Below are 99,643 nucleotides of genomic sequence, written 5' to 3' on the forward strand. Positions count from 1 at the left end.
TTGAGCGTATTCGCCAAATATCGCCGGCGGCAACTCCGCTAATAAAGACGACACCGGCCACGGCAATTGGGTTGCCGTTTCGTGTAATTCGCCTGTGGCATAATGATAACGGCACGAGGGCAAACTCGGCCGCGCTGCCCATTCGCCCGCGGCCACCCATTGTTCAATGTCAAATAATTGTATTTCTTTATTCGGCAAACGACAATACGCCACAACGGTTTGCGTTGTGCCTAAATCAATACCCACTAAAAAATTTGACATAGTCCATTATCCATTGTCTTAAAAATCATTAAGCTGTCTATTATCAACTTAATAACCGCGTTCAATAATATATTTTGCAATCCAACGTAAAGGATCAGCCCGTTGATCGAATTCGCTTAAACTGGCTAACGCATTTTTAACCAATTGTTCTGCCATTAAGCGTGATTCTTCTAATCCCACAATAGACGGATAAGTGGGTTTATGATTGGCTTGATCTGCGCCTTGCATTTTGCCTAAAATTTCCGTACTCACCGACACATCTAAAATGTCATCTTGAATTTGAAACGCCAAGCCAATACATTTCGCATAATAATCTAAAGCGGCTAATGCACTTTCGCTCATTTCAGGCACCGTTAATGCGCCCAATTGCACACTGGCACGAATTAACGCGCCTGTTTTATGAATGTGCATATTTTCCAATTCAGCCAGATTTAACACCTGTCCCGTCGCGGCCATATCAATCGCCTGCCCCCCCACCATGCCCCGCGAACCACTGGCTTGTGCCAAAATCGCAATCATACGCAAACGCGCCGAGAGATCAATGCTTGACAAGTCACTTGTCGGCGCGCTTAAAACGTAGAACGCTAAAGTCTGCAACGCATCGCCCGCTAAAATCGCGGTGGCTTCATCAAATGCCTTATGACACGTGGGTTTACCGCGCCGCAAATCGTCGTCATCCATCGCAGGCAAATCATCATGAATCAAGGAATAAGCATGAATCAATTCCACCGCTACTGCGGGAATATCTAAAATTTCTGGTTTAATATCAAAGGCTTGTCCCGTTAAATAGACCAATAAGGGACGAATACGTTTGCCCCCATTTAATACCGAATAACGCATGGCTTGATGTAAACGGTCAGGTTGTGTCTGTTCGCTGGGCAAGTGGCGGTCTAAGGCACAATGCGCCCGTTGTTGGTAAAATCGCATCAATTCTTTTAATGACATGGTAGTAAAGCCGTTGAGAAACAATAAAATGGCAAAAGAAACGCGGATTTTATAATTTCGCGCTGTGAAATGGGTGTAATTTTGCTAAAATAACGACACAAGAGTTGGACTGAGGCACAAAAAAGCCGACTGTCCAAAAAACGCCTTCATTCAAGCCGAATTTTATAACACGTTATGAGTTTATTTCAACGTTTATTATTGTTATTTATTGTGGTGCCAATTGTTGAGATTTACCTATTGATTAGTGTGGGTAAAGTGATTGGTGGATTGCCGACGATTGGGCTGGTTATTTTAACTGCGGTGTTAGGGGCTTATTTATTGCGCATTCAAGGTTTAGCCACCGTGCGCAAATTGCAGCGACAATTAGAAGCAGGACAAAATCCAGAGGACTCTTTATTAGAGGGTATTTTATTGTTAGTGGGTGGGGTTTTATTATTAACGCCGGGGTTTTTTACCGATGCGTTGGGACTTTTTTGTTTATTGCCTAGCACGCGGATTTTTTTAGTGCGCCAATTAAAACGTCAAATTGGAGCAAATTCTGAATTCAATACCGCCAAAGTTTATCCTCACTCCACCCAAAATAAATCCCATGAAGTGATTGAAGGGGATTATCGTCGAGAAAAAGATTAATTTTTCTCTGAATCTGAATCAGAATACTATTTTTAGGTCATCGCTTGTTTTGCCCGGTCTATTTCTGTGTTTGCTCGGTCTTTTCTGCGGGAAAAATTTTTTAGTAAAAATGTAGATAATTCAAATGGTTATTTGAAATATTTAATATTTTGCTTAAATTCCATTTTTTTGCCATAGTTTGCCCTGACATTCGCAGAAACTCAGCTTAGAATTGCCCGCCTCATGGGATTTAATGCCCGCGCTTTATGGAAAAATCAAAGAAACAGAAACTGATGATGATGGCAAATTTATTGCCGTCTTTTTTGTGCCTTAATACCGCTATTTCGATTTTTTAAACAACATTTTATTCTTAAACAAGATAGCTATATTACATTAAGGAGCGCAGGACTTTGGGTTGGTCGGCTAAAAATCGCCAACGCGCTATCCCATCAAGCCAATAGAGAATTAATTTCTAATAACTTGATTTTTCTGCAAAAAAATATGAAAAGTATAACCACAGAAACGCTTAAACCCTCACCCATGATATTAAGTCTCTTAAATTTCATGGGCTTAGGCTTATTAACGGGAGTCACTTCCGCGTTATTACTCGCGCTTATTGTATTGCTTTTGACCGCAGCGGGTCAAGGTTAAAACAGTCGCTGTCGGGTGGGCATTGCCCGCCCGATTTACTTTAAACGCCAATAAATAATTTCACCGTTTTCTAAACGATAACCGATATGCACGGTTTTAAAATGACTTATTTTCGGTAAATCAAATTCGATAGTCAGCGGTAATTGTTCAAATGACATCGCCGCCGTTAATTCAGCCGTATCAACAGCGATCAGGTACCAATCATGACCATCAAAAGTATAAGCCTTGTCTGTTCTATCAACGGCAGAAAAAACAATGTCTCCACGTTGACCCCGATGCGCTTCAGAAACGGTTAATTGTACCCAATTAGAAAGGCGTTTTAAACAACTGTCTGAACGTGATGAGGTGAATAAAGAATAAGCATATTCTTTTCCTTCTCCACAGCTTAAATCCCGCGCAAAACGCACCCCCACCCCAATCACCACGCTGGGATCAAGTACCACGTTATCTCCCAGAATAACATGAGATAATTGGGTTTTTGGCAACACGGTGAGACCTTGTAATAAGGCAGGCGCAACCGGATCGCCTTGAATCACACCGCTTAAATAACCCCCCATTAATAGGCTATTGGGTTCAAAATGAACATCCGTAATTAATGCGGCCACGCGGCTGTTATTTTGAATGAATCCACCTAAATATCCTCCTTGTATCCGTTTGCCCACAAATTCTGCATCTCGGATGATGCCAGAATTCACAATTGTCCCTGATAATTTTCCGCCAATTAATAAGGCTGTTTCTGTTAATTGGGCGTTAATTAACCAACCGTTATTTTCTACTGGCGTACTGAATATCACATCGGCTACGGTTGTTGTTTTGGTGATTAAATCCGTGTGAATATTTTGCCAATACGCGTTACAAGAAATTTTTTGAACGGGCTGTGATTTACACACAGGGAGAGTTTGCACGATGTGTTTTGGCGTAGAAACTTCTGGAATGACCGTTTCTGGGATTTCTGGCGTAGAAACTTCTGGAATGACCATTTCTGGGATTTCTGGCGTAGAAACCTCTGGAATGACCATTTCTGGGATTTCTGGCGTAGAAATCTCTGGAATGACCATTTCTGGGATTTCTGGCGTAGAAATCTCTGGAATCACAGGATTTTCTTCAGAAACAGTGGGCAATGACTCTTCTTCTGTGACAACAGGCTCCGTCACCACTGGCGGAATAAATGGAGGCGGTTCTGTTTCAACAGGCAAGGCCGGAACAGTCGAAATTCCCGATTCTTCCGCCAAGGAAGGTTGTCTTTTATCCGTATCAAGCCCAACAGGTATACTGGGTTGAACCGTTGGTGGTAATTCGACGGGTGGCGGATTGGGCGTTGGACTTGGATGAATCACTTGACAAGCGGCGGTATGGGCTTGTGCTGTGATTTCGGTCGAATCACCGTCATCATTTGTGGCTTTAACGACATAATGATAAGTAGTATCACAAATTAAATCAGTGTGACGGTAATGGGTTAGATTGGCTGGTGTGGTATCGATCCAAGTTCCCCATTGATTTTCAAGAATAAATCCAGTTTCATTCTCACTTTGATCCGTCCAACTTAAATCAATTTGAGTCGCAGAAATCGCCGTAGCCACCAAATTCGTAGGCGCAACAGGTCTCAAATCCACCGGAATGGGCGGTGGAGGCGGCGGTAAAACAGGACAAGGCCAAGTGGTCGCACTGGCCGTGATTTCCTCTGAATCGCCATGGGCATTGCTGGCTTTAATCACGTAGTCATAGGTAGTGCCACAGCTTAAATCAGTATGACTATAAGTTTCTTCATCAGCATCAACCTGATAAATCAGCGAACCTGTCGCATTTTCTACCTTAAAACCCTCTTCATTATCACTGGTATCCGTCCAACTTAGATCGATTTGCTCAGGTGATATTGCATTAGCGGTCAATTCTTCCGGTGCAGACGGTGAACAAGGCAATGTTGTCGCACTGACTGCTACGGCGATGGAATTCCCTCCAATATTAGTGGCTTTAATCACGTAATCATAAGTTGTATCGCATTTTAAATCAGAATGTTCATAACGGGTGTCCATTCTCGCTGTAGTATGAATCAGGGTTGCGTCGGGACTTTCAATTTTAAATCCCGTTTGAACCCGATTGGCTTTGTTTATTTTCCAAGTGAGAGCGATTTGTGTACTTGAAATTGCTATGGCTTGCACAGTTTCGGGTGCAGGGGGAGGTGGCATATACAGTTTGGCGTTGGAAAAACCCACGCCCTCACTCCAATCACATCGGTAATATCCACCGCCGCCCGTGTGTTTAAAGTAATGCGTTCCGTATGTTAAATCCTGAGTCGGCGACTCAGCACAGGTCATATCAAATGAGTCAGCGCATTTTTTGGCAATAGTGGACGAGATAAATGTATTATTTTCTGTGTGATGTGTTTGTTCAGACACTACCTCATCGCCGGAAAAACAAGCACAAGTTGAGGTTTGATTGTCCACATCGGTGTAAACACGAGCGGATTGACAAAGACTGAGCGCGGCAAAACTCGTGTGTGACAAAATTAAGCCAGTTAAGGCGACACTGGATAAAGAAAGTATTTTTTTGGTGTTGGTTTGTTGTGGTAATAACTTGGTTCTATTTTTCATGATGCGTTATTTCTCAAGTGAGCTAGATCGTGTGCCTAGTGCATCGCAAAAAAAGACCCAGTGATGATCCTGACTTGAATTCCTATTATGGCAACCCAGAAAAATCATACTGTTTACATCAGTTATTACAAAAAACGCGATTTATTTGAATCGTAAGTTTTTACAAAAAATGTCATTAATGTGACATCAATGTGACATTCAAATCTTAAATAAGCATTAAATTTGTGTTAAAAAAACTTATTATTTCTATTTTTTATGATTGAAATATAAAAATAAACTTACTAAACAATAGTCTATGAGTGATACTTTTATGAAAAATGAGAAATGATAACAAGTCATTTTATAAATTAATTAGACTAACATTAAGGTAAAAAAATCAATTTATTTATAGGAAAAATTAAACATGTCAAAGAATACTTATTACAAATGATATGAATGATACGACCATTTTTTACAATCGCTTGGGATTGGCAACGGGGAGATTTCATTCGCTTTTCCTCTTTATCTCTATGAAAAAGGGGGGTTATATCATTTATCACGATCCAGAGGGGAATACCAAAATAGGGCTTGACAGCTTATTTTCGCGGGGGTAGATTTGCCTTCTGATTGGGACGTATTTTAAGTGCCTATCCCCTAAGTAATAAGGAAAAACATCTCGTTCCCACATGCCATGTGGGAACGCAGTCACGACGTGCCACGTCGAGAGTATAAACAAGGACAAAAACAGTGGGACGCAGCCGCTACAAAATTTATGACCAACAAGTCCCCCACTTTCTCACCTGCACCGTCAACGAATGGATACCCCTATTCACACGTCCCGTTACCACTCAAATTATCTTAGATTCATTGCGTTACCACCAGCGACATCAAAACCTACGACTATATGCTTATGTCATTTTAGAAAACCATTTGCACTGTATTATGCAAGCAGAGAATCTCGGCAAAATCATAAACAGCTTTAAAGCCCATACAGCAAGAGCTTTAATTGATTGTTTAAAACAACAACAAGCCAATAAAATCTTACAAAAATTAGCCTTTCACAAACGATTACACAAAAAAGACAGAGATTATCAAGTTTGGGAAGAAGGAAGTCATCCTCAACTCATTGAAAACGAAGCAATCTTGCGGCAAAAAATAGACTATATTCATTATAATCCAGTGAAACGTGGTTATGTAGATAATCCCACTGACTGGCGATATTCTAGTGCAAGAAATTATGCAAATAGGGAAGGCTTGATTCCTGTTTATACAGAATGGTGTTGATTCATGACGCGGCGCGTCTGGACTGCATTCCCACATGGCATGTGGGAACGAGGGGAAAGGGCTTTTTTACTTTTGTAACCCTTTAATAATATTGTATAAAGCTAATCTGTATTTGGGATCAAGATTTTGGAGTAATTTTAGTAGCTCCTCATCTGTAATTGGTTCATTTTTCTCGATTTCCACTCCGAATAGCAAAAACGCAGGTTCAACCCCTAATGTTTGTGCTACTTTCAGAGTATTTTCCATTGTAATAGCTCCCCCCTTTTCCCATTTGTAAACCGCTTGGACTTTCAAGCCTACGGCTTCGGCTAATTTGGCTGCGCTGATGCCTTTTTGTTGCATTAGCCCTTTTAATCGTTCTGCAAATGAACTCATGTTTTTTATTTTATCCTTATGGTTGACAAATAATAACTGTTAGTGTACCTTTTTATCCTTTCAGTTTCAATTACAATCTTGTTAAGAGGATATTCCTATGAAATTTGAAAATCTGTATTTTAATAGCGACACAAGCCGAAAAGATCGCAACTCGCTTATTTAAAACCTCCACCCCCCAAAAAATCCTCATCCACCCCCAAATCGTGTAAAATGAGCAGGTCAACTTGAATTTACCTCCACTCGCTCAAGGTTTCTGCTCAACAATGACCACCTCAACCGATACCTTCCATCATACCAATACAGACGACACCCTAGAACCCATCGCCATTATTGGCATGAGTTTACAAGTTCCCGGTGCCGATAATTTAGAACGCTTTTGGCAGAATTTACGCGATGGCGTGGAATCCATTACTTTTTTTGATGATGCCACCTTGCGTGCGGCTGGAATCGATGAAGCCACTTTACAACACCCAAATTACGTCAAAGCCTTTGGCTGGATCGACGGCATAGAACAATTTGATGCCGAATTTTTTAACCTCTCCGCCCGCGAAGCCCAAATATTAGACCCCCAACATCGCCTTTTCTTACAACACGCTTGGCACGTATTAGAACACGCCGGCTATGATCCCCATCACTACGATGGACGCATTGGCATCTACGCCGGCGCAGGCATGAATCACTACTTGCTGCACAACATTTTGCCGAATCCCGATGTGATTAATACGATTGGCGGTTGGTCAGTCGTCATGAGCAATGACAAAGATTTTATTCCGACGCGAGCCGCGTATCAACTTGACTTAATTGGGCCAAGTGCTTGTATTAGCACGGGATGTTCAGCTTCATTGGTGTGCGTGGCGATGGCCGCGCAAACGCTACTCAACAACCAAGCCGATATGATGATCGCTGGCGGCATCACCGTACAACTCACAGAACCCAGTGGCTATTGGTATCAAACAGGCAACATCATGTCGCCTGATGGTCACTGCCGCCCTTTCGACGCGCAATCACAAGGCACGCTGGATGCCAACGGAATTGGATTAGTCTTACTAAAACGCCTCAGCGATGCCATTGCTGATGGTGATACGATTCACGCCTTAATTCGGGGTTTTGCGGTCAACAACGACGGCGCGGACAAAATCGGCTACACCGCGCCCAGTATTGCAGGACAAACCGCTGTCGTCGCCGACGCATTAGAAATGGCCGGCCTCAGCGCAGACCACATCAGTTACATCGAAGCCCACGGCACCGCGACCCCACTGGGCGATCCCATAGAAGTCACCGCTTTAACGCAAGCCTTTCGCCAAAGTACCCAACGCCAGCGTTATTGTGCCTTGGGATCGGTGAAATCGAATGTTGGCCATTTAGACACGGCAGCAGGTGTGGCGGGTTTAATTAAAACCGTTCTCGCATTACAAAATGAAGCCATTCCGACTACATTGCATTATCAACAAGCGAATCCAAAAATTGATTTTGCCCACAGTCCGTTTTACGTCAATGCCAAATTACAACCGTGGCCGCGTCAAGCAGAAAATCCGCGCCGTGCGGGTGTGAGTTCGTTGGGAATTGGGGGAACAAATGCGCATATTATTCTCGAAGAAGCCCCCGCAATTACGCCTGATACAGATGGCGACAACGACACGCCTCGCGTATGGCAACTACTTTGTCTTTCGGCTAAGACCGAAACCGCATTACAACAAGCGACTGAACGCCTCATAGAACACCTGATCGCCCATCCAGAACAGCCACTGGCCGACATGGCTTACACTTTATCTGTATGACGACATCCGTTTGCTTATCGTCGCGTGATACTTTGTCGAGATCACAATGAAGCGGTTCATGCGCTACAAACGCAAAACCCACAACGTGTATTTACGCAGCACGTGACACAAAACACTTCCGTGGCGTTTTTATTTCCCGGCATGGGCGCGGAATACTTGGGCATGGCTAATACCTTATATCAACAAGAGCCGTTATTCCGCGAGGCTGTAGAAGATTGTTTAGTACATTTGCGCCCGTTGGGCATTAATTTGACCGACTTAATCAGCAGTCACAACCCCAGTGATGGATTACAAGGTATTCCTTATCGTCATGCGCCTGTAGCCTTATTTGTTGTGGGTTACGCGCTGGCTAAATTTTGGCAGCGGTGCGGCGTAGAACCTGCGGCCATGTTAGGATACAGCGGTGGCGAATACACGGCAGCGTGTTTAAATTACGTATGTAGTCTTGAAGCCATGTTGACCATCATGGTGATCAGCGGCCAGACCATGGAAACCTTATCCGAAGGGGCATTATTGGCCGTGGCTGCGCCAGAACAGCAAGTCAAAGAACAACTTAACGGAGATTCATTAAGCATCGCGGCGATCAATGGCCCCTTACAATGCGTGGTCGCAGGCACAGTAGAGGCGATTGAAGCATTAAGCACCCGTTTACAACAAGCCAATATCCCCTGCCATCGCGTACCGGGACAGCGGGCGTTCCATTCTTCCTTAGCCGAGCCATTGGCTGCCAGATTACACAGCGCATTTCAAAACGTATCCTTACACGCGCCCCAAACCGCGTGGCTGTCGGGTGTGACAGGGCAATGGATTACGCCGCAAGAAGCCACTGATCCGCGTTATTATGCGGAAAAAATCACCTTAAAACCCGTGCGTTTTGCCGACAGTGTAACTCCGTTATTGAGCGAGCCTGATTTATTATTATTAGAAGTGGGGCCGGGGCAAGTGTTGACTCCTTTGGTGTTGCAACATCCAAAATGGTCACGAGAACAACGGGTTATCGCGTCGCAACTGGATCCGCGCTATGGTCAATCGGAACATGCGGCTTTATTGACGGCTTTGGCGAAATTGTGGTTATCGGGGGTTGACATCGATTGGCAGGGCTTTTTTGCGTTGGAGTCGCGTCGTCGTTTGCCGCTCCCCACGTATCCCTTCCAAACGCAACGCCACTGGATCGATCCCAAGCCATTAACCCCCACTTCTGTCACACAACAGCAGACCAAAAAGAAGACAAACATCAGTGATTGGTTTTACGTACCGACTTGGCAACGGATCGCCTTATCTCCTGCGCCTCTTCCGCCTGCGGACAATGAACGTTGGTTAATTATTGGCAAGGCAAATGTGGCTATTTCTTTGTATAAACAGCTAAAAAGCCGCGGTTGTGCAGTAATTTGGGGGCAATTTGGCACAGAATTTAGCAAAATGAGCGCGGAATGTTATCAAATTGGGCTTGATGATCCCCAATCGTACTTTAAACTGTGTCAAAACATGGCTGAACAGGGCTTTATTCCCACCCATATTGTGCATACAGGCTTAGTGAACAGCCCAAAAGGCGCGGGATTGGCGTATGGTTTTTACAGTGTGTTATACCTCATGCAAGCCCTGACACAACAATGGATAGGCGAAGCCGCACGCCTACATGTGTTGAGTAACACCATGCAATCTGTGCTGGGAACGGAATCGTTAGTGATTGAAAAATCAGCCGTTTTAGGCTTACTCAAAGTGATTCCCCAAGAGTTTAGCCATTTGATTTGTAGTAGTCTTGATCTGGATGGCGAAGGCGCAGATGTGGATTGTATTGCACAAATTCTTGATGAATGCCGCAGCTCTCATTCTCGTCGTACTGTTGCCTTACGTGCGGGACATCGCTGGGAGCAGCACGTGACTGCGGTATCACTTCCTGTTGCACAAAACAGCGAGGGGCTGAAACAAGACGGTGTTTACCTTATCACGGGCGGTTTAGGGCGCATTGGCTTGTTATTAGCAGAATTTTTAGCAGAGCGGGTTCACGCCAAATGTGTGCTATTAAGCCGTAGAACTTTACCTGACTCTTCGCAATGGACTGATTATTTAAGTAAAAATAAACCCGATGATCCCAATTATCAAGTGATCACTCGTTTGCAAAATATTCGATCTTTGGGCGGGGATTACGAATTGATGACAGGAGATGTGGCCGATACGCAAGCCTTACAACAAGCCATTTCTCAAGCTAAACAACGTTTTAAGCGACTTGATGGTGTGTTTCATGCGGCGGGACTGGTGGGAGATGAGTCCATTCGCTTAATTGCCCAAACGGATCGGGATTATTGTGAAAAACATTTTCAAGGTAAATTATACGGTATTTTGGCTTTATCTCAAGTTTTACGTGATGAACCCATTGATTTTGTGATGCTTTTTTCTTCTCTGTCTTCAATATTAGGTGGCTTGGGTTTTGGCGCGTATGCGGCGGGGAACTGCGTTTTAGATGCGGTTGCCCAGCAGTGTGACACAAAAAATCATTGGTTAAGCGTCAATTGGGATGGTTGGGCGTTTGAAACACAAGAACACGACAGCGGCAAAGTCGGTGCCAGTTTAGAAGCCTTAGCCATGCAGTGCCATGAAGGCTTAAAAGCCTTGCAAACGGCTCTTTTATACAAAAATCATCGACAACTGATTGTTTCAACAGGTGATTTAAACTCACGTATTTCACAATGGGTAGAAACGGATACGAGTGACGCGGGCGCGATTTCTTTTGACACGACGGCAAAAAATAATCGCCCGCATTTAATGACCGATTATCACGCGCCACGCGATGACATTGAAGCCAATATGGCGCGATTATGGCAGGGATTATTAGGCATTGATCCAATTGGCATTTATGATAATTTCTTTGAATTGGGTGGCAATTCATTATTAATGACGCAATTGATCACCCATATTCGCAAATCATTCCATATTGAATTGTCATTAACCGATTTATTTAACGCGCCTTTTGTTGCTGATATGGCTGAACAAATTAAAACATTACGCGGAGAAAAGCCTGATCGTTCTCTCGACAATAACGATTGGGAAGAGGGAGAATTATAGAAAAATTCTTCATTATTTCAGGGGGCGCATTGCGTCCCCATTCATAGCGAAATTTAGAATTAACGATCCCCTTCATAAGATTGCGTTGTCGTAAATTCAGGATAGGCTTCAATACCACATTCGGCTATATCAATCCCTTCGCGTTCATCGTGTTCAGACACGCGCAGCCCCACCGCTTTTTTAATTAACCACCAAACCAATAAACTAACGCTAAATACCCATAACATAATGGTTAATAAGCCTAAAAATTGCGTGGTAAAATGAGCCGTCGCGCAAGAAAATGGCACTGCCATAATTCCCCAAATACCTGATACTCCATGCACGGAAATTGCGCCTACGGGATCATCAATTTTTAATTTATCTAAAAGCAATATAGATGAAACAGCACATAAACTGCCCATGCCACCAATAAAAGTCGCCATTAACGGCGAAGGCGTATCAGGACTGGCCGTAATCGCAACCAATCCCGCTAATGCACCATTTAAAATTAACGTTAAATCGGCTTTACCAAATAAAATCCGCGCAAAAAATGTTGCCGTAATAACGCCACCCACTGCGGCCATATTAGTATTAACAATAACGGCCGCAACGGTATTGGCATCCATAATCGATGCAATGGCTAATTGTGAGCCACCATTAAAACCAAACCAACCAAACCATAAAATAATCGTCCCCAATGTCGCTAAAGGTAAATTCGCACCGGGCATGGGGCGGACACGCCCATTCGGCAAATATTTACCCAAACGCGGACCTAAAAGTAACACTCCTGCCAATGCCGCCGTCGCGCCCACCACATGTACCACCGCTGATCCCGCAAAATCAATAAAACCCATTTGTTGTAAAAAACCACCCCCCCAATGCCAAAAACCTTGAATCGGGTAAATAAATCCCGTCATCACCACCGCAAAAAATAAAAATGCCCATAAACTCATGCGTTCAGCCACCGCACCCGATACCACCGACATCGCCGTGGCCACAAAAACCACCTGAAAAAAGAATTCCGCCCGCAAAGAATAAAGCGGCGCATTCTCCCCCCACTAAACACTTGACCCACATCATGTTCATTTCCCAATAAAAAACGTAAAGTCGGCCAAATTTCGCCCTGATAGGCTTCACCGGGAAACATCACGTTATAACCCACTATCATGTAAACAAAACAAGCCAACGCATATAAGGTTACATTTTTAGTCAAAATTTCTACGGTATTTTTAGCCCGCACTAAACCCGCTTCTAACATGGCAAATCCCAACGCCATAAACATCACTAAAATGCCTGCACCCAGCACATATAAAGTGTTCATTGCATATTTTAATTCCACCATTATTAACTCTCCGTATTAATAATAAAATTGTGACTACTATAGCAAAATTAATCGATCATACGACACCTGCTTGTGCTAACATTTGTCTGACTCTGAATTTGACCCAATCCCACCCTTTAGCCTTCAAGCCTACTCACTCAATATGGACAAAGCAGAATCTAACCCCGTCGAAACTGTCGAAAAAACTTCTCCCTGTGATGATCTATGCGCCCATTATCGCTGTGATGCGGGCTTTGATGAAATGTGTCAAAACGGGGATGAAATCCGTCCCTATTGGGAGTATTTAATTCGTTCGTTGAAAATTCTTGGACGCGATGAATTAGAACGTCGCTCACAAGAAGCCCGGCGATTAATGCGTGACAACGGAGTCACTTATAATATTCTCGGTGATCCGCAAGGTTTAGACCGGCCTTGGCAGTTAGACCCTATCCCTTTGCTGATCAACAGTGAAGAATGGGGAGGCATTGAACGAGGTCTGGCACAGCGGGCTGAATTGATGAATCTGCTCTTAGCTGATTTGTACGGAACGCGGCAAGTTTTGCGTAAGGGCTTAATTCCCGTAGAATTAATTGCGACACATCCGGGTTTTTTGCGTCCTTGTGTGGGCATTCAATACCGTAAACGGGATCGTTTACCGCTTTATGCAGCGGATTTGATTCGCACCAGTGATGGTCAATTTTGGGTGTTGGCTGACCGCACGCAAGCCCCAACCGGCGCAGGTTATGCCTTAGAAAATCGTTTGGTGATGTCGCGGATATTACCCAGTTTATTTCGGGATTCGCATGTTCACCGTTTGGCCTTATTTTTTCGCACCTTACGCAATACATTAGCCGCAATGTCAGCGCGGGATGATCATCGTATTGTTGTATTGAGTGCGGGGCCAACCGATGAAAGTTATTTTGAACATGCTTATTTGGCCAAATACTTAGGTTATACCTTAGTGCAAGGCGCGGATTTAACGGTGCGTGATGGCCGGGTGCGTTTAAAAACGTTGGATGGTTTGCAACCGGTGGATGTGATTTTGCGGCGGGTTGATGATTTTATGTGCGATCCGCTGGAGTTGCGTCCAGATTCGTTTCAAGGCGTTGCGGGTTTGGTGCAGGCGATGCGCATGGGGAATGTGTCATTAGCCAATCCGTTGGGCAGTAGTTTGTTGGAAAATCCCGGTTTATTGGCGTATCTCCCGCAATTGGCGCGGCATTTTTTAGGCGAAGATTTACATTTGCCCTCGCCGCAAACGTGGTGGTGTGGAGATCGTCTGTCTTTGCAACATGTGCTGGCGAATATGGATAAATTGGTGATTAAACGCATCGCCCATTTACCCAATAAGCCCGCTGTGCGCGGACGTTTACTCAGCAGCAAGCAACGGGAATTGTTGAGTGAACAAATTAAAGCCCAGCCCACTTGGTTTGTTGGTACGGAAGAAATGACTCGCGCCACTGCTCCCGTATTTGTTAATGGCCGTTTAGAGCCGCGCCAAATGATTTTGCGTAGTTTTTTGGTGTCCAATGAACAAGGTTATGTGGCGATGCCCGGTGGCTTGACGCGGGTGATGTCCTCTGACGAAAGTGCCATGATCACCAGTCAAAGCAGCGGTATTAGTAAAGATACGTGGGTTTTGGCTTCTGAACCAGAACGAGAAGTGACCCTGCTCAATCCCGCCAGTGAAGCCCGTGTGGTGTTTGAATCACAAGGAGAATTGCCCAGCCGCGTGGCGGAGAATTTATTTTGGTTGGGACGCTATGCCGAGCGGGCAGAGGGAACAATTCGCTTATTGCGTGCCGTGTTGTTATCGTTATCAGAACCTTATGATTTTCCTGCAGCGCAAAATCACGCTTGTTTGCATACTTTATTGCGTGCCGTGACGTATTTGACGGAAACTTACCCCGGCTTTATCGGTGATGAAACTCAGCTAAAAAATCCAGAAACTGAATTACTCTCCGTTTTCCTAGATAAAAATCGTTTAGGCAGTTTGTCTTCGACGTTACAGGCGTTGTTAAATGCGGCTTATTCGGTGCGGGAGCGGGTGTCTCCTGATATGTGGCGCGTGATTAATAATATTCATGAGGAATTGTCCGCGTTGCAACGGGAAACGTCGTTGCAATTGAGTGATGTTTTACAGGAATTAGATAATTTAATTATTTCGCTGGCTGCATTTTCGGGCATGAGCGTGGAAAGCATGACGCATGAGCAAGGATGGCGATTTTTAATGTTAGGGCGTGCGTTGGAGCGCAGCCATTACACCACCAATTTATTACGCGCCACCTTATCCACGGTGAATAGTGATGAATCGACGTTATTAGAGCATTTATTAAATATCACGGATAGTTTATTAACTTATCGGCGGCGTTATCGTTCGCATTTACAAGTGAATGCCACTTTAGAATTATTATTGCAAAGCGAATTTAATCCGCGTTCTATTGGTTTTAATTTAAAACGGTTGCGCGAATATATTAAAACGCTGCATCGAGAAGAGGAAAATCCTTATCACTATGCGGAAGGTCGCTTGATTTTGGAGGCCTTGACACAAGTTCGTTTAAGTGTTGTCGATGTGTTGGCCAAACCTTCGGAAGATCAATTTCGACGCGATTTGGATCAATTATTGGTGCGTTTGGGGCGTTTATTACCGGGTTTATCCGATGCCATTACGAACAGTTACTTTAGCCATGCGGAGCAACCGCGTCAATTAGTCGGCTTGGCCGCAGAGGTCAGTACGGAAGAAGCAGAAGAAATTTAAAACCTCAGTTCCATTAAGGAGAATGTCATGTTAAACAAATTAAGAAAAACCAGTAGTTATTTAAGTGCGGTTATTTTCTTAGGCAGTTGGACTTTTCCCGTGTATGCTGCGGATGTTAACTTGATTGTGACGGGAATCACGCAAATGACAGGACAAGTACGAGCCGCGTTATTCGACAAAGCAGAGTCATTTCCCAATCGCCTCACCGACAGCGTACAACGACAAGCCGTAGCAGTGACGACGGGCGAGGCGGCTTTAACATTTAGTGGTGTTGTTGCGGGGACTTATGCGATTGCTGTTTTTCATGATGCCAATAATAACGGTGTATTAGATCGGAATTTTGCGGGCATTCCTACTGAGTTGTATGGTTTTAGCAACAATGCCCGCTCTACGTTGGGTTCACCACGGTTTGCGCAAGCGGCGTTTACCGTGGAAGAAGAGAATGTGGAAGTAGAGATTGACGTAAAATAAAAGACGTTGGCGTGATTATTTGCCTTTAACGTGTTTCATTAAACGCTTACGCCGTCTCATTTGACGAGGAGTGAGCATATTTTTACGCCCTGCGAAGGGGTTTTCGCCTTGTTTCACTTCTAAACGCAATGGCGTACCTTCGAGTTTAAACGTGTCTCGAATGACATTAAGCAAATAACGTTGATAAGCGTCTGGCATGGCATTGACTTGGTTGCCATGAACGACAAAAGTCGGGGGAAAAGTACCGCTTTGGTGCATAAATCGCGGTTTAATACGTCGCCCCCGCACCAATGGCGGCGGATGCGCTATCACCGCTTGTTCTAACAATTGATTTAAGCGTGAAGTGGCAATTTGTTCACTGGCCGATTGCCACGCCCGATTCACCGACTCGAATAATAAGCCCACACCACTGCCATGCAGCGCGGAAATAAAATGAATTTTCGCAAAATCAATAAAATGCAGTTTACGACTAAGTCCATGACGCACTTGTTCGCGTTGGTAAGGAGTCAAACCGTCCCACTTGTTCACCGCAATCACTAAACCACAACCCGCTTCAACCACTTCGCTTAATAAATTGGCATCCTGATCCGTAATGCCTTCTTGTGCGTCGATCAGTAAAACCACCACATCGGCATCTTCAATCGCCTGTAAGGTTTTGACAATACTGAATTTTTCAATGGTCTCATGTACTCTGGCACGTCGCCGCACTCCCGCAGTGTCGATCAAGGTGTAATTTTGTCCATCACGGGTTAATGGGACATAGATGCTGTCACGAGTGGTACCGGGTTGATCGTAAGTGATCACCCGCTCATAACCAAGTAGGCGATTGACCAGCGTGGATTTACCCACATTCGGCCGTCCCACAATGGCTAAATGAATACTGTCTGTATCCTCATCAAACACCGCCGCAGCCGGTAATGGGCGATCTTCTAAACCATCATCGGGTAAATCTTTTAAAATCGTTTCGATCAAATCTTGTACGCCATGACGGTGCGTAGCTGAAATGGCAAAGACCGAAGCAAAACCCAATTCATAAAATTCCGCACTGGCCGTGGCATTGTTCAAATATTCGGTTTTATTGATGGCAAGGTAAACAGGCTTATTCGCTGAACGTAAACGCTGGGCAATCAATTCATCAGCAGCCGTTAATCCTTGACGGGCATCGACAATAAATAAAATGGCATCAGATTCGCTGATTGCCACATCTACTTGTTGGCTGATGTGTGTGACAATCACTTCTTCTGTCTCGGCCAAGCCTCCCGTGTCAATGACAAAATAGCTTTGTTCGTCAAAACGCCCACGCCCAAATTTGCGATCTCGCGTCAAACCGGGCTGATCGGCAACCAACGCATCTCGACTGCGCGTCAGGACATTAAACAAGGTAGATTTGCCAACATTCGGTCGGCCAACAAGAGCAATAACAGGCAACATGGTGGGAGAGGTACTCGATTAATTCAATAAGGTTTCAATGGTAGATATATTAATATTCTACACATTTTTTTGTATTTTTAGCTAAGTCGTGAGATAAATGAAATTATCATGATATAGTAAAGTGAGATCGTTCATAACATTTTTTATCTCGTTGCCTCATTCCCGCATGGCATGTGGAGACGAGGAAAACCTTCTTAATCATTCCCCCATCTCCCGCAAAACCCCTACCGTCTCCACACTCACCACGCAAATTTTCCCTAATAAATCAATCACTTGTTCTTTATCAGGTAGAAAAGAAAAATCAAGCCGCTGTGTTTACAACATGAGCAGCTATAATGTCGTGTAGCAGTACCCTTCACGCTTCCTTTTCGATGAAGACTACATCAGTTTGACGGATATGGTCAGTGGCTTTGATGGAGGGTCAACACTTATCGAGGCATGGCTTCGTAATAAAAATACCGTTGAATTTTTAGGCATTTGGGAAAAGTTAAACAATCCTAATTTTAACTCCCTCGAATTCGATGGAATTAAATCGCAAGCAGGACTGAACAGATTCACTTTATCAGTAAAAATGTGGGGGCAGCGCACTAATGGCATTCGCATGTTGATATTATTGGTGCATGACGGCTTACGCCTTATGCACCCTACTTCACTAAAGATGGGATAATCAGGAAATCATTGCCCCAATTCTTCCAATGTTTTAAGCCAATCATTAAATAACGGGCAGGCATCACGCATCTCTTGTATGCCGATAGCCTCAGCAATGGCAATACCTGTAGTCGTTTTTTTAAAACGGGTAGATAGCTTTGCTAGTCTTTTGGAAGGCGCGGTCTCAACATCGTCATTGATTTTTTCTGGCTCACCACATTGCTCAAGAATCTTATCTATTTCCGCTTGCTGTACAGCCAATTTTTCCGCCAAACAAGCGGCATCACTGAAGTAGAGTGCTTCGAGTTCGTGCATAGAAACGTAGGGAATGAAACGTGTTTCTGGACGATAATCTGAAAAGAGGTTTTGCACTTTTTTTGCTGTCGCCTGCATCATGATGTTGGCTTTTGCGCGGTGATCTGCTGCTTTTTTCGACTCATTATAACCCGGCCAATCCGAATCAATGCCATAGTAATCAATCAACAGCGTTATCCAAGTACCCCGTTGTTGTTTCAAGTGATTCCCGATGTCGTTTTTAGCACGTGCGAATTTAACATCTCCCCCTTTTTCTCCGGATTTGCTCAAAATAATGGGGGTCAGATACACAGCATATCCCGCTAAATAAGGTGCCAGCAGTTTCTTTACAAATAGCTGCTCTGTTGGCCCCTCGACTAACACAATTACTTCCGTATAATTACTCGTCATTGCTGCCTCCCTGAATCACATTTTTAGTCCAGAGTTCACCAATCGAGTATTCTTCCAGCCATACGCTGAAATCTTCGGCTTGCAATCGCTCAAAGGTAGATTGCCCCTCTTTGCGGTTCACCACAAGGATGTCTTCAATTGCAAACTGATCTATCAGTAACGGCGACTGGGTAGCAACAACAATTTGGGTACGCTTGGCAGCATCGGTGATGAGTTCGCCCAGAATGCGGATGGCTTCAGGATGCAAGCCCAATTCAGGTTCGTCAATCACGATAGTTGATGGCGGGGAAGGCTGCAAAAGTGCCGTTGCCAGACAAATAAAACGGATAGAACCGTCTGACAGATGATATGGCTGCATGGGAAAATCAGAGCCTTTTTGATGCCAGCTTAACTTAACCTTTTCCGCTTCGCCAAATTGCATAATATCTAGTTTGAAATCATCGAAAAATGGAATAATTAAGCGAGTTGCATCAACGATTTCCTGATAACATTTCTGATCTTGTTCGTTGGTTTTCAGCTTTAACAAAAACGGTGCGATATTGCTGCCGTTGTGACGAAGATACTTGTTATCTTCGACAATCTCCGAACGGCGCATGGGTGCGGTTACGCTGGTGTCGTGGAAGTGATACACCATCCAATTTGAAATGGATTTGTAAACAAAATAGCCCACACCATTCCCATGATCTGTAGCGGCATTTTCATCGCACTTATCATATAAGCGGCTTTCTTGAGAGGGAGTACCGTAAGAATGCGTGTTATATTTGAAATTCTGTCTTTCTTCACTAATTAGAAAGGTCTCATTAACGGTAGGAGTCAATTCACAACGATAGAAGTTTGAACCTTCGGCATGATCGCTGTGCGACTGGAACTCAAATTTTAGCTTGATTGCCGATGTGTGCTTAAGTCCGTTGTGCAAAAAATTATCTGCGCCGCCGTTTTCCAGAATGAATTTCTGAAAATTCTTCTGCGTCATCGCCATCAGCAACTTAAAAATTTGCACGAGATTACTCTTACCCGCACCATTTGCACCGATAATGATATTCAAATCACGAAATTCCAACTTCTCTAATTCTCGAATGGATTTAAAGCCGCTAATGCTGATTTTTTTGATTGCGCCTTTCATGTGTTTTTAGGTTCTTCCTTATAGGTTAGTTTTCAATTTCTTCAATCAATCCCACCGTCCCCACACTCACCGCGCAAACTTTCCCCAACAAATCAATGACTTGTTCTTTATAATCGGCAAAGCGATAAGTATTGAATTTTTCTTTTATTGTTGGGTCTTTTGGGGTTTTTTCTTTGTATTGGTCTAAAACCCATTCTAATGCCGAGCGATTCCCCAATTGATATTGCCATGCCATGGCTGGAATATCTTTTAATTGGGTTTCGCTGTCGATTTCGATTAAATGATTTGTTTTATCGGCTTTTAAGCGGACTTTATTGGTTTTGCTTGGCGTGTCGATTCGGGTGAATGGATAGGGCGTTATTTTCTCAAAATTCACGTGTAAATTCATGAGTTTTTCTCCCCACGTTGCCCATTTGTAAAAGTCGGCATAAAACGGAATGCGCGGGAATTCTTGTTTTAAATTGAGCGCAAATTTTTCTCGATAAGCAGGATAATGCAGCACCGCATAAACATAGTGAAATATATTTATTTTTTCAATGCCCGTGTTTTGGTAATGTTGACGGAATTGGTTTAATGCCCAATCGGTTATGTTTTCTTGACGTGAGCCGTCTTTGGCGTAAATGTAAAGGGGTAAACATTGGGTTTTTTCAAGTAAATCAAGACAAGGTACAATTGAAATTGCTAAGGCTTGAAAAAGTTTTGAAAATGAGCCGCCAGAAATAGTTATAGTTAAATTTTCAAAACAAGCATTAACACCAACAATATTTTCCCATTGATATGTTCTTCCATTAAAATGCTTATCAAAATAAAACCACTTTTTAATAAAAGGTCTATAAACAGATTCTATTAACTTTTCTGCTTCAAAAGTTTTATCTATTTGTCTATTTGCATAGCTAGTTAATTCCGCATCCCATTTAATATTAAATTTATCCTTAAAATCAGAATTTTTTAGCGTTTTTTGGTAAATATCGACAAAATAATGTATTTTGGCTTCTAAATCCTGTTTTGAAAAATCATAAACCCATTCATCACGATGCGTTTTAACACCACTGGAAAACAACTTAAAAACAGCCTTTTCACTTTCCCCTGTTTTTACATCTTTATTGGCAATCGGTAAATAATCCGTCCAATCCTCTGTCGGTTGATTTAACCATAAATTCTGTGCATTCGGGCGAATGAAAGCAAATTGTCCCGTTTTGGCTAATTTTTCTAAATAATTATTTCTTAACCAATTGCGTTTTTCAACAGCGGGCAAAAAATCATCTAAAGTTAAATAATGAATTTTACAGCCATTTAAAGCAGGATTTTTAACAAAAAAATAAATGGCCACGCCTACGCGAATTTTATCATCAAAAACATTTCCGCCTTCGGCTTTTCTACGTTCTCCGCTGGTGCGTGCATTTCCTTTTAAATTAATAATCCAAATTTCTTGGAATTCTTTAGTGACAATTTTACGAAATCCATCAAATACTTTAGCATCAATAAAAGAGGAATTGCTAATAAAAGCAACAATTCCTTTTTCTCCCAATCTATCTGAAGCCCAGCGAAAAAAACGCACATACATATCATAAATCACAATTTTATTTTGCGCTGTGCCTTCATAAATATAAGTGTCTTTAATTCGCTGATCAATTTGCTGATAAAATTCATTTGCATTTTGAAAATTATAATTTTCTTGTTTTGCGTTATAAGGCGGATTTCCAATAATCACAGGAATCTTGCGTTTATTTTGGGCTTGAATGCGCAAATGATTCTCATCCGTTAAACTGCCGAATAAATCATTAATGCCCCCTTTATGAGTTTGTTCAAAGCCGACATTATCCAATGTATTAACGAAACATAAGCCCTTAAATTCCTGCCATTGATTCGTTATATCATAAAAAGTTTGTTCAATATTTAAACACGCAATATAATAAGATAAAATAGACACTTCATTGGCATGAACTTCCTGCGCAAATTTACGCATTAAATCCTGATGTTGACCGCGCCAAAAATCCAATAAATCAACAATAAAAGTTCCCGTTCCCGTGCAAGGGTCTAAAATATCTAAATCCTTATCAATCAAAAACTTATCAAAATGCTCCCGCGCCAACCAATCACAACCCGAAATAATAAAACGCACCGCTTCTTGTGGCGTATAAACAATGCCTAATTTATCGGCATCTTTAGGATTATAAGCCGTGTAAAAATCTTCATAAACTTGTTTTAAAAACGTCTGTTTTTCTTGCGAAGTCACCGTACTGGCGGCCGCTTGACGAATCGCCGCAAAATAAGGCTCTAAATGTTTTAATAAATTCATTCTGGTTTCACCGCGAAAAAAATATTTTTCTAATTCGCCAATAGAAACCGCTAAATGATTTTCTCGATGAAAATTAGAATCAGGAAACACCGCACGAAAAATCTGATCCGTTAAAATATGTTGAATCAACATTTCATCGACATGATTCTGCGTGACATTCTGCCCAATGGAGCGTTGACATAAGGCTAAAAATTGCTGTGCTTGTTGATGAAATTGAGGATTATTTAAATGCGCTTGTTCTAATAACTGAATTAAGGCTTGAGAAACTGCGGGCAATTCGCTCAAAAACTTATCCCGTGCCACGCGAAAATTTTGCACCTGTGGCAATTCATAATCAAAGAAATGCGTTAATAATTTCTCAAAAGATTTTGCATTTTCAATGGGCGTGCGAAACACTTCCTGATTATTTTGCAATAAAACTGCGGTGCGCGTATCTTCAAAAATAATATTATCGGCAGGATAACCTTTAGCCAATTTAAGCGCAATTTCCGCGTCTAAATCATCTTTTTCATCCTTCGCCTCCCACCACCCATGCACCAAACGCAAACGGTCAATGACTGCGCCATCAATGCGCAAATTCCCCGTTATTTTTTTCAATGGATATTCCGCTAAAACAATTAACTGATGTTCTTCAGCAATATTTTTTAATAAATTTTCAAAAGCGCGGCGCAAATTTCCTTCATTTTCCCCACCCGCAATGCGGCGTAAATCATCTAATTCGCGGTAATAAGCGTGAATGGTGTGTTGCATAAATTGAATTCCTTGATAATTTTTTTGTTAGAATTAGAATTTATCTCGTTCCCACAAGTTTGTGCGGTCGTGACGCGGCGCGTCTGGACTGCGTTCCTACATGGCATGTAGGAACGAGATAAAAGGGAAAATTCTGTTTAATGAATGACTTATGCGAGAAACTAAAACCGTGTTAAACGCAATCCAACATAACATGAGCCGCGAAAAATATCTTATTTTAGATCAACAATCTGATCTCAAGCATGAATTTTATCAAGGCGAAGTTTTTGCCATGTCGGGTGGGACATTCAATCATGCCACTATTGCCAGAAATATATTGGCACAACTATTTGCTCAATTACGCGGTTCCCCTTGTCAGCCCATGAACAGCGACATGCGCATTCATACGCCTGCGGGTTTGGATACTTATCCTGATATTTCAGTCTATTGCGGAGAACCTGAATTAACAGACAATCAATGTTCTTTGTTGAATCCAGTGATAATTATTGAAGTTTTATCGCCTTCGACCCGTAGTTATGATCGGGGTGATAAGTTTATGTTATACCGCTCTATTTCTGTGTTGCTGGATTATGTTTTAGTCGATTCAGAGCAAGTATTAGTAGAACATTATCGACGCACTGAAAACAACGAATGGATACTACATGAATATCGAGATGTGCAAGAAAGTGTTTATTTACAGAGTATTAAAGACCATTTATTACTGATAGATATGTATGAATCTGTTAAATTTCCTTAATTTTTGAGGGGCGGTAGAAATGCAGAAATTCTGAACAATTTTAATGACTTCCCCCATTTTCACTTATCAACCTGCAATTTTCTATCTAATGTTTTGCGAGAAATGCCCAAACGTCGGGCTGCTTCTGATTTATTGCCTTGACAGCGGGATAGCATCCACGTTAAATAACTTTTTTCTAATTCTGATAAAGGCATTTCATGCGCTTGATATTCATCATTAAAAACCGTTTTCGCTGCGGTAACTATCGACGGCGATGGGGTAATGCTTTGCGATTCTAAAAAACAATCATCAGGCAATTTTCCGAGTAATAAAGAGCGTTCAATAATATTTTTTAATTCCCGCACATTCCCTGGCCAATGATATTGTTGTAATTTAGCCATATCCTGATAACTCAATGGCAATTGCGCCACGCCTAATTGACTGGCTAAAGTCTCCGAAAAATAACGCGCTAATAATGCCAAATCTTCCAACCGCTCCCGCAACGGTGGCACGGTCAACGTTAAAATATTTAAACGATAAAATAAATCTTCGCGGAATTGTCCTGTTTTTACCGCTTCAATTAAGCGTCGATTCGTTGCGGCAATAATTCTGGTATTCACAGGAATTTCTTGATCCGCACCGACAGGGCGAATGGTTTTATGTTCTAAAGTGCGCAATAATTTAGTTTGCATGGCCAATGGCATTTCGCCAATTTCGTCTAAAAATAATGTGCCTTGTTGGGCGTAATGAAATAATCCTTCTCGATGTTGATGCGCATTAGTAAATGCACCGCGTAAATGGCCAAATAATTCGCTTTCTAATAACTCATTAGAAATTGCCCCACAATTCACCGCAACAAATGCCCCTGTTCTCTGACTTAATTGATGAATTGCACGCGCCACCAATTCTTTTCCTGTTCCTGTTTCTCCTTCAATTAAAATAGTCGAAGGAGTTGGCGCAATGCGACGAATCACTTGACATAATTGTTTAATTTTTTCACTCTGTCCCAAAATGCCTTCTAAGCGATAAAAATCCTCCGCTTGACGACGCAATAAATAATTTTCTCGTTGCATTGATTGATGTTGCAAATTGCGCTGCACCGCGGCCACAATTTGCGCCATACCAAACGGCTGAATAAAAAAATCCACCGCCCCCAAACGCAAAGCCCGCAAAGCCAATTCTACACTGGTATTTGCGGTAGTAAAAATAACAGCGGTATTGATGCCTTGTTCACGCAAATGATGCAGCCAATTAATGCCTGTATCGGGTGATTTTTCTTCTAACTCAATTACTATTAAATCAAAATGGTAACGTTTTCTTAATGCCTCAGCCACTTGAATATTAATAGCGGTTTCTAAAAACGCACATAAAGGATTTAAATGATGTTGTAATAAATGCCGCGTTTCTGCTTCTTGCTGCACTAAAAGAATGGCGAAAGGATAAGCCTTTTGTTCTGCGGTTTCTAAGGGAGAAAAAGAAGGGGGAGACATGGCGATTTCTCGTTAATATCCCCACGCCAGCGCATGGGGATAAGGATAAAAAAATGAGACTCAAGAAATATTGCGCAATAATTCATTTAAACCGACTTTACCGCGGGTTTTTTCATCAACCTGTTTCACAATCACCGCGCAATATAAACTATATTCGCCATTTTCCGACGGTAAATTGCCAGAAACGACCACCGATCCAGGGGGAATATAACCATAAGTAATTTCTTTAGTTTCACGGTTATAAATACGGGTACTTTGTCCCAAATAAACACCCATAGAAATCACCGAACCTTCACCGACAATAACCCCTTCAACCACTTCCGAACGCGCACCAATAAAACAATTATCTTCAATAATCGTCGGCGTGGCTTGCAACGGTTCTAACACGCCGCCAATCCCCACGCCCCCCGACAAATGCACATTTTTACCAATCTGCGCACATGATCCCACCGTCGCCCACGTGTCAACCATCGTGCCGCTGTCCACATAAGCCCCAATGTTCACATAAGACGGCATTAACACCACATTAGGCGCGATATACGCCCCATGCCGCGCCGTCGCAGGCGGCACCACGCGCACGCCACGCTCTTGAAATTCGCGTGAATTCATGTCGGCAAATTTGGAATGCACCTTGTCGTAATAATTGGTAAAACCCCCCTTAATAAAATAATTATCCTCAATACGAAATGACAACAATACCGCTTTCTTTAGCCACTCATTAACGATCCATTGTCCTTGCTGTTTCTCTGCCACACGCAATGCACCGCTATCGAGTAAATCCAAGGTTTCATCTACCGCTTCTTTCACCTCCCGACTCACATAACGCGGACTCAATTCATTACGCTGTTCAAACGCTTGTTCAATAATCGTTTTTAACTCGTTCATTGTTTTCCCTTTAAAAAAAATTGGAATAGAAAATAAAAATCTACGAGAGCAGATTTTAAAAATTAACGGCTGCCTTCTTTTAAAGACTGGGCATCTACCGCGGCTAAAATACTTAAATTCACCACGCCTCGCGTGGTGACAACGCGACTTAAAATGTGATAAGACTGTTTCATTCCCAATAAAATAGGGCCAACCGATACGCCATTGGCTAATGCTTTTAAGGCATTAAAAGTAATGCTGGCCGCATCTTGATTGGGCATCACCAATAAATTGGCCGAGCCGCGTAATGGCGATTTAGGATATAAACGATTGCGAATAGATTCGATTAATGCCGAATCGGTCTGCATTTCCCCATCACATTCTAAATCAGGCATCATTTGATGAATTAAATGCAAGGCTTGACGCATTTTTAATGCCGACGGCGTATCACTGCTGCCAAAGTTAGAATGGGATACTAAAGCCACTTTAGGCGTAATTCCCAAACGCATGACTTCATTGGCGGCCATGATGGTCATTTCGGCCAATTGTTGCGCGGTCGGCTCGTAAGTGACTGAGGTATCAAGCACAAAATAAGTTCCCTCATCTAAAATCAACATTTGCATGGCCGCCGCGCTGGAAACATCATCACGTAAGCCAATCAAATTTAAGCCATTTTTCAAATGCTCCGCAAAAGAACCCACTGGCCCCGCCAACAAGGCATCCGCTTCACCCAAATGCAGCAACAAAGAGGCAAGAATGGTTGTGTTACTGCGCACCAACACATCTGCTTCCGCCGGCCAAACACCTCGCCGTCCCATTAAATCATGATATAATTCAGCCAGTTGTGCATGACGATCATAATTTTGCGGATCGATTAAACGAAAATCAACATCAGGGCGAATATGTAAACGCAGTTGTTTAATACGCTGACTGATGATTTTATGTCGTCCGACAAGAATCGGTTTAGCGCAACCTTCATCAATCAACACTTGTACAGCACGAATGACACGCGGGTCTTCCCCTTCGGAGAAAATTAACCGTTGAGGATTTTCGCGGGCGCGGATAAAAATACCCTTCGTCACGTTGGCCGAACGGAACATAAATTGCGCTAACCATTGGTTATAACTCTCAAAATCCTTAATGGGTCGCGTGGCCACGCCGCTGTCCATCGCCGCTTTCGCCACAACAGGCGGCACCACCGCAATCAAACGCGGATCGAACGGTTTGGGAATAATGTAATCCGCACCAAATTCCAACTCCTGCCCCGCATACGCATTGGCTAACACTTCAGAAGCATCCGCAGAAGCCATATTGGTTTTATCGGTGGTCACCAAATCGGCCAAAGCCCGCACACACGCCAAACGCATTTCCTGATTAATTTGCGTCGCGCCCACATCTAATGCGCCACGAAAAATAAACGGAAAACATAACACATTATTCACTTGATTTGGATAATCAGATCGCCCCGTGGCAATGATGGCTTTAGGTCTCACTTTACGCGCTTCTTCCGGCATAATTTCAGGGACAGGATTCGCTAAAGCTAAAATTAACGGTTCTTCAACCATATTATCCAGCATTTCTGGTTTTAATACGCCCGCGACCGATAAACCTAAGAAAATATCCGCGCCCGTCAAGGCTTCGCCTAAAGTGCGATGCGGCGTATCAACGGCATATTGGGCTTTGAACGGATCCATGTGTTCGCTACGGCCTTGATAAACCACGCCTAAACTGTCAGTAATAATAATATTCTCTTTGGCAATGCCCAAATTCACCAATAAATCCAAACACGCTAAAGCCGCTGCACCCGCACCTGAAGTGACTAATTTCACTTGATCAATTTGCTTATTTTGCAAACGCAAAGCATTTAAAACCGCCGCCCCCACACAAATCGCCGTTCCATGTTGATCATCGTGAAAAACAGGAATGTTCATTCGCTCTTTTAATCGCTGTTCAATAATGAAACATTCTGGCGACTTAATATCTTCTAAATTAATCGCGCCAAAAGTCGGTTCTAAACTGGCGATAATATCGATTAATTTTTCGGGGTTTTTCTCACTCACTTCTAAATCGAAAACATCGATTCCCGCGAATTTTTTAAATAAAACCGCTTTGCCTTCCATGACGGGTTTTGCCGCTAAGGGGCCAATATCGCCCAAACCCAACACCGCAGTGCCATTACTGATCACCGCGACTAAATTGGCGCGTGCGGTGACGGTCGCGGCTTCACGCGGATCGCGTACAATTTCCCGACACGCCGCAGCCACCCCCGGCGAATAAGCCAATGCCAAATCGCGTTGATTGGCTAAGGGTTTGGTGGCTTGAATTTCTAATTTACCGGGCTTGGGATTGCGGTGATAATACAGTGCATCCGCACTTAAATCGTCGGACATGATCACTCCTTTAGGGTGTCCTTTTTTTTGGGGGGTTATGCTTCTCGACTTGATTCAGGGTTCAGGTCGTTGTGCTTATTCTACTATGGCAACAGTAAAATCGTCACTTGTCGTTGTCCCATTTGACCACGCGGTGCGACAGCAGAAAGCGGCCGCGCACCTAATCCAGTGGCCAGTAATCGCCGTGATTCTACGCCGCGTTCAACCAATTCATACAATACCGCATCCGCCAAACGCTGCGACACACCGCGTAAATAATCGGCACTGCCCACATCATTCACAATGGCTTCAATTTTGCCTTGGCGGTGCGGATATTGACGGAATAACTCCGCAATTTTCTGCATAAAAGCGGCTTGATTCGTGGCCACGCGCATTCGATCTCCAGAAAAATAACGCTCGTCTAAGGTAATTAACAAGCCTTCTGGTGTTTGTTGAGGAGTCAAAACGACAGAAGAAGTGGACGCAGCGGAAACGGGTTTTTTTCCTGTGGTTTTTGGCGTATTTTTTTGTGTTGGAGCGGGTTTTGTGGCGGGGTATTGTAGTGGTTTTGGCGGTGCGACTGCTGGGTTGTCTGCGGGCGAGGATGTCGCCGTAGAAGAATACGATTGCATGGATGTCTGGGTGGACACTTCAGGCGTAGGCAACGGCTCGCTTATCGCACGCGAGTCAATCTCAGGAGATGTGGCGCATCCTGTGATATTTAATACAAAAATTAAACCCAATAAGCCAAATAGACTAAAATAATTGGATAAAAACCATCGAGATCGTCCCATGATCGGATTCCTTCTATTTAAAATAAATCTAAAGTCATGTGAATGGTCAGCCAAGCAGCGTATCATTAGCGCATTCTTCATTATTGTGATTGCACAGATGAATTTCTGGCTTTAAACCCTTTTTATTCATGCCGTAAATGAGCGGACAACGAGAATTATTTTTATGAAACAACAATGGCATTTCAGCATTTATTTTTTATTGCTATGGCAATGCAATCCATTAAGTCCATTTCAATCTGTCGCTCACGCGCAAATCAGTACCGATGGTAGTTTAGGCCAAGCGAGTCTGTTGACGGGGCCTGATTATCAGATCGGTGCAGAATTAGGACAACAGTATGGTACACATTTATTTCACAGCTTCCAAGTTTTTAATATCAATGCGGGAGAATCGGTTACATTTTCAGGGGCAAATGAATTAACCGATGTTATCGCTCGCATTACGGGAGGAGAAACTTCAGTGATTAATGGTCAATTACGCAGTACCATTCCTGAAGCTGATTTATATTTGCTTAATCCGTCGGGTTTTTTATTTGGGCCGCAAGCGCGTTTGGATGTGTTGGGTGGATTTCATGTCAGTACGGCGGATTATTTGCGTTTTGCGGATAATAGCCGTTTTTACGCCCATTTGGGAGAAAAAAGTCAATTCACCACGGCATCATTGGAGTCTTTTGGTTTCTTAGGAAAATCGGCTTATATTGACTTTGTCGGCAGTCAATTAGAAGTCGCACCAGAACACACTTTATCCGTGATTGGTGGCGAAATTACTGCCCAATCGGGTGGTTTATTGCGTTCTGCTTCGGGACGGTTAAATATTGCGGCGACGCAAGGAAAAGGTGAAGTCACGCCAATGGCTGATGATTTACAATTAACGACAGGTAATAGTTTGTTATTATTAAATAATAGCCGTTTGGAAACAGATGATTTTGTGCCAGATTCCAGCCGAGAATGGGGAACGGCGGTGGCTTATATTCGTGCTGGAGATATTGTTATGGAAAATCAAGCCGTTATTGGTGGTGGGACTTTGATTCCTGAGAAGATAGGGCAGAAAATTGATATTCGGGCAGATTCTTTAACTTTATCAGGTTTCAGTCGCATTTTAAATATTTCAGAACAGCAAGGCGGCCGTGCGGGCGATATGGTGCTGGATGTGGCTGAAAAGATTGCATTAAGCGATGGACGCAATGTGAATAATGCTTATCAAGGCACGCGCTTATCGGCTTCCACATTTAGCGGTGCGGATGGTGGAAATATTGTCATTAAAACCAAAAACTTAACCGTCGATAACGGCGCACGCATTGAATCACAAACAGATCGCGGTGTCGGTGTGGGCGGTCAAATTCTCATCCACGCCGAACACGTCACGGTACAAGGTGTCAGTGCCGACGGAGTACGTAGTCGAATCAGCACCGACAGTTTCTCTAAGCAAGGCGGTGCGGCAGGCGCAGTACAATTAGAAGTCGAGAATTTAGAATTACTAGAAGGGGGCGTGGTGAGTTCTTTTTCTCGCTCTGCGGGCGATGGTGGCATGATTTATTTGAAAGCTAAAGAAAAAATTCAAGTTCGCGGCGCAACCGCCGGCGAAAACCCACAGCCCAGTGCGATTTTAGCCACTTCTGAAGTGCAGGGTCACAGTGGTGATATTGTGATTCAGGCTGAGGATTTATACGTCTTAGATGGCGGCCAAATTTCTACGGCAACGGGTGGATTGGGGCAAGGCGGCACCATTAGTATTTCACTTACAGGTGATTTATGGTTACAAGGGGAAAATGCAAAAGGGGAAACAAGTAATATTAATGCCAGCGGTCAGTATTCTCCTTCATTTTTGAGTCGTTTTATTCCCACCGAAGAACAAGCGGGACAATCGGGTGATATTATCGTCACGGCGAAACGGCTGGTGATGCGTGGGGGCGCGCAAATAAGTAACACAATTGAAACCAACGGCCAAGCGGGTGATATTGTGATTCGGGTGGATGATAATGTGTCGATTGTGGGAAAAAATAGCCTAACTAATTCATTTAGCAGCATTAGTAGCGATTCGGGAACAGACACCAGCGCGGGCGAAGGCATGGCAGGAAATATTGTGTTAGTGGCTTATCGTCTTTCTTTGCGCGATCAAGCGGCTATCACCACCAAAGCCAACACCGCCGACGGTGGTAGTATTTCGATAACAACCAACAGTTTAACCACGTTACGCGACAGCCGAATTTCTACCAGTGTGGGCGACAGTGTGGGCAGTGGGGGAAATATTGTGTTAAATCCGTTATTTCTGGTGTTAGACAACAGTCCTGTGATTGCGCGAGCGGTGGGCGGCCCCGGCGGTAATATTCAAATTGCCACATTGGGCGTATATCGTTTTCCGCTTGAGACCACCTCACCGATTGATGCCAGTTCACAACGCAATGTGGATGGTGTCGTTTCCATTCGCACGCCTGAAATTAATTTAAGTGATGGATTAGTCGTGTTATCCAGCCAATTTTTCAGCGCGGAAGAGAGTTTACAACCTGCTTGTTATGCGCGATTGGCGGAACATTTAAGCAGTTTGGTGGTGAAAGACCGCGAGGGCTTTTCTACCTTAGGCAGTCGGGATTTAATTCCTAGCGGAATACTTCCTGTGGGCGTGGTGACTTCTGCTATTTCTGCCGCTCACGCCGATTCTGTACCGGAAACAGGTATGACAGGAATGTTGTTGGCGTATGCAGATTTAGCGCAATTGGGTTGTGAACGGGAAAAAATGTAATCTCATTCATCTCGCTCCAAAGTAGCACGCTTAGGAACGAGATGAATAAAAACAATCAGATTATTTTTGTTGAATTACTTATTATTGTGGTAATATCGTAAAGAGGTTTTAACATGGCATGAGACCAATGATGGGCATAAAATATTTATTAATTTACAGTATTGGTTTGTTTTTTTTGACAATGATGAGTGCCGCTTGTACTCCATTTAAACAACCCGCTTCGGCAGAAATTAAAACGATTAAAGTGGAGTTATTGCACAAGCCAAGAACCGCAATAAAAACACCCGTATTGTTCCCGCCAGCCAATACGGAAAAAACGCCCATCGCTTTACAAGAAGGTGTCGGCCAAACGACCCCGATTCGGCAAGATAATCCGCCACAACCTGATGAATTAACAGGGATTTATCATACAGGGGAATTCGTGCCGCCTCCCCTTCATCCCTCACAATCCCCAGAAATTCGTTTTCACACCATTCCAGAACCCTCAGAATCCACAGAATTAGAACAGGATGCAACGCCTGAACAAAAATCAGAAACAACGGCTTTTTAAACATTTTAATAATATTAAATGTTACTTCTCAACGCGCAGAAAAAAAAAGAACGCGACCAGATAAGCTGTCGCGCTCAAACCGAGGGAGGGAACCATAACAAACTGAGAGAAATCAAGAAGAGGCACACGGCCATTGCGCCTGATCATAATAACAATTATCCTCATATCAGCAATAATGATACCAATGCAATTTAAAAGAGTAACCTTTTGTTTTTAAAAATTAAAAACAAAATGTCAGTACACGAGTGTCTCAAAAATGCACCATTTTGACCCAAAATACGCACTATGGCTGCGCATCTTCCGGCCAAAATTCCTCACTCAAATCATGCAAATCATACAAAGACATTGCATTTTCTAACTCATAAATTTCCCACGGCAAGGCATGATGTCGCACAGTGCTACGCCAAACCGCGAATGATTTGCGGGGAGAAATGGGCATTTCTTCTACAGATTGTAATTGTTTTTCTGGATTTCCTGCCCAATCCACCGTTTTTACAAATTCTTGCCGAAACCACAGAATATAACGCAATTCCATCTGATTCACATATAAACTAATTAATCCCGCCGCGACATCACTAAAATCAGCCGCTTCTGGATAATGTTGTTGCAAACAATCGGTAAAAAATAAATAACCCGCTTGATTCGTTTCTAACCAATCAATAAGCCGATCAATTTGCGCTTGCGTAGGCGTTAAACCAATACGCAATTGTTTCTCTTTAAATTTCACCGCCACGCCATCAGCCGATACCATGCGTCTTAGCCGATTCCACGCATCGGGCGCACGAGTTTGCTCAAGACCAGCGGCTAATTTTAAAATATCGTCTAAACGCAATTTATCCGTCTCTAAACGCAAAATCTTTTCATACAGCGTTAAATTTTCACATAAATCCATTTGAATCGACACAATTTGCCCAATCACTTCACACACCGTTCGCGTGGGATAATCCACATATTTAGGCGTAGAATGATGGCAGGCAATTAACCCCCACAACTGCTCATCTTTTAACACAGAAATGCTCAAAGAAGATTGCACTTGCATATTGCGCAAATATTTCACATGAATGGGAGAAACACTACGCAACACCGAATGACTTAAATCTAATCGTTCTTTAGTCAAAGGATTAAGTTCAGGAATGAGTTGTGCGGGAGCTTTATCAATATTGGCAATTCCGCGCAACCAATGACGACGATATAATGCCCGCGCTTGGGCAGGAATATCGCTGGCAGGAAAATGCAAACCAAGAAAAGATCGGGCTTCTGGCGTTTTAGATTCAGCCACCACATGACCGTGCCAATCCGTGTCGAATTTATACAACATAACCCGTTCAAATCCCGTTAAACGGCGCACTTCTTTAACCACGATATTTTGCAATTGCTGCACATCTCGAATTTTTTGCAATTTACTGGTTAATACTTTAATTTGCTGATAATGCCAATAAGGAGAACGGATTAATTCTCGCGCATAATTAAACAACAAATCGGCTTCTAATTCTAAAATTAAAACCGCGCCACTGCGATGTAAACAACCATGAAATAATTGTCGTTCTCCACGCACATTAAGATGAAAAGATAACACGTCTAATTGTCGTAACGCATCCGGCTCCATTACCAAACGTTGTTTAATCGGATCAACTTGCGGCAATCCCAATAAATGACTAATGGGTTGATTCAGCAAATGTTCCGCTTCAATTCCTGTAATCGTTTCGATATTATCACTGACTTGTAAAATAATTAATTCAGGTTCTGATAAAGCGAATAATAAGCCGTGAGATTGAATGCCATTTAATAAATGAATTGGCTCTTGATCGCAGCCAATAACCGTAGAAACAACCTTGTCTTTTTCCATAAAGCCACCCATCCAATCGGTGTAAAGTGTTACGGATATTTTTTTATCCATACTGCATTCGAATAGGATGTGATTGGGATGTGATCTGGAAAAATCTATAGGACAACATTTATTTTTATGATCAAAGTCGGAATTTACAGCGTTTCAAAATTATTTCGCCACCCGATCCACCCATATTATTAATCCCACATAAATAAATACCCAAAATAATAATAAAAATAATTGCCCCATCGCAGATAAAAACGGCGCAAATAACGCAGAAAAACTACACGCAGCCATTAACGCATAAAAACGCAATAACACAGGACGATGCGAACCATATAACTGCACTAAACGTTGATAATAATGAGTTTTATGCGCCTGCCAAATCTTTTCTTTACGCCACATTCTTTTTAATAAAGTCACTGTGGCATCAATAATAAAAGGAGAAAAAATCAATAAAGCCACCCATAAAGGAAAAATACCTAATTCCGTCCCCCATAAACTAAATGCCGCCGCTAAAAAACCTAAACTAGACGATCCCGTGTCTCCCATAAAAATTTTAGCAGGCGGAAAATTAAACACTAAAAATCCCGTCGCCGCACAGGCAACCAACACACTCATGAGCATAAAAGCCATCTCTCCCGCCAATCCCGCTAAAATGGCCATCGTGCTAAAACCAAATAAAGCCATACTTCCCGCAATACCATCCATACCATCCATAAAATTATATAAATTGGTCATCCACACCACAAATAATAAAGAAATAATAATGGCAATGGTTTCAGGTAAAATAAAAGAAAAATAAGGTAAAGAAAACGCGATTAACCACCATTCTGTTTGACTTAATAATAACACCGCGGCCGCAGCGTGAATCATTAAACGAAATAAAGCTGATAAATTAAAAAAATCATCTAATAAAGAGATGGTAAAAATTAATAAAGTGCTTAAACAAATCCACAATGAAGCCTGCATCGTTCCATCCGAAACACACGCCAATATCGCCGCACAACCAAACGCCGTCAACATGGCAATGCCACCGCTCATGGGCGTAGGGCGAGAATGCAAGGAGCGGGCATTGGGATGATCTAATAGAAAGTTTCCACCTTCTGGGCGGCTAAAACGGTAAGTTAATAAAGCCGATAAGGCAAATGTCATCAACATTAAAGTAGGAATCATGAGGATTACTCCTGAGTTAAAAAACACCCTAAATCACTCGATTGAAAAAGGCGCGGTTGATACCCAAAGTCTAAGTGAGCCACATCGTGATTAAAACATAAATCATGATTCATTCTCTGCACCATCGTTGGGGTTAAATAAGCATATTTTGGCCAATAGCGCACTATCCGAATTGCCAGTGAAAATAAATGGGGAGAAATAGAAATAATGCGGGGCGAACGTTTTAAATCAAAAAAGATTTTTTCCACCATGGCGCGATAAGTTAAAGTTTCTCCCCCACTGAGATTATAACTTTGCCCAAAAGTGCGCGTATGGGCGTAAATCGTCACGCAAGCCTGTGCCAAATCGTCGGCATGAACGGGCTGGCGCAATCCCTCTCCCGATCCCACCATGGGAAAAAAACCAAAACGACGGATAAAATGCGCCATCACCGTCACCGTTTTGTCGCGTCCACAACCGTAGATCAACGTCGGTCTCAATATCGTACAAGGCAAATGGTGCTGTTTAGTGTATTGCGTTAATGCCATTTCTGCATCGGCTAATTGTTGCGCAATCTGTTGTTCTTTAAAATAGGGCGAATCTATTTTGCTAAAACGACTGGTAGAACTAAACGCAATCACCCGCACGATATTTTTATTTTCTAATCGTTGCAATAACGGCACTAATAACGGCAAAGGCGCGGCAAAAATAAGGCCAAATGCTTCGCTTAATTGCGGCGTATCGCGTGCCAAATCGCACACTTGCCATTGCCAATGGGAATATTTTTTTGCCTCTGGAAAAGGATCGCTAGGCATCGCATGACGCGACAAAGCAATGACCCGCTGTCCCGCAGCCAATAAACGCGGCAATAAAAAATAACCAATTTGATTACTGGCTCCAGCGACCAGTGTTATTTTTGGCATGAGCATGAGAAAAAAAGAGAAGATTGAAAAAAAATGGGTGAATTGGGTTATGATACGGCATTTAAGCGGTGATGAACACTGCATTTATCGCATTTGGTTTATTTCTGTTATCACTTTTTTTTAATATCATGTTCAAAGGCATTCATTATTTTTTAGCGGGATTGGGTTTAATTTTTAAGCCAAAAATCCGTCCATTCGTATTTATTCCCTTGTTGATTAATGTATTAATTTTCAGTATATTAATTTATTACGGCTGGCAACAATATCAACAAGGAATAGCATGGCTCACCGCTCAATTACCCACGTGGTTAGCGTGGTTAGAAGTGGTTTTAATTCCGTTGTTTATTATTGCGGCTTTAGTGGTGGTTTTTTTCACATTTACGCTGGTGGCCAATTTTGTGAGTTCTCCCTTTAATGGCTTGTTAGCCGAAGCGGTAGAAAAACGTTTAACGGGGGAAGAATTACCCGCAACTTCATGGTCACAGATTATTAAAACCATTCCCAGTGTGTTAATGACAGAAATTAATAAACTGCTTTATTATTTACGTTGGGTGATTTTGATTTTGCTATTGAGTTTTATTCCTGTGATTAATCTGCTGACTCCGTTTTTATGGTTAATATTAGGGGCGTGGATGTTGGTGTTGCAATATATGGATTATCCGATGGGCAATCATGGGATAAAATTAAAACAACAACGGCAATTATTATCGCATCATTTATTGATGAGTTTAAGTTTTGGTGGGGTGGTATTAGCGGCCATGCTTATTCCTTTTTTAAATTTGCTCATTATGCCTGCGGCCATTGCAGGGGCAACGCAATTTTGGGTGATGGAATTTCGCCCGTCGCATCGCACAGACACAAATTCCCATTAATCAATACTTGTTTAAGGAGAAAATCAATGCGTGCTATTATTTTATTATCTGTGCTTATTTTATGCGCTTTTATTCTGCCTATCAACACGAATGCGCAGAATTTATCTCATGAAGAATCTCGTTTAGAAGATGCCTTAGCGATTTTTGAAGAAAGCATGTTAGAGGAACGCGTGCCAGCGTCGTTATTAAAACAGGCTGAAGCCATTATTATCATGCCGACTATTGTCCGTTTGGCTTTGGGTATTGGTGGTAATGTAGGGCGTGGCGTTTTACTGGTGCGAGATGCGCAAAATGGCTGGAGTGCGCCTGTTTTTCTCACTTTGGGCGGTGGCAGTGCGGGATTGCAAGCGGGAATTAATGTCAGTAATGTGATTTTATTGTTTATGTCAAAAGAAAGCGTAAGTAACGTGTTAAATGGGCATGTTACTTTAGGTGCAGATTTGGGTTTAACGGCGGGGCCAGTGGGCGCGGGCAGTGAAATTGGCACTGATTTTCACTCAGAAATTTATGCTTATTCGCGCAGTAAAGGATTATATGCGGGATTGGCATTGGCGGGATCAGTGATAAAAATTGATCACGATGCCAATGCCAATTTATATGGGCGTTATTTGCGTCCTGCGGATATTTTTATTGCAGGCAGTAATTTAACCGTTTCTCCCAGCGTTTTTCGCCTAAAACAAATGTTAAATCACTATTCATTTTGAGGCGTAGAATCGGGCTGTTTTTTAGGCAAAGTGATAATAAAAGTCGCCCCTTGACCTAATTCGCTTTCAGCCCAAATTTTACCGTGATGATGCTCAATAATCCCCTGACAAATCGGTAGGCCTAAACCTGTGCCTTTAGGTTTACCCATTTGTTGATCTTCAACTTGATAAAACTTATCAAATACGCTGGTCAAATTCTCAGGCGATAAACCAGACCCATTGTCTTTTATTTCAATGCGCACATGCTCATCCATTAACAGTAAACGCACTGTGACTTTTCCTTCTTGTGGCTCACTGAATTTACAGGCATTAGACAGTAAATTAATAATCACTTGAATAAAACGATCTTGATCCACGAAAGCCACCACAGGACGCACCGTTAATTCCTGCACCAATTCAATATCACGCTCACGGAATAATTGGCTCACCGCATTGCACGCATCAATAATTAACGTGCCTAAATCATGTTCATCTAAATGCCATTCCATACGTCCTGATTCGATTTTAGCCAAGTCTAATACTTCATTAATTAAACGGGTCAATCGCTCGGCTTCTTTCACCACAATTTCTAAAAATTCCTGTTGTTGTTGCCGTTCCATATCGGGATTATTTAACAGAATTTCAGAAAAAGCACGAATAGATGTTAATGGCGTGCGCAATTCATGACTCACTGTGGCCACGAATTCATCTTTTAGCCGATCCAATTCTTTTAAGCGTTCATTGGCCGCGCGTAATTCGGCAGTGGCGGCTTCTAATTCTCTTGATTTTTCCTCTAATTGGTAGCTATATTCTAGCACTTGAGAAGTTTCATCTAAAATGCGCATCACGCCTTCAACGCTCAACGTTTGTCCTTTGATAATGGAAGCCACCATGACATGGGCTGATGCCGAGCCAATTGCGCCCGCTAATAAGCGTTCTGCAAAGGTAATGAGTTGGGGATCAGTGGTCATTTCGCTGCTATCGACATTTCTAATAGAAGCGTAATGTTCAAAGGCTTGTTGCGCTCTGGTTTCGCCTAAGAAACGGACTAATAAAGCGCGCAATTCCTCAATGGTAATGCTACCGCCCCAATAATAAGATTGTCCTTCGCGTTTAGAGGTGCGAAAAACATCGACAAATAACACCGCTTGCAATCGCTCTAATGTGCTTTGTCGAGACAGTAAAGAAACACCCACTAATCCGCCAACATTAAATAACATACTCCAAAAAACAGCGTGGCTGATTTCATCTAAACCTTCCAAACCAAATAACGCATAAGGTTTTAATAAACCAATGCCAAATAAACCGTCATGAATAAAGGCTTCATCAAGCCAACCTGATTTCGCTAATGCAGGTAATAATAAAGTATAAGCCCAAATTAAAAAGCCACCAATTAAACCGACCATTGCGCCTTTATGACTGGCATCTTTCCAATAAATACCTAATAAAATGGCAGGGGCAAATTGCGCCGCGGCAGCAAATGACACTAAACCAATCGTCACTAGCGCATAAGATTCGCCAATAATGCTAAAATAAATATAACCCATCAGCAAAATCATGACGATAGTAATGCGGCGAATAATTAATAATAAACCACTTAAATCTTCACGTTCAGTCAGCTTTAATGATTTAATGCGCAATAACACTGGCATTACCAAATCATTACAAACCATTGTGGATAAGGCAATAGTTTCCACAATCACCATACTGGTGGCCGCCGATAAGCCACCAATAAACACCAATAACGCCAAACTTTCTGCTTGCTGCATCATTGGCACAGTCAGCACAAAAGTATCTGGATCCACGCGGCTATCGGCAAATAATAAATGTCCACCCATTGCAATGGGCAACACGAAAAAATTAATGGCTAATAAATACATGGGAAATAACCAACTGGCGGTTTTCACATGTTCTTCATTCACATTTTCTACCACATTAACTTGAAATTGCCGCGGTAAAAACATAATCGCCATCATGGCTAAAAAGATTAAAGAAAACCAATGCGTCAAGCCTCCATTTAAGCTATCTAAACCCATTAAACGCTCTAATTCTTCTTTTTCTGCGGCTTGCCTAAATAAATCCGCAGGCCCATCAAATAACATAAAAGTAACAAAGAATCCCACCGCTAAAAAAGCGATTAATTTAACTAAGGATTCAAAAGCAATCGCGGCCACCATGCCTTCATGTCGTTCAGTGGCATCAATATGGCGCGTGCCAAATAAAATGGTAAATGCAGCCAATAATAACGCCACATAAAAAGCGGTATCTGTCCAGAAAGGTGGGCTATATCCTGAAACGTCAATGACAGAAGAAAGTTGAGGATAATGATAAATCACTTCAAAACTGTTAGAAACGGCTTTTAATTGCAAGGCCACATAAGGCAAAATACCAATCACCGCAATCACCGTAACTAACCCGCCTAAAAGCGTACTTTTGCCATAACGAGAACCAATAAAATCAGCAATTGACGTGATGCGATGAATTTTGGCAATGCGGATAATTTTCCGCAACACAATCCAAAATAAAGCGGCCATTAATGTTGGCCCTAAATAAATCGGTAAAAAATCCACTCCAGAACTGTCAGCACGCCCCACACTGCCGTAAAATGTCCAAGCAGTGCAGTAAATCGCTAATGATAGGGTATAAACGTAGGGATTGCTGATTAAAGAACGTCCTTGATCAGCCCGCTTATCTGCATAATAAGCAATCCAAAATAATAAACCTAAATAACCTAAGGAAACAAGGAGAATCACCCAATGTTGCAACATGATTAATCTTCTTCCTCCAAGTCGTCTAAAGCAATGCGATTTTCTTCAGGAGGAAGGTGGCTTTCTAAAGTGAAACCCACCAATAAAATAAACCCAAACCAAACGCCAAATAAGTACCAATATAAAACAGGAATGCCTAAAAATAATTGCGGTGTTCCAAATAAGGATAAAAGCGGATAATTCAACAAGACTAATCCTGCCAACATTAAAGCGATTAATTGGCTGCGTTTACGGCGACGATGTCCAATGCCTAAGGTTAAATTTTTTTCCGATTCTATCGGATTTAAATCAGAAGGGAGACTCATTGATTTAAGCCTTAATTTAGGGTATAAATAAATTTAAAATACAGCGATCATTACCAACAAATCAAGTGATAAAAGCGCAAAGCATATTCTAACTTTACATCCAGATCAATGTAACAATTTTATTTTTGCCCACACAATGGCTTTGCTATAATTCTCAAGTACGTTAGCCTATTAAATTCTTTTTCATCAATAATTTAGGAAAATGCCAATGCCTGCCTCTGAACAACGTATCGGTAAGTTTATGATTGCGATGGCATTTATTGCCATATTGGGTCTATTGAGTCTTTTCTTTGATCAGGTTTTGGAACAGCGACGTAATCCAAATACCCAGCCTACCACCGCTTATCATACCGATGGTTACAAAGAAGTGGTGTTAATCCGTAATCGTAGTCATCACTATTTGACCACCGGACAGATTAATGGTGAGGATGTATTATTTTTGCTTGATACGGGCGCAACCGTGGTGTCGATTCCTGAAAATGTGGCTAACCGATTGAATTTAAAGCGAGGTTCTCCCATGCTCGCCCAAACCGCCAACGGCACTATCACCACTTATCAAACTCAAATTGATCAGGTGTCGATTGGTGATATTCGTTTACACGGCGTACGGGCTTCGATTAATCCTTACATGGAAGGCGAAGAGGTGTTACTTGGTATGAGTTTTTTAAAGCAATTAACCCTAATTCAGGAAGGTAATCGCTTGGTATTAAGGCAGCATCAGTAGTGAAATAGTTAACGTTTTCAGCAAAAAAATATGAGAATTATACGTCTAATTTAATGGCGCAGTTGAAATGAAATTTCTAATTTAACGTGGCGCGGAAATTTAACCAAAAGCTACGTTTTTCGGCGGGGATTAAAGAATTACGAAAACCTAAACTGCGTTGAGAAAAATCATCTCCCGAATCGGCTTGTTCACCCCCCGGAAAATAATATTCTTTATCAAAAATATTTTTGACAGTGAAATTTAAATCAAATATTTCCTGACGATAACCTAAAGAGAGATTTGAAACGGTGAAAGATTTGGCAGTTTTTCCTTGTTCTCTCAAGGGATTATGAGAATATAAAACCCGCTCACTGACATAATTAGTTCGCCAATTAATATACCAATCTTGATCAAAAGGAATATCAATTCCAAGATTAATTTTATGGGGAGCAATATCGCCTAATTCAGAAGTTTGATTAAGCCAAGAACGGGCTGTTTGATCGTAAGTAATGCTACTTGAAGATTCAGTGTAAGTATAATATAAATTACCGGTAAGATTGGGTGCGTTTTTGAACAAAGGATTGGGGTAATTAAAACGCCCGCGATATTCTAATCCTCGAATATTTCTCGTTCCCGCGTTTTCAGCTTCTTCTTTGACAACATCTTTGTAATATGCGGTAAATAAAGACAAATCATGTAACCAATGTTCCTGTTGGTGCATAATAATTAATTCTAAATTCTCAGCTTGTTCAGGTTTCAAATCAGGGTTGCCCGTGCGTCCACTCCAACCGCCCCACAATTGAATGGGGGAAGGTTCTTGAAATGCTTTTCCATACGATAATTTGAAAGTTGTTTCGGGTGAAAAATGGTAAATACTTGAAACGCGAGGATTTATTGAACTTCCATACATACTATTTCGATCATAACGCACGCCCGCTAACCAATTCCATTTGTTTTGCGTCCATAATGCTTGCAAATACATCCCCACATCACGGGTACGAACAAGGTTTTCTTCTGGCATAGAATCTAATGTTGATGGCGCAATAACCACAGTAGAATCAGTGCTGTGGAAAACCCCTGATCCTTGTCCATATCTGCCCGTATCTCCAGATTCAGAAGAACAAAAAGTTCCATTCCAATAAGAACATAAATCATAAGCTTTGGTGAGTGTTTTTGCTTCGTATTTTAAACCACCCGTGAAACGAAGTTCTTTAGAAAATTGATAATCATAATCTTGTTTGAATAAGCCGCTATAATTCAATGAATTCCAATCCGAAATGCTCACATAAGAATAGGCCGATTTGTTTTCATTCCAATCGGGAACGGCTTCCACCCAATTTCCCCAAATTCGATTGGCATGATAGGAAACTTGGCTTTTAACGGTTAATTTGTCATTGGCTTGAGAATCGTGTTTGAGGTAAATTTGTTGGGCATCGTGTTTCCAGTACACATTGGGCTGCACTCGGTCGCCCGCGTAATAAGGCCCATAACCCTCACGAGTATCCCACGCAATCACGCCGAGCGCAAAATCACGAAAATGCACTTCACCTAAAACGCCCCAATCTTTGGTCGGATCAGAATATTCGCCATATTTCACGCCTTCATTTCCCAAATCCAATATTGCGCCCCAAGTATTTTTATTGTTAAGTTGCTCTGTTGTGAGAAATCCCCAAGGCGCAAGCTCATCTAATCCTGCTTCGTTGCTGTGAAAGGTTTTTGCGGATAGGTTAAATCGCCAATCGCCGTGCTTTCCTTGAATATGGGCTTCCGCGCCGCGTGATTGATAACTGCCTAATTGGGTTGAAATATTTACGCGTGTTTCGCCATTTTTTAACGATCCGCCGTCTTCGGTAATCAAATTGATAATTCCCAAAAACGCATTTGGGCCATACACCGCGCTGGTCGGGCCGTATAAAACCTCAATTTGTTTTAATCCGCCGATGGGATATTGACGTGAAATTTGCGCCCCGTGACTCCACAGGTGATTATCGACAATTCCGTTGATCATCAGTAACATGCGCTGCATAAACGGCGTGCGATAACCACGTTGATAGGCCGTGACGTGTTGCGATGAACCCGTTTGCATCGTATCAAAACCGGGTAAATCCGCAAAAATCTCTGTTAAATTCGTATAACTTCGCCGACGAATATCCTCATCCGTAATCACCACCATTGCCGCCGGCGCGTTACGCAAAGTTTGCTCGATTCCAGACGCGGTTTCAATGGTTACTTCTAAAAGTTGCTCTAAATCCATCGCCAACAATTTACGAATTTCTTCATTTTTATCATCACCATGCTCCACCTCAGTGGCATAACAAGTCAAACTGAGCAAACTCATTAGAAATAAACTAAAATACCTCTTCATAAAATCCTCTAAAATAGTGATGAGGAAAATACTGAATAAAATTATCCTAAATCTCAGGATTCCTCGTCTAATGATTATTGCTGTTAAATAAATCTAATTCTTGATGGTTTAATTCTTTATTAATTCTATCAGAAGCTATTTTAAAATAGTCAGGATTTAATTCATAACCGATATAATGACGCTTCATTTTTAAAGCCGCGATTAAAGTGGTGCCACTTCCACAAAAAGGGTCTAAAACAATTTGCCCTTGCGTGGTGGTCATTTCTATTAATAACTGCATTAATTTTAAAGGTTTTTGGGTTGGATGCAATCCAATATCATGACTATCTGCGGGAACAGATAGGATATTATCTGGGCTGGCAATAAAGTGCAATAATCCTTTTTCATTAAAAGCTCCCACCTGATTTTCTACTAAATTACTGGCGACTGTACTCCCTATTTTGTAGGGTTTTGTAAACCATAAAATGGGTTCAAATCGGGGTCGTAAATTTCCGATTCGCCAGCCTTCCCATTTTTTAGCGGATAATTTGTCGCCACGCCGTTCAAATACAATGCTGACTCTTTGCGCTCGATGGGGTGCTTTTATTTTATCCCATGCAATCATATCTTTATAAGTAAAACCCACATCTTCCATCGCACAAATACAGCGATGAACCAAGCGTCGTCCTGCAAAAATAAAGACAGATGCGCCGGGTTTAAGGGTTCTGTACCACTCTGTTGCCCAACGCATACACCATTCATAATAGCGAATTGGAATTAATCTATCTGCTTCAGACCATCCGTTAAGTGGTTTTCCTCTTTTCTTAAAAACCGCTCCTGCTTTTTCTTGAGCAGGACTGCTGCCTAAATAAGCCGTGTTTTTATTGTCGTGCAACACGTCCCATTCATCAATACCAATACCATAAGGTATATCGCTTAATATTAAATGAATAGAGTCAGAATTAATCTCTTTCATTAATTCTATGGAGTCACCGCAAATTATTTTATTAAGAGGGGGAGTCATTCTTGCTTATTTAGCCTCATCTGAATCAGAGTTTTAAAATTTTCAGAATTAATATTAACTAAGAATAAACACCACATCCCATATTGGCCATAATGCAACCAAAACGACACGATTAAGTAGCAAAACTGTAAAAAATATCACCCTGATCAGCAACAAATAATCAATAAATTACGAACAAAAAAGAGGCATTTGGGGAGTTCTTTTCTTGACAGTCCCTGTTATTGAGCCTACCATAAGAATATCAATGGTCTCTACCAAAGCTTCTGCTTGTAAGTGTAGGGACTTTTTTATGTAAAAATTAAAGTTTTTCTGTATCTCTTTGATTTGAGAAAAGCTTTGTTTTTTATGGTTAATTTTATTTTACAGAGAATAATATGCAAGTCATTTCTGTGATTAATTATAAAGGCGGCGTTGGTAAAACAACAATTACGGCTAATTTAGCCGCAGAATTAGCGCGGCGGGGTCGAAAAGTTTTGTTAATTGATGTTGATCCCCAAACGAGTTTAACCTTGTCGTTTGTCTCGCCCGAAGATTGGCAAAAAAAATATTCCGATACCAAAACCATTAGACGATGGTTTAAATCTTTTGAAGACAATCAATTGCCGATTCCTTTAAAAGAACTTATTTTTTCTCCTGATATGGTCAATCAAAAATTGCAGGAATTGGGTGCAAAAGGGAAGGTCGATATGATTGCTTCTCATTTGGAGTTAATTAATATTGATTTAGAATTGGCCATGGAATTAAGTGGTTCTTCTTTGCGGCAGGCCACCAAGAATTTTTTAAAGGTTCATGGTCGATTGGCACAGGGATTAAAACAGCTTAATTCAACGGATTATGATGTGGTATTAATTGATTGTCCACCCAATTTTAATGTGGTGACTAAGACAGCCATTGTAGCCAGCGATCATTTGTTAATTCCAACTAAAGCAGATTATCTTTCCACACTCGGTATTAATTATCTCATTAATAGCTTAAATAAATTGGTGGAAGATTATAATGAATACGTAAAGTATGATCCAGATAATGTAACAAGACAAATTACGCCAATTATATTGGGTGTTGTTTTTAATATAGTACAATTTTATGGTGGTGAGCCCATAGCGGTTTCACGTGATTATATTAACAGGGTAAAAAGTCTTAAAATTCCTGATTATATTAACAGGGTAAAAAGTCTTAAAATTCCTGTTTTTGATCATTATTTACGGGAAAATAAAACGCTTTATGTAGCGGCAGCTGAGTTTGGTATTCCTGCAATTCTTAATCTAAATCTAAGAGAAAATTTTGGGCTTATTGATTTTGTGAATGAATTTGAACAGAAATTAGGGTGGAATATTGAATAAATATAGTGATTAAGGAATAATTATGTTTTATAGATTATTTATAACTATTGAGATAAATTAAAGGCTAACCACATGACCTCACCATTATCAGAATTTGCCATTTATGGTTTGTATGGAGATAGGGATATTGTTATTGAATTTCCTTATCCAATAAAAATTTTAGTTTCTGAAAATGGCATGGGGAAAACCACAGTACTGAATATTTTATATTCCATATTAAGCGGGAGATTTTATCGCTTAGAAAATATGTTATTTGAACGCATTATTGTTAAATTTGCCACAGGTTCATTTTGCATTTGTAAAGATGAGATAAACCAATTTTTACAAGATGAACAAGCTGAAGATCAGCCATATAAAGAAATCCAAGAAAAAATTGGTAAAGAAGAACTAAGAAAATTGGTTAGTTTGGCCAGAGAACATTCTGCTGAATCACTGGCAAAACTTAAAGAAGTGCGTCATATTAGTAATGCTTTAAAAATTCCTTCTCCATTATTAGCAGAAAAATTAAAAGTTCTTGATAAGGAAGAAAAAGGGAATTACTCACAAAAAATACAAGAATTGAGAAAATATTTTGATTTGGAAACGCTTTATTTAACCACTTATCGACGCATAGAAGAAGATTTGCAACAGTTGGGTTATCTTCCAGCGGATTTACAACTGCCCAGTCATTTGCTGCAATCTGGTGGAATGGACGACGTTTTGGAAAAATTGGAAAAAATAGAAGGCATTGCCATTGAACATCAATTGACTCCTGAACAATTATTACAGCGATTTGCTGATATTTGTAATAATTATTTAATTGATAAAAAATTTATTTGTACTGATCAATCACTAGAAATTCATACCAAAAAAGGGCGTTTAATTCCTTTTCATTATCTTTCCTCAGGCGAGAAACAAATTATTTCTATTTTCTCGCATTTATATCTTTCTTCTCCAAAAAAATGTGCAGTTTTAATTGATGAACCTGAATTGTCCATGTCTATTGAATGGCAACGTACCTTGTTGCTTGATATATTAAAGGCCCCTAGATGTGAATTTCTTGTGGCCACAACGCATTCTCCTTTTATTTTTGATGACGAATTGATGATCAATACGGTAGGTTTGAAAGAGTATATTCGGGAGTATGATTGATGTTACCGAGCGAAATGCAATCTTGTGGAAATGAAGCAAGTTCCGCATTTTTAAAATTCACAAGAATACATGCTAAAAAACCGCAATCTTTGATTTGTTTTTTTGAAGGAAAACAAGACAGTGGCTATTATTTTGGACGAATAAAAGAAAATTTGCCAAATATCGACTGGGAGGAAATCGTTTCTGATAATAAACAAAATGTGATTAGACTTTTTAATAGACTTAAAGATCATGAAATGTATCGAGCAGCTAAAAAAGCATTTTTTGTTGACAGAGATTTTGATGAACCTTTAGCAGAAGAATTAAGAAAAGAAATCTATGAAACACCTTGTTATTCAATAGAAAATTTCTATACGACAGAATCTTGTTTTAAACACATTCTTAAATATGAATTTAAAATCAGTGAATTTAGCAATGTCAAAATCGAGCAGATTTTTAAACAATGTCTTGATTGCTTTAATGCTATTCAATCTCAATTTCATAAAGAAATAACAGAGTTTAATGCTTGGCATTCAGTATCAACAAAAAATAATCTTAAAAACTCTTTAAAAGATAAAAAAATTGATGATTTAATCAATGTTACACTAAATCTGCTTGAACCTGAATTAAATCAGGTTAGAAAAAAGTATAATTTGCCCGAAGAAGCGCGTAGCTTTAGTGTAGATATTGGGATTAAATCTCAAAGTTTTCAAGATAAACCTTGTCAGTTTAGAGGAAAACAAGAATTGCAGTTTTTTATCAAATTCTTAAATAAACTGGTAGAGGAACTTAATAAGTCTGAAATAAAAGATAAAACAGGGAATAAAATTAATTTCCAAGTTCCAGCAGAAAGCAATGCGTTGTCTGTATTAAGCCAATACGCCGATACGCCAGCGTGTTTACGAAATTATTTGTCCACATTTATATAGCAAATTGAGTCACTGAAAATAATTTCATTCCCACCCGAATCAGAATCTCCAAAAATTAATATTAACCAAGAAATAAATCTTGCCAATTGTTTAATTCTGTCAATTCTGATTCAGAATATTTTTTTCTAATCCCCCGCCCGCTCAATCTGCAAACGTACAGGCTGACTTAATCCATAAATATCAGGCTCATACATTTCTTCGGCTTTGGTGGGCATGGCGACAAAAGTTCCCGGGGCAATCGCTTGGGCGACGTAGGAAATGTGGTAATGTCCGGCCGCTAAAAACTCAGAATAGAAAATGGCCGCATGATGACGCAATTCCTGATGGTAGAAATTCCAGAAACCATCCCGCTGCCAATCTTGTCGTGTATGCCAATAAGAGGATGAGTCGTAAACGCTGGCAGGGCGATTCTCAGCTTGGGCGGCATCGACTTGGGAAGCCGTGGCCAAATCTCGATTGACTGGCTCTAAACCACCCGGCACCGGATCATCCACCACCACGAAATAACGCGCTGTCGGTAAAGACAAATACAAATCAACCCGCACCCGATCTCCCGTTTGCAAGGCCAACGGATCGGCTAATAATTGCCATTTGCCCTCACGCTCAACGTGATACTCACGGCGAATTTCCATGCCGGCATTCACCGCTTGAGCCGTGTCCACAGTTTGGGCGTAGCTTAAACGCACATTGTAGTATAAACGGCCGTCGCCTTCTCGTTGAATCGCCAATTGCGCCGCACGCCCTGCATCTTCGGCCAGAGGATAAACGAATTGTTGCGCGGCATCATTTAATTGCTTAAATTCCACCTGCGTTTGTCCCGTTGTCGTTGGCAAGGCGTGATCGTCCAAACGCACCGTGACCGTCATCGCGGGTTCAGCCGCTTCGTACACGCGACTGTAGTCGATTAAGGCATTCATACAAAACAGATTTTCTTGCGTATTTGACCAATAACCGCCGCTTTGACGCGCTGCACTAATGGTACGCACCAGTTTAAAGGGTAAATCACTCACCAAGCCATCTTGTGCCTGTTCATCATAAGCAATTAAAGCCGATAACATCGCACATTGTGTACGCAAAGGAGAAGATAAAATGTGTTTATAATCAGAAGGTAACGATTCGTTAAACGCCACTTTTCCAGCCGATTGCGTCATATATCCCAACAAATCTTTAATCCATTCTTCGCGTAAACTTTCCGTATTAGGCAGGAGCGTGGCGGTGTGTAACATGATCGCCTTGCCGAATAAATCCATACTCGCCACATGCGGTTCATAACGTTTTAAATCGGCACGGGTTATTTTTTGCCGCATCGCCAAAGCCAGTAACGCCACCGCTCGCACCGAGGCCGACATGCCCTTAGTATAAAAATCAGGTAAGACATCACGGCGCAAAAGCTGGCTTAAATAATCGTGTAAACGATTTTCTACAGGCGCGGGAATTTGATGCCCTTGTTTTTTCAACCATTGAAACGCCAGCGCAGTATACGCGCTCAAATAAGGACTTACCCGCTCATTGGTCGCAACGTAATAAGCCATACCGCCATTGGGAGCTTGGAAATTCACCGCATCTTTTAACAAAGTCACCGGCAAAATCGCGCTGTCACTCCACACCAATTCCGTTCCCAAATACGGCATTAACGATTCATAATTGGCGGCCATCACGCCCTTACTCAAACGCTGTTCCCAACATTGATAAGGGTAATCGCGCATATAACGGAATGTGCCAGAAATTCCACCGATCACCGTTGGCATCACCGCGACACTGAGTTGTCCCATATTCGCTTGGGCGTTTTTGGGAATCGCAATGGATTCAATGACTTGATTCTCTGTCGTGGTGGCATATTGCGCAGAAGTTTGTAGAACTCGCTGCGGCCGCACCGGCAGAATATGCGTTAATTCATCGCGTAAACTTTCACTGTGCGCACTGGCGATTAGACGAATGTCGCCGCTAGACTGCGTTTGTACGGGCAGCCAAACAGTATAACGTTGATACGGTTTAGCCTGTATTATTTCTTTAATTTCAGTCTGTTGACCGTCGCCATGTTTGACAGAATCGCCCGCAGCCGCCAGTTGTACCGTGATCGCTTGCACTTGTTCAGTGCGATTCATCACGCTGACTCCCGCACGAAATTCATCGCCTTGCGTCACTTGATTAGGCATGACGGGACGTAATTCGATGGGCAAATTGACCTTAAAAGAACTGTCACTTAATCCCATGCGATCCGTAGGAGTCATGGCAATGGCGAGAACACGCCACCCGGTCAAATTATCCGGTACGGGAAATGATACCGTGGCTTTACCGTGTTCATCGGTGCGTAAACTGGCATTCCAGTAACTGACAAATTTAAATAACGTCCGCATTTCTGGCGTTAAACCGCCGTCACCGCCGGCACTTGCGCCTTTTTTCTCGAATTTTTGCCGTCCCACCAAACGCAATAACAGGCTGTAATTGCTCATTTCTAAATCATCTACGTTGTAAAAACCTTCGTAGGGATCGAAATAGCTACGCCCTTGTTTTAACAAATCAAATACCGCTTCATCTAAAACCACCAGCGTTAATTCCACGGGTTCATTTAAGGCTAAATCGGTTTTTGGTTTTACGGCTAAATCCAATGTCACCGTCTCTTTGGGACGGTAAACGGCTTTGTCGCTGCGAATATCGACGGTTAATTGTTTATACGGTTCAGTCACTTGGGTGCGCACATAACCCATACGAAATGCAGGTTTACCCAAATCAATGCCATCCGCACTCAACGGCTGATCTTGACGCGGCGACATGACGGTGACGGATACAAAAAAGCCCGGCTCATAATCGGCCAACACTGGAATATCAATCAATTCAATGCTGTGTTCGAGGGGCTGTAACCATTGATTTAATACGCCAAAACGTTCTACCGTAATCAAGGCTTGCGCACCGGGATAAGGATTTTTGACCAGATAACGCGCCGTTTCCCCGACTTTATAACTGTCTTGTTCGGGAACAATTTCTAGGCCGTTGCCTTCATTGCTCTCCCATACCACCGCATCACTGCCTGCAACCCATTGATAAGATTCAGTTTGATGGCTGCGTTGTTGACTGTCTTGAATGGTTGCGGTTAAACGATACGTGCCGGCTTGGGGTGGATTGTAAACACAAGATAACGGTGCGGCTGTCGATTGTAATTCGCAATTGCTCACGGCGACCCATTCATGTTGAAACTGAGTTAAATACGCATTGCCTGCGCCTTTGACGCGAGCGGCTTTGGTTTCGCGGCGTTCTACCTGTATTTTGATAGTCGTTCCTGTGACGGGTTCTCCTGTAGAATCAACCACTAAAGCGAGAATTTCTGCGGGTTTTCGTGCTTCAACCACCCATTGGGTTTGTTTCAAACCGACAAAGCGATCCCGTCCGACATAAGGCACACTGGCGGTGTGGGCGATGTATTTACCGCGTTCATCTTGTACTGCACTTTCGACGCGCAGCGTGCCGTACAACACAGCGGATTCTCCCAACGTCCATTTATTGTGTAACAAACCATGATCATCTAATTTATTTTCGGTTTGAAACACCGTATCATCGTAAACATTTTCCACATAGGTATCAAAATCAAAGCCTTTCGCTTGTGGGTGTTTAGAATAAAACGATTCTTGCGACAAGGTGGCTGTGAGGCGCGTTTTGGCCGCGGTGTAAGGGCCGCCTGCGTGTAGTTCGGCTTTGGTTTCTACTTGTAGCTCATGTCCTTGTTGTGCGACGGGAGCATTGATTTGGGTGCGGACACGGAAAGGCGAGGGCGTAAAATCACTCACCAAGACTTGCATGGGTGTCCATTCCTGATCAGAAAAACTGCCTTTTAAATTAAACTGATACCAGCCGACAGGTGCAGTTTTGGGAATGTCCACTTCCCCATCAAAGCCGCCGAATTCGGATAAGGTTAAGCCTTTTTTCTCAAATGTCGTATTTCCCATAGGATCGACGACGGTCAATGTGTACTCGCCTTTAGGCGCGCTGATCAAACGCTGATTGTCGTGATTACGTACAAAAATTTTATATTGTATGCGGTCTCCGACTTTATAAATGCCTTGTGCTGTCGTACCCCACGCGCTGATGTGTCCAAATTTTTTCCGTGAATACGGATACAGTTCGTAAGAAACGCCTAAATCGTACATTTGCACAGAAAAACTGTAATCCAATGGCAGTAAAGCCACCGCTTGATCCTGTGTCACGCGAATAAAAAACTGTTGTTCTTCATCACCATAGCTGTTAGACACGACTAAATCGGGATCAAATTCTACTGTTCCCGGTAAGTGTGCCAGACCGTTGGCATCGGTTTGGGCGGTGTGTAAAACAGGAGCGGCTTGAGAAACTAAACGGCTATAATCTTGTTTAAATAATTCTACTTTGGCATTGGCAACGGGCTGTCCCGTCGCTAAATCCATGACCCAAATAAGGCTGTTATAATGCCCTATTTTTGCTTGCACATATAACGGTGTAATTTGGCTAAAAAACCAGCGTGATTTAGGGTAATCTGCGTCGAGTGCGGGCGTGGTATTAAACTCGCCAACAATAAGACCACTTTTATCCGTATCGCCGAGTAATTGCCGAATATTTAACGGGGTTTTTATCGAGAAATTTTTCACTTTAGGCACGGCTAAAGAATGGCTTAATAATGGACTCCAGCCTTTTTGTGCTAAAAAGCGATTAAATTTTATTTCGACTTTATCCAAATTGGTCATGTAAATAGGAACTTCGCTGTCTATTCCTGTTTCTAACACCGAAAAATGATGTTCAAAAGTATAAGCAGGCGCACGATTATCCGTTGCAAATGCCATTCTAATAGGACTCACTAATGGCCGACCAAATTCATCTCGAAAATTTAAATTACTGGCTTGCAATTGATAATTTTGATAAGCCTTTAATAATTCAGGCAACCAAACATCATAAGTATCGTCTTTTTCATGTTGAGCGGTTAAGCGAGAATAATCTTCTACTCCTTCCCACGGTTTATAATCGGTGCGGCCGCCGGCCAAATCGGGCATTAATACCAGATTATCGCGCACGGTAGAAGGCAACACGGGACTGCTAAAGCGTAACGCTACCGTTTGCATGGGATCGCAGCGATTTGTTCCCAATTTATCTTCTGGCGTTAATAACAACGTTTCTCCCGCTAAACTTTCACAACGCACGCCTAAGAAACGAAATTGAGGAAACGTATGGAAACTTAGCACCGTTCTTTTTTCAATTCCGCGTTCTGGTCCCTGTGAAGAAATAAGGCCGGGTTCTATCTGTAGCGTTACTGCACTGTCTAAAGGCATTAATTGCGCAGGAGTAATGATCCACATTTGTCTGGCGGTATTGTTTTCTGGAATAAGGGCCTTATTATTAGAATGGGCTTGATCCGCTTCATCTGTTTTAGGCAGCGTGGCAATGACAGGGACACGTTGTCCGTTACTTTTCTGAAAATAAAGGTGTTTATTCACAGAATCTACAGTCACCATTTGATTAAAATAAACTTTTAATTCAGGCATACTCGGCGCACGCCAACTGTTGAATTCTGTTTGTTGAATTTGTGGGCGTTGGGTAAAGAATTCATGTTTCACTGCTTTGGCTAAAGTTTTTCCTGATTCGGTTTTAATACCGGGATTGACTAAAATGCGGTAGCGTGTGGCTAATGCCATGGCATTTTGATTGGTTAAGCGGCAGGCTAATGCGGAGGTATTTAACCATCGCCATTCACAATTTAATGCTGGGCTAATGGTGATGGGAATTTGTTCTGCGGGGCGTTCCATCGCACCGAGTGGAACAACCGCTTGATTGAATTGAAAGACAATTTCTTGGGTTTGGGCAACATCGCGCCCCGATGGCGTAATGCGAAGTAATTCCAATGGCTTATCGGCGGCTAAGGGTTTGCTTTCAAAGGCGATGCTGTTGACGTGCAACAACAAGCCTGTCAGCATACACCAAGCCAGTAAAAATACACGTGTCATAAGAAAATCCTCAGATTTTGAGAAAAGCGTTTTTAAAAAGAACAGGAATGTCGCTGTGACTATTGGGATGAAAGGGTCAATTTACATCCTATTGAGAACAAATTATGGTGAATTCGTTGGACTCCCAATGGAACGCACACGGATGAATGATGTGTTTCTGTTAAATTATTTTAATAATAGACAATCGATGTTAAGTTTTATTATTATCTATAGCAAAATGAAATGATTCTGCTATAGATAAACAAAGAGAAAAACAATATTTATTCTTTGGCTCTGGATAGATATTCGCCAGTGCGGGTATCGATTTTCAATAGATCGCCCACATCGACAAACAAAGGAACTCGCACCACCGCACCAGTTTCTAAAGTCGCGGGTTTGCTGCCGCCGCCACTTGTATCACCGCGCACACCGGGTTCGGTTTCCGTCACCGCAAGCACCACGAAATTGGGCGCGGAAACAGCAATTGGCGCGCCATTCCATAAGGTAATGGTACATTGTTCTTGTCCTTTGAGCCATTTCGCGCTGTCACCCACGGTGGCCGCGGATGCCGCGTGTTGTTCAAAAGTATCATTCACCATGAAATGGAAAAATTCGCCATCATTGTACAAATATTCCATATTGGTTTCCATAATGTCGGCAGCTTCGACGGTGTCACCCGATTTAAAAGTGCGCTCTATCACCCGTCCTGTTAAGAGATTGCGTAATTTAACCCGATTAAAGGCTTGTCCTTTGCCGGGTTTGACAAATTCATTCTCAATAATGGTGCAAGGTTCGTTGTCGAGTAGCAATTTTAAGCCCGATTTAAATTCGCTGGTGCTGTAACTTGCCATAGAAATATCCTTTTTTTGTGGGTGAGGAAGGTTTAAAAAAACTGCCCATGATAACCGAATTGGTGAAGTTAAACCAGTGAAATGATGGCTTGACAGTAAAAAATATTTTTAAAATGAGGATGTTGGAATAATAGATATGGATGAGGGTCACATTGTGCTGCCCTGCCATTTAAAATATTTCTGCGCCACATTGAAAAAATCACTTCTTATGCGCATATTATCTGTTTTGCTTTAAAATTTAATTAAACTCATTAAGGGATTGCTTATGAAAAAACAGATTAACCTTTACACGGCATTATTAGCGACTGTGATTGGTTTTGGTGGTTTATCCAGCCATAACACGAGCGTGGCTGAGGAAAACCCTTGGCAGGGCATGTACGAGACTGTCACCACGCCACAAACGCCTGATGACAATACCTATGTCGAAGTGACAGAAATCTTTTTATATACTTGTCCTCATTGCTATAATTTTGAGAAACATTCACAAACTTGGTTGGCTCAGGAGAAACCTGATTACGTTAAATATGTCAGAATGCCTGCGGTATTTAATCCGCGTAATATACTATTGGCAAAAGCCTATTATACGGCGGAATCTTTAGGTGTTTTAGACACCATGCACTTGGCTTTATTTAAGGCGATTCATGAGCAAGGAAAACGCTTAGAGAAAGAAGAAGAGATTAAGGCGATTTTTGTACAAGAAGCGGGGGTTAGTGAGGCGGATTTTGATAAGGCATTTGCCTCGTTTTCGGTGGATAATAAAGTGCGCCGTGCCAACAGTTTAACGGTGGCTTATGGCATCATGTCCGTACCCAGTGCGGTGGTGGCGGGTAAATATCGTCTTGCGCCAGATAAAACACAAGGCTTTGATAATAAACTAAAAATTATCAATTATCTTGCCGCACAAGAATATGCCGCTCGTTCTCCGGCGGTGGAAACGCCCGCCAACGCTGAAGCTGCCCCGGCTGAACACACGGCCAAACCTGTAGAAACGCAGCAATAAGATAAATATATTTGGGGATAATGACTCAATTAATTATCCCCAATTTTTCCCTGTTTTTAAGGATAAAATAATGCAAATTGGTGATTCATTACCGCAATTATCGTTGCCAGCCACCAGCGGGCGAACGATTGATTTATCGCAATTAAAAGGACAAGTAATTGTTCTTTATTTCTATCCCCGTGATGACACACCGGGTTGCACCCAAGAAGGACAAGAATTCCGCGATTTATATCCCGATTTTTTACAACACCAGATTCGCTTATTTGGTGTGTCTCGTGATACTGTGAAAAAACATGAGCAGTTTAGAGTTAAATACGATTTTCCTTTTGATTTAATTTCTGATGAACAAGAATTATTATGTCAACATTTTAAGGTGATAAAGCCTAAAAATATGTTTGGTAAAATGGTCACTGGAATTGAACGCAGCACTTTTTTATTTGATCGGGAAGGGATTTTGCGTCAAGAATGGCGTAAAGTGAAAGTGCCTGAGCATGCTAAAATCGTGTTAGAAGCGGCGAAAAATATAGCGGCTTCTTGAGTAAATTTAGGCTAATTTTAGATTTAAAAAACGAGAAAAACCACCATGTCACAAAAACGCCTTTTTATTTTGGATACCAACGTGTTAATGCACGATCCCGCCGCATTATTTCGGTTTCATGAACACAACGTGTATTTGCCGATGGTGGTTTTAGAGGAATTGGACGCGGCCAAAAAAGGCATGTCCGAAGTGGCGCGTAATGTGCGACAAGTTAGTCGTTTTTTAGATCAACTGATTAGCCAACATAATTATATTGAAGGCGGCATTCCTCTCCCTTATAGCCAATTGGAACAAAAACAATGCGGCTATTTATTTTTTCAAACCCAATCTTTTCCCCATTCTAATTTACCCGAATCATTACCCGGTAATAAACCCGATAACAGTTTTTTAAGCACTGCGATTGCCTTACAACGTGCCGATAAAGAGCGCAAAGTCACCATTGTTTCTAAAGACATTAATCTGCGCATTAAAGCCCATGCTTTGGGCATTCATGCCGAAGATTATACCAATGATAAAGTGCTAGATGATGCTGATTTATTATATACGGGCAAACAATCTTTACCCGATAATTTCTGGGATACGCACAGCAAAGAATTAAGTGTGTGGAAAGAAGAAGGGCGCACTTTTTATAAAGTCACAGGAGAATTGGTAAAAAATTGGTATCCGAATGAATATATTTTTACCGAAAATGATCCGCCTTTTGAAGCGATAGTCAGAGAGTGTGAAAATGACAGCGCGATCATTGAATCTACCCGCGATTTTCGTCAAACTAAACATCATATTTGGGGCATTAATGCCAGAAATCCTGAACAGAATTTTGCCTTAAATTTACTCATGGATCCAGAGATTGATTTTGTCACTTTATTAGGCGCGGCAGGGACGGGGAAAACCTTATTGGCTTTAGCCGCAGGATTGGCGCAAACTTTAGACCAAGCGCGTTATCGAGAAATTATTGTGACTCGTGTCACCATTCCTGTGGGCGAGGATATTGGCTTTTTACCCGGCACAGAAGAAGAAAAAATGACTCCGTGGATGGGCGCATTTGTGGATAATTTAGAAGTGCTAACACCCAATAATAACGCCGGCGAATGGGCGCGAGCCGCGACTACTGATTTATTGCATCATCGCATTAAAATTCGTTCGTTAAATTTCATGCGCGGCCGCACTTTTTTAAATCGCTATATTATTTTAGACGAAGCGCAAAATTTAACCTCTAAACAAATGAAAACCTTAATTACCCGTGCGGGTCCCGGTTCTAAATTGGTGTGTTTGGGAAATTTATCGCAGATCGACACGCCTTACTTAACCGAAACCACGTCAGGCTTAACCTACGTGGTGGATCGTTTCAAATCGTGGGCGCACGGTGGGCATATTACCCTGCAACGCGGCGAGCGGTCTCGCTTGGCTGATTTTGCGTCGCAGGTGTTGTAGTCGATTAACTTTTTTCTCTGGGCTGAAATTGGGCGAATTCTCGCGCCATTGCTTCATAAAAACGTCGTGCTGATTCTGTGCTTGCCGCAGGAACGACCACGCGTAACTGCACATAATGATGGCCAGCGGGATCACCGGGTAAACCGCGCCCTTTTAAGCGCAATTGATCGCCAGACTGCGCCCCGGCCGCGATTTTCAAGCCCACTGTCCCGCCCAAAGTCGGCACATTGACCGTCGCACCCAGCGCGGCTTCCCACGGCGTAAGTGGCAAATCCGAATACACATCACGCCCTTCTAAGCGATAATGTGCATGAGACGCGATGTTTACTTGCAAATACAAATCGCTTTTTACCCCATTGCGTCCTACTGCGCCTTGTTTGGCCAGACGAATACGTTGTCCTTGCGTCACACCGGCAGGAATTTTCACATTTAAACGTCGATTTTCCCCATTTGGCAGCGCAAATTGTAAAGATTGCGTCGTGCCGTGATACGCCTCTTCCAACGATACCGTAATGTGACCGCTGACTTCGGGTTCAGCCTGCATATCTTCATAAAAATCAGAAGGATGAGCGCGATGTCGTGCGGTATTATTGAAAAAATCACCGAATAAATCACTAAAATCAAAGCCCGCACCAAAACCCGCAGCTCCCCGTCTAAATCCCGGCTGCGCCCCACCAAAATCCCAGCCCGGCGGTGGATTAAATTCTTCCCCTGCGCGCCAATGACTGCCCAATTGGTCATATTTGGCGCGTTTTTCAGGGTCTTTTAACACCTCATAGGCTTCATTGAGTTCTTTAAAATGGTGTTCGGCATTGGCTTCTGTGCTGACATCGGGATGATACTTACGTGCCAAACGACGATAGGCTTTTCTAATATCGTCGGCACTGGCTTCTCTGGGCAATCCCATTATTTTATAATAGTCTTTATATTTCATAGTTCAATCAAATCAGAATCCAAAATAAAAAACCATTCATATCAATAAACATTAAGCGTTATTTAACCGATTAAATCCGCTTTACTTTACGTGGAATAGTAATGGTCAATACGCCCTGACTGATTTTAGCCGTAATGTGCTGAATATCGGCTAATTCGCTGGGGACATTAAATTGGCGTAAAAACGATCCTTGGGGTCGTTCATGGTGTTGCCATTGACTGCGGCCGTGCTTAGTATTACTAATATCGCGTGTTCCCGTCACGCTCAACACACCTTGCGCCATCGTGATAGCCAGCGCGTCGGGCGCAACGCCCGGAACATCAAGCGTAATTAAAAAGTGATTATCCCGTTGCTGCACATCGGCTAAGGGTTTCCATGTGCTTTGTGGGCTTTGCCACGTGCTTTCATGGGGTTTTGTTTTAGGCTTAACCGGACGATTTTCTAAGGTTTGTTGCCACTTGTCTAATAAGTGCCACACGGGGTCTGTATTAGGATTATAATTATGCGTTTTCATATTATTAACCTTTACCCTGATTATCAAAGTGAATTATCCCAACTGCTTTATAATATAAGTATAGTTTTGCTTATTTCAATCTGCTTAACATTACTGCGTGGCGGTTAATTTTTTCCAGCGTAAACTTTCCAAGCGCAAACCCGAATCCGAATCGGTAATGATAAACGGTTCTAAAACAAATTGAATTTTTTGCGTTTGCCGTTCTGGTGGTTCTAAAACGTCTTCCGGTTCGCCGCTGACCCGTAAGCGAAAAGCGTTAGGATATTCGGGATATTCGGGTTTTTCTAAAACTTGTCCTGCATTGATCGCGGCGCGTAAAAATAAACTTTCTTGCAAATGTTCTGCGGCTGAAAAGGCCAAGCGTTTGCTGCCCGCCAATAAACTAAAAATAGTCCCTAATGCCATTCCAACAATCACTAAAGCAATTAAAATTTCCAGTAAAGTAAATCCTGTGATTGTTTTTTTATTAAATATTTGGGGCGCGTTCATAATCTACCATTGTTTTGCCATTAAAAGGATCAATTTTAATTTTCACTTGCACATCAAATTGCGTTAATAATAATGTGCCACCGCTGCTGCCGCCGGCGGGAAAAAAACTAACTTTTAAAGTGCCAGTGGCTTCACTTTTCTCAGCCCATTTTATTTCTGCGCCACGGCTTTCCCACACACCGGGTAATTGCCGTAATTTTGGTTCATCAGATGGCACTGCTGATTGTAATAAAATTGTTTTTGTTTTTCCCTCCACAATTGCCGAACGCCGCGCATGATTTAAAGTGGCTAATAATTCCCTGACTTGGGCTTCTAATTTTACCGTTTCGCCACTGTTTAATCTAGGAATAACCAAAGCTGCTCCCACAGCAATAATGGCCATCACAATAATTAATTCAATTAAAGTAAAAGCGCGTTGTGGCAGTAAATTTTTAATATAACCCATATTAGACACCTAATTGTCCTGATAATAATTGGGGATAACGTTGTAATAATTGTTTAGCCATCCGTTCTATTTGTTCTAACTCACGTGGACGGGGTAAAGTGATTGCTTCAACATGAATAATCTGTGCAGGAGCAGCAGATAGAAAAACAACACTATCAGCCAATAATAATGCTTCAAGAAAATGATGCGTGACAAATAAAATAGTGGCTTGATGTTGTTGCCATAATTGCAATAATTGCGTGTGTAATTGCTGCACTGTGGGCGCATCAACAGAAATAAAAGGCTCATCCATTAATAACAATTCAGGCTGCACCACAAATGCCCGCGCTAAAGCCACACGCCGCTGCATTCCCCCCGAAAGTTGTTGTGGATAGGCGTTGGCCTGTGCCGTTAATCCCACACGCTCTAACACCTGCATGGCACGCGAGCGGGCATGAGTTTCTTTTTTTAACACCAATAATAAATTTTCTAATACCGTTAACCACGGCATTAATCGCGTTTCTTGAAACATCATGGCTAAACGCAATTGCGCTTGCGATCCTTGATGTAAATTTTGTTGGCCAATCATCACCGTTCCGCTGAATTGTCGATCCAATCCAGCCACAATATTTAATAAGGTACTTTTACCCGCTCCCGAAGGGCCAATAAACGCAATAAATTCTCCCGCATGAATGGTTAATTGCAATTGGCTTAACACAGGAATGAATGTAGGAGAAAAAGCCTTATGTGCAATATGAAGATGTAAGGGATCATGTAAGGTCATGGCACAATTCGCCAACGGTGCAAATAGCGTTCTAAAGGACGCATGAATAAAGCTTCAATTAAAAACACAACAATCACAAAAGCAAAGGTATAAGCTAAAATACTGGTAATGTCAAAAAATTGGAAAAAAACGCCTAATTGAAACCCCATTCCACTGCTACGCCCTAACAATTCTACCACTAAAACAATTTTCCAAATTAATGATAATCCACTGCGAGCAGCCGCCATTAAATAAGGCGATAATTGCGGTAAATAAACCCAGCTTAATTTCCAAAACAATGATACTTTAAACACATCAGCCACTTGCATTAAACGGCGATCAATGGCTCTCGCGCCTTCCCGCACGGTGACCACCACTGTGGGGACTTTATTAATGACCACCGCAGCGACGGCTGCTATATCCGTTAATCCTAACCAAATATAGCATAAAATCACCACCACCAACGCAGGAATATTTAAAGCCAATACCAATAATCCATCTAAAAACGCATCGATTTGTGGGAAATGTCCCATTAACACTCCAATTAACGTTCCTAATAACATCGCAATGGTGAAAATTATCGCCACTCGCATTAAGGTCACGCTTAAATGATACAGCAATTCGCCCGTGGTCACATGCCAAACAAATTTCTGCCACACCATCACAGGCGTGGGCAACAAAGGGTCTTGTAAGCTGTATGCGATGCCCTGCCATAACAGGAGAAATAGTAGAATAGATAAACCCCGTAATAACGCCATCATTACTCAATTAAATCCAATGAAGGAATGGTAAATTCTGGCCAAAATGTTCCCGCACTTAATGTGGCTTGTTCTCCCACTAAATCAGAGCCACCATATTGCGCTAAAATCGCAAATAATTGTTGTGCTGCCGCTTGTTCTTTTTCCCCAAATTGCTGCACAATACCCGCACGATATTGATCGCGCCATAATAATAAAGTATTTGGATTTTCTGTTTTCATTATTTCTCGAATAGCTAACCACGCTTGATCCGATTGTTTTAAATAATGTTTGGCTTGATAAGAAGCTTGTAAAAAATCTAATAATAATCCGCGATGTTCAGTTGCCCATTGTTCATGAAAAACCCAGCCTAATAATGGCACTGGAGTGGTAATGCCTAATTCGGGTAATAATTCATTTGTGGATAATAATGGAGAATAACCCGCAGCTTGCAATTCAGCATTATAATGCCAAAAATTAATCACCGCATCTAATTCGCCGCGACGCATTAATTCATTCAGTAATGGCGGCGCACCATAAACAGGAGTCACGAGTTGAATTAAATCTTGTCCTAAAACCTTATGACTATACGCCCGAAACAATAACCAACTTTTATCTACTGCTCCGCCAGCAATGCCTAATTTTTTCCCTTTTAATTCGCTTAATTGCGTGATATGTGCATCGGGTTTGACCATTAATCCACCCACCGAAAGCGAATAAGGCACAAAACTAAAAAGACGTTGTTCAGCACGCTGGCGAGAAACCCAAATCCAATCATTCACAATCACGTCCACTTCGCCCCCTTGTAAGGCCACATTAATGGCGTGATTAGAAGCCAATGGCGTTATTTTTAAATCAATTCCGCGGCGTTGAGCAAAACCTTGTTGTTGTATCGTGGCCAATTCCCAATTCACCGTGCCAAATTGCAACACGCCCACGCGAATGGTTCTATTGTCTTGAGCCATAACTAATACACTGAATAAAGTCAGCAATAACATGCTAAAAAAACGGGAATAAAACATCCATCCTCTCCCTTAAACTACAATTGAATGGTAAGAAATTTTTAACACGAGTTATTTTGTCTTTTGACAAATTGGCTTAAAATAAAGCCCATAGTACCGTCTTAGGAGAAAATCTAATGTCCGCCTCCCCCCCATTGCAATTTAGTGAACAACCCGGTTGTTGGGAACGACATCTGCAACGACAATATCAAAATCCCTTGTTTGGTCATAAAAATATCACCCAAACCGACATCGCCCAAGCACAAAAACGCGATCAACAAGAACGATTAAATTTTCAACAAGGTTTCTATACCTTATTAACCGATGCTGCCAGTTTGGCCGCAGAAGTAGACGTGGAAGCCATGTTTAAATTACAAGACCGAATTGATGCTTTATATGAACAATGTGCAGGATTAGGCGGTCATTTTAATGGCGAATTGCAAGGATTGCGTAATTTAAACGATATTATTATGCAATCCATTAAAGCCAGTCATTCACAGTCTTCTCCAGAAAATCTTGCGCCTTTATTAGAAAAAGACAGCGCACGCCGTTTGCATTTTGCTTTATTAAGTTATCCGGTGATTGCGCATTTATTACATCCACAATCGCCCATTCAATCTTCTGATATTGTACCGACGTTACTGAGCGAATCCATTGATGCGGTAAAAGCGGCGATTTGTTTGTTTAATCAAACCCAACGACAAATTTTATGTGATGAAGCGCGACGGTTATTATTCAGCATTGATGCAGAAGAAACCAATCCACAACTCACGCCCGCGTGGAACTGTTTGCGAATCATGGAAAATGAATCGACCACGCATTAAGAATCACTCATGCTTTTTTGGCAAAATGATGGTGTTGCAAATGCCCAGAGAAAAGCCGACCTAAATCGATAATAGGAATAGGATTGTCGTTTAAATTAAAACACGAAATGGCCACCGGCCGCCAAAAATCCAATTGTGCCGGTAAAGGACAAAATTGGCTGTCATCAACAAATAAATTCACCGGTAATGTCGTTAAACGTAATCCACCATAATGCGCCGGATCGTCAGGGTCTAATTGATACAAAATAAGACCAACAATGTGTGCCGATAAATGCACCGTCATCTCATCGCGTTGCCCACGAATAAGCGCGTACACGTCAAGCACCGGTAAAATCATTTCCTGAAACACAAAAACTTCGCTGGCGTACGGGGGCGTACAGGGGATTTCGTGCAACGTCACCGACAGCAGCACTTGCGACATCTCATGCGCGCCCACCGCTGCCCGCAATCCCCTACCAAAATCCAGTAACCAGGCTCGACTTGTCGTTGTTTCGTCCATAATGGCCTCGTTTTTCAAACTCACTCAAACCGTCACACAAGAAGCCGCCGCCAAGAAACGCGCTGCACGGGCTTGCTCTTCGGGACGCAAGGTCAACACTTCCACACCCATTTCTGTCACCAACACCGTGTGTTCCCATTGTGCCGACAAACTGTGATCTTTGGTGACCACTGTCCAACCATCGCTTAACTGTTTGACGTGCCGTTTACCCGCATTTAACATCGGCTCAATGGTAAACGTCATGCCCGGGAGCAATTGTAACCCCGTGCGAACTTGTCCGTAATGCAACACCTGTGGCTCCTCGTGAAATAAACGACCAATCCCATGTCCACAATACTCGCGTACCACCGAAAAACGATGGGATTCTGCAAATTGTTGGATGGCATGACCCACATCGCCCAAAAACGCCCCCGGCCGCACTTGCGCAATCCCCAACCACATCGCCTCATAGGTGATTTCCACCAGACGCTTCGCCCGCGGATGCGCCTCACCCACAATAAACATTTGACTGGTATCGCCATGAAAACCATCTTTAATCACGGTAATATCAACATTAACAATGTCACCATTTTTCAAAACACGGTCATTGGGAATACCATGACACACTTGATGGTTGACAGAAGTACAAATTGAACGCGGAAAACCTTTGTAATTTAACGGCGCAGGAATCGCCTGTTGTTCGCCTACAATGTAATCGTGACAGCGTTGGTCTAACTCCAAAGTGTTGACTCCCGCCTGCACATAAGGCGCAATCATTTGCAGCACTTCAGCGGCTAAACGCCCAGCCACCCGCATTTTTACAATTTCATCAGGGGATTTAATCGTCACAGCCATAATCTTTTAAACACATATTGATTGTTGAAAAAAGCCTTCTATGGTATAAAGCACACGCCCAATAGGCAACAGTTCATTTTATTTTACCTTTCTCTCATCACACACATACATCGTCACATGGTTTGGGGTGCTTCGTTATGCGAGGTCAAGTCATGGGATGTATGGAGGATTAACCCTAACGGAGTTGTATTATTATGGCCAGTGTTTCCATGCGTCAAATGTTAGAAGCGGGCGTGCATTTCGGACACCAAACTCGTTTTTGGAATCCGCAAATGGCACCGTATATTTTCGGTGAACGTAACAAGATTCACATTATCAATTTAGAACATTCTCTGCCCATGTACCAAGATGCGCTCAATTTTGTGGGCAAATTGGCTGCACGGCGAGGAACGGTGTTATTTGTCGGCACCAAACGTTCGGCGCAAGAAGCTGTGAAACAAGCCGCGTTACAGTGCAATATGCCTTATGTCAACCGTCGTTGGTTGGGTGGCATGTTGACCAACTTTAAAACGATTCGTGCTTCTGTCAAGCGTTTAAGAGACTTAGAAGCAGAAAACGCCGACGGCACTTGGAATCTGCTCACCAAAAAAGAAGCCCTGTCACGTAGCCGCGAGTTGGAAAAATTAGAACGCAGCTTAGGCGGGATCAAGGATATGGGCGGTTTGCCTGATGCGTTGTTTATCATTGACGTGGGACACGAGAAAATCGCCATTCAGGAAGCGGTTAAATTGGGTATTCCTGTCATTGGGGTGGTCGATACCAATAACAGCCCTAATTTTGTCGATTACGTGATTCCCGGTAACGATGACGCGATTCGTGCGGTCAGTTTGTATGCCAATGGCATCGCTGAATCCATTAACGAAGGCAAACAAGTCAGCCAAATGGTACGCGAAGAAGACGAGTTTGTTGAGGTTCAAGACGGCACAGCCACCGCTGAGGAAACACCCGCAGAACCCGCGGCAGTTGAAAGCGATGAGTCCGCAGTCGCGCCTTAATTGACCCGATTCGCATGACCTTCTGAAAACACATCGTTTCATGTTTTCATGGTTTTCGATGTGTTTTCCCGATTTAGTGAAAGTTAAAGTCGATTTAATCGTATTTTTAAGCCATTTTTAATTTTGAAGCAAGAGGTCAAGACTATGTCTATTACGGCAGCATTGGTGAAAGAGCTGCGTGAGCGCACCGGCGCGGGCATGATGGAATGTAAAAAGGCGTTGGTAGAAAGCAACGGAGACATCGAAGCCGCCATTGAAGCCATGCGCAAATCCGGACAAGCCAAAGCCGCAAAGAAAGCCGGCCGCATCGCCGCAGAAGGTTTGATTGTGGTGCAAGGCGACAGTCAGCGCACTGCGATGGTGGAAGTGAACTGTGAAACCGATTTCGTGTCAAAAGGCGATGATTTTCAAGGCTTTTGTCAATTGGTTGTGGATAAAGTATTGCAAGACAATCCAGCCAGTTTGGACGATTTATTGGCCACTCAAGTCAATGGTAAATCCATCGAAGAAATTCGCAACGACATGATCGCCAAAATTGGTGAAAATATCAGTGTGCGCCGTTTTATCTGTTCTACTGCGGATGCGGGTGGCGTGTTGGGCGTTTACCTGCATGGGACACGCATTGGTGTATTGTTAAAAATGCAAGGCGGCAACGAAGCCTTAGCCAGAGATGTCGCCATGCACGTGGCGGCCAGCCGTCCGTTGTGCGTCAGTGCAGACCAAGTTCCCGCCGAAGTGTTGGACAAAGAACGCGAAATTTTCACCGCCCAGTCGGCCGAAAGCGGAAAACCCGCGGATATTATTAGCAAAATGGTCGAAGGCCGTTTGGAAGTCACTTTATTGGGTCAACCTTTTGTTAAAGACCCCGATCAGTCCGTAGAAAAATTATTAAAAGCGCAAAAGGCGACCGTGTTGCAATTTGAACGCTTTGAAGTGGGCGAAGGTATTGAGAAGAAAACCGAAAACTTTGCCGACGAAGTCATGCAACAGGTTAAGGGACACACCTAATCATGACAGAATTAACCCCTACTTATCGCCGAGTCCTGCTCAAACTCAGCGGTGAAGCCTTAATGGGCAATTTAGGCCACGGCATCGATCCCCAAGTGATGATGCGCGTGGCGAATGAAGTCCGGGAAATTGTTGATTTGGGCGTACAATTGGGTTTAGTGATTGGTGGGGGGAATATTTTTCGCGGAGTCGGATTGACCGCCATTGGCGTAGATCGGGTGTCTGCGGATCAGATGGGGATGTTGGCCACGGTGATGAATGCCTTGGCGATGCAAGATGCTTTGCGTAAGGTGGATGTTCATGCCCGCGTCATGTCGGCGATTCGGATTGACGCGATTTGTGAGGACTACATTCGTCGCCGTGCCATCAGTCACTTGGATAAAGGGCGTGTGGTATTATTTGCCGCAGGGACAGGGAATCCGTTTTTTACTACAGATTCGGCTGCCAGTCTGCGTGCCATTGAAATCAATGCGCAATTGATGATCAAAGCCACCAAAGTCGATGGTGTTTACGCCACAGACCCCGTTGCTAATCCCCAAGCCACTCGATTTACCCGTTTAACTTATAACGAAGTATTAGCCCGTCAATTGGGCGTAATGGATACCACGGCTGTGGTCTTATGTCGGGACAATAAGATGCCATTGCGCGTGCTGGACATGGGCAAACCGGGCGCATTATTACGTGCCATTTGCGGACAAGATGAAGGCACGTTGATTCACAGTGAGGAATAGGCGATTATGAGTGAATTACTTGAGTTGGTTAAGAAAGATGCCGAAGAGCGAATGCACAAAAGTGTCGATGCGTTAAAAGCAGAATTTGTCAAAATTCGCACCGGCCGAGCGCATACCAGTTTATTAGATCATGTTAAAGTCGATTATTACGGCTCTGAAGTGCCGTTGAATCAAGCGGCTAATGTGACAGTATTAGATATTCGCACTTTGGGCGTTTCCCCGTGGGAAAAAAATATGGTGGGTAAAATTGAAAAAGCCATTCGTGATTCCGATTTGGGCTTAAATCCCACTAATTTAGGCGATACCTTGCGTGTGCCATTACCTCCCATGACGGAAGATCGGCGACGGGAACTGGTGCGTGTGGTGAAACATGAGACAGAAACCGCCCGCGTGGCTATTCGTAATATTCGCCGCGATGCCAATCATGAGTTGAAAAATTTGGTCAAAGACAAAGAAATTTCTGAAGATGATGAACGTCGCGCCGAAGAAGTCATTCAGAAATTAACCGATAAATACGTGGCCAAAGTGGACGAAGCCTTGGCAGAGAAAGAAGCCGAGTTAATGGAAGTTTAATTTTTTGGCACTGGTCGTTATCGTCAAGTGGTTTTGACGTGAAACTGGTTTTTATGGAGTATTTTTAGGTTGTCATGACTGAATCGTTTACTCGTTTGCCGCGTCATATTGCCGTGATCATGGATGGAAATGGCCGCTGGGCAAAACAGCGGTTTTTGCCGCGTCATGTCGGGCATCAGGCAGGGGTAGAGGCGGTGCGTCGGACAATCCGTCGCTGTCGGGAATTGGGCATTGAGGCGTTGACTTTGTTTGCGTTTAGCAGTGAAAATTGGCGACGACCCGCACAAGAAGTTAATTTGCTAATGCAATTGTTCATGATGGCGTTACGCCGTGAAATGCAGGCATTACATCGTGGTGATGTGCGGTTGCAGGTGATTGGGGATCGGTCGGCTTTTGCGCCAGAATTGCAAGCCTTGATCGCTGAGGCGGAGTCTTTAACCAAGAATAACATGGGGTTATGTCTCAATGTGGCTGCTAATTACGGCGGGCAATGGGATGTGATTCAGGCTGTGCAACATTTGGCCACCCAAGTCGAACAAGGTCATTTGTACAGTGCCGAGATTACTCCAGAACACGTTGCCAAGCATTTGTGTTTAGCCGAGTTGCCTCAACCCGATTTGTTCATTCGCACCGGCGGTGAGCAGCGATTGAGTAATTTCTTATTATGGCAATTGGCTTATACCGAATTGTTTTTTTCAGAATTGTTGTGGCCAGATTTCGGTGAGGCTGAGTTAGACCGCGCTTTGGCTTTTTTTGCCAATCGACAACGTCGCTTCGGCCGCACCGGAGATCAGATTGAGCAGCAGTTGTGATTTTTTGTCTGAATCAGAATTTACAGAGTTAAAGAATAAATTATCTCGTTCCCACATGCCATGTGGGAACGCAGTTGCGGCGTGCCACGTCGAGTATCAACAAGAATAATAGTGTGGGTTCGTGACGCGGCGCGTCAGGACTGCATTCCCACATGGCATGTGGGAACGAGGAAAAAAATCAATTTTGAAAATTCAGAAATTCTGTAAATTCTGATTCAGACGATTGTTAAAATTCAAAAATTCCGTCAATTCATAAATCCAGACAAATCCCTTAACCGAGTTTAATTTTAAGTTATGCTGAAACGGCGACTACTGACCGCTGCACTGTTAATCATTTTGATTGTGTTGGAAATTCTGTATCTTAACTCAACCACCTTAGCGGTGATATTCGCCATCGTCGTGGCCTTGTCGGCTTGGGAGTGGGCAGGATTGTCGGGTTATTTGGCGCGGGCGCAGCGAATCGGTTATGTTGCTATTGTATTGTTTTTATTGATTTTAGTTTATAGCGCACATTCTTTTTGGCCAACAGCAATAACTGTTTTTCTGCTCTCTGCAGCGGTGTTGTGGTGGCTGATTGCCGCTTATTGGGTGCTACGCTATCAACAACAATGTGATCTTTTGCCGAATTCCTCACCTTTACGCGCTTGGTTGGGCGGGGTGGTCTTGATTCCTTCATGGCTCGCTGTGTATCAATTGCATCAGCAGTATGGGGAATATTGGGTTTTATTTTTATTTGTCCTGATTTGGGGAGCAGATACTGGGGCTTATGCCGCTGGACGTTTGTGGGGACGGCATAAATTGGCCAGTCACGTGAGTCCCGGTAAAACTTGGGAAGGATTCGCCGGTGCGCTGTTGGTGGGTGCATTGTTCGCTGGAGGTGCCGCTTATTTCTGGTTAGACGAATCGGAAGCCCTGTATCAGATTGGTTTTGTGCTGTTGTCTCTGGCCACTGTGGTGGTGTCGGTTTTGGGCGATCTGTTGGAAAGTTTGTTTAAACGCAAAGCCGGCGTGAAAGACAGTGGGCAAATTTTACCCGGACACGGTGGAATGTTAGATCGAATTGACAGTTTAACTTCGGCCGCGCCATTTTTTCTGGCGGGTTTACTTTTAATGGGAAGCCTCTCTTGATTGGAATTACCATTTTAGGTGCGACAGGCACTATCGGTTTAAATACCTTAGATGTGTTGGCACAGCATCCCGGACGATTTCGGGTGGTGGCTTTGACGGCACATCGTAACGTAGAACTTTTGTATCAACAATGTGTGCAGTGGCGACCGAGTTATGCGGTGCTGGTGGATGACACGGCCGCAGAACAGCTTGCGACGCGATTACGTCCCGTTGTGCCTGAAATTACCGTGTTATCTGGTGTGGCGGGTTTGGAAACGGTGGCACGTTTGCCCGAAGTGCAAATGGTGATGGCGGCGATTGTCGGGGCGGCGGGTTTGTTGCCTACCTTAGCGGCCGCAGAAGCCGGTAAACGGGTGTTGTTAGCCAATAAAGAAGCCTTAGTGATGTCGGGGCCTTTGTTTATGGCAGCGGTGGAACGACAACAGGCTGAATTACTCCCCATTGACAGTGAACATAATGCGGTTTTTCAATGTTTGCCCCATTCTCCCAGCACTCGCCCTGCCGATTTAGCCCGCCAAGGTATTTCCCGTATTATTTTAACCGCATCTGGCGGCCCCTTTCGTCAATGGTCACTTGATCGATTAGCCCAGGTGACTCCCGATCAAGCCTGCGCTCATCCCAATTGGAAAATGGGACGGAAAATTTCTGTCGATTCCGCCACGATGATGAATAAAGGTTTGGAAGTGATCGAGGCCTGTTGGTTGTTTTCAGCCAGCCCACAACACGTTGATGTGGTGTTGCATCCGCAGAGTGTGATTCATTCTTTAGTCGAATATGTGGATGGTTCTGTCTTAGCGCAGTTGGGGAATCCTGACATGCGTACGCCCATCGCTTATGCTTTGGCGTGGCCGGAACGGATGAGTGCGGGCGTGTCGGCCTTGGATTTGATCAAAGTCGCTCGCTTGGAGTTTGAAGCGGCTGATTGGGGACGTTTTCCTTGTTTGCGTTTGGCTTATGAAGCCATGGCGGCCGGGGGAACAACAACAGCCATTTTAAATGCTGCTAATGAAGTGGCAGTGGCTGAATTTTTGGCCGGGCGTTTACCGTTTACTGCGATTCCTCTGTTGATCGAAGCGACTTTGTCGCAGGTGTCTGGGCGAGTCGTGGATCATTTAGATACGATTTTGGCAGATGATGCCAAAGCCCGTGCTTTTGCAACCGAATGGATGGCGAATTACTAAATGTCACTGCTTTACATGATCATTGCGTTTTTGGTGGCTATCGGATTACTGGTGGCCGTGCATGAGTTTGGCCATTATTGGGTGGCACGGCGGTCTGGAGTGAAAATTTTATGTTTTTCCATTGGTTTTGGTCAGACCTTGTGGTCAAAGCGTTTTGGGACGGATCAGACTGAATTTGTAATTGCTGCGATTCCTTTGGGCGGTTATGTGAAAATGTTGGATGAGCGCGAAGCTCCCGTTGCCCCCGAAGAACAGCACCGGGCGTTTAATCGACAATCGCTTGGAGTGCGTTCGGCGATTGTGTTGGCGGGGCCGCTGTTTAATTTGGTGTTAGCCGTTTCGATTTACACTTTAGTTTACATGATAGGTCTGACCGGCACTAAAGCGGTGATCGGAGAAGTCACCCCAGGCGGTTTGGCTGAACAAGCAGGTTTTCGTTCGGGTTATCAAGTGGTTGCGGTAGATGGGCGAGAGGTATTGCGTTGGGAGAGTGTGATTCAGGCGACTTTATCCAAATTATTAGATCAAGAATTGATCGCTTATCGTGTTTTGGATAAAACTGGCACGGAGTCTTTATTGTATTTGGATATGCGCCATTTGACCTTGGATGACATCAGTGAGGGGCAGTTTTTTTCGGTGGCTGGATTTTGGCCGCGCTATCCGCCGTTGCCGGCGCAATTGGGAGAGGTAGTGGTTGGCAGTCCGGCGGCTGAAGCGGGTTTGCAAGTGGGTGATGTGATTGTGGCTGTGAATCATGAGCCAATTAGCACTTGGAAGCAGTGGTCAGGAGTGATTGCAGCGCATCCAGAATCTCCCATGTTAGTGCGAATACGACGCGGGGAGCAGTTGATCACTCTCACGGTGACTCCTGCTCGCACGGAGTCCGGAGAAGGACGGATCGGTGTGCGACCACAGCGGGCTGAAATTCCTGCCGAATATTTGATCACAGAGCGCCATGCCCCGTGGACGGCTTTGTGGTTGTCTTTGGAAAAAACAGTCGATTTAAGTGTGTTGACCTTGCGGGTGATGTATAAAATGCTGACCTTGCAATTGTCTACTCGTAACATTAGTGGCCCTATTACCATTGCTAATTATGCCGGTCAATCAGCGCAAACGGGTGTGATTTCGTTTTTAATGTTTTTGGGATTGATCAGTTTAAGTTTGGGGATTATTAATTTGCTGCCTATTCCGTTATTGGATGGGGGGCATTTGTTGTTATATTTTATTGAATGGGTTAAAGGCAGTCCTGTCTCAGAAACGGCTCAAGTGTGGTTGTATAAAATCGGTTTGACGTTTATTGTGCTGCTGATGACTTTGGCTATTTTTAATGATATTGATCGTTTTTTCCGCTAACTTTCTCAATATGCCTCTAGGTATGGACGAATAATGGCATCTTATCATCGTTTTTATTCTACTTTGGCGTGCTTTGGTGCGGCCTCGCGTTTTACGCCAAGTGTTCGGTTCGGTCGTTGGCTGGGGGCGGCTTTGCTGCTGGGTTTATCGGGACAGAATGTGACCGCGTTGGAATCTTTTGTGGTCGAAGATATTCGTTTGGAAGGCTTACGTCGTAATTCTCCCGGTACCGTGTTTAATTATTTGCCGGTGAATCGCGGCGATAAGTTTGATGCAGAATTGTCCGTATTGGCGATTAATCGTTTATTTAAAAGCGGTTTATTTCGAGATATTCAATTACAGCGCGATGGCAATGTATTAGTGGTGGTATTGGATGAACGTCCAGCCATTTCTTTTATTGAATTTAATGGTAATAAACAGCTTAAAACCGATGATTTGCGTCGTGCTTTACGGGGCGTAGGTTTTGCGGAAGGGCGCGTGTTCGACCGTTCTTTATTGGAACGTGTAGAACAAGAATTGCAGCGGCAATATTTTACCTTAGGTCGTTATGGGGTGTCGTTGCAATCAACGGTGACTCCTTTGGATCGCAATCGTGTGGCGGTGCAGATCGATATTCGAGAAGGGGAAGTGGCGCGCATTCAGCACATTAATCTGGTGGGAAATCGCGCTTTTGATGATGACACCTTATTGTCAGAGTTAAATTTAACCACCGGTGGTTGGTTTACTTTTCTCACCAATAGCGATCAATATTCTCGTCAAAAATTGGCCGGTGATTTGGAAACATTACGTTCTTATTATTTAGATCGGGGTTATATTAATTACAGTATTGATTCCACTCAAGTGTCCATTACGCCGGACAAAGAACATGTTTATATTACAATAAATATGACTGAAGGCGATCAATATCGTGTCAATGAGATACGTTTAGTCGGTAATTTGATCGCGCCTGAAGAGGAATTGTTGGGCTTGATGAAGGTGAAAAGCGGTGATGTGTTTTCGCGTAAGTCAGTGACCGCCAGCACGGAAGCAGTGACGGATCGTATTGGTCACGAAGGCTATGCCTTTGCTAATGTGAATCCTGTCCCAGACATTGATCCCGCTACGAAAACGATTAATCTTAGTTTGTTCATTGATCCCGGCAAACGGGTTTATGTGCGCAATATTAATTTTAGTGGAAATACTAGAACCCGTGATGAAGTGTTGCGGCGGGAAATGCGCCAAATGGAATCGGCGTGGATTTCCACCCAACACGTGAAACGCTCTCAAGAGCGGTTAGAGCGGTTAAATTATTTCGATAATGTCACCGTAGAAACCCAATTAGTTCCTAATCACAATGATTTAGTGGATTTAAATTATCGCGTGGTTGAGCGTCCTTCGGGGAATTTAATGGCGGGTGTGGGATTTTCGCAAAGTCAGGGTTTATTGTTTAATGCCAGTATTCAACAGGATAATTTTTTAGGCACGGGCAAACGGGTTGGATTTGCGTTTAATAACAGTAAGGTTAATACCGTTTATAATTTGTCCTATTTTAACCCATTTATCGATGTGGATGGAGTGAGTCGCGGTTACAATTTGTTTTATCGCACCACCGACGCGGAAGAAGCCAATCTCAGCCGTTACACAATGGATATTTATGGTTTAGGGGTTAATTATGGTATTCCGATCAGTGAATTTAACGATGTTCGCTTGGGTGGGGAGTACGATCACACCGAGTTGAAAACCACCAGTGAAAGCGCACAGGAAATTTTTGATTTTATTAGAGATAATGGGGAAAGTTACCACGCTTATCGTTTGGTGGCAGGCTGGTCGCGTGATACCAGAAATCGTTCTATTTTGCCCGATAGCGGCGTGATGCAATCTTTTTCGGCTCGAGTGGCTTTGCCATTGGGTGATTTAAAATATTATAAAGTCAGCTATCGTCACCAATGGTTGTATCCTCTTACCGAAAACTACACCCTATCGCTGGATGGAGAAGTGGCTTATGGAGATGGCTACGGCAGTACGCACAGTTTACCTTTCTTTGAAAATTATACCGCCGGCGGGCCGCGCAGTGTTCGCGGTTACGAAGACAATACGCTAGGCCCCAGAGATTCTCGTGGACGACCCTTTGGGGGGAATTTCAAAATGGTGGGCAATGCCGAAATTATTCTGCCCGTTCCTTTTGCTGAAAATGCCAAGTCATTCCGTTTGTCGGCGTTTGTGGATGTGGGAAATGTGTACGCTTCAATTGATGATTTTGAAGCCAGTGACTTGCGTTATACTGCGGGATTGGCGGCGTTGTGGGTGTCTCCGCTGGGTATGCTGACTTTTAGTTTAGCCAAACCCCTGAATAAAAAACCCGGTGATGAAACGCAAGCCTTCCAATTTTCCATTGGTACTACTTTTTAATGCGTTTTTCGTCAGGCGATTCCCCCACTCAAACCCATTGACACTATGTCAAAGAGAGCCAGAAAATGGTAAGCTGATGTTCAGCTAAAACCGAGAGTGGGGTGAGTCACTGCCCTTTTGTGATTTTTTGGCTTATTTTTCGGTTTTTATTAACAATGCTCGCCCATTGTAGGCGAGACGGGTGTCAACGTGCCTTTTCAGGTAGCAGACTATGGAGTCTCCATTGAAACATTATCGCCATTACCTCGCTGTCGCACTGCTGTGCCTGTCCACCGCCGCGACGGCTGCCGATGTTAAGATTGGCTTTGTCAATCCCGTCAAAGTCATGGATTCCGCCAAACAGGTAGAATCTGCCAATTCTCGTTTAGAACAAGAATTTGCGCCCAGACAACGACGTATCGTCAGCGCACAACAAGAAATTAAAAAGTTAGAAGAGCGTCTGTCACGAGACGGTGCCATTATGAGTGAAGATGAACAACGACGCATCAGCCGCGATGTTCTCTCCATGAAGCGCGATTTAAAACGCGAACAAGATGAATTCCGCGAAGATTACAACTTGCGTCGCAACGAAGAACTGGATAAGTTGCAAAAGAAAATTATTGAAGTGATTCAAGATGTCGCGCGTGAAGAGAACTACGATTTTATTCTGAGTGACGGCGTGGTTTGGGCCAGTGAACGAGTAGATATTACAGAGACGGTACTGCGTCGTTTGAACCGCTAATTTTACGAACGTTGGTTTCCACTATTTTCTGACATCACGCTCAAGATGCCCTGCCACCCATGACGGTTTCCATTGACCTTGGCGAATTGGCCAAACACATCGGCGCACGCTTAGAAGGCACAACGACGCAACAGCACGTTTCTGGGATTGCCTCGCTGGATCGCGCCACCTCAGAGCAGGTGAGCTTTTTTAGCAATCGCGCCTATCGCACGGAATTGCAGAAAACGCAAGCCGCCGCGGTCATCCTTAAAGATGATGATCGCGTGGATTGTCCTGTCGCGGTGTTGATTATGGATAATCCTTACTTGGGTTATGCGCGGGCTGCGGCGTGGTTTAACCCTGTGCCGCCTGTGGTGGCGGGCATTCATCCCAGTGCTGTAGTTGATGAAACCGCGATCATTGCTGCTTCGGCGTGTGTTGGTGCGAATGCGGTGATTGAAGCCCATGTTCAAGTGGGTGAGTGCAGTGTGGTTGGCCCTGGCTCTTGGCTACAAACTGGGGTGATCGTTGGGCAGCATTGCCGCTTAATCGCTAAAGTCAGTTTGTTGACCGGGACTTGTCTGGGGAATCGGGTGTGGGTTCATCCGGGCGCGGTGTTGGGAGCGGATGGTTTCGGTTTAGCCAATGATCGCGGAGTGTGGGTGAAAATTCCTCAACTCGGCGGGGTGCGTATCGGCGATGATGTGGAAATTGGCGCAAACACCACGATTGATCGCGGCGCATTGGGAGATACGGTGATTGAACACGGGGTAAAACTTGACAATCAAATTCAAATCGCTCATAACGTTCACATTGGCGCGCATACAGCCATTGCGGGCTGTGTCGGTATTGCGGGCAGTGCGCATATTGGTCAGCATTGTATGATTGCGGGTGGTGTGGGTATTGTTGGACACATCGAGATTGTCGATCATGTTCACATTACCGGTGGCTCAGTGGTGCTGCAATCGATTACCCAACCCGGTGTTTATTCCTCCGGCACCCCCTTGCAAACCAACGCAACATGGCATCGCAATTATCACCGTTTTAAACAGTTAGATGAATTGGCCAAACGTCTGCACGTTGTTGAGCGGAAAGTGGCGCAAACGTCTTGATATGATTTTTTTGAAACCTTTTATTTTTCTCTTCTCAGCCACTTGGCATTACCGCAGTATTGGGACTGGCGATTATGAACAGTATGGATATTAATGAAATATTTCAGCACCTGCCGCACCGTTATCCCTTTTTGTTGATTGATCGGGTGTTGGATTATTCGTTGGGTGTTTCCCTGACTGCGATCAAAAATGTGACTATTAATGAACCGTTTTTTCAGGGACATTTTCCCCATCGTCCGGTGATGCCGGGGGTGTTGGTGGTGGAGGCGATGGCACAAGCCACGGGCGTGTTGGCCTTTAAAACCAGCCAAGCTCGTCCAGATGACGATTCTTTATATTACTTAGTGGGCATTGACAATGCCCGTTTTAAGCAACCCGTAGAACCCGGTGATCAACTCTTGATCCAAGTCCAATTAACCCGCACCACCCGCGGCGTTTGGAAATATACCGCACAAGCCACCGTAGGTGATAAATTGGCCGCCAGCGCGGAATTAATGTGTATGAAAAGAGATTTGCCGAAAGTCAAAGATTCGCAACCGAGAGAGTCGCAAACTTGATCCATCCAACTGCGATTATTGATCCCAGTGCCGAATTAGACCCTTCTGTTGTGGTTGGCGCGTATAGTGTGATTGGTGCCGGTGTGCAAATCGGGGCTAATACTTGTATTGAACCACATGTGGTGATTAAAGGCCCTACTCGAATCGGCGCGGATAATCATATCTATCAATTTGCCTCGCTAGGCGATAATCCCCAAGATAAGAAGTATGCCGGTGAAGAAAATACATTTCTGGAAATCGGTGACCGTAATGAAATTAGAGAATACTGCACCATGAACCGTGGCACGGTACAAGGCGGCGGTATCACTAAAGTGGGCAATGACAATTGGATCATGGCTTATACCCATATTGCCCATGATTGTATTGTGGGAAATCATACGATTTTTGCCAATGGGGCTTCAGCCGCGGGTCACGTGCGCATTGATGATCATGTGATTTTGGGGGGATTTACGGGGATTCATCAATTTTGTTGGTTGGGTGCGCACAGTTTTATGGGGGCGGGGTCGATTATTTTTAAAGATGTCCCGCCTTACGTCATGGTGTGGGGCAACCGCGCTGAACCTTATGGAATCAATAAAGAAGGACTAAAACGGCGCGGTTTCGATAATGATACGATTGGCACTTTGCACCAGGCCTATAAACTGATTTATAAGAAAAATCTGACTACCCCTCAAGCCATTGAACAATTAACCCTGTTACAACAAGAAACCCACTGTGAAGCCTTGTTTCCTTTGGTAGAATTTTTACAACATTCTACTCGTGGGATTGTGCGTTAGACAATGAAAATTGCCATAGTGGCCGGCGAATTGTCTGGTGATGCTTTAGGTGCAGAATTAATCACGGCCTTGCGTGCGCGGTGTCCGGATGTGCAGGTGTCTGGAATCGGCGGCGAAGCGATGATCGCGCAGGGATTTGAATCATTCTATCCTTTGCGGGATTTGTCGGTGATGGGGTTGGTGGAGGTGATTCGCCACTATCCGCGTTTGCGTCGAATGCTGTATGCGCTACGGGATCGGTGGGTCAATGATCCGCCGGATGTGTTTATCGGCATTGATTCGCCGGATTTCAATCTGCGCTTGGCGCGTTTGCTGAAATTGCATGGCATTTCAACTGCGCATTATGTCAGTCCTAGCGTGTGGGCGTGGCGACGTTATCGTTTACGCGGTATTGCGCAAGCCTGCGATCTCATGTTGACTTTATTTCCCTTTGAAGCCCATTTTTATCGACAACACGGGATTCCCGTCGTTTACGTCGGCCATCCTTTGGCTGATCAAGTTCCCTTGCAAGTCGATGCAGAAATGAAACACGCAAAAAGTGCGTTGGGCTTTACCACAGAACAGCCTGTGGTGGCGTTGTTGCCCGGCAGTCGCTTGAGCGAAGTGAAGCAATTGGGACGGGTGTTGTTAGAGACGGCGGAAGAAATCAAACGTCAATGTAAAACAGCAGCTTTTGTTTTGCCCGCAGCCACCCCAGAGTTACACGATTTATTGTCTCAAAACGATTCGACGCAATTCAATGCCCTTTCCTTGACCTTGTTGCAGGGACAGTCGCGCCTTGCGTTGGCGGCTGCGGATGTGGTGGTGGTGGCTTCGGGAACGGCAACGTTGGAGGCGATGTTGTTGAAAAAACCCATGGTAGTGGCTTATCGTTTACATCCACTGACCTATTGGCTGGCAAGGCGTTTAGTGTCTGTTGATTGGGTATCGTTGCCCAATTTGTTGGCAAATACCGGCTTGGTGCCAGAGTATTTACAAGATCAAGCCACGCCACAACATCTCAGTCAAGCCGTGTTGCATTGGTTGCAGCATCCACAGCGTGTCGCTGAAATTAAACAACAATTTTTGTATCTGCACCAGCAATTACGCCAAAATGCCAGTGAACAAGCCGCTACGGCTATTTTTAATCATTTTAAGTTGGGAAAATTTTCTGCAAAACACCCTTGACATTCATCAAAAATACATCTAAACTGCGCTCCATTGTTTTGTTAATTCCCCTTAAACAGGGCGGATTGAGCGATTAACCCACGCCAGCAAAGCAAACGCAAACAGCACACCTTAGAAAATTTTCCACAGGTGTTGACTTTTGAAAAAAGCGGATGTAAAATGTCTGCTTATCCTACGATAAAGCGGGAATAGCTCAGTTGGTAGAGCATAACCTTGCCAAGGTTAGGGTCGCGAGTTCGAGTCTCGTTTCCCGCTCCACATTATCTTAACGATACAGATTTTCAATTGCACTTTAGAGTCCAGTCTGGAAACGATCATCAGACGAACACGCGGCTGAGTGGCAGAGTGGTTATGCAGCGGCCTGCAAAGCCGTGGACATCGGTTCGATTCCGGTCTCAGCCTCCATGCAGTTTTAAGAGAACGCTAAGATTAGGGTCGATTTTTGCGCATTAGTAAGATTTTTTGGTAGCCTCCCTGCCCGGGTGGCGGAATAGGTAGACGCAAGGGACTTAAACAATTTGAGCATCAGAGGCGAAATCCTCTGCATGAATGGAGTCAAATTCGGTGAACCCTACGGCATCATTGCATGGGAATACCGAGCTAAACCCTCAGTAGTTAACTCAGGGGAAGTGTAGAGACTAGACGGCTCCCGCCTGACTGTTATTTTTTCTAAATAGTAAAAGGTGAAGGTATAGTCCAGACCGCAAACGATCCCGATTGGATCGGTGGCGAAAGCCATAGCCGGTAAGAAAATCCCTCGGTGGTAACACCGTGCCGGTTCGACTCCGGCCCCGGGCACCATATCGTCACATTATTGTTAAAACGTTCGATAGTGATAGCACTCAACATCACCTTCATTCATCACACCTAAGCAGGGATGTCCCTGTGTCGGTTATACATTAGCATTGCCTTATGTATCAAGCACATTTCGGATTGACCGCTGCTCCTTTTTCTATCACGCCGGATCCACAGTACCTTTACTTGAGCGAGCCGCATCGTGAGGCTTTGGCACATCTATTATACGGCGTTAATGAAAGTCCCGGCTTTGTGCTGTTGACTGGAGAAGTCGGCACGGGAAAAACAACGTTGTGCCGCTGCTTGATTGAACAGTTGCCCAAACATGTGGATATTGCCTTGCTGCTCAATCCGCGGGTTTCTCCGTTGGAATTGTTGGCGGCTATTTTCGATGAATTACGTATTCACTATGATGTCGCTTTTACCCTCAAAGATTTTATTGATACCCTCAACGCCTATCTGCTCACGGCGCACACCGTTGGACGACGCACCGTCGTCATTCTCGACGAAGCACAGAATCTCTCCACCGAAGTATTAGAACAAGTCCGTTTATTAACCAATTTAGAAACCACTCAACAAAAATTATTACAAATTGTGTTGGTGGGACAGCCTGAATTGCAGAAAATTCTTAAACGCGATAATTTACGCCAACTGTCTCAACGCATCACAGCCCGTTACCACTTACTTCCCTTATCCCTGCGCGATACGCAAGCCTATATCAACCATCGTTTGGCGGTGGGGGGCGCGAGAGAACCGTTATTTACTAAGGGCGCGATGCGTAGGGTATTCCGAGAGTCAGGGGGCATTCCGCGTTTAATCAATATTATCTGTGATCGGGCGTTGTTGGGCGGCTATGTGAATAATCGCACCGTAATCGACGTGGGAATTGTGCGCAAAGCAGTACAGGAAGTCATGGGAACTTTGCCTTTGCGTTTTTGGGCAAAAGATGGGTTTTATGCCGGTTTAACAAGTTTACTGCTCACCGTGATGGTGGCTAGTGGTGGCGCATGGTGGTTATTTTCACCCCAAGCGGCTGCGTTTCGTCCTGAAATCACCTTATTTCCCGCCGCACTTTCTCCAAACACCCCCACCCCAGAACCTTTACCCGTAATAATACAACAAGAAGAACCCAATCCGCCCGCGACGATAGTGGAGGAAGCTCCCCCGACGACGGTTGTTGCTACTGAGTCGGTGGTTGACGCAGAATCCAGTGATTTCGTGCCACTGCCTCCTGACGGCAATACCCCCGCTGAACCTGACCCAGTGACAACGGATGAAACTCCCGCTGTCGCGCCTGCTCCCATGCCTTTAAAGCAGTTAATTGCCAGCGGTCAAGTGGATAGTAACACGGATACCGCTTTCGCCACCTTATTTGGTTTGTGGGGAGAGTCGTATCAACCGCGTAATAATGTGACGGCTTGTGAACGCGCCGCAGAAGTTGGTTTAGCTTGTCTTTATAAAACAGGAAGTTGGAATGATTTACGTTTGTACAACAGACCCGCGGTCATTGAGTTGGTCACTGGTGCCGGCGAACAACACCATGTTGTTGTTTTACAGTTGACAGAAGAACAAGCGGTATTAGATTTTGGCGGCAAACGGTATCATTTTGAATTAAAAGCGATTAACGAACATTGGCTAGGACAATTACTGTTATTCTGGCAACCCGCCGCAATGCCTATTCCTAAACTTCGCCCTGGTATGCGCGGCGATGCGGTGCTGTGGTTACGCCGGCGGTTGGCGGTATTAAATGGACAAAACCTTGATGAAGTGGTACTGTCCAATCGTTTTGATAATGAGCTGCGCAACCAAGTCCTCGCCTTCCAACAAAAACACCGTCTACAAATCGACGGTGTGGTAGGGGAAGAAACTCAATTGATGTTAGATGGTTTAGCGGGTCAGCCGCCGGTATTGATTCAACGCTAACTCGTCGGATTGTTCTGTGGAGGCAGTGCAGACTTTTTGTTGGCTTGACGAATACGTCGTAATCGCCACGATTGATTGACGTGTAACCGCCATAAAAACTGCACCGTGAAATAACCCAAAATGGCCGCCACCACGCTCATGACCAATGACCCCAGCAATAACGGCCACCAAATCTCATCCAAAATACTTAATATCCATTCTAAAGACAACTTAACACCAGCCGCCTCGAATTGCGGCGGCGTACCCAGTAGAAAACAACCCAAGCGATAGGAAAAATAAAAAATCGGCGGTATGGTAATCGGATTAGTGAGCCAAACCAGTGACACTGACAAGGGTAAATTAACCCGAAATAACACCGCTAATACCGCTGCCACAAGCATTTGCATGGGGACAGGCAAAAACGCACAGAACAAACCCACCGCCGCCGCCCCCGACAGAGAGTTACGATTAAAATGCCACAAATTGGGCTGATGCAACAATGTGCCGAGAAATTGTAGTTTAGGGTGGGTTTTAAATAAACTCGAATTCGGCAACCAGCGTTTAAAAAACTTTTTAGCCATAATATCCTTAAAAAAATAACAGGCGTGGCGGTTTTTCTTGTTCTAGCCAATCCCCGTCTTTGAGCGTTAAAAAATTGTTTATGCAACGCGCTATTCTAGCTTTTTTCTTAGGCGTTATCAGCGGACTTTACTTACCCGACTTATTGGCATGGCCGTGGATAGTGATCTTATTGGGAGTGGGTTTTCTCCTGTGTCGTTATGGTCGGTTTTCCATTCCGTTTTATTTCATATTGGGCTTGACGTATTTGACGATACAAGCTCACTTTCTGCTGTCATCCGAACTCCCCCCAGCGTGGCAATCCCAAGATGTAGTTTTACGTGGTCATATTACTGATTTACCGCAACAAACAGAATTGGGTTGGCAGTTTGATTTTCTCCCCTATCAAGCCCACAAACAACAGCAACCCTTTACCGCTCCACAACGGGTGCGTTTAACGTGGTATGGTAAAAATCTGCCTGATTTGCGACCAGGACAACATTGGCAATTGACTGTTCGGTTAAAACGTCCACGTGGCCTGAGCAATCCTGCGGGCTGGGATTATAGTGCCAGCTTGTTACAACAACGCATCCGTGCAACAGGTTATGTGCGCGCCGCAGAAGCACAGCCCTCGACGGATGTGAGATTTAGCATAGACAAAATTCGTGACCATTTAAAGCGGGTGCTGTGGCATTCCTTAGGAGAAAATGACACAGCCAGTCTGTTTGTGGCGTTGTTGCTGGGCGAGCGTCAGTTTATCACGGCAACACAGTGGAATACCTTGCAACATACGGGAACAGCCCATTTGATGGCTATTTCTGGCTTGCATATTAGTTTGGTGGTTTTTTTTGTATTTTATGTGGTTCGCTATTTGTGGACGTTATATCCACGTTTACCACTGTGGATACCCGCGCCAAAAGTGGCGGCATTATTGGCTTTATTAGCGGCTTTTTTCTATGCGTTATTGGCAGGTTGGAGTATTCCCACGCAACGTGCTTTTTTAATGACGGGTTTATTAACATTAGGCTATTTATTTTTGCGGCGATGGCAGGGCAGTCAAATTTTTTTCGTCGCTTTATTGGGTGTGTTGCTTTACGATCCATTTGCGCCATTGTCATTGGGATTTTGGTTGTCTTTTAGTGCGGTGGCTTTGCTGATTTATATTCATTCTGGCCGAATTTATACCCAAAAATCCATGACTTGGCGTGGAAAGATTTGGCTTTTTTCACGTAGCCAAATGGCGTTAATGTTGGGATTGGCACCGTTGTCTTTGAGTTTTTTTGGCTTTATTTCTCTTAGCAGTTTTATCGCTAATGCCATCGCTATTCCAACCATGATGTTTTATATTCCTATTGTGTTATTTTCAGGATTAATCACCTTAATTTGGTCTGAAGTGGGTTTGTTTCTCGGTGCTTATTCGCTGTATTTATTAGACGCATTATGGTGGTTATTAACTCAATTAGAATCACTCACGTGGAGCCATTGGCAAGGTATTCGTCCCAGTCCATGGGCGTTAGGTGCAGCGGTAGTGGGTGTGGTAGTGCTGTTATTGCCGCGAGCAATTGGATTACGTTTAGTTGGGATATTGTGGTTAGTGCCTCTGTTTTTTGTACCACATCCTGACACGCCCGCTTTTGGTCATTATTGGTTAAGTGTTTTAGATGTGGGACAAGGGTTGGCGGTGGTGGTGCAAACGCAGCATCATGTATTGGTTTACGACGCGGGGCCGCAGTTGCGCAGTGGTTTTAACGTGGGAGAACAGGTAGTTATCCCTTTTTTACAGCAACAAAGACAGCAAAAAGTAGATCGTTTGGTGATCAGTCACGACGATTCCGATCACAGTGGTGGGGCAATTCCGTTAATTCGTGCATTGCGGGTGGCGGAGGTTTATCACAGTGGGAGGGTGCGTTATGGGGACATGCCGCATCATCTTTGTATACGAGGGGATAGGTGGCAATGGGACGGGGTGCATTTTGAATTTTTACATCCTCCCGCCCACGGTGGCGGTAAAGATAAAAATGAGCGCAGTTGTGTGTTAAAAATTCATCACGCTCATGGCAGCACTTTATTAACGGGGGATATTCCAGCCCGCACAGAGGCTATTTTATTGCGACGGGCTGAACTTAAAGCCGCATTAAAAGCGGATATTTTAATTGCGCCGCATCACGGTAGCCATAATTCTTCCACATTACCTTTTATTCGAGCTGTTTCTCCGCAATGGGTTTTATTTTCTTCGGGTTATTTAAATCAATTTCATTTCCCTAGGGAAGAAGTCATCACTCGTTATCAATCTTTGCCTTCGGTTAAGCTGTTAAATACCGCAGAACAGGGCGCGTTATTATTGCGCATTAATGCCGATGGAATTCACAGCCAATATACGCGAGAACAGCAACGGCGATTTTGGCACGATTAATCTGATAATTTAACGTTTCTCATCACCGTGAAGCCACTTGATCATTGGGTAACACTTTAACCCAAGCGGCTTGTTTTTTGTCGTTGGATTTAAGTTTGAATAAGACACGTTGGCCAGCTTTGAGTGATTTTGCGTCTCCTTCGATGGCAGAAAAGTGAACAAAAATTTCTTCACTGCCGGCTTGGGGCTTAACAAAACCATAACCCGCTTTGGCATCAAACCAACGCACCACCCCTTGCTCATTGGCACTGGCGGTCAAGGGTGATAATAAGGCAAAAATTAAGCCTAATATTACAAAAAAAGGTTTCATTTTCTTAGTCATGGCAATTTCCTCAACAGTTGACTTTGAGGCCATCTTTCGCAAAGCCTATGCCGTTTAGTTCTTAACTAAGAAATTAATTGTAGGCATTGAATAAAGAAAAAAACCATTTGAATTCAATAAATTAACTAAAAATAAAGAGTTAATAATTTACGCAAGAGAAAAGCAGCTTGTTGGCTGTTAAACAGGATGCCATTTTAACGACAGGGGTTGACAAAAAACAAAAAAGCATAAAAAAGGGCATTCTTATGTATTTTAAGAATGCCCTTGCGTAACGTATTAGCGTTGAGACGATCTCATTATCGCCCAATGTGGTGATGTTGTACATAAGGGAAATTCCTTATTAAATAAATTTCCCCCTCTTGATAATCGACGGTTACGCCACAATCGCGTATCCTCTTAATTTTTATTTTATACGGAGATAATGCTATGCAAAAACTTAAATTCATCTGGACAATCGCGATCATGTGGGTTGTTTTATTGGGTTTCGGCGTTCCTGCTTACGCGGATGACACGGAATCTACAGCGGAGGAATGGTATGTGATTTTGGGGAGTTTTCCCTTAAATGACAAAGGGTTGGTAGGCGCGACCAAATTACGCGACAAACTGTTTGCTAAAGGTTTTGAAGCAGAAGAGATTATTTTGGGTGACAGTAATTTCTACGAAGGCTTAACAGCCAATCTTTATGTGGTCATAAGCCGTCCTTTTTCCGTGCGGGCAGAAGCTAACGCGTGGTCAAAACAAGACGATATTCGTGCAGTTGTGCCAGATGCTTATGTAAAAAAAGCCAAAGCCAACCCTGATTTAGTACGGTAGCTTATTGCATTTGAACGTTTAATAACAGTTCCAATTGCTGTAAACTGGGCAAGTAAGATTGCAAATCATTAGGAATATTTGGTAATGCTTCTTGTCCCAGTACAATAAAACTATTTAATTGATCATCCGTACGCAATTCGCAACGTTTCTTAATCAATAAACTGGCATCTAAAAAAGTGCTGGGTAACGCATTCAGATCAACGTTAGGCAAATCCACTTTAATATCCCCATCCAATCCCGTCTCAGAAGAAGCAGAAATAATGCTTTGATGTAAAAATAACGGCTGTCCACTAATCAGTAAAATTAATCCACCTTTACCGCCGCGAGCATCGGCTTTTAATTGACTGCTGTCTAAAATAATTTTATGAGGATTGCTAATGGCTAAATTACCGCCATTGCCTTGTCCACTGGTGACTGTCGCGCTAATATCACTGTGAAGCAGTGATAAAGCTTGTTGCGTATTGATAATAATATTTCCGCCATCGGCTTGACTGGTTTCTGTTGAAATCACACTGTGATTTAAATTCACTTGTTTGGCTAAAATGCTGATATTTCCCGCATCTCCCATGCCCGTACTTTCGGCAGAAATTTTTGCGCCATCTTCCAAAGTCAAGGCATTTTTTAACACCACATAAATATTGCCACCGCGCCCTGCGCCTGCGGTATTGTTCTCAATTCGCGTATTTTCTCCCGACAACACCAAATCGCAAGCCTGTACCGTGATGCGCCCTGCGTCGCCTGCACGGGCATCGTCGCTGCGAGAGCTGGCTTGGATTGCGGCTAAAATAAAAAATGGATTATTACTGGGGCGACTAATGACATGAATGCCTTGGCGCGCAGAAATATGAATATCGCCTCCGCGTCCGGTGCTAAAAGTATCAGTGCTAATGGTGCTATTTTCTAACTTTAATTCGCCGACGATTAACGTGATATTTCCCGCTTTACCGGCGACCACATCTTGAGGATTACGCGAGGTGGTTAAAATATCGCTGGTCGATAAATAAGCCTGATGCGTGACATGAATTTCAATATTGCCACTGCGACTGGGTCCAAAAGTACGGCTATCAATTCGCGCTCTATTGTCTAAAACAAATTCATCGGCAATAATAGAAATAATTCCACCTTCAATTAAACCATCGGTATTGGCAATAATTTCACTGTTATTTAACACAAATTGCCCACTGCGAATATAAATATTTCCCGCAATTTGTTTGCCCACATCTAATGTGCTATTTTCAGTAAAATGAACCGTGCCTGCTTGATAATCTGGACTGGTGGTAATTCCTTGTGCGTGATAGCTGATTTTTTCTGCTTTTTTTACCCCCACCAAATTAATCTGTCCAGCCACTGCGGTTAATTGCGCATTAATGCCTTCAATTCGTTCCGCACTGACATTCAGATGCTTATGCGGGGCTGAAAAAATTTGACTGCCTTTAAATTCAATGGCATGGCTCTCTGTGCCTAAAAAACCAAAAGCCACAGGCGGCGCACTACTCAACGCACTGGGTAAACCCAAATCACTGCTAAAAACTTGATTATCAGAGAAAAAAAGCTGATTTGCCGTACTTAGATGCAAATCACCATCAAGATGAATTTTGGCCTGTGGCCCAAAAAGAAAACCGTGCCGATTCAACAGGTAAAGATTGGCTTGAGCCATATCGACTTGCACCGTGCCATTAATTTGACTGGGATGCTCCCCCGTAATTCGTGCAATGACATTATCCACAGGATGAAGACTGGTAAAACGCGCACTTTCCCCTTCCGCCAAATCAAACTGTTGAAAACTATGAAATAAATTCTTACCCCATTGCTGTCCCCAGTGCGCATCAATGTGAAAATCAGGCCCCGCCAACTCCGTGATCGCGCCTAAACTGCCATCGGTGATGATTTGTGCCGATACAGAGTAAGAAGGCAGTAAACATACAAAGAGCAATCCATACGGATAAGCACAGTCATATAATTTTTTTGCCGCTTTTTCCCTCCATAAGAACATGTTTTATAACTCATTTCCAATTAACAGAAAAGAAGCCCAAAAAGCAGGGTGTTGATAACGAGATTGTTGTAATAAAAATTGTTGTGCCTGTTGTAAGGCTTGGGCTTTGGGGATATTTTGTTGTAAACGACGATAAAATTCACTGACTAATACTGAAGAGGCTTCATCATCAATAAACCACAATGTCGCTAACGCATTACGCGCCCCCGCTTTCAAAGCAATCCCCGCCAAACCCAACGCCGCTTGATCATCACCCACCGCGGTTTGACAGGCACTGAGGGTTAATAACTCCATGGGTTCATTGCGCAAATCACTTAACCGAATTAAACGCTCTAAACGATCCATGGTCAAATTCCCTTCATGCGTCAACAACCATGTTTGATCCGGATCATTACTAAACTGACCGTGCGACGCAATGTGGACGATGTCAAAATTTTGATGACGCAAGGCCTCAGAAAAATGTTTTTCCGTAAACTGCTCATTCAACAAGACCGTACTGGTTTGGGGATAAAGATGTTGAACGGCTTGAATTTCACTTAACACGTACGGCAACGCGCTATAGCCTTGTGTGGCCACGGATAAACCACTGAGTAACAGTGTCGGTGTCGATGATTCTCCGCTGGAAAACGGTGGCATCACACTTAAACTGAGTGCTACAATTATCGCGTAACGCTGAATTAAAAATTCCTGCCCTGTATGCAGAGCCGCTAGTGGAATGGTACGTAAAACACCATCAGGAATAAGTAATATAGTTTGTATTTGCTGTTCGCGCAACAAAGATTCCAATGGTTGAATTAACCAACGATATAGACGTTGCGCGTAGGGCAAAAATGCCAGCGTATTTCTCGTTTCCAACTCAAAACGAAATTCATTCAGCTCATCTTTTAACGTTTGCGCCGATAACGGCAAGGTCACTTGATGCAAACCATCTGGCAAACTTAACAACCATTCCAAACGATCCGCCAAAATAATAGGATATAAAATAGCCGTTTGCGCAGGACTGGCTTCACCCAAAGGCGTTAAATGGGCAGAAGCGGTTAGACAATCATCTTGAAAATAATCTTGTAATTCAGCGGTTTTCAATCGCTCAATAGTATCACGTGCTTCCAACAAACGAAACTTATCCGTATTCGGATCGGGTTGTAGTAACAAATCGGCCAATTCAAAATACAATCGTCCCGTCGTATCTCGAAACGACTGAAAACCATCTCGATAACCCAATGTTAAGGCTTGGCGCATGGGTTCTAATTGTTCAACGGCTTTGCGATAAGCGGCCAGTGCGGCTTCTCGCTGCTGTTGCTGACGAAACAGACGCGCCACCTGCCAATGCCAGCGGTAGGAAACTTCTAACGCATTGATTTGTTGAGCAAAAAAAATAGCTTGGCGCGTTGCTCTGAGCGCAGTGTCATATTCCCCATGTCGTTCGTAAACATAACCCAAATAACCCTGTACATAACTTTGTAAACGTGGAGAAGCCAAACGATCCGCAGCAGATTGAGCCTGTTGTAATAATTGCAGCACAAATGTTTTTCTTTTTTCATCAAACGGTTGCGGCACTTGTTCATACCAAGTTAGCAACAGTTCCACCATACTCAATAGGGCAGAAACCTGTGCCTGCGTCAATTCGACAGGGGATTTAGGAAGGCGATGCTGGACTTGTTGTAAGCGAGTGAAGAGCATCGTCCAATCTTGTTGACGAGAAGAAATACGTGCCAAGTTTATCAGAATACGCACTGCTAAAATGTCATCACCACTTTGCTCTGCCAAACCCAGAGCCTGACGATAACTCGCCTCTGCGGCCACATAATGGGCTTCAACACTCTGCACATTGCCCAAATTATTAAGCAATGTTGCGTGCAACAACGGAGGGAAATTTTCAGGTAATTGGGACAAACTGTGTTCAGCGGCTTCGCGGGCTTGTCGATCCAAACGCAGCGACAAGGCCAAATCACTGCGCGAATGGTATAACAAACGACGGCGCAGATCATCTGTATCCCGCAAAGGATTAAGTACGGTTTCAGCCTGCTGCAAGGTGTCCTGCGCCATTCGCAAATGTCCTACGGAATGATATGCCGCCGCCAATTGCAACAAGCGATCAAAACGCGCTTGTGCAGTCAAATCAGGGCGCGCCAGTTCTCGCTGCCAATGGCTGATCGGTTCTACGTCATCAACGGCCATTAGCCAAGCGGGAATGACCGCAATACTTATTGCAGTACATAACACGCAAAATTTTAACACGTTAGAAAGTAACACAGAGTACATTATTCAAGCCATTGGCGATTTTTTAGAAAACAAAAAATCTTATTATACGTGATTTTTCAACGAAGAATCCCATTTAAAAATCTATTAATGTGTCAATTGAATTTGATACAAACGGGCATAATGACCTTTTTTGAGCAATAATTCTGCATGTGTCCCCATTTCCACGATATTGCCTTGATCCATCACCACAATTTTATCCGCATCAATAATGGTCGATAAACGATGTGCAATAATGATCGTGGTGCAATGAGAAGGCAATTGTCGTAATGCCCGCTGTACTTGCTGTTCTGAATGGGTGTCTAATGCGGCGGTGGCTTCGTCGAAAATTAAAATGGGCGCACGTTTTAATAACGCCCGCGCAATCGCTAAACGTTGCCGTTGTCCCCCCGACAATTTCACCCCACGCTCCCCCACCATTGTGGCAAAACCTTCGGGTAATTCCATAATAAAATCATAAGCATACGCCAATTTTGCCGCATCCACTATTGCAGAAAAATCAACCCCGCTCATTTCCCCATAAGCAATATTTGCCGCGACCGTATCATTAAATAAAATAATTTCCTGACTCACCAAAGCCATATTCGCTCTTAATTCAGCAATATTAAATTCCTGAATAGAACGCCCATCTAAACATAAATCTCCCTGCTTAATGTCATAAAAACGCGGCAATAATTGGGCTAAAGTGCTTTTACCACTGCCCGACGCGCCCACAATCGCCACCGTTTCTCCCGCACCAATCGATAAAGATAACTGTTGTAAAGCCGCTTTTTCTTGTCCTGAATAATGGAAAGTCACCTGTTTAAATTCAATCTCTCCCCGCAAACGCGGAATAGCGGATGAAATGGTTTGTGATTTTTCGATTTCAGCCACTTGATCAATTAATTCAAATACACTTTGCGCCGCGGCTAAACCCTGTTGAATCTGCTCATTGACTTTAGTCAAACGCTTTACCGGCGCAAATAACATTCCCATCGCCGTAAATAAAGAAACAAATCCCCCCACACTGATCATATCTTGCGTCGATTGCTGTGCGGCAATATAAATAATCACTGCTAAAGCCACCGTAATTAATAACTGCACAATAAAAACACTTAACCCATTGGTCAGTTGGTTTTTAACTTCTAAACGGCGCACTTGATTACTGGTTTCATTAAAACGGGCTTGTTCATATTTTTTCCCACCAAATATTTTAACTAATTTATGTCCTGCAATCGCTTCTTCTAAAATTCGAGTTAAATCCCCCATCGTCTCTTGTAAAGTCATATTAAAACCGCGCAATTGACGACTGACATAACGCACCACAATAATAATAAATGGCACCACCGAGAAAATAATTAAAGACAACATCCAATTTAAATAAAACATCCATGCCAATAAACCAATAATTGCCAAACTATCGCGCACAATAATAATTAAAGAATCCGTCGCCGCCGCCATCACCCGATTCACATCATAAGTCACTTTGGATAATAATACACCCGCGGACTGATCATCAAAAGTGGTCGTGGGCAAAGTCAAAATTTTTTCAAACATCAACCCGCGCAAATCCATCACCAAACGCGTCGCAATCCACGCCATCCCCACCGAACTGGCTAAAGTCGCCAAGCCACGTATCACCATTAAAATAATCAATAACAAAGGAATTAAGCCGATCATTTGCGCATCTTGCGCCACAAAACCATCGTCTAATAACGGTTGTAATAACGCAGGCAATAACGGTTCAGTGATCGCCATTATCACCATTGCAAAAATCGTTAAAACAAAAATTATTCGATACGGTTTAATATGACGCAATAAACGCCAGTATAAAATAGAGCTATTCATGGATTTTTATTATCAATAAAATAAACGATGATTTATAACACAAAATAAATTAACTGAAAAATCAGAGACTTAATTTTTAAGCCGAACGCAAAAAACACAGAATAAAATATTTTTTGCTTATATAAGAAAATTATTGCTTGCTTATATAAGTAGCTTACGATAATCTTATGCTCAATACAGCGGGATGTTGCTGCTGTAGGTGAAGATTGACCGACGAAGTCGGTGTGTGTCTGGACGGCGAACCAACGACGGATAAGGTGTGAATGGTGGTGTTGCTGGTTTGGCGTTTGTTGGCATACGCAGTCTTGTTCGTGTCTCGCCAATTGGTGGAAATTTAGGGTGTCATCAGTTGGGTAGGTTAGCTTCTTCATCCTCTCTCTCCCCGGGCTCAGGGAGCGAGGTCTTTCGTAGCCTTCTCTTTAGGTTGGACTTGAAGAGAAGGTTTTTTTTGCGCACCGCTTTTTTCGTATAACATTCGCTTATCCGCAACAAATCATCTATGATTTTCGCTAATCCCCAAGATGATTATTTTACACGATTTGTTGCTTGAGCAGGTATGGGCTTTGCCCCCTTGCCAAATAAGGAATAATCCCATGTTAGCGTTTTCTCAATCCTCTCATTTATCCACAGAATTAACCGATTCTTTTGTTTTACCGCATGAAGTCTTATTACGCGAGGTGCAGTGGTTGCGTCAAGGCGATCATTTGCTGATTAAATGGTGGTCAGAAACCATTACTATTGAGCATTATTTTAACAATCCAATCCCCTTGTCAATTAATAATGGCAAAATATTAGATGTGCCAGAAATCATGGCACAATTAACGCCACAATTACCCCATCATTGGGCGGCCGAAGGTCAATTAACTATTGGTGCGGCAATGCCTGTTATTGGCACGGCAACATTAGTGGTTAATGGGCCTGTCACTGTAGAAAATGATCGCGGCCAAATCCGTCAAGTGGCACAAGGCGATCCCATTTATCTGAATGATAAAGTACAAACGCCCGCAAAAGGCTATATTAAAATTACTTTAAACGATGGTTCTACCTTCCAATTAGGCCCTTTATCGCGGGCGCAATTAGAAAAATATTCTTACGTCGCTGAAGAACAAGGCGGCGAATTAGAAGTGAATATGTTTATTGGTTTTTTCCGTTTTATTAGCGGAAAAATTAGCGGTGATAGTGGAGAACAACATACTGTCATTAAAACCCCTTCGGCCACCATTGGCATTCGGGGCAGTGAAATTGATGCGCTAATTGAAGGTAATGGTGCTACCACGATTCTACACACCGAAGGATTAATTAGCATTACGCCACGTTTTTCTCACGAAACTTTTACCATTTTTGAACCGGGAACACGGATTTATATTGATAATATCACCTTATTGCGTTCTATGGTTTCGCTTCAAGAAGTTGAGCAATTCAAAGCGCAATTAGCTCCGTTAAAAACTTATCAGGACAGCCTTTCCCCCTTGATTTTGCAACCGGGGACGGGACAAGGACAAGAGCGCGGACACGATACTCCCCGCACAGACCCTTCATCGCCACCTCCCCCCAACAACAGTGGGCAAAATCAACCTATGCCGACTCCTCCCGAAAAGGGAGATTTTAAACCCACTAAAGACCCTTTTTCGCCCTTTGACGGCCAACATTTTAACCACTTGGGACATCCTCCTCCGCGTCCATTTGATGCACCAAATGTGTTTCGTAATAAATTGGTTGCTCCAAAAACAGACTACTTTACACCCGGTAAACCACTGATAGATTTGCCTTTATCGGAAGCACAAACAGAATTTTTTAAACCTCATTTTTTCGATAAACCCAACCCATTCAGTAATGAACACAGCAAAAATTTGCCGCCGCCGTCACATGGACTAGTGCCACCATTGCCGCCGCCTGTTTTACCAGTTCCTCCAGAATCAGAAGACAATAGTGATGATGTTGTCTCACCAACTCCACCGATTCCGCCGCAGGATGCCTTGCCTATTCCTGAAGAGCCAGAGCCACCGATTACACCGCCACAACCACCTGTTGTGCCGCCAGAACCGCCGATTACACCGCTGCAACCGCCTGTTGTGCCGCCAGAACCGCCGATTACACCGCCACAACCGCCTGTTGTGTCGCCAGAATCACCGATTACACCGCCACAACCGCCTGTTATTGCGCCAGAACCACCGCCGACTCCGCCCGTGATTCCTACGCTGCCAGAGCCGCCGCCGAGTCCTGATCCAATTTCACCGCCATTACCCGTTAATAACGCGCCCATTGCCAATGCGGATCACGTGGATTTAGGCACAAATCGCAGTGTGTCCATTGATTATTTATTGCAAAATGATCGGGATATTGATAGCGAAAGTTTGCGCATTCTTAGCGTGCAAAATGCACAAAATGGACAAGTTATTTTATTAGACAATAACACGGTCATTTTTACTCGTGATTTAGTCAACAATACAGAATCTTTTACAGGTTCTTTTAGCTACACCATTACCGATGATAAAGGCGGTTTTGCGGGAGCAAATGTGACTGTCATTGGCGATCCAATCATTACGCCATTACCGTCTTTGCCTCCCGTCGCTGCGCCTGATCAATTCATGATGGTTAAAAATACCGCTTTATCCTTAGAAAGCAGCCAATTACTGGCCAATGACAGCGATCCGCAAAATTTGCCATTAACCCTAATTAGCGTGATTCAAGGTGAAGGTGGCCGTGTCAGTTTGCAAGGGCAACAGATTGAATTTATAGCAGAAAATAATTTTATTGGATCGGGTTTTTTCAGCTATCAAATTCAAAATAGCGCAGGGCAAAGCACACAAAGCACCGTGACAGTTAATATTGTCAATCAAGCCCCACAAGCACAAAATGATTTTTTCTCCACAGAACAAAATCAACCTTTAACCTTATCTATTCAAGAATTATTAGCTAATGATCAAGACCTTGATGGCGATTTATTCACCTTGACTAATATATTTCCTGCCACAGATGGAAACGCGATTTTAAGTGAAGATAATCGCCAAATTATTTTCACACCAAATCCTGATTTTTCTGGTGAAGCACGTTTTGATTATCAAATTGCCGATTTACACAACAGCACTGCCACTGCAACCGTTATCATTACAGTTGAACCTTTAGTGCAGAATATAGAAGCGATTGATGATAATTTTACCGCTTTTGTTAATGATGAATTCGTATTGTCTGCAAAAGAATTATTAGGCAATGATCAATTCTCTAATAGCGAATTGCAAAATAGCGCGTTAATTCAATCGGTCAATAATCCTGTGAATGGGCGCGTTATTTTTGATGCCGAAACGCAAGCCATTCGTTTTATTCCTGAAACGGATTTTATCGGTAATGCCAGCTTTATTTATGAGGTAATAGCCGATTCGATCACTGCGACGGCAACGGTGACCATTAACTATTTAGGTGCGTTACCCGAACCAGTGAACGCGGTGAATGACAGTGGTTTCTTTACCAAAATGGGACAAGCCTTAACTATTGATCCCAATCGCTTATTGGCTAATGATAATAATCCCAATAATTTGCCCTTATCCATGACCCAATTAAGCGCGGCACAACACGGCCAAGTGCAACTTAATTTAAATGGACAAATTGAGTTTTTACCCGAAGCCAATTACATCGGCATTGCGCGTTTTAATTATGAAATCACCGATGGTCAAACCAATAGCACGGCTACGGTATTTATTGATGTACTCAATGCCAACCAAGCTCCTGTGGCTAATCCTGATCAATTCGAGATTCCTTTTTTACAATCCATTAGTCTGGATGTAGCGGATTTACTCGCCAATGATATTGATCCTGATTCTACTGATATTATTCGTTTTATGGGCGTGAGCAATATTCCAGAGGGATTAACCATAGAAGTCTCTGGAAATGATCTTCATTTGTGGGCAGATTATCGTGCTTTAGCGGCTACAGATAGCGTCAGCTTTAACTATTTAATTTCCGATGGAGAAATAGAAAGCGAAGGCACAGTAGAATTGCAGCCAAGTAATGTTTTTTTAGGCACAGAAGGCGCGGATACTTTTAGACCTAATTTATCCAGCGACGTGCAGATTTTTAAAGGCTTAGGTGGCAATGATACTTTTGGCATTCCTGGCCCCAATGCGATTTTATTGGGAGATGCGGGTAATGATTTATTTTCATTAAAAGCAGATGCAGCAGCGGGTGTCATTATCGAAGGGGGATCAAATTTAGATACCTTGCGTTTATCAGGTGGAGAGGGGCAAATTTTAAATCTAATTCAAAATAGCCAATTAGCCACCGATCAAGCCATCACATTAACAGGAATTGATCGTCTTGACTTAACACAAGGCAATGGACATCAATTGGTGCTTGGATTAAGCGATGTATTAGCTATTTCTGACACAGGTAATTTGCGTATTGATGGCAATTCATCCAGCTTAGTTAATTCCACCAATCAGGGTTGGAATAATATAGGATTGACGGAACAAGATGGAGTGCCTTATTACCGCTATGCGGCCAGTGGTGCAGAATTATTAATTAACACGGATATTGCACTGCAATTTATCAGCTAATTAACCCTTATCCATAAATGAATCGCCTGAGCAGAATTTATCAACATAGGAAATATTCTGACTCAGGCATTTTTTTGTATTTTATAAACCAACTTAAATAAAAGGTTAAGAATATTATTGTATTTCTCATAAAATGTTGCTAAATCGGGTGCAAAACCAAAGAGAATTTAATAAAATAATGTGTTGACTTGATAAAGTAGCGGTATAACAAATAAAGCAACGCCTTGATACATTTAATTTCTCATTCATATATAGCACATTAGCTCATGATCGATTCCATCGTTATTGCGGTTTTGACACTGACCACCATTGGCGGCATCATAGGGATATGGCGATTTCGACAACGTCAGCATCAATTACAACACGAATTAACCCATCAATTTGCCCTTTTAGAAAAGCAAAAACATGTTTTAGCCGTCACCCGCGACGCTTTGCACAGCATTCTGACAGATATTCCCGATGATTTAGATGCTTTAGCCGCATTTGCTGATGCGGTCGTGCGCTTGCATGCCAGTGAAGCGCGTTTTCGGGCTTTATTCGACTATGCGCCCATCGGCATTTTACAAGCCAATATCACAGGAGAATTGGTTTATATTAATCCTACATTAGAGAAAATTTTAGGCTATTCTCACTGCGAATTAGTAGGAAAAAATTATTATGAATTATTGCATCCCGAAGAACAAATAGAAACTTCTTCAAATCGTTTATTTGAACAATTATTAAAATACAGTAGAAATCATTACCAAACCATAGAACGTTATCAACATCGTTTAGGGCGAGAAATTTGGGCGAGTTTGTCCATTGCGGGCGTGCGAGATGTGGACGGTGGCGTATTGTTTGTGGTGGGTATGGTGACAGATATTACCGAAAAACGCGCCGCTGAAGCCCGTTTAGCCCACAATGAAATGCGCATCGCCGAGGCCCAACAATTAGCCCAATTGGGTTATTGGGAATGGCATCCGCAAAATGATGACATGTTTTGGTCTGAAGAATTCTCTATGCAATTGGGTTATCCTTGCAAACCTATACAAACGCATTTAGATGAATTTTATCAAGCTATTATTGCTGACGATCAACAATATGTTAAATATCATTTACTGGCTTTATTAGACACAAGTAATCAAGAAAAAATTCCCCATTTTGAAAACTTAGAATTTCGCGTTAAAATCAAAGATGGCAAAGTAAAAACATTGCAATCTTCTGGTAAGTTATTACGCACTTATGATGATAAACCTTATTGCGTCATTGGTACGGCTTTAGACATTTCTGAGCGCAAACAAACTGAATTATTATTGCGTAAATTATCCACTGCGGTTGAGCAAAGTTCTAATAGCATTTTAATTACGGATCGCAAAGGCATTATTCAATATGTTAATCCTGCTTTTACCAAAATTTCAGGTTATTTACCCGAAGAGGTTTTAAATCGCACACCACGTTTATTAAAATCAGGATTAATGGGGATTGATTTTTACCGTGATTTATGGAGTACAATTTTAAGAGGCGATGTATGGCAAGGGGAATTTACCAATCGCCATAAGTCAGGTGAATTATATTATGAATACACCACTATTTCTCCGATTCGTGATGAAAATCAAGAGATTAGCCATTTTTTAGCGGTGCGCGAAGACTTAACGGCTTATCGTCAAGCGGTCGAAGCCTTGCGCAATAGCGAAGCCCGCTACCGCTCGGTGATTGCCTCTATGAGTGAGGGTGTGGTATTGCAAAATAGGACGGGGGAAATTTTAACGTGTAATCAAGCCGCTGAATCCATTTTAGGCTTGACTGAAGCCCAAATGGCAGGGCGTAGTTCTTTAGACCCTGCGTGGCAGTCGGTGCGGGAAAATGGTATGTCATTTCCCGGCTACGAACACCCTGCGATGGTGACATTACAAACAGGATTGCCGTTTAAAAACGTCATTATGGGCGTGTATAAAACACCACAACAAGATGTCACTTGGATAGCCATTAATTCTCAACCCATTTTCACCGACGATCCCAGCCATTTACCCACCGCGGTGGTCACTACTTTTACTGACATTACACCTTATAAATCCGCACAAAAAATATTTAGAGAAACAAAAACAATTACTCGATTTATTACGCCGTGGTTTAATCATTTTATGAGTAAAAATGATTTACTTAGCACTTATCATTTATTATTAACAGAATTACTAAAATTAACAGACAGCCAATTAGGATTTATTAGTGATATTGAAGAGGATCAAATTCATACCCGCTTATTATTAACCCATTCTCTTCGTGATCAACAATTCATCACTTTATTTGACCGTGAAAAAACGGGATTATTTGCCACCTTAAATCAACTATTACAACCGATTTTACAAAATGGTTCCGTGATTATTCAAGATCAAGCCAGTGCTGCATGGGCGCAGCTTATATACCAATTTTTTCAGAGTCGTATAATAAT

75 protein-coding genes, 2 tRNA genes and 1 pseudogene (1 of these 78 only partly in view) are annotated in these 99,643 nt (G+C 43.1%); 42 read left to right on the forward strand and 36 right to left on the reverse strand.

The window, feature by feature from the left end; genetic code table 11:
• Together TPSD3_RS03985 and ispA are read right to left on the reverse strand one after the other, a co-directional pair.
• Positions 1-261, reverse strand: the beginning of a protein-coding gene (locus tag TPSD3_RS03985; RefSeq protein ID WP_086487282.1) for an Hsp70 family protein. 2,535 nt of this gene lie to the left of the window's left edge; the window shows 261 of its 2,796 coding nt (coding positions 1-261); its start codon is at positions 259-261; its stop codon lies beyond the left edge, outside the window.
• Between the two features lie 48 nt (positions 262-309).
• On the reverse strand, positions 310-1,206 hold the full coding sequence (gene ispA / locus TPSD3_RS03990) for a (2E,6E)-farnesyl diphosphate synthase (protein ID WP_086487283.1): 897 nt from the start codon (positions 1,204-1,206) through the stop codon (positions 310-312).
• Between the two features lie 174 nt (positions 1,207-1,380).
• On the opposite strand from ispA, the gene TPSD3_RS03995 reads away from it, so the two are divergent.
• Positions 1,381-1,836, forward strand: a complete 456-nt coding sequence (locus TPSD3_RS03995; RefSeq protein WP_086487284.1) for an FxsA family protein — start codon at positions 1,381-1,383, stop codon at positions 1,834-1,836.
• Between the two features lie 480 nt (positions 1,837-2,316).
• Complete coding sequence (locus tag TPSD3_RS17435) at positions 2,317-2,466, forward strand: hypothetical protein (protein ID WP_176329714.1); 150 nt, start codon at positions 2,317-2,319, stop codon at positions 2,464-2,466.
• A 35-nt stretch (positions 2,467-2,501) separates the two neighbouring features.
• On the opposite strand, the gene TPSD3_RS04000 is transcribed toward TPSD3_RS17435, so the two are convergent.
• On the reverse strand, positions 2,502-5,057 hold the full coding sequence (locus TPSD3_RS04000; protein ID WP_086487285.1) for a fibronectin type III domain-containing protein: 2,556 nt from the start codon (positions 5,055-5,057) through the stop codon (positions 2,502-2,504).
• Between the two features lie 726 nt (positions 5,058-5,783).
• Between TPSD3_RS04000 and TPSD3_RS18295 the strand changes: the two genes are divergently transcribed.
• Positions 5,784-6,320, forward strand: coding sequence for an REP-associated tyrosine transposase (locus TPSD3_RS18295; RefSeq protein ID WP_086487286.1), 537 nt, complete (start codon positions 5,784-5,786; stop codon positions 6,318-6,320).
• Between the two features lie 66 nt (positions 6,321-6,386).
• Here TPSD3_RS18295 and TPSD3_RS04010 read toward each other — a convergent pair whose 3' ends face one another.
• The gene (locus TPSD3_RS04010; RefSeq protein ID WP_086487287.1) at positions 6,387-6,695 is read right to left on the reverse strand and encodes a helix-turn-helix domain-containing protein; all 309 of its coding nucleotides are present in this window, start codon (positions 6,693-6,695) and stop codon (positions 6,387-6,389) included.
• Positions 6,696-6,958: 263 nt separating this feature from the next.
• On the opposite strand from TPSD3_RS04010, the gene TPSD3_RS04015 reads away from it, so the two are divergent.
• Positions 6,959-8,473, forward strand: coding sequence for a type I polyketide synthase (locus TPSD3_RS04015; RefSeq protein ID WP_086487288.1), 1,515 nt, complete (start codon positions 6,959-6,961; stop codon positions 8,471-8,473).
• Positions 8,474-8,497: 24 nt separating this feature from the next.
• The gene (locus tag TPSD3_RS04020; RefSeq protein ID WP_086487289.1) at positions 8,498-11,536 is read left to right on the forward strand and encodes an SDR family oxidoreductase; all 3,039 of its coding nucleotides are present in this window, start codon (positions 8,498-8,500) and stop codon (positions 11,534-11,536) included.
• A 59-nt stretch (positions 11,537-11,595) separates the two neighbouring features.
• Here the strand turns inward: TPSD3_RS04020 and TPSD3_RS04025 are convergent.
• Positions 11,596-12,857 (reverse strand): annotated as a pseudogene (locus TPSD3_RS04025) (ammonium transporter).
• A 142-nt stretch (positions 12,858-12,999) separates the two neighbouring features.
• On the opposite strand from TPSD3_RS04025, the gene TPSD3_RS04030 reads away from it, so the two are divergent.
• Both TPSD3_RS04030 and TPSD3_RS04035 read left to right on the forward strand, forming a co-directional pair.
• On the forward strand, positions 13,000-15,594 hold the full coding sequence (locus TPSD3_RS04030) for a circularly permuted type 2 ATP-grasp protein (RefSeq protein ID WP_086487290.1): 2,595 nt from the start codon (positions 13,000-13,002) through the stop codon (positions 15,592-15,594).
• 27 nt (positions 15,595-15,621) lie between these two features.
• A complete protein-coding gene (locus TPSD3_RS04035) occupies positions 15,622-16,065 on the forward strand; it encodes a DUF2141 domain-containing protein (RefSeq protein WP_086487291.1) in 444 nt (147 codons plus the stop codon).
• Between the two features lie 15 nt (positions 16,066-16,080).
• Here TPSD3_RS04035 and der read toward each other — a convergent pair whose 3' ends face one another.
• Complete coding sequence (gene der / locus TPSD3_RS04040) at positions 16,081-17,496, reverse strand: ribosome biogenesis GTPase Der (protein ID WP_086487292.1); 1,416 nt, start codon at positions 17,494-17,496, stop codon at positions 16,081-16,083.
• 382 nt (positions 17,497-17,878) lie between these two features.
• Between der and TPSD3_RS04045 the strand changes: the two genes are divergently transcribed.
• Positions 17,879-18,163, forward strand: a complete 285-nt coding sequence (locus tag TPSD3_RS04045; RefSeq protein WP_280938409.1) for a KilA-N domain-containing protein — start codon at positions 17,879-17,881, stop codon at positions 18,161-18,163.
• 8 nt (positions 18,164-18,171) lie between these two features.
• Here TPSD3_RS04045 and TPSD3_RS04050 read toward each other — a convergent pair whose 3' ends face one another.
• From TPSD3_RS04050 to TPSD3_RS04060, 3 genes are read right to left on the reverse strand one after another with little or no spacing between them, the layout of a single operon-like run.
• Entirely contained in the window at positions 18,172-18,849 is a 678-nt protein-coding gene (locus TPSD3_RS04050; RefSeq protein WP_086487294.1) for a DUF4276 family protein, read from the reverse strand.
• Positions 18,839-19,972 carry an AAA family ATPase gene (locus tag TPSD3_RS04055; protein ID WP_086487295.1) on the reverse strand — a complete coding sequence of 378 codons (1,134 nt, stop codon included), beginning with the start codon at positions 19,970-19,972 and terminating at the stop codon, positions 18,839-18,841. The genes TPSD3_RS04050 and TPSD3_RS04055 overlap by 11 nt, the downstream gene beginning before the upstream one ends.
• A 25-nt stretch (positions 19,973-19,997) precedes the next feature.
• On the reverse strand, positions 19,998-23,021 hold the full coding sequence (locus TPSD3_RS04060) for a type ISP restriction/modification enzyme (protein WP_086487296.1): 3,024 nt from the start codon (positions 23,019-23,021) through the stop codon (positions 19,998-20,000).
• A gap of 151 nt (positions 23,022-23,172) precedes the next feature.
• Here TPSD3_RS04060 and TPSD3_RS04065 point away from each other — a divergent pair, with 151 nt between their 5' ends.
• On the forward strand, positions 23,173-23,757 hold the full coding sequence (locus TPSD3_RS04065) for a Uma2 family endonuclease (RefSeq protein WP_086487297.1): 585 nt from the start codon (positions 23,173-23,175) through the stop codon (positions 23,755-23,757).
• Between the two features lie 59 nt (positions 23,758-23,816).
• On the opposite strand, the gene TPSD3_RS04070 is transcribed toward TPSD3_RS04065, so the two are convergent.
• The 4 genes from TPSD3_RS04070 to TPSD3_RS04085 all read right to left on the reverse strand — a co-directional run bounded on the left by TPSD3_RS04070 (position 23,817) and on the right by TPSD3_RS04085 (position 29,253).
• Complete coding sequence (locus tag TPSD3_RS04070) at positions 23,817-25,226, reverse strand: sigma-54-dependent transcriptional regulator (protein ID WP_086487298.1); 1,410 nt, start codon at positions 25,224-25,226, stop codon at positions 23,817-23,819.
• Between the two features lie 60 nt (positions 25,227-25,286).
• A complete protein-coding gene (gene dapD, locus TPSD3_RS04075; RefSeq protein ID WP_086487299.1) occupies positions 25,287-26,111 on the reverse strand; it encodes a 2,3,4,5-tetrahydropyridine-2,6-dicarboxylate N-succinyltransferase in 825 nt (274 codons plus the stop codon).
• 62 nt (positions 26,112-26,173) lie between these two features.
• Positions 26,174-28,480 carry an NADP-dependent malic enzyme gene (locus tag TPSD3_RS04080; RefSeq protein WP_086487300.1) on the reverse strand — a complete coding sequence of 769 codons (2,307 nt, stop codon included), beginning with the start codon at positions 28,478-28,480 and terminating at the stop codon, positions 26,174-26,176.
• An 83-nt stretch (positions 28,481-28,563) separates the two neighbouring features.
• Positions 28,564-29,253, reverse strand: coding sequence for an OmpA family protein (locus tag TPSD3_RS04085; RefSeq protein WP_086487301.1), 690 nt, complete (start codon positions 29,251-29,253; stop codon positions 28,564-28,566).
• Positions 29,254-29,416: 163 nt separating this feature from the next.
• Here TPSD3_RS04085 and TPSD3_RS04090 point away from each other — a divergent pair, with 163 nt between their 5' ends.
• Both TPSD3_RS04090 and TPSD3_RS04095 read left to right on the forward strand, forming a co-directional pair.
• Positions 29,417-31,990 (forward strand): two-partner secretion domain-containing protein, encoded by a 2,574-nt coding sequence (locus TPSD3_RS04090; RefSeq protein ID WP_086487302.1) that lies wholly within the window; start codon positions 29,417-29,419, stop codon positions 31,988-31,990.
• A 127-nt stretch (positions 31,991-32,117) separates the two neighbouring features.
• Complete coding sequence (locus TPSD3_RS04095; protein WP_140048474.1) at positions 32,118-32,540, forward strand: hypothetical protein; 423 nt, start codon at positions 32,118-32,120, stop codon at positions 32,538-32,540.
• Between the two features lie 283 nt (positions 32,541-32,823).
• On the opposite strand, the gene TPSD3_RS04100 is transcribed toward TPSD3_RS04095, so the two are convergent.
• The 3 genes from TPSD3_RS04100 to TPSD3_RS04110 all read right to left on the reverse strand — a co-directional run bounded on the left by TPSD3_RS04100 (position 32,824) and on the right by TPSD3_RS04110 (position 36,446).
• Positions 32,824-34,437, reverse strand: a complete 1,614-nt coding sequence (locus TPSD3_RS04100) for a GAF domain-containing protein (RefSeq protein WP_086487304.1) — start codon at positions 34,435-34,437, stop codon at positions 32,824-32,826.
• Positions 34,438-34,536: 99 nt separating this feature from the next.
• Positions 34,537-35,544, reverse strand: a complete 1,008-nt coding sequence (locus TPSD3_RS04105) for an MraY family glycosyltransferase (RefSeq protein WP_086487305.1) — start codon at positions 35,542-35,544, stop codon at positions 34,537-34,539.
• 5 nt (positions 35,545-35,549) lie between these two features.
• On the reverse strand, positions 35,550-36,446 hold the full coding sequence (locus TPSD3_RS04110) for an NAD-dependent epimerase/dehydratase family protein (protein WP_176329715.1): 897 nt from the start codon (positions 36,444-36,446) through the stop codon (positions 35,550-35,552).
• A gap of 71 nt (positions 36,447-36,517) precedes the next feature.
• On the opposite strand from TPSD3_RS04110, the gene cysZ reads away from it, so the two are divergent.
• Both cysZ and TPSD3_RS04120 read left to right on the forward strand, forming a co-directional pair.
• Positions 36,518-37,318, forward strand: coding sequence for a sulfate transporter CysZ (gene cysZ / locus TPSD3_RS04115; protein WP_086487306.1), 801 nt, complete (start codon positions 36,518-36,520; stop codon positions 37,316-37,318).
• A gap of 26 nt (positions 37,319-37,344) precedes the next feature.
• Complete coding sequence (locus TPSD3_RS04120) at positions 37,345-38,022, forward strand: lipid-binding SYLF domain-containing protein (RefSeq protein ID WP_086487307.1); 678 nt, start codon at positions 37,345-37,347, stop codon at positions 38,020-38,022.
• Here TPSD3_RS04120 and TPSD3_RS04125 read toward each other — a convergent pair.
• On the reverse strand, positions 38,010-40,769 hold the full coding sequence (locus TPSD3_RS04125) for a sensor histidine kinase (RefSeq protein WP_086487308.1): 2,760 nt from the start codon (positions 40,767-40,769) through the stop codon (positions 38,010-38,012). The two genes, TPSD3_RS04120 and TPSD3_RS04125, sit on opposite strands and share 13 nt — an antisense overlap.
• A 2-nt stretch (positions 40,770-40,771) precedes the next feature.
• On the reverse strand, positions 40,772-41,074 hold the full coding sequence (locus TPSD3_RS04130; RefSeq protein WP_217884370.1) for a hypothetical protein: 303 nt from the start codon (positions 41,072-41,074) through the stop codon (positions 40,772-40,774).
• A gap of 208 nt (positions 41,075-41,282) precedes the next feature.
• Here TPSD3_RS04130 and TPSD3_RS04135 point away from each other — a divergent pair, with 208 nt between their 5' ends.
• On the forward strand, positions 41,283-41,798 hold the full coding sequence (locus TPSD3_RS04135; RefSeq protein WP_217884371.1) for a retropepsin-like aspartic protease family protein: 516 nt from the start codon (positions 41,283-41,285) through the stop codon (positions 41,796-41,798).
• 76 nt (positions 41,799-41,874) lie between these two features.
• On the opposite strand, the gene TPSD3_RS04140 is transcribed toward TPSD3_RS04135, so the two are convergent.
• Together TPSD3_RS04140 and TPSD3_RS04145 are read right to left on the reverse strand one after the other, a co-directional pair.
• On the reverse strand, positions 41,875-44,115 hold the full coding sequence (locus TPSD3_RS04140; protein ID WP_176329716.1) for a TonB-dependent receptor plug domain-containing protein: 2,241 nt from the start codon (positions 44,113-44,115) through the stop codon (positions 41,875-41,877).
• A 94-nt stretch (positions 44,116-44,209) separates the two neighbouring features.
• On the reverse strand, positions 44,210-45,097 hold the full coding sequence (locus TPSD3_RS04145; protein ID WP_217884372.1) for a DNA-methyltransferase: 888 nt from the start codon (positions 45,095-45,097) through the stop codon (positions 44,210-44,212).
• Between the two features lie 422 nt (positions 45,098-45,519).
• On the opposite strand from TPSD3_RS04145, the gene TPSD3_RS04150 reads away from it, so the two are divergent.
• From TPSD3_RS04150 to TPSD3_RS04160, 3 genes are all read left to right on the forward strand, one after another.
• Positions 45,520-46,485 carry a ParA family protein gene (locus TPSD3_RS04150; RefSeq protein WP_086487312.1) on the forward strand — a complete coding sequence of 322 codons (966 nt, stop codon included), beginning with the start codon at positions 45,520-45,522 and terminating at the stop codon, positions 46,483-46,485.
• Positions 46,486-46,557: 72 nt separating this feature from the next.
• Positions 46,558-47,616, forward strand: coding sequence for an AAA family ATPase (locus TPSD3_RS04155; protein ID WP_086487313.1), 1,059 nt, complete (start codon positions 46,558-46,560; stop codon positions 47,614-47,616).
• Positions 47,616-48,524, forward strand: a complete 909-nt coding sequence (locus TPSD3_RS04160) for a DUF4435 domain-containing protein (protein WP_086487314.1) — start codon at positions 47,616-47,618, stop codon at positions 48,522-48,524. Before TPSD3_RS04155 ends, TPSD3_RS04160 begins: the two co-directional genes overlap by 1 nt.
• 125 nt (positions 48,525-48,649) lie before the next feature.
• Here the strand turns inward: TPSD3_RS04160 and TPSD3_RS04165 are convergent, their stop codons facing one another.
• Together TPSD3_RS04165 and efp are read right to left on the reverse strand one after the other, a co-directional pair.
• Complete coding sequence (locus tag TPSD3_RS04165) at positions 48,650-54,484, reverse strand: alpha-2-macroglobulin family protein (protein WP_086487315.1); 5,835 nt, start codon at positions 54,482-54,484, stop codon at positions 48,650-48,652.
• Between the two features lie 260 nt (positions 54,485-54,744).
• Positions 54,745-55,314 carry an elongation factor P gene (efp, locus tag TPSD3_RS04170; protein ID WP_086487316.1) on the reverse strand — a complete coding sequence of 190 codons (570 nt, stop codon included), beginning with the start codon at positions 55,312-55,314 and terminating at the stop codon, positions 54,745-54,747.
• Positions 55,315-55,579: 265 nt separating this feature from the next.
• Here efp and TPSD3_RS04175 point away from each other — a divergent pair, with 265 nt between their 5' ends.
• The 3 genes from TPSD3_RS04175 to TPSD3_RS04185 all read left to right on the forward strand — a co-directional run bounded on the left by TPSD3_RS04175 (position 55,580) and on the right by TPSD3_RS04185 (position 58,283).
• Positions 55,580-56,314, forward strand: a complete 735-nt coding sequence (locus TPSD3_RS04175; RefSeq protein WP_086487317.1) for a thiol:disulfide interchange protein DsbA/DsbL — start codon at positions 55,580-55,582, stop codon at positions 56,312-56,314.
• A 70-nt stretch (positions 56,315-56,384) separates the two neighbouring features.
• Positions 56,385-56,852, forward strand: a complete 468-nt coding sequence (locus TPSD3_RS04180) for a peroxiredoxin (protein WP_086487318.1) — start codon at positions 56,385-56,387, stop codon at positions 56,850-56,852.
• Between the two features lie 45 nt (positions 56,853-56,897).
• A complete protein-coding gene (locus TPSD3_RS04185; RefSeq protein WP_086487319.1) occupies positions 56,898-58,283 on the forward strand; it encodes a PhoH family protein in 1,386 nt (461 codons plus the stop codon).
• Positions 58,284-58,287: 4 nt separating this feature from the next.
• Here TPSD3_RS04185 and TPSD3_RS04190 read toward each other — a convergent pair whose 3' ends face one another.
• The 7 genes from TPSD3_RS04190 to TPSD3_RS04220 form a co-directional block, all read right to left on the reverse strand.
• Complete coding sequence (locus TPSD3_RS04190) at positions 58,288-59,217, reverse strand: DnaJ C-terminal domain-containing protein (RefSeq protein WP_086487320.1); 930 nt, start codon at positions 59,215-59,217, stop codon at positions 58,288-58,290.
• A gap of 70 nt (positions 59,218-59,287) precedes the next feature.
• A complete protein-coding gene (locus tag TPSD3_RS04195; protein WP_086487321.1) occupies positions 59,288-59,731 on the reverse strand; it encodes an Hsp20/alpha crystallin family protein in 444 nt (147 codons plus the stop codon).
• Between the two features lie 90 nt (positions 59,732-59,821).
• The gene (locus TPSD3_RS04200) at positions 59,822-60,220 is read right to left on the reverse strand and encodes a PilW family protein (protein WP_086487322.1); all 399 of its coding nucleotides are present in this window, start codon (positions 60,218-60,220) and stop codon (positions 59,822-59,824) included.
• Complete coding sequence (locus TPSD3_RS04205) at positions 60,198-60,665, reverse strand: prepilin-type N-terminal cleavage/methylation domain-containing protein (RefSeq protein WP_086487323.1); 468 nt, start codon at positions 60,663-60,665, stop codon at positions 60,198-60,200. The genes TPSD3_RS04200 and TPSD3_RS04205 overlap by 23 nt, the downstream gene beginning before the upstream one ends.
• Position 60,666: 1 nt before the next feature.
• Entirely contained in the window at positions 60,667-61,428 is a 762-nt protein-coding gene (locus tag TPSD3_RS04210) for an ABC transporter ATP-binding protein (RefSeq protein WP_086487324.1), read from the reverse strand.
• A complete protein-coding gene (locus tag TPSD3_RS04215; RefSeq protein ID WP_086487325.1) occupies positions 61,425-62,168 on the reverse strand; it encodes an ABC transporter permease in 744 nt (247 codons plus the stop codon). Before TPSD3_RS04215 ends, TPSD3_RS04210 begins: the two co-directional genes overlap by 4 nt.
• Complete coding sequence (locus TPSD3_RS04220) at positions 62,168-63,166, reverse strand: ABC transporter substrate-binding protein (RefSeq protein WP_217884373.1); 999 nt, start codon at positions 63,164-63,166, stop codon at positions 62,168-62,170. The genes TPSD3_RS04215 and TPSD3_RS04220 overlap by 1 nt, the downstream gene beginning before the upstream one ends.
• Before the next feature lie 116 nt (positions 63,167-63,282).
• Between TPSD3_RS04220 and TPSD3_RS04225 the strand changes: the two genes are divergently transcribed.
• A complete protein-coding gene (locus tag TPSD3_RS04225; protein ID WP_086487326.1) occupies positions 63,283-63,969 on the forward strand; it encodes a hypothetical protein in 687 nt (228 codons plus the stop codon).
• A gap of 7 nt (positions 63,970-63,976) precedes the next feature.
• On the opposite strand, the gene TPSD3_RS04230 is transcribed toward TPSD3_RS04225, so the two are convergent.
• Both TPSD3_RS04230 and map read right to left on the reverse strand, forming a co-directional pair.
• Positions 63,977-64,468, reverse strand: a complete 492-nt coding sequence (locus tag TPSD3_RS04230; RefSeq protein WP_086487327.1) for a hypothetical protein — start codon at positions 64,466-64,468, stop codon at positions 63,977-63,979.
• Between the two features lie 24 nt (positions 64,469-64,492).
• Positions 64,493-65,302 (reverse strand): type I methionyl aminopeptidase, encoded by an 810-nt coding sequence (gene map, locus TPSD3_RS04235; RefSeq protein WP_086487328.1) that lies wholly within the window; start codon positions 65,300-65,302, stop codon positions 64,493-64,495.
• 194 nt (positions 65,303-65,496) lie between these two features.
• Between map and rpsB the strand changes: the two genes are divergently transcribed.
• The 17 genes from rpsB to TPSD3_RS17440 all read left to right on the forward strand — a co-directional run bounded on the left by rpsB (position 65,497) and on the right by TPSD3_RS17440 (position 82,501).
• A complete protein-coding gene (rpsB, locus tag TPSD3_RS04240; protein ID WP_086487329.1) occupies positions 65,497-66,297 on the forward strand; it encodes a 30S ribosomal protein S2 in 801 nt (266 codons plus the stop codon).
• 144 nt (positions 66,298-66,441) lie between these two features.
• Positions 66,442-67,305 (forward strand): translation elongation factor Ts, encoded by an 864-nt coding sequence (gene tsf, locus TPSD3_RS04245; RefSeq protein ID WP_086487330.1) that lies wholly within the window; start codon positions 66,442-66,444, stop codon positions 67,303-67,305.
• A gap of 2 nt (positions 67,306-67,307) precedes the next feature.
• Positions 67,308-68,036: a UMP kinase gene (gene pyrH, locus TPSD3_RS04250; RefSeq protein WP_086487331.1), complete on the forward strand. Its 729-nt coding sequence runs from the start codon at positions 67,308-67,310 to the stop codon at positions 68,034-68,036.
• Positions 68,037-68,042: 6 nt separating this feature from the next.
• Positions 68,043-68,609, forward strand: coding sequence for a ribosome recycling factor (gene frr, locus TPSD3_RS04255; RefSeq protein WP_086487332.1), 567 nt, complete (start codon positions 68,043-68,045; stop codon positions 68,607-68,609).
• A 74-nt stretch (positions 68,610-68,683) separates the two neighbouring features.
• Positions 68,684-69,421, forward strand: a complete 738-nt coding sequence (locus TPSD3_RS04260; protein WP_086487333.1) for an undecaprenyl pyrophosphate synthase — start codon at positions 68,684-68,686, stop codon at positions 69,419-69,421.
• 294 nt (positions 69,422-69,715) lie between these two features.
• Positions 69,716-70,549 (forward strand): phosphatidate cytidylyltransferase, encoded by an 834-nt coding sequence (locus TPSD3_RS04265; protein ID WP_086487334.1) that lies wholly within the window; start codon positions 69,716-69,718, stop codon positions 70,547-70,549.
• The gene (ispC, locus tag TPSD3_RS04270; RefSeq protein ID WP_086487335.1) at positions 70,546-71,730 is read left to right on the forward strand and encodes a 1-deoxy-D-xylulose-5-phosphate reductoisomerase; all 1,185 of its coding nucleotides are present in this window, start codon (positions 70,546-70,548) and stop codon (positions 71,728-71,730) included. The genes TPSD3_RS04265 and ispC overlap by 4 nt, the downstream gene beginning before the upstream one ends.
• The gene (rseP, locus tag TPSD3_RS04275; RefSeq protein WP_086487336.1) at positions 71,731-73,083 is read left to right on the forward strand and encodes an RIP metalloprotease RseP; all 1,353 of its coding nucleotides are present in this window, start codon (positions 71,731-71,733) and stop codon (positions 73,081-73,083) included.
• A 33-nt stretch (positions 73,084-73,116) separates the two neighbouring features.
• Positions 73,117-75,471: an outer membrane protein assembly factor BamA gene (gene bamA / locus TPSD3_RS04280; RefSeq protein WP_086487337.1), complete on the forward strand. Its 2,355-nt coding sequence runs from the start codon at positions 73,117-73,119 to the stop codon at positions 75,469-75,471.
• Positions 75,472-75,682: 211 nt separating this feature from the next.
• Positions 75,683-76,192, forward strand: coding sequence for an OmpH/Skp family outer membrane protein (locus TPSD3_RS04285; RefSeq protein ID WP_086487338.1), 510 nt, complete (start codon positions 75,683-75,685; stop codon positions 76,190-76,192).
• 59 nt (positions 76,193-76,251) lie between these two features.
• Positions 76,252-77,283 carry a UDP-3-O-(3-hydroxymyristoyl)glucosamine N-acyltransferase gene (gene lpxD / locus TPSD3_RS04290; protein ID WP_086487339.1) on the forward strand — a complete coding sequence of 344 codons (1,032 nt, stop codon included), beginning with the start codon at positions 76,252-76,254 and terminating at the stop codon, positions 77,281-77,283.
• Between the two features lie 74 nt (positions 77,284-77,357).
• Complete coding sequence (fabZ, locus tag TPSD3_RS04295; RefSeq protein WP_086487340.1) at positions 77,358-77,840, forward strand: 3-hydroxyacyl-ACP dehydratase FabZ; 483 nt, start codon at positions 77,358-77,360, stop codon at positions 77,838-77,840.
• Positions 77,837-78,616 carry an acyl-ACP--UDP-N-acetylglucosamine O-acyltransferase gene (lpxA, locus tag TPSD3_RS04300; RefSeq protein ID WP_086487341.1) on the forward strand — a complete coding sequence of 260 codons (780 nt, stop codon included), beginning with the start codon at positions 77,837-77,839 and terminating at the stop codon, positions 78,614-78,616. Before fabZ ends, lpxA begins: the two co-directional genes overlap by 4 nt.
• Positions 78,617-78,619: 3 nt before the next feature.
• A complete protein-coding gene (gene lpxB, locus TPSD3_RS04305) occupies positions 78,620-79,783 on the forward strand; it encodes a lipid-A-disaccharide synthase (RefSeq protein WP_086487342.1) in 1,164 nt (387 codons plus the stop codon).
• Between the two features lie 182 nt (positions 79,784-79,965).
• A tRNA-Gly gene (locus TPSD3_RS04310) sits at positions 79,966-80,041 on the forward strand.
• Between the two features lie 73 nt (positions 80,042-80,114).
• Positions 80,115-80,188 (forward strand) — tRNA-Cys (locus tag TPSD3_RS04315).
• Positions 80,189-80,695: 507 nt separating this feature from the next.
• Complete coding sequence (locus TPSD3_RS17440; RefSeq protein WP_176329718.1) at positions 80,696-82,501, forward strand: AAA family ATPase; 1,806 nt, start codon at positions 80,696-80,698, stop codon at positions 82,499-82,501.
• On the opposite strand, the gene TPSD3_RS04325 is transcribed toward TPSD3_RS17440, so the two are convergent.
• A complete protein-coding gene (locus tag TPSD3_RS04325) occupies positions 82,498-83,061 on the reverse strand; it encodes a DUF2062 domain-containing protein (protein ID WP_086487343.1) in 564 nt (187 codons plus the stop codon). The genes TPSD3_RS17440 and TPSD3_RS04325 overlap by 4 nt on opposite strands.
• 80 nt (positions 83,062-83,141) lie before the next feature.
• On the opposite strand from TPSD3_RS04325, the gene TPSD3_RS04330 reads away from it, so the two are divergent.
• Entirely contained in the window at positions 83,142-85,451 is a 2,310-nt protein-coding gene (locus TPSD3_RS04330; protein WP_140048475.1) for a DNA internalization-related competence protein ComEC/Rec2, read from the forward strand.
• A gap of 22 nt (positions 85,452-85,473) precedes the next feature.
• On the opposite strand, the gene TPSD3_RS04335 is transcribed toward TPSD3_RS04330, so the two are convergent.
• Complete coding sequence (locus tag TPSD3_RS04335; RefSeq protein WP_425353082.1) at positions 85,474-85,773, reverse strand: cold shock domain-containing protein; 300 nt, start codon at positions 85,771-85,773, stop codon at positions 85,474-85,476.
• A 462-nt stretch (positions 85,774-86,235) separates the two neighbouring features.
• On the opposite strand from TPSD3_RS04335, the gene TPSD3_RS04340 reads away from it, so the two are divergent.
• Positions 86,236-86,586: an SPOR domain-containing protein gene (locus TPSD3_RS04340; protein ID WP_140048476.1), complete on the forward strand. Its 351-nt coding sequence runs from the start codon at positions 86,236-86,238 to the stop codon at positions 86,584-86,586.
• A gap of 1 nt (position 86,587) precedes the next feature.
• Here TPSD3_RS04340 and TPSD3_RS04345 read toward each other — a convergent pair whose 3' ends face one another.
• The 3 genes from TPSD3_RS04345 to msbA form a co-directional block, all read right to left on the reverse strand.
• The gene (locus tag TPSD3_RS04345) at positions 86,588-88,579 is read right to left on the reverse strand and encodes a two-partner secretion domain-containing protein (protein WP_086487346.1); all 1,992 of its coding nucleotides are present in this window, start codon (positions 88,577-88,579) and stop codon (positions 86,588-86,590) included.
• Between the two features lie 3 nt (positions 88,580-88,582).
• On the reverse strand, positions 88,583-90,841 hold the full coding sequence (locus TPSD3_RS04350) for a CHAT domain-containing protein (protein ID WP_086487347.1): 2,259 nt from the start codon (positions 90,839-90,841) through the stop codon (positions 88,583-88,585).
• Positions 90,842-90,925: 84 nt separating this feature from the next.
• Positions 90,926-92,665: a lipid A export permease/ATP-binding protein MsbA gene (msbA, locus tag TPSD3_RS04355; RefSeq protein ID WP_086487348.1), complete on the reverse strand. Its 1,740-nt coding sequence runs from the start codon at positions 92,663-92,665 to the stop codon at positions 90,926-90,928.
• Between the two features lie 593 nt (positions 92,666-93,258).
• Between msbA and TPSD3_RS04365 the strand changes: the two genes are divergently transcribed.
• Entirely contained in the window at positions 93,259-97,215 is a 3,957-nt protein-coding gene (locus TPSD3_RS04365; protein WP_176329719.1) for an Ig-like domain-containing protein, read from the forward strand.
• A gap of 266 nt (positions 97,216-97,481) precedes the next feature.
• Positions 97,482-99,643 (forward strand): PAS domain S-box protein (locus tag TPSD3_RS04370; protein WP_140048477.1); only part of this gene is annotated, 2,162 nt, incomplete at its 3' end.

The organism is Thioflexithrix psekupsensis (assembly GCF_002149925.1).
In the GTDB taxonomy this organism is placed as follows: domain Bacteria; phylum Pseudomonadota; class Gammaproteobacteria; order Beggiatoales; family Beggiatoaceae; genus Thioflexithrix; species Thioflexithrix psekupsensis.

Excerpts from the sequence above, each read along its gene's own strand:
- TPSD3_RS04130 (WP_217884370.1), bottom strand. The coding sequence starts at position 41,074 with ATGAGTCTCCCTTCTGATTTAAATCCGATAGAATCGGAAAAAAATTTA.
- TPSD3_RS04065 (WP_086487297.1), top strand. The coding sequence starts at position 23,173 with ATGCGAGAAACTAAAACCGTGTTAAACGCAATCCAACATAACATGAGC.
- TPSD3_RS04135 (WP_217884371.1), top strand. The coding sequence starts at position 41,283 with ATGCCTGCCTCTGAACAACGTATCGGTAAGTTTATGATTGCGATGGCA.
- TPSD3_RS17440 (WP_176329718.1), top strand. The coding sequence starts at position 80,696 with ATGTATCAAGCACATTTCGGATTGACCGCTGCTCCTTTTTCTATCACG.
- TPSD3_RS04165 (WP_086487315.1), bottom strand. The coding sequence starts at position 54,484 with ATGACACGTGTATTTTTACTGGCTTGGTGTATGCTGACAGGCTTGTTG.
- TPSD3_RS17435 (WP_176329714.1), top strand. The coding sequence starts at position 2,317 with ATGAAAAGTATAACCACAGAAACGCTTAAACCCTCACCCATGATATTA.
- TPSD3_RS04190 (WP_086487320.1), bottom strand. The coding sequence starts at position 59,217 with ATGAAATATAAAGACTATTATAAAATAATGGGATTGCCCAGAGAAGCC.
- TPSD3_RS04330 (WP_140048475.1), top strand. The coding sequence starts at position 83,142 with ATGCAACGCGCTATTCTAGCTTTTTTCTTAGGCGTTATCAGCGGACTT.
- rseP (WP_086487336.1), top strand. The coding sequence starts at position 71,731 with ATGTCACTGCTTTACATGATCATTGCGTTTTTGGTGGCTATCGGATTA.
- TPSD3_RS04200 (WP_086487322.1), bottom strand. The coding sequence starts at position 60,220 with ATGAACGCGCCCCAAATATTTAATAAAAAAACAATCACAGGATTTACT.
- bamA (WP_086487337.1), top strand. The coding sequence starts at position 73,117 with ATGGCATCTTATCATCGTTTTTATTCTACTTTGGCGTGCTTTGGTGCG.
- TPSD3_RS04060 (WP_086487296.1), bottom strand. The coding sequence starts at position 23,021 with ATGCAACACACCATTCACGCTTATTACCGCGAATTAGATGATTTACGC.
- tsf (WP_086487330.1), top strand. The coding sequence starts at position 66,442 with ATGTCTATTACGGCAGCATTGGTGAAAGAGCTGCGTGAGCGCACCGGC.
- frr (WP_086487332.1), top strand. The coding sequence starts at position 68,043 with ATGAGTGAATTACTTGAGTTGGTTAAGAAAGATGCCGAAGAGCGAATG.
- TPSD3_RS04195 (WP_086487321.1), bottom strand. The coding sequence starts at position 59,731 with ATGAAAACGCATAATTATAATCCTAATACAGACCCCGTGTGGCACTTA.
- TPSD3_RS04265 (WP_086487334.1), top strand. The coding sequence starts at position 69,716 with ATGCTGAAACGGCGACTACTGACCGCTGCACTGTTAATCATTTTGATT.
- TPSD3_RS04180 (WP_086487318.1), top strand. The coding sequence starts at position 56,385 with ATGCAAATTGGTGATTCATTACCGCAATTATCGTTGCCAGCCACCAGC.
- TPSD3_RS04105 (WP_086487305.1), bottom strand. The coding sequence starts at position 35,544 with ATGATTCCTACTTTAATGTTGATGACATTTGCCTTATCGGCTTTATTA.
- TPSD3_RS04000 (WP_086487285.1), bottom strand. The coding sequence starts at position 5,057 with ATGAAAAATAGAACCAAGTTATTACCACAACAAACCAACACCAAAAAA.
- TPSD3_RS04050 (WP_086487294.1), bottom strand. The coding sequence starts at position 18,849 with ATGACGAGTAATTATACGGAAGTAATTGTGTTAGTCGAGGGGCCAACA.
- cysZ (WP_086487306.1), top strand. The coding sequence starts at position 36,518 with ATGAACACTGCATTTATCGCATTTGGTTTATTTCTGTTATCACTTTTT.
- TPSD3_RS04340 (WP_140048476.1), top strand. The coding sequence starts at position 86,236 with ATGTGGGTTGTTTTATTGGGTTTCGGCGTTCCTGCTTACGCGGATGAC.
- TPSD3_RS04055 (WP_086487295.1), bottom strand. The coding sequence starts at position 19,972 with ATGAAAGGCGCAATCAAAAAAATCAGCATTAGCGGCTTTAAATCCATT.
- TPSD3_RS04345 (WP_086487346.1), bottom strand. The coding sequence starts at position 88,579 with ATGTTCTTATGGAGGGAAAAAGCGGCAAAAAAATTATATGACTGTGCT.
- TPSD3_RS04260 (WP_086487333.1), top strand. The coding sequence starts at position 68,684 with ATGACTGAATCGTTTACTCGTTTGCCGCGTCATATTGCCGTGATCATG.
- TPSD3_RS04215 (WP_086487325.1), bottom strand. The coding sequence starts at position 62,168 with ATGATGGCGTTATTACGGGGTTTATCTATTCTACTATTTCTCCTGTTA.
- lpxD (WP_086487339.1), top strand. The coding sequence starts at position 76,252 with ATGACGGTTTCCATTGACCTTGGCGAATTGGCCAAACACATCGGCGCA.
- TPSD3_RS04160 (WP_086487314.1), top strand. The coding sequence starts at position 47,616 with ATGTTACCGAGCGAAATGCAATCTTGTGGAAATGAAGCAAGTTCCGCA.
- TPSD3_RS04030 (WP_086487290.1), top strand. The coding sequence starts at position 13,000 with ATGGACAAAGCAGAATCTAACCCCGTCGAAACTGTCGAAAAAACTTCT.
- TPSD3_RS04335 (WP_425353082.1), bottom strand. The coding sequence starts at position 85,773 with ATGACTAAGAAAATGAAACCTTTTTTTGTAATATTAGGCTTAATTTTT.
- TPSD3_RS04350 (WP_086487347.1), bottom strand. The coding sequence starts at position 90,841 with ATGTACTCTGTGTTACTTTCTAACGTGTTAAAATTTTGCGTGTTATGT.
- TPSD3_RS04120 (WP_086487307.1), top strand. The coding sequence starts at position 37,345 with ATGCGTGCTATTATTTTATTATCTGTGCTTATTTTATGCGCTTTTATT.
- TPSD3_RS04285 (WP_086487338.1), top strand. The coding sequence starts at position 75,683 with ATGGAGTCTCCATTGAAACATTATCGCCATTACCTCGCTGTCGCACTG.
- dapD (WP_086487299.1), bottom strand. The coding sequence starts at position 26,111 with ATGAACGAGTTAAAAACGATTATTGAACAAGCGTTTGAACAGCGTAAT.
- TPSD3_RS04205 (WP_086487323.1), bottom strand. The coding sequence starts at position 60,665 with ATGGGTTATATTAAAAATTTACTGCCACAACGCGCTTTTACTTTAATT.
- rpsB (WP_086487329.1), top strand. The coding sequence starts at position 65,497 with ATGGCCAGTGTTTCCATGCGTCAAATGTTAGAAGCGGGCGTGCATTTC.
- TPSD3_RS04070 (WP_086487298.1), bottom strand. The coding sequence starts at position 25,226 with ATGTCTCCCCCTTCTTTTTCTCCCTTAGAAACCGCAGAACAAAAGGCT.
- efp (WP_086487316.1), bottom strand. The coding sequence starts at position 55,314 with ATGGCAAGTTACAGCACCAGCGAATTTAAATCGGGCTTAAAATTGCTA.
- TPSD3_RS03995 (WP_086487284.1), top strand. The coding sequence starts at position 1,381 with ATGAGTTTATTTCAACGTTTATTATTGTTATTTATTGTGGTGCCAATT.
- TPSD3_RS04365 (WP_176329719.1), top strand. The coding sequence starts at position 93,259 with ATGTTAGCGTTTTCTCAATCCTCTCATTTATCCACAGAATTAACCGAT.
- TPSD3_RS04015 (WP_086487288.1), top strand. The coding sequence starts at position 6,959 with ATGACCACCTCAACCGATACCTTCCATCATACCAATACAGACGACACC.
- TPSD3_RS04035 (WP_086487291.1), top strand. The coding sequence starts at position 15,622 with ATGTTAAACAAATTAAGAAAAACCAGTAGTTATTTAAGTGCGGTTATT.
- TPSD3_RS04325 (WP_086487343.1), bottom strand. The coding sequence starts at position 83,061 with ATGGCTAAAAAGTTTTTTAAACGCTGGTTGCCGAATTCGAGTTTATTT.
- TPSD3_RS04155 (WP_086487313.1), top strand. The coding sequence starts at position 46,558 with ATGACCTCACCATTATCAGAATTTGCCATTTATGGTTTGTATGGAGAT.
- TPSD3_RS04140 (WP_176329716.1), bottom strand. The coding sequence starts at position 44,115 with ATGAGTTTGCTCAGTTTGACTTGTTATGCCACTGAGGTGGAGCATGGT.
- TPSD3_RS04145 (WP_217884372.1), bottom strand. The coding sequence starts at position 45,097 with ATGAAAGAGATTAATTCTGACTCTATTCATTTAATATTAAGCGATATA.
- TPSD3_RS04210 (WP_086487324.1), bottom strand. The coding sequence starts at position 61,428 with ATGACCTTACATGATCCCTTACATCTTCATATTGCACATAAGGCTTTT.
- TPSD3_RS04230 (WP_086487327.1), bottom strand. The coding sequence starts at position 64,468 with ATGGACGAAACAACGACAAGTCGAGCCTGGTTACTGGATTTTGGTAGG.
- TPSD3_RS04100 (WP_086487304.1), bottom strand. The coding sequence starts at position 34,437 with ATGGATAAAAAAATATCCGTAACACTTTACACCGATTGGATGGGTGGC.
- ispA (WP_086487283.1), bottom strand. The coding sequence starts at position 1,206 with ATGTCATTAAAAGAATTGATGCGATTTTACCAACAACGGGCGCATTGT.
- TPSD3_RS04225 (WP_086487326.1), top strand. The coding sequence starts at position 63,283 with ATGTCCGCCTCCCCCCCATTGCAATTTAGTGAACAACCCGGTTGTTGG.
- map (WP_086487328.1), bottom strand. The coding sequence starts at position 65,302 with ATGGCTGTGACGATTAAATCCCCTGATGAAATTGTAAAAATGCGGGTG.
- TPSD3_RS04090 (WP_086487302.1), top strand. The coding sequence starts at position 29,417 with ATGAAACAACAATGGCATTTCAGCATTTATTTTTTATTGCTATGGCAA.
- fabZ (WP_086487340.1), top strand. The coding sequence starts at position 77,358 with ATGAACAGTATGGATATTAATGAAATATTTCAGCACCTGCCGCACCGT.
- pyrH (WP_086487331.1), top strand. The coding sequence starts at position 67,308 with ATGACAGAATTAACCCCTACTTATCGCCGAGTCCTGCTCAAACTCAGC.
- TPSD3_RS04175 (WP_086487317.1), top strand. The coding sequence starts at position 55,580 with ATGAAAAAACAGATTAACCTTTACACGGCATTATTAGCGACTGTGATT.
- der (WP_086487292.1), bottom strand. The coding sequence starts at position 17,496 with ATGTTGCCTGTTATTGCTCTTGTTGGCCGACCGAATGTTGGCAAATCT.
- TPSD3_RS04095 (WP_140048474.1), top strand. The coding sequence starts at position 32,118 with ATGATGGGCATAAAATATTTATTAATTTACAGTATTGGTTTGTTTTTT.
- msbA (WP_086487348.1), bottom strand. The coding sequence starts at position 92,665 with ATGAATAGCTCTATTTTATACTGGCGTTTATTGCGTCATATTAAACCG.
- TPSD3_RS04110 (WP_176329715.1), bottom strand. The coding sequence starts at position 36,446 with ATGCCAAAAATAACACTGGTCGCTGGAGCCAGTAATCAAATTGGTTAT.
- lpxB (WP_086487342.1), top strand. The coding sequence starts at position 78,620 with ATGAAAATTGCCATAGTGGCCGGCGAATTGTCTGGTGATGCTTTAGGT.
- TPSD3_RS04125 (WP_086487308.1), bottom strand. The coding sequence starts at position 40,769 with ATGTTGCAACATTGGGTGATTCTCCTTGTTTCCTTAGGTTATTTAGGT.
- TPSD3_RS04080 (WP_086487300.1), bottom strand. The coding sequence starts at position 28,480 with ATGTCCGACGATTTAAGTGCGGATGCACTGTATTATCACCGCAATCCC.
- TPSD3_RS04010 (WP_086487287.1), bottom strand. The coding sequence starts at position 6,695 with ATGAGTTCATTTGCAGAACGATTAAAAGGGCTAATGCAACAAAAAGGC.
- TPSD3_RS04150 (WP_086487312.1), top strand. The coding sequence starts at position 45,520 with ATGCAAGTCATTTCTGTGATTAATTATAAAGGCGGCGTTGGTAAAACA.
- TPSD3_RS04220 (WP_217884373.1), bottom strand. The coding sequence starts at position 63,166 with ATGTTTTATTCCCGTTTTTTTAGCATGTTATTGCTGACTTTATTCAGT.
- TPSD3_RS04185 (WP_086487319.1), top strand. The coding sequence starts at position 56,898 with ATGTCACAAAAACGCCTTTTTATTTTGGATACCAACGTGTTAATGCAC.
- TPSD3_RS04085 (WP_086487301.1), bottom strand. The coding sequence starts at position 29,253 with ATGGGACGATCTCGATGGTTTTTATCCAATTATTTTAGTCTATTTGGC.